Origin of the sequence: Nocardioides sp. P86 (genome assembly GCF_023712465.1) — a bacterium.
In the GTDB taxonomy this organism is placed as follows: domain Bacteria; phylum Actinomycetota; class Actinomycetes; order Propionibacteriales; family Nocardioidaceae; genus Nocardioides; species Nocardioides kribbensis.
The window spans coordinates 169,856-285,198 of record NZ_JAMAYE010000003.1; the positions used below are offsets into that span (position 1 = coordinate 169,856).

The following is a 115,343-nucleotide window of genomic DNA, read 5'->3' on the forward strand; positions in this document are numbered from 1 at the left end:
GCATCTCGCTGCGACAGGCGGCCGGCATCTACCGCCAGACCGACGACGCGCAGTCGGCGCGGATGGACGGGGTCCTCCCCGGCACGGCCGCCCCGCCGATGCCGGAGTCGACGGGCAGGCGGCCCGACGCCGGCGACACCACCTCGGCCTTGTCGGCCACGCCGTCGAAGGACGCGCCCATCCCCGACATGGTGCACTGGATCATGGACAAGGCCGGCTGGTTCTCCATCGCCGGCATGGCCATGAAGATCGCCAGCGTGCTGGGGCTCGACCCCGTCAAGGAGCTCACCCAGTCCGTCCTCGGCGACTACGACGAGCTGGCCCAGGCCGGCCACGCGGCCGAGGCGCTGGCCGACTTCGACCGTGCCCTCGCCGCCGCCCTCGAGCAGGGCCTGGTCACCGTGCGCTCGACCTGGAGCGGTCACGCCGCCGACGCGGCCCAGGCCTACTTCATGGAGCTGTCGGGCGCGATCACCGACCACGCCACCGAGCTCGACGAGCTCGGCGCCAAGTACGCCGAGCTTGTGCAGTGCTGCGCCCAGATCGCCGAGGTCGTCGGCGGGGCGCTGGCCACCGCCATCGACCAGGTCCTCATCTGTGTGGCCGAGCTGGCCGCCGCGGGATGCCTCGCCAGCGTGCCCGGGATCAACGTCATCATCGCCGCGATCGGCGCCTACCAGGTCTTCGTGACCCGCGAGGCCATCGCGCTGTTCCTCAAGTACACCGGCAACATCGCCACGGTGGTGGAGAGCTTCGTGGGGCTGGTGCTCTACGTCGACCAGGCCTTCAAGGACACCGACACCACCGACCGGTTCCCGGCGATCCCCTTCACCAACGGCGTCCCCGGATGAGCGCCACCGGAGGCCCCACGGAGCCCGACTACTCCGGCATCGATGCGATGACCCGCGGCGACCAGCGCCAGGCCCGCCAGCTGCGGGCCACGCTCGCCGTGATCGCGCGACGCACCGAGGACCCCGACCTGCGTCGGCTGTGCGTGAGCGTGCTCGGCGGCGAGCAGAGCGTGCGTCGCGTCTTCGAGCACCCGACCTTCTGGGCCATGGCCAGCCGCAACTACGAGAACCTCGAGGAAGGCATCGCCCGTCTCTCCCCCGAGGAGCGCGAGCAGGTGACCGAGCGCCTGCACGACCCCGGCGGGGAGATCACCGACGACGCGGTGGTCCAGACCCTCCAGGAGGAGGGTCGGATGCCGCCCGAGGACCCGCCGCCCGGCGGCGCTCCCGCTCGCGACGACCGGGGGCCGAGCCGCTGGGGGTGACCCCGGCGGCGACCGGGCCGGTGACCGGGCCGGGCCGCGAGTCGTCGCGGCCCGGCTCGCACCGGGCGCTCAGCCCGCGGGCTCGACCGACGGCACGTGGCTGACCTGGTCCCAGGTGAAGAGGTAGTCACCGCCGCCGTCGGGCACGTCCAGGGCGAGGTTGTCGCCGCCGGCCGCGCCGCCGGCGCCGTAGTTCTCCTCCCAGCCGCCGTCGACCGCGATCTTCCAGCTGTAGGAGCCCGCCGGCAGCGCGAACGTCGCGTGCCAGCGCCCGTCGGTGGGGTCGAAGGCCAGCCGGCTCTGCTCGCAGGCGGGGTCCCAGTCGCCCGGGCACCCGATCTCGCTCTGCAGGTCGCCGGCCACGACCACGCGGTCGCGCTGGGCCACCGGCTCGGCGGTGCGCACCGTGACGACGTCGCTGCGCACGGCGGGGGTCCCGGGCTCGAGCAGCGTGGCGCGGTAGCGGACCCGCGAGCCGACGGGCAGCCCGGTCACGTCGTCGCGCCAGGTGTAGACCGGCGAGGAGGAGTCGACGCCCAGGCGGGTCCAGTCGCCGGCCCCCACGCGTCGCTCGAAGCGCACCCGCTGGTCGGCCCGCTCGGGGTCGACGCCCGCGGTCACCGTCACGGGGTCGATGCTGCTCACCGTGCCGGCCTCGTCGGCCCCGGCGTCGAGGGTCAGCGTCGGAGCGGCGACCCGGGCCGCGCGCACCTGGCTCGACCGGGTGTGTCCGGCGTTGTCGAGGACCACGGCGCGGTAGTCCACGCGCGCCCCGGTGGGCAGCGCGCTGGTGTCGTGGAAGACGCGGTAGGGCGCGGAGTCGTCGGTGCCGATCGAGCGCCACGCCCCGCCGGCCCGCCGGGCCAGGAAGGTGACCTCGGCGAAGGAGGTGGTGTCGACGTCGGCGCGCACCTGCATCCGGCCGCGGGCGGCGGCCGCGGGCGCGGGGCGGTCGAGCTCGATCCGAGGCGCGCGGGCCGAGGCCGGCAGCGCGCGGGTGGCGCGGTAGACCACGGTGGACAGCGGGCCCACCTCGACGGGCAGGCTGCGGTCGCGGCCGGTCACGAGGTCGGCGGGCCCGTCGCCGTGCACCAGCCGGAAGCCGGCGCGGGCGGCGTACGTCGGGACCGCTGCGGTGCGTGCCTCGGTGGAGTTGTTGACGGCCACGACGTACTCGACCTGCTCGCGGGCGTCGGTGCGGGAGAAGGCCACGACGCCCGGCCCGTCGTCGGCGTGGCGCACCTGGAGCGCGCCGTCGCGCAGGGCGGGGTGCTCCTCGGTGAGCGCGTCGAGCCCCGCGATGGCCTGGTAGAGCGGGTGGTCGGTGACGAAGTTGTCGTCGGCGCCGGTGCGGTCGGTGCCGAGCTGGGTGTCGTCGGCGTACTCCGGCACCTGGCTGGCGAACATGGTCTGGCGCGCCAGCTGGTCGCCGCCCTCGCCGGCGAAGCCCTGCTCGTCGCCGTAGTAGACGACCGGGTTGCCGCGGGAGAGGTACATCAGCTCGTGGGCCAGGACGTCGCGGCGCAGCAGCTCCGCGTCGTCGGCGCCCGGGTTGTCGGCGCGCAGGAAGTGCGCGAAGCGGCCCATGTCGTGGTTACCGAGGAAGGTGGGCAGCTGGTAGGCGTTGGAGTCGGCGTCGGTGTACCAGTCGTCCGCGGTGAAGAAGCGGGCCACGGCCGCGGCCGAGCCCCCGCGCGAGGCGAAGCCGCGGGCGGCGTCCTGGAAGGGGAAGTCGAGCACCGACTGCATCCGGTCGGTCGTGGTGTAGCGGGAGGTGAAGGCCTTGGCCGCGGTGCCGCTGCCGTCGAGGGCGACCTCGCCGAACATGAAGAAGTCGTCCTTGCCGTGGGCGCGGGCGTAGTCGACCATCCCGGGGCCGAACTCCTGCCAGAACTCGTCGTTGACGTGCTTCATGGTGTCGATGCGGAAGCCGTCGATGCCGAAGTCGCCGACCCACGTGCGGTAGATGTCGAGCATGCCCTCGACCACCTCGGGCCGCTCGGTGAAGAGGTCGTCGAGGCCGAAGAAGTCGCCGTACTGGCTGTCCTCGCCGGTGAAGGTGGTGTTGCCGCGGTTGTGGTACATCCGCGGGTCGTTGAGCCACGCCGGGACCTTGAGGTCCTCCTCGCCCTCCTCCAGCACCGGGGTGTAGGGGAAGGACGTGGCGGCGTCGAGCTCGGGGAAGGCGCGGCCGGCGACGTCACGGTCGTCGAAGGCCCGGCCGCCGGCGGTGCGGTAGGGCTCGACGTCCTTGGGCACGTAGGCGGTGCGCGCACCCTCCTCGTAGCCGATGACGTCGGCGGTGTGGTTGGTGATGATGTCGAAGAAGACCTTCATGCCCCGCTCGTGCGCCGCGTCGACGAGCGCGGCGAGGTCCTCGTTGGTGCCGAGGTGGGGGTCGACCTGGGTGAAGTCGGTGATCCAGTAGCCGTGGTAGCCGGCCGAGGGGCCGTCCTCCAGCTGCACCGGCTTGTTCTTGAAGACCGGCGTCAGCCAGATCGCGTCGGTGCCGAGGCCCTGCACGTAGTCGAGCCGCTCGCGCAGGCCGACCAGGTCGCCGCCGTTGAAGAAGCCCTTGCCGGTGGGGTCGAAGCCGGTGACCTCGCGCTCGCCCTCGAGGCCGCCGCGGTCGTTGGAGGGATCGCCGTTGGCGAAGCGGTCGCCCATCACGAAGTAGAAGCTCTGGTCGGTCAGGTCGCCGCGCAGCGAGTGGCGCGCCCGCGCCGCCGGCCGCGGGTCGGCGACCGGGGCGCCGGTCGACCCGGTCGTGGTGGTGCCGGTCGCAGTGGCGGCGGACGCCGGGTCGGCGGCGGCCGGCGAGGTCACCAGCGGCGCGGCGGCCAGGGGGGCGAGGACCGCGGCGACGGCGAGGCCGAGGAGGGCGGGACGGGCAGGACGGGCAGGACGGGTGGTGCGTGGCATGGGGGCTCCCGAGATCGATCCGGTGACGTGCGTCACAGCAGGCGACACCGTAGTGGGGACCGCCGACAGCCGTCACCTCCGGGCCCCGCGCGTCCCCCGCCTCGGGGAGACGGGGCCCGGTGACGGGCCGGCAGGACCACCTCGGGTCGGGCGGGGGCCGGGCACGCGCGTAGCGGCGACGGGGTTGGTGGCCGTCACCGGCGTCGCGGTCGCCCGGCTGGTCGGTCGCTCGCCGTACGTCGGCGTGAGGTGGCCGACGGGCCGGTCAGTGGGCCATGTCGACGAAGCGGCTGTAGTGGCCCTGGAAGGCCACGGTGATGTCGCGGGTCGCGCCGTTGCGGTGCTTGGCCACGATGAGGTCGGCCTCACCGGGGCGGGTCGACTCCTTCTCGTAGACGTCGTCGCGGTGGAGCAGGATGACCATGTCGGCGTCCTGCTCGATCGAGCCCGACTCGCGCAGGTCGCTCATCATCGGGCGCTTGTCGCCGCGCTGCTCGGGGCCACGGTTGAGCTGGGAGAGCGCGATGATCGGCAGCTCGAGCTCCTTGGCCAGCAGCTTGATCTGGCGGGAGAACTCCGAGACCTCCAGCTGGCGCGACTCGACCTTCTTGCCCGAGCTCATCAGCTGCAGGTAGTCGATGACGATGAGCTTGAGGTCGTGGCGCTGCTTGAGCCGGCGCGCCTTGGCCCGGATCTCCATCATCGTCATGTTGGGCGAGTCGTCGATGAACATCGGCGCCGAGGAGACCTCGCCCATCTTGCGGGCCAGCTTGGTCCAGTCGTCGTCGTTCATGTTGCCGTTGCGGATGTGGTTGAGCGGCACCTTCGCCTCGGCCGAGAGCAGGCGCATCGTGATCTCCGAGCGCGTCATCTCGAGGCTGAAGAAGACGCTGGAGAGGTTGTTGTGGATCGAGGCGGAGCGGCAGAAGTCGAGGGCGAGGGTCGACTTCCCCATGGCGGGTCGGGCCGCCACGATGATCATCTGGCCCGAGTGGAGACCGTTGGTCAGGTCGTCGAGGTCGGCGAAGCCGGTGGGCACGCCGTAGAGCCCGTTCTCCCGGTTGCCGATGGCCTCGATCTCGTCGAGGACGCCGTCCATGATGTCGGAGAGCGGCGCGTAGTCCTCGGTGCTGCGCTTGTCGGCGATCTTGTAGACCTCGGCCTGGGCCTGGTCGACGATGTCGTCGACGTCGCCCTCGCCGGCGTAGCCGATCTGGACGATCTTGGTGCCCGCGTCGACGAGGCGGCGCAGGACCGCCTTCTCGTGGACGATCTGGGCGTACCACCCCGCGTTGGCCGCGATCGGCACGTTGGCCGAGAGCGTGTGGAGGTAGGGCGCTCCGCCGATCTTCTGCAGCTCGCCGCGGCGCTGGAGCTCGTTGGCCACGGTGATCATGTCGACCGGCTCGGAGCGGCCGTAGAGGTCGATGATCGCGTCGTGGATCGTCTCGTGGCTGGGGCGGTAGTAGTCGACGCCGCGCAGCACCTCGGAGACCTCGGCGATGGCGTCCTTGGAGATCAGCATCGAGCCGAGCACCGATTGCTCGGCGGCCATGTCCTGCGGGGGCGTGCGCGCGCCGGGGGTGGTCGGTCGCTCGCCCGGCGCGTAGGAGACCGGGCCGTCGCCCCAGTCCTCGAAGGGCGGCTCGTCGAGGGGAGCGGAGCCCCCGGAGTGACCGGCCTGCTCGGTGACGCTCATGCTGTGGCTCCTCCTCGTCCCGACCCCGGACCGTGCGTCGGCGACCCCGTCACCGGGTCGCGCCGGGGGTGCCCGGCCGCTGCCGACGGTAGGGACGTCCACCGACAGTCGTCGGACCGTACGTGGTCGGAGGGGGTCGGCGACACCACCTTGTCCACAGGCCCTGGGGATAACTCGGGGTGACCCGTGGACGACACGCGTGGCGTTGTGCACCGCCTGGGGACAACCCTGTGGACAACAAACCGACTTTCCTCGACCGCACCGCGCTGACCTGCGCAAACAGTGCTAAGGCCATGTGGAACCAAAGTATTTTCACGCCGTGGGCGTTCACACCCCGGCTACCGGGCGGATGCCTGGGTGTTTGTCGACAAAGCACCGTGCCCGTGCGATATGCACAGGCAGGCCCGAGTTATCCACTGGTCGCCACGGACTACGACGGTCAGGACCGGAACGGCCAGGAGCCCCTTACGTGACTACACTGCGACCCGTGCGGCGGGCCGAGGACAGGGAGATCCTGCGCCTGGCCGTGCCGGCGTTCCTGGCCCTCGTGGCCGAGCCGCTCTTCCTGCTCACCGACGCCGCCATCGTGGGCCACCTCGGCACCCCGGAGCTGGCCGGTCTCGGCATCGCCGCCGTGGTCCTCCAGACGGCCGTCGGCCTGTGCGTCTTCCTCGCCTACGGCACCACGGCGGCCGTCGCGCGCCACCTCGGCGCCGGCGACACGCGGCGGGCGATGGCGCAGGGCGTCGACGGGGTGTGGCTGGCCGTGGTCATCGGCACCGTGGTGACCGTCGGCGGCGTCCTGGGCACCACGCCGCTGGTGGCCGCCTTCGGCACCGGACCCGAGGTGGCGGCGCAGGCCGAGACCTACCTGCGCCTGGCCTTCCTCGGCACCACTCCCCTGCTGGTCATGCTGGCCACGACCGGCATCCTGCGCGGCCTCCAGGACACCCGCACCCCCCTGGTCGTCGCCGTCGCCGGCAACCTGCTCAACGTCGTGCTCAACGTGCTGCTCGTCTACGGCCTCGACCTCGGCATCGCCGGCTCCGCGATCGGCTCGGTGCTGGCCCAGGTCGCCTCCGCCGCGGCGCTGCTCGCCGTGGTCGTGCGCGCCGCGCGACGCGAGGGCGCCCCCCTGCGGCCCGACCTCCCCGGCATCCGAGCGGCCGGCCGCGCCGGCGTGCCGCTGGTGGTGCGCACCCTCACCCTGCGGGCGGCGCTGCTCGTGACCACCTACGCCGTGACGCTCGGCGTCGTGGGCGGCGCCCAGGACGTCGACCTCGCCACCCATCAGCTGGCCATGACCCTGTGGACCTTCCTGGCCTTCGTGCTCGACGCCATCGCCATCGCCGCCCAGGCCCTCACCGGTCGCGCCCTCGGGGCCGGCGACCTGGCGGGCACCCGCGCGACCACCCGCCGCATGCTGCAGTGGGGCGTGGGCGCCGGGGTCGTGACCGGCCTGGGCCTGGCCGCGGTCAGCCCCGTGCTCGGGCGGCTCTTCACCGACGACCCCGCCGTCGCCGAGCGACTGGTGCCGGTGCTGCTCGTCGCCGCGCTCGGACAACCGGTCGCCGGGGTGGTCTTCGTGCTCGACGGCGTGCTCATCGGTGCCGGCGACGGCGTCTACCTCGCCTGGGGCGGCGTGGCGACGCTGCTGGTCTACGCCCCGGTGGCGCTGCTGGCCGCACCGACGGGCGGGCTCGTGCTGCTCTGGGTGGGGTTCAGCGCGGTGTTCATGGGGGCGCGTCTGGTGGTGCTCGTCGCGCGTGCCCGCGGCGACGCGTGGATGGTCACCGGGCCGGCCCGCGCCTGACCGCCCCTCCGGCGGAGCAGGGGCGCGGCCTACCATCACGGCCATGAAGCCGCTGCAGTCCGTCGCGATGGGGCTGCTGATCATCCTGCTCGTCGCTCCCGTGCGCGGCCACGACCTCCTCGCCGACCCCGTCGGGTGGGTCCTCGTGCTGCTCGGTGTGCGCGACCTGCCGGTCGCGCGTCGCCGCCCGCTGCTGGCGCTGGGGGCCGTGGCGGGCGCGGTGTCGGTGGCGGTGTGGTTCCCCGAGGTCGCGACCCGCCTGGCCGACGGCGACCCGGCACTGCTGTGGAGCGCCAACCTGCCCCAGCTCGCGCTCGTGCTGCTGCTGTGCCACGAGCTGGCCGAGCGGGCGCGCGACGCGGGCGACACCCGCGCGTCGGCCTGGCTGCGCACCCTGCGGCTGCTCGCCGTCGTCGTCGCCGTCCTGCCCCCGCTGGTCTTCGGCGCCGGCGTCGCCGCGCTCGAGGTGCCGGCGTACGTCGCCGCGCAGCTGCTGCTGCTCGTGCTGGTCTGGCTCGGCTTCCGGTACGCCGCGCGCCCCTGGGCCACCCGCGGGCAGTTGTCTGGAGCAGCTGGGATTCCCGGCGCGGCTTCGTAGCCTGGGCGGGCCTCGGGGCGTTGTCCAGCCACCACCGGTCCCGCTGCCCCCAGGAGTCGCCATGCCCACCTCGCCCCGCGCCCGCCGCGTCCGCCGCGTCGGACTCCTGGCCGCCGGCGGTCTCGTCGCCGGGCTGCTCCCCCTGGTCGGCCCCGCCGGGGTCGCACAGGCCGCCGAGGCCTGCACCACCGAGGTGGCACCGCGCAGCGTGCTGGGCCTGCCCACCGGCCCGCCGTGCGACGACATCGCGCCGCCGGAGACCACGATCACCGCGCTCACGCCACCGCCCAACGCGGCCGGCTACCTGCGCGCCGACGACCTGACCTTCACCTTCTCGGGGCGCCACACCGACGGCGACACCGACCCGATCTCCTTCGAGTGCCAGCTCGACGACGACGGCGTGTCGTCCAACGACCGGTGGGAGGCCTGCCAGAGCCCCCGGACCTACCAGGACCTCGAGGACAGCTCCCAGGCCCCCTACACCTTCCGGGTGCGCGCGGTCGACACCGCCGACGACGCCATCGACGCCACCGCCCCACCCGGGCTGCTCGTCGCGGGCGCCGAGACCGACCTGCCCGACCTCGACGAGTCGGCCGCGGTGAGCGTGGTGCGCGTCGACACCGTCGCACCCAACACCTTCGTGCTCAGCTCCCCGCCCCAGCTCGAGGGCTACCGGCTGCCGATCGCCGACTCGCTGAGCCCGCAGGTGCGACTGGCCGCCGACGAGGGCGGCTCGACCTTCGCCTGCGACGTCGACGGCGCCGCCGTGCCGTGCGCGGAGGGCGTCACGACCCTGCGCGGCCTGGGGCCGGGGGACAAGACGCTCACGGTGCGTGCCACCGACAGGGCCGGCAACACCGACCCCACCCTCAAGGACAGCACCGCGGTCTTCGCGGTGCCGGCCGACCTCACCGCGGCCGACGGCGGCCCCTGGCGCTCGCTGCGCTCCGCCGACGCGCTGGGCGGCAGCTTCCTGGAGACCCGGGAGAGGGGCGCGATGTTGCGCTACTACGGGCGCAACGTGCGCGAGCTGCTGCTCATCGGCCCCAGCGGTCCCGGTGCGGGCAGCGTCGAGATCAAGATCGGCCGGGCCCGGACGTGGCAGCCGGTGGACCTCGCCACCCCGACCGTGGACCGCCAGCACCTCTACACGGTGCGCGACCAGAACAGCCCGCTGCGCACCGGCACGATCCGCATCCGCGTCACCAGCGACGGTCGGCCCGTGCGACTCGACGGCATCCTGGCCCACTGACACCGGCCCACCGACACCGAGGGCCCCGGGAACGCCGGACGGGGCCGCCCCTCCTGGAGGAGGGACGGCCCCGTCGGCGTGCGGGCCGCCGAGCGGCCCGGGGTCGTGCTGGGATCAGCCCTTGACGACGTTGAGGGCCACCGTGGCGGACACCTCGTCGTGCAGCTTGACCGACACCTGGTGGGCGCCGAGCGAGCGGATCGGGTTGGTCACCGCGATGGTGCGCTTGTCGACGGCCTCGCCGGTCGCGTCGGTGACCGCCGTGGCGATCTCGCTGACGCTGACCGAGCCGAACATGCGGCCACCCTCGCCGGCGCGCACCTTGACGGTGACGGGCGAGGCCTCGAGCTTGGCCTTGATCTCGGCGGCGTGGTCGTGGTCGCGGACCGCGCGCGAGGCGCGGGCGGCCTTGATCGACTCGACGGTCTTCTCGGCACCACGGGTCCAGCGGATGCCGAGGCCGCGCGGGACGAGGTAGTTGCGGCCGTAGCCGTCCTTCACCTCGACGATGTCGCCGGGGGCACCGAGACCGGTGACTTCCTGGGTCAGGATGAGCTTCATCTTCTCCGCTCCTCTCAGCGACCGGTGGACGTGTAGGGCAGCAGGGCGACCTCGCGGGCGTTCTTGACCGCGGTGGCGACGTCACGCTGGTGCTGGACGCAGTTGCCGGTCACCCGACGCGCGCGGATCTTGCCGCGGTCGGAGATGAACTTGCGGAGCAGCGTGGTGTCCTTGTAGTCGACACCGGTCGCCTTCTCCTTGCAGAACTGGCAAACCTTCTTCTTCGGCTTGCGGATCACTGCCTTGGCCATTGTGGTGCTTCCTTTCTAGAAGCCCGTCCCGGAGTGGCTACCAGGTCGGAATGGTTGAGGTGGACGGACAGGACGCCGGTCGAGCGACCGGCGGTGGAGCGGGTCGTGCAGGTGGTGCTGCGGGTCAGAACGGGGGCTCGTCCTGGACGCCGGGGGCGGCCCAGGGGTCGTTGCCGGCCGCAGGGGCGGGACGGGACTGCCCGCCGCCACCGCCGCCGTAGCCACCGCCGGACCCACCGGCACCGCCCGAGGGAGCGGGGCTGGCCCACGGGTCGTCGCCGCCCTGGGAGGACCCGCCCTGCGAGCCTCCCTGGCCGCCGCCGGAGTAGCCGCCCCCGCCGCCCTGACGGGAGGCGCGGGTGACCTTGGCGGTGGCGAACTTCAGCGACGGACCGACCTCTTCGACCTCGAGCTCGAAGACGGTGCGCTTCTCGCCCTCGCGGGTCTCGTAGGAGCGGGCCTTGAGGCGGCCCTGCACCACGACACGCATGCCGCGCTGCAGGGACTCGGCGACGTTCTCCGCGGCCTGGCGCCAGATCGAGCACCGGAGGAACATGGCTTCGCCGTCCTCCCACTCGTTGGTCTGACGGTTGAAGGTGCGCGGAGTCGAGGCGACCGTGAAGTTGGCGACCGCGGCCCCGGACGGGGTGAAGCGGAGCTCCGGGTCGTCGGTCAGGTTGCCGACCACGGTGATGATGGTCTCGCCGGCCATGGGTTCTCCCTCAGGGTGTCGGGTGGTGCGTGCGCATCAGTCGGGTCCGATGTCGGTGCTGCCATGGTGGCGGCAGCCGCCGACAACGGCCAGAGGTCCTCCACAGGCGGCGGGGACGGGCTCGGGGCCCGACCTGCCGCCACGCCTCACTTGGCGTCGGGGCGGATGACCTTCGTGCGCAGGATGGACTCGTTGAGCGTGAGCTGGCGGTCGAGCTCCTTGACCGTGGCCGGCTCGGCGTTCAGCGAGATCACCGCGTAGATGCCCTCGGCGTTCTTCTTCACCTCGTAGGCGAGGCGACGACGTCCCCAGACGTCGACCGACTCGACGGTGCCACCGTCCTTGGTGACGACGTTGAGGTACTTCTCGAGCGAGGGCGCGATCGTGCGCTCCTCGAGGCTGGGGTCGAGGATGACCATCACTTCATAAGCACGCATAGCGGTCTCCACCTCCTCTGGACTCGGCGGCCACGGTCTCTCCGTGGCAGGAGGGCTGTGCGTCGCCCGAGCCCCGGCGCACCGGGGACATCGAGCGTGTCCCGCGCGAGCCCGATCCCATCGGTGGGGAGCGCGCACGAGGACGTCTGAGATTACCAGCGCCCCGACGCCGCCCGGCAATCCCCGTCCCGGACGCCCCCGGGGTCGCCCCGGGCCGGCCCGCCCCGGTCCGGGGGCCGGTCCGGGGCTGTGGAGAGCCGCTGCGACGCGCCGGCGCCGTGGCTAACGTCGTCCTGGTGAGCCCGGTGCCGCCGATCCCGCCCCTGGCGGGTCGCTACGTGCTCGCCGACCAGGTCGGCGCCGGCGGCATGGGCAGCGTGTGGCGGGCGTGGGACCTGCGTCAGGAGCGCTTCGTCGCCGTGAAGGTGCTGGGTCAGCACGACGCCTCGCTGCTGCTGCGCTTCGTGCGCGAGCAGTCGGTGCGGGTGCGCCACCCCCACGTGATCGCGCCCCACGGCTGGGCCGCCGACGACGACCTGGTCGTCCTGGCCATGGACCTCGTGCGCGGGGGCTCGCTGCAGTCGCTGCTGGAGACCCACGGCCCCCTGCCCGCCGACTTCGTCGCCGTCGTGCTGGACCAGCTGCTGCAGGCGCTCGCCGCCGTGCACGCGGCCGGCGTGGTGCACCGCGACGTCAAGCCGGCCAACCTGCTCCTCGACGCGACCGGCTCGGCGCGGCCGCACGTGCGCCTGGGCGACTTCGGTGTGGCCGCGCTCGCCGAGGACGTGCGCCTGACGCGCACCCCTGGTGCCGTCGGCACCGACGGCTACATGGCCCCCGAGCAGGCGGCGGGCGAGCCCCCCGACCCCGGCCAGGACCTCTACGCCGCCGGCGTCGTCGCCCTCCAGCTGCTCAGCGGGCGTGCCCCGACCCGCTCCGGACCGCCACCCACGCCGCCCCCGGGGCGTCTCGTGCCGCTGCTCGACGCCCTGACCGCGCACGACCCCCGACGACGTCCGGCCTCGGCGGCCGCGGCGCTGGGCCTGCTGCGGCGGGCCGGGGTGCCGTCGGGCGCCCCGTGGAGGGACGGCCCCCGACCCCCGGTGGTCGTGGACCGGATCGGTCCCCCGCCCTGGCCGGCGCCGCCGGGGGCGCGGGCCGTGTCGGCTCCCTCCCGGGACCACCCGCCCGGACGCGCGCACCGCTGGGCCCTCGGGCTGGCCGGCGCGGGCTGCCTCGGTGGCGCCGGCGGCCTCGCCGTCGCGGGCGTCCGGCTGCTGGCCGGCTGAGCGTCCCCGGGCCCCGCTCGCCCACCCCCGCGGGCGGAGGCCGCCCCCGACGCGGGCCCGGGGAAGAGCGCGGGCGTGGGGAGGGCCCGGGCGAGGGAACCTGCGGGACCAGGCCCGAGGAGGACGTGCGGTGCGGCGCGGGCTCGGACGAGAGCGAGGGCGATGGCTCCGCCTCGGGTCAGTGACGCCGGGCCCGGCGCAGCAGGGCCGTCCCCGCGCCGCCGAGCGCCACCGCGCCCAGCAGCAGTGCCACGCCGCCGACGGTGCGACCCGGGACCGCGGGGGTCCGGGCCGCCGACTCCCCGGAGGCGTCCGCTTGCCCGGCAGCACCGACGTCGCCGCGCGCGCCGGGCCACGCCGCGGGTGACGCTCCGGTGGGGAGCGGCAGGGCGCGCGGCGGACCGGCGTACGACGCGCCGGTGCCGGTGCGTGGCGCGCCCGCCACCGCCGCGGTGGTCACCGTGACCTCGGCCGTGCCCGACCCCGCCACCCACAGGGCGACGAGGTGCACCCCGGGCTCCGACGCGGCGCCCGCGCCGGGGTCGCCGCCGGACCGGGAGGCGGGGGTCACCACCGCCCCGTCGGCCCCGAGCACGAGCGGCCCGGGCCCGGCGCGGCCCCGGGAGCCGACGTCGGGCGGGCCGGCCAGCCCTCCGGCGGGGCCGACCAGCGCCAGCTCCGCGGCCGGCCGGCCCGGCAGGGGGTCGACGTCGGCGCGCACCGCCAACTCCTCCCCCACCCCGACCGGTACGCCGAGCCAGCCGACCCGCCCGCGGTCGAGCGCGACGTGGACGCTCGCGCCCGGCTCGAGCACCGGTGCCGTGGCGGGCGACGCGGCCGCAGCGACCGTGGTGGTGGCGACGCCCGCGTCGGGGTGCGCCCCGGCGCCCGGGGCCGGCTCCGGCAGCGACGTCCCACCCGGCGCGGGGACCTCCCACACGTCGAGCTCGTAGGCACTGCCGACCGGCACCCCGGAGGTCCGCACGGCGAAGACCGCGACCCTGAGCTCGGCCCGGGCCGGGCAGCCGCGGGCCTCGACCGACCAGGCGACGTCGGTGGACAGCGGCATCCGCGCCGCGCGGGTCAGCGGCGAGCGGTCAGAGCGCCCGCAGGGCACGAAGCCGCCACCGTCGGCGCGGGGGTAGCCCAGGAGCACGGTCAGCCGCCCGGGCCCCGGGGCGCCCGTGCCTTCGGCGCCCTGGCCGCCCTGGCCACCCGGCCCGCCCGGCCCGCCCGGCCCGCGGGTGACGGTGGCCCCCACCACCACGGTCGAGCCGGGCAGGGCGCGGCGCACGGAGTAGATGTTCTGCGAGGTCGGCTCCACCGTGCGGTCGCGGTAGCGCCCGGTCGTGAGCACCGGTGGCCGCCGGTGACCGGCGGCCCCGTCGACCGGCCGGAGCCCCTCGTCGCCGCCCGACCCTCGCGCGGTGAGCGGTCCGCCCGCCGCGGAGCCGGGCGGCCAGGCGGCGGCCGCGGCGGGGCTCAGGGCCTCGGCCACCGCGGCTGGGAGCACGACGGCGGTGAGCACCGCAGCAGTGAGGACCGCGGCGACGAGCACCGCGGCCACGGGAACCGCGGCGACGACGGCACGGCGGGCCGTGCCGCACCGGGCGGCACCGGCGGCGACGGGAGCACCACGGTCGGCGGGGTCACCGAAGTCACCGGGAAGCCACGGGGTCACGCTCCCCCCTCCCGGTCGACCGGCCTGACCCTCCGAGGCTGTCACCGCACCCGCTGGCGCGCGACCGCTCCTCCACAGGCACCGGGTGGGCGGGCCCGTCAGGCGCGCCCGCGGACGGTTTGCGTGGTTGCGGCGGTCCTCGACGGGCGGCGACGGCGCGAACCACGCAAAGCCACACCCGGCAGCACGTCCGCTCCGCGCAATGGCGCGATCCAGGACCCCGCACCCCCGGGCCACACCGCCGGCCGCACCCCCGGGCCACACCGCCGGGCCTCACCCGACGTCGGCGGGCGCTCGTAGGGTGACGCCATGAGCGAGGCAACCCAGGCAGCGGCGCAGGCAGGGATCAGGATCGGGGCCCACGTCGACCAAGTCGACCCGATCACCGAGGCCCAGGAGCGGGACGCCCCGCTGGTGCAGCTCTTCCTCGGTGACCCGCAGAGCTACAAGGGCCCGGTGGTGGCCTACGCCGGCGGCGCGGCCGGGCTGCGCGCCGACGCCGAGGCCGCGGGGGTGGACCTCTACGTGCACGCGCCCTACGTCATCAACGTGGCCACCACCAACAACCGCATCCGCATCCCGAGCCGCAAGCTGCTCCAGCAGCACGTCGACGCCGCCGCGGAGATCGGCGCCCAGGGGCTCGTCGTGCACGGCGGCCACGTCGGCAAGGCCGACGACCCGGAGAAGGGCTTCGACAACTGGCGCAAGGCCGTCGAGGCCACCGACCTCAAGGTCCCGCTGCTGATCGAGAACACCGCCGGCGGCGACAACGCCATGACCCGCCACCTCGAGCGCATCGGCCGGGTCTGGGACGCGATCTCCGGCGCCGAGCAGGCCGACCGCGTCGGCTTCTGCCTCGACACCTGCCACGCCCACGCCGGCGGCAACGCGTTGGAGAGCGTCGTCACCGACGTCCTCGCGATCACCGGGCGCATCGACCTCGTGCACTGCAACGACAGCCGCGACGACTTCGACTCCGGCGCCGACCGCCACGCCAACTTCGGCGCCGGACGCATCGACCCCGACCTCCTCGCCGCGGTGGTCCGCGACGCCGGCGCCCCGGTCGTCTGCGAGACCCCCGGCCCCGCCGAGGCCCACGTCGCCGACTTCGCCTGGCTCCGCGCGCGTCTCTGACGTACGCCGGCCCCGTCCCGCCCCCGCCGCCCGCACGACCGGGCCCGCACCCGAGCCGCCGCACCCACCGCCCGCACCACGACCCCCCTCCACGACCCGCACCACGACGGGCGCCCCGTGGCCCGCACCACGGCCCACACGGAGCCCGCGGAGGGGTGCCGGGGCCGGCCGGCGAGGACCGGTAGCCTCGCAGCCGTGCCCCGTGACAAGACCGCCAGCGCCCTGAGCGTGCGCCCGATCTCCGACGCGGAGCACCTGGCCTTCCTGGCCACGCAGCGCTCCGCCAGCTTCCTGCAGACCCCCGCGTGGGGCCGGGTGAAGGCGGAGTGGCGCCGCGAGTCGATCGGCTTCTTCGAGCCCGGCGGCGCCGCCCCCGTCGGCGCCGCGCTCGTGCTCTACCGCCAGCTGCCCAAGCTCAGGCGCTACCTCGCCTACCTGCCCGAGGGCCCCGTGATCGACTGGGCCGGCGACGACCTGCGCGCCTGGCTCGACCCGCTCACCGAGCACCTGCGCGGCCAGGGCGCCTTCGGCGTGCGCATGGGCCCGCCCGTGGTCTGCCGCCGGTGGAGCGCCGCCCAGGTCAAGGCCGGCATCGCCGACGACGGCGTCCGCACCCTGGGCCAGGTCGCGCCCTCCGAGCGCGACCACACCGGCGCGCGCGTGGTCTCCCAGCTGCGCGAGCTGGGCTGGGTGCCGCAGCAGGTCGAGGGCGGCTTCGCCGCCGGCCAGCCGCAGTACGTCTTCCAGGTGCCGCTGCGCACGGCCGACGGCAGCCCCCGCAGCGAGGACGACGTGCTCAAGGGCATGAACCAGCTGTGGCGGCGCAACATCAAGAAGGCCGCCAAGGAGGGCGTGGTCGTCACCGCCACCACCGGCGCGGCCGAGGCGCTGGCCGAGCTCGAGGCCTTCCACGCCCTCTACGTCCACACCGCCGAGCGCGACCACTTCACCCCGCGCCCCCTGTCCTACTTCCGCATCATGGTCGAGGCCCTCGCGGCCGAGGACCCCGACCGGATCAAGCTCTTCCTGGCGCGCCACGAGGGCGACCTGGTGGCCGCGACCATCGCGATCCGCGTCGGCGCGCACAGCTGGTACTCCTACGGCGCCTCCTCCACCGAGAAGCGCGAGGTGCGCGGCTCCAACGCCGCCCAGTGGGCCATGGTGCAGGACGCCCTGGCCGCCGGCGCCGACGTCTACGACCTGCGCGGCATCACCGACACCCTCGACAGCGACGACTCCCACGTCGGGCTGATCCAGTTCAAGGTCGGCACCGGCGGCGAGGCCGTCGAGTACGCCGGCGAGTGGGACCTGCCGCTGAGCACGGTCCTCTACAAGGCCTTCGACCTCTACATGAAGCGGCGCTGACGACATGAGCCTCACCCTGACCGTCGACGGCGAGCGCTGGCGCCAGCACCTGCTCGCCACCGCCGAGAAGCACCCCGGCCTGGTGCCGGTCTGCAAGGGCAACGGCTACGGCTTCACGCTGGGCCGCCTGGCGCGCAGGTCCCAGTGGCTCGACGAGCGCGGCCACGGCGTCGACACCATCGCCGTCGGCACCTACGACGAGCTGCCGCACCTGGCCAGCCGCTTCGACGGCGACCTGCTGGTGCTCACCCCGTGGCGGCCCTTCGAGTCGGCGCTGGAGGTCGACCCCGCGCTGTCGGGGCGGCTGGTGCACACCCTGAGCCGCCCCGAGGACGTGCGCGACCTGCTGGCGCGCCAGCCCGACGCCCGCTTCGTGCTGGAGCGCCTCACCAGCATGCAGCGCCACGGCCTGAGCGCACGCGACCTGTGGGCCGTCGCCGCCGAGCTGCGCTCCCACCCCCGGGCCCGGCTCGAGGGCATCGCCTTCCACCTGCCGCTGCAGCAGGGCTCCCACGTCGGCGAGGTGCACCGCCTCATGACCGACGTGGCCGGCGCCGAGCTGCCCGACACCCCCGGCGCGCGCACCATCTGGGTCAGCCACCTGACCGACGCCGAGCTGGCCGAGCTGCGCGCGGCGTACCCCGACTTCCGGCTGCGCCCGCGCATCGGCACGGCGCTGTGGCTGGGCGCGCGCGAGGCGATGCGGGTGACCTCGACCGTGCTGGACGTGCACCCGGTCAGCCGGGGCGACGCCTTCGGCTACCGCTCGCGCACCGTGCCCAAGGACGGCCACCTGCTCATCGTGTCCGGCGGCACCGCCCACGGCATCGGCCTGGAGGCGCCCACGGGCGACTCGAGCATCAAGGCCCGCGCCGGCGCCCTGGCGCGGGGCGGCCTCGACGCCGTCGGCTTCGTGCGCTCGCCCTTCTCCACCGACGGCAAGCAGCGGCTCTTCGCCGAGCCGCCGCACATGCAGGCCTCGATGCTGTTCCTGCCCGGCGGCGCCCGGGTGCCGCAGGTGGGCGAGCTGGTCGACGTGCGGGTGCGCTACACCACCACGTCGTTCGACCGCGTCGTCGTCTCCTGACCCGCCCCGCCGCCCGGCGGCGGGCCCGGCGCGGCTGAGCCCCGACCCAGGTCGGGCGCGGCCCGCACGGGGTCGTGCTCCGGGCGCAGCACGTCGCGCACGACGAGCGCGGTGAGGTAGAGCTCGCCGGCGACACGCACGACGATCGCGACCCAGTAGAAGCCGGCGTCGCCGCCGCCGCCCGGGGCGAGGTAGCCGCCGAGGTACCACCACACCGAGGCGAAGTAGAGGATCTCCGCGCCCTGCCAGACCACCTGGTCGCGCCAGCGCGGGCGGGCCAGCACCGCCAGCGGGAGCAGCCACAGGACGTACTGCGGGGAGTAGACCTTGTTGACCAGCAGGAAGCCGACCACGACGAGGAAGCCGAGCTGGGCCAGCCGCGGGGTCTGCGGGGCGCGCAGCCCGAGCACCAGCACGCCCAGGCACCACGCGCCGAAGAACAGCCACGAGCCGACGTTGACGGTGTGGGCGGTGATCTCGGTGTCGAGGGCGTCGCGCGCCACCAGCCACAGCGAGCCCAGGTCGGGTCCGCGCTCGGAGTTGAAGCTCCAGAAGACCCGCCACTGCTCGGGCCCGGTGAGCAGGGCGGGCAGGTTGGCCACCAGCCACGCCGCCACCGCCACCGCGATGGTGACGGCGAGCTCGCGGTAGCGCCGCTGGCGCAGGCACACGACGAGCACCCCGCCGAGCAGGAAGAGCGGGTAGAGCTTGGCCGCCGTGCCGAGGCCGACCATGACGCCGGTGAGCACGGGCCGGTCGCGCGACCAGGCCCACACCGCGCCGGCGGTCAGGGCCACGGCGAGCAGGTCCCAGTTGATCAGCCCGGTCAGCAGCAGGGTCGGCGAGGCGGCCAGCATCGCGGCGTCCCAGGGGCGGCGCCGGTGGGTGCCGGCCACGAACCACGTCGTGAGCAGGGCCAGCGCGGCGAAGACCAGCGCGCTGACGACCATGAACCACCGGATCTCCTGGCTGACCTCGGGGTCGACGAAGAGCTGGTCGGTCGCGAGCGCCTGACGGGGCGCGAGGTCGGGCCACCCGACCACGGCCTGGGTGAGCAGGCTCGTGCCGTAGGCGAGGTAGGAGATCCCCACGGGGTACTCCATGACCTCGGGGAAGCGCTCGCGCACGGCCGGGTCGTCGGAGTAGGGCCAGGCCCGCTCCACCAGGCCGCGGCCGGTGTAGAGGTAGGGCAGGTCGGAGTAGCACATCTGGGCGTAGCCGGCCTGGTTGTCCTGCCAGGTCCGCTCGAAGCACCCGCTCTTCTGCACCATGCCCAGGGCGAAGCACAGCGCGGTCAGCGCGAGCAGCACCCGCACCGGCGTCCACCACCGGTGGCGCCCGGCGTGCTCGCCCACCGGGCCGCCGAGGCCCTCGCTGAGCGCGCGGGCCACGGCGTCGTCGCGCGTGGGGTGGACGTGGCCGTCGACGGGGCGCGCGCCGGCGGCACCGGCGTCGCCGGCGACCTCACCCACGCGGGGTCACCACGGCCAGAGCCAGCCGGTCGTCCAGGGTGACCGGGCCGCCGTCACGGGAGTCCCCGTCGCCGTCGTACGCCGCTGCGCGGGACCCGTGTCGGCCGCGGGCGAGGGGCTCGCGCCCCGGCTCCCGCCCTGGGAGGGCGTCGGGCTGGGCGTCGGCTCCTCGGGCGGGGGCGGCGGCAGGATCGTCGGGTCGTCGGTCGGCTCGGTGGGCGTCGGCTCCTCGGTGGGCGTCGGCTCCTCGGTCGGGGTCGGCTCCTCGGTGGGCGTCGGCTGGGCCGAGGGGGTCCGGCTCGGCTGCGGCTGGGGCTGCGTGGGCGCCGGCTCGGGGGCCTCGGTGCTCGGCGGCACGTAGTCCTCCTGGCCGTCGGGGGCGTCGCCGTCGACGTAGACGGGGTCGGCCAGCTCCTCGACCTCGCGGCCCTCCATGAGCGGCTGCATCACCGCCAGCCAGGTGTCGGTGGGGTAGTCGGAGCCGAAGTACGACGGCAGCCAGCCGTCGAGCTGGTCGTCGCCGTCGCCGCGGACGTACATCACCGCGGTCGACAGCTGCGGGGTGAAGCCGACGAACCACGCCGAGGAGACCTCGTCGTCGTCGTTGGTCGCCGTGCCGGTCTTGCCCGCGGCCGGTCGGCCCAGGTTGCTCGCGGTGGCGCCCGTGCCCTCGAGCACGGTCTGCTCCATCGTGTAGGACACGTCGGCGGCGATGTCCTCGTCGAGAGCGCGGCGGGTGGGGCCGTCCCACTCGTAGTCGTCGCCGGTGGGGCTGACGACCTTCTCGATCAGGTGCACGTCGGCCCGCTCGCCGCCGTTGGCGATGGTGGCGTAGGAGTTGGCCATGTTGATCGGGCTGATCCGCGCGCGACCGAGGGTGATGAGGGTGTCCTCGGGGCTCAGGTCGACGCTGGTGCGCGGGATGCCGGGGTACTCCTGGTCGGCCTCCGGCGGGGGCACGCCCATCTTCTCGGCCGTCTCGTAGATCTTGGCCGGGCCGTCGTCCATGCTCGCCGACATGTCGACGAACGCGGTGTTGATCGACTGCTCCATGGCGTAGACGCCGTCGACGCTCGAGCCGTAGTCGTTGCCGAGCCCGTCGGGACCCACGCCCTCGTTGCGCACCTGCAGGCCGTCGGGGAACTCGTAGGGGGAGTTGCCCTCGAAGCTGTCACGGATGGAGTAGCCCTGCTGGATCGCCGTGGCCAGGGCGAACGGCTTGAAGGTCGAGCCCACCATGCCGCCCTCGACGGCCCAGTTCAGCTGCGACTGCAGGTAGTCCTGGCCGCCGTAGAAGCCGCGCAGCGCCCCCGTGCCGGGCTCGACGCTGGCCACCGCGATGTGCAGCTGCTTGTCGCCGAAGCCCTCGGGCTTGGCCGCCAGCACGCCGTCCTCGGCGGCCTTCATCGCCTGCGGGGTCAGCGTGGTGGTCACCTCGAGGCCCCCGCCGTCGATCTCCTCGTCGGAGTAGCCCAGCCGGCGCAGCTCGCTGCGCACGAGGGTCAGCACGTGACCCTTCTGCCCGCCGTAGGTGCTCTCGGCGTCGATCTCGGGGAACGTCGGGAGCCGCTTGAGCGCCTTCTCGGCGGCGGCGGGCTCGACCATGTCGAGCTCGGCCATGCTCTCGAGCACGTAGTCGTAGCGGCCCTTGAGCTCCTGCCGGGCGTCGCGGCCGTTGTCGGGGTCGAGGTTGGTCGGGTTGTTGAGCACCGAGGCGAGCACCGCCGACTCGCGCAGGTTCAGGTCGCCGACGTCCTTGGTGAAGTACGCCTGCGCCGCCGCCTGCACGCCGTAGGCGCCGCGACCGAAGTAGATGGTGTTGAGGTAGTTGGTGAGGATCTCGGTCTTGCTCTGCTGGCGCGCGACCTTCAGCGACAGGATCGCCTCCTTCACCTTGCGGGTGTAGGAGCGCTCCTGGGTGAGGTAGAGGACCTTGACGTACTGCTGGGTGATCGTCGAGGCGCCCTGGGTCGACTCGCCGGTGGCGTTGTTGAGGAACGCCCGCGCGATGCCCTTGGGGTCGATGCCGCTGTCGGTCCAGAAGGTGCGGTTCTCGGCGGCGACGACGGCGTCGCGCAGCTCCTGGGGGATCTCCTCGAAGGCGACCGGCACGCGGTTCTGGGTGGCGTAGCTGCCGATCTCCTCGGTGCCGCCGGCGTAGTAGACGAACGACGTCTGCGCCTCGAAGTCCTCGTTGGCGTCAGGGATGTCGGTGACGGTGTAGAGGTAGTAGAAGCCGCCGGCGGCCAGCAGCAGGCCCACGACCCCGAGGATCGAGAGCCACTTCACCGTCTTCAGCACGCGGCGCTTCAGGGCACCCTTCTGCTTCGGGGCCCGTGTCACGGGGGGCCCGTCGGCCCTGCGCTTGCCACTCACGTCGTCTCTCCCGGGGGTGCTCGAGGGTCGTCCCGGCCCGCAGCGCGCCGCGCGGCGCCCCCGGACCGTCCCTCAGGGTACGCACCCGGCCCGCGCCGACACCGGCGTACGACGTGTCACGCGACACGGTGACCTGGATAGGTCCAGCGTTCGCGTTCGACGGATATATCGCTACGATAGGTCGCATGGCACGTCGTGGAGAGACCATCGAGCTGGCAGTCCTCGGGCTGCTGCACGAGGGACCCATGCACGGCTACGAGCTGCGCAAGCGGCTCAACCTCATGCTCGGGTGGGGGCGGGTGCTGTCCTACGGCTCGCTCTACCCCACGCTGAAGAAGATGCTCAAGGGCAGCCTCATCGAGGAGGTCGCGGCCACGCAGGCACCGGGCACCCCGGTCAGCCGCCGGCCGCGCATCGTCTACCAGGTCACCGACGCCGGCCACCGCGAGTTCGAGCGGCTGATGTCGGAGGTCGGTCCCACCGCCTGGGAGGACGACAACTTCGACATCCGGTTCGCCTTCTTCGGACGCACCGACATGGAGATCCGGCTGCGGGTGCTCGAGGGACGGCGCACCCGCCTCCAGGAGCGGCTGGACCGGGTCCAGGGCCAGCTCTCGATGACGCAGAAGGAGGTCGACCGCTACGCGGCCGAGCTCCAGCGACACGGGGTCGAGTCGGTCGAGCGCGAGGTGCGCTGGCTGTCCGACCTCATCGACGCGGAGCGGGTCGCCGACGACCTCGCCCGTCGTCCCGACCGCATGACCAGCACGACCACACCGCCCGCGAGCCCCGCGGCCGACCAGCAGAAGTAAGGAAGGAATCCGATGGGTTCGGTTCGAGTAGCCATCGTGGGAGTCGGCAACTGCGCCACCTCCCTCATCCAGGGTGTCGAGTACTACAAGGACGCCACCCCCGACACCACCGTGCCTGGTCTCATGCACGTGATGTTCGGCGACTACCACGTGCGCGACGTCGAGTTCGTCGCGGCGTTCGACGTCGACGACAAGAAGGTCGGCAAGGACCTCTCCGAGGCCATCAACGCCTCCGAGAACAACACGATCAAGATCGCCGACGTGCCGACCCTCGGTGTCGAGGTCCAGCGCGGCCCGACCCTCGACGGCCTCGGCAAGTACTACCGCCAGACCATCGAGGAGAGCGGCGCCGAGCCGGTCGACGTGGTCCAGGTCCTCAAGGACACCCAGGCCGACGTCATCGTGTCCTACCTCCCGGTGGGCTCGGAGGAGGCCGACAAGTTCTACGCCCAGTGCGCCATCGACGCCGGCGTGGCCTTCGTCAACGCCCTGCCCGTCTTCATCGCCTCCGACCCCGAGTGGGCCAAGAAGTTCGAGGACGCCGGCGTCCCGATCGTCGGCGACGACATCAAGAGCCAGGTCGGCGCCACCATCACCCACCGCGTGATGGCGAAGCTGTTCGAGGACCGCGGCGTCGCGTTGGACCGCACCTACCAGCTCAACGTCGGCGGCAACATGGACTTCAAGAACATGCTCGAGCGCGAGCGCCTGGAGTCCAAGAAGGTCTCCAAGACCCAGGCCGTCACCTCCAACCTGCACGGCGAGCTCGCGGACAAGATCCACGACCGCAACGTGCACATCGGCCCCTCGGACTACGTCCAGTGGCTCGACGACCGCAAGTGGGCCTACGTCCGCCTCGAGGGTCGCGCCTTCGGCGACGTCCCGCTCAACCTCGAGTACAAGCTCGAGGTCTGGGACTCCCCGAACTCGGCCGGCATCATCATCGACGCGCTGCGCGCGGCGAAGATCGCCAAGGACCGCGGCATCGGCGGCCCGATCATCTCGGCCTCGTCCTACCTGATGAAGTCCCCGCCGGTGCAGCTGCCCGACGACGAGGGCCGCCGTCGCGTGGAGGCCTTCATCCGCGGCGAGGAGTGACCTAGCAGCACCGGTCACCCCGCAGCACCCAGCAGCACCCGGCAGCACCCGGCAGCGCCGGTCCCCGCGAGGGGACCGGCGCTGTCGTCGTACGTCGGCCAGGCCGGGCCGGGCCGGGCCGGGCCGGGCCGGATCGGGCCTGGTCGGGTCAGGCCACGTCGACGACGACCACGGCGAGGTTGTCGTCGGCGCCGGCGGCCTCCACCGCCGCGACGACGGCGTCGGCGACCTCCTGCGGGTCCCCGCCACCGGCGAGCAGGTCGGCCAGCACCGCCGGTCCGACGCGTCCGTGGACACCGTCGGTGGTGAGCACCAGCCGGTCGCCGGGCCGCACGGCGTGCACGGCGAGGTCGGGCTCGGCGGGGCGGCCGCCCTCGAGCGCGCGGTTGAGCTGCACCCGCCGCTCGTCGGAGCGGGCCTCCTCGGTGGTGAGGCGGCCCTCGTCGACGAGGGTCTGCACGACCGTGTGGTCGCGGGTCAGCCGGGTGAGGCGGCCCTCGCGCACCAGGTGGGCCCGCGAGTCGCCCACGTGGGCCACGACCAGCTGGCCGGCGTGCAGCGCCAGCGCCGTCAGGGTGGTGGCGTCGCCGGGCGCGAGCGCCGCGGCGGCCCGGGCGAGCACCGCCTCGACGGCGCCCAGCGCCGCTGCGCCGTCGAGCCGATCGTCGAGGAGCCCGTCGCGCTCGGCGGCCGCGAGGGCGGCCACGGCGCGCTCGCCGCTGCCGCCCGCCGAGCCCACGCCGTCGGCGACGGCCACCAGCCGGGTGCCGACCAGGACGGCGTCCTCCTGGGTGGCCCGGCCGCCCTGCTCGAGACGGGCGGCGCAGCGCAGGGTCGGCCCGGGGAGCACGGGGCTGCCGTGGTCCGGGGTGGTGCGGCGGTCGTCGGTGCTCATCGGGGTCTCCTCGTCCGGCGCGTGGCCGAGCTCGTCGACGAGGGACGCCAGGAGGGCGCGGGCGCTGGCCGTGTCGGCGCTCAGCTGGCGCCCGTAGGAGACCAGCTCCGCGACGGCGGCGGCGGGCCCGAGCCCGGCCACGACGCGGATGCGGGCCAGCGGCATGCCGACCAGCCGCAGCCGCGCCACCAGCCGGGCGCGGGCGAGCTGCTGCTCGGCGTACCAGCGGTAGCCGGTGTGCGGGTCGACCTCGGCCGGCTCCAGCAGGCCCGAGTCGTCGTAGAGCCGCAGCGCCTTGGGCGTCAGCCCGCTGGCGCGCGCGAAGTCGCCGATGCTCATCAGCCGCGTGGCGCCGCTCCTGCCGGCCGGTCCGTCCACGCCGCCTCCTGGGTCCTCGTCACCGGTGGGGGATCCACCGGTGAGGAGACCGTGCGGCCTGCCGCAGGGTCAAGGTCAAGGGCCCCACGGCCCGGGCTCAGCGCTCGAGCTCGGCCTTGATCCGCTCCAGCGTCTGGCGCATGCCCTGCCGGAGCTCGCCGACGAAGGTCGGCACCCCGCCCATGGCCACGCCGACCAGCGTGTTGGACAGCGTCGAGATGCCGTCGGGCACCTCGCGGCGCTGCACGATCCGCGTGCCACCGCCGTCGGTGGGCTCGAGGGTGAAGGACCAGATCGTGCGGTTCTCCGCGACCCGGAAGGCCACGCTGGTGTGGGGCTCGAAGCGCACGACCTTGGCGGTCGTCGGCCACACCAGCGCGCCGCGGTGGTTGACGTTGATCATGCGGCTGCCGAGCCTCACCGGCCCGCCGGGGATGAACGTGCGCAGCACCTGGGGGCTCCACTCGCGCATGCGGCGCAGGTCGGAGACCAGGGCCCAGGTCTGGGCGGGGGAGGTGGAGACCTCGATGGAGGCCTCCAGCTCGTCGGGGGCGGCTGTGGTGTCGGTCATGCCCGGACCGTACCGTCAGTACGCCACCCGCGTCAGCGTGTCGCCCACCATGCGAGGAGCTCCTCGCGCGCCACCTCGGGCTCGACCGGTCCGCGGTCCATGCGCCGCTCCAGCAGCCACCGGTAGGCCTCGCCGACCTCGCGGCCCGGCGGGAGGCCCAGCAGCTCCATGATCGCGTTGCCGTCGAGGTCGGGGCGCAGGGCGTCGAGCTCCTCGGCCTCGGCCAGGACGGCGATGCGCTCCTCGAGCTCGTCGTAGGTGCGCCGCAGTCGCTCGGCCTTGCGCCGGTTGCGGGTCGTGCAGTCGGCGCGGGTCAGCACGTGGAGGCGCTCGACCTGGTCGCCGGCGTCGCGCACGTAGCGGCGCACGGCGGAGTCGGTCCACTCCCCCGAGCCGTAGCCGTGGAAGCGCAGGTGCAGCTCGACCAGCCGGCTGACCGCCTCGATCTGGTCGTTGGAGAAGCGCAGCGCCTTCATCCGCTTGCGGGTCATCTTGGCGCCGACCACGTCGTGGTGGTGGAAGGTGACCGTGCCGTCGTCGAGGAACTTGCGGGTGCGGGGCTTGCCCACGTCGTGCATGAGCGCGGCGAAGCGCGACACGAAGTCGGGCCCGCCGCCGAGGCGCTCCTCGAGGTCGATCGACTGCTCGAGCACCGTGAGGGTGTGCTCGTAGACGTCCTTGTGGCGGTGGTGCTCGTCGCGCTCCAGCGCCAGCGCCGGCAGCTCGGGCAGCACCTTCTCGGCCAGGCCGGTCTCGACCAGCAGGGTCAGCCCGAGGCGCGGGTGCGGGGCGCAGATGAGCTTGACCAGCTCGTCGCGCACGCGCTCGGCGGAGATGATCGAGATCCGGTCGGCCATCGCTGTCATCGCCGCGGTGACGCCCGGGTCCACGGTGAAGCCGAGCTGGGCGGCGAAGCGTGCGGCACGCAGCATGCGCAGCGGGTCGTCGGAGAAGGAGTCCTCCGGCGTGCCGGGGGTGCGCAGCACCCGGTGGGCCAGGTCGACGACGCCGCCGAAGGGGTCCTCGACCTCGCGGCCGGGCAGGCGCACGGCCATGGCGTTGACGGTGAAGTCGCGCCGGCCCAGGTCGCCGACCAGCGAGTCGCCGTACTGCACCTCGGGGTTGCGCGAGGACGGGTCGTAGACCTCGGAGCGGTAGGTCGTGATCTCGACCTGCCACTCGCCGCGGCGGCAGCCGATGGTGCCGAAGGCCCGCCCCATGTCCCAGGTCGCGTCGGCCCAGCCCTTGATCAGCCGCTCGGTCTCCTCCGGGCGCGCCGAGGTCGTGAGGTCGAGGTCGTTGTGGGCGCGGCCCAGCATGGCGTCGCGCACCGGCCCGCCGACCAGGGCGATCTCGTGGCCCGCGGCGCTGAAGCGGCGGCCCAGCTCGTCGATGACCTCGGCGATGCGGTCGAGCTCGGTCGTGACGGCCCGTTGCACCTCGACCACGCTGAGGGGGCCGGGGGTGCGCAGCGGTGCGGGATCGTCGGTCGACACGGGCGGGCAGTCTATCCGCGCCCGGGCGGTGCCGCGCTCCCCGGGAGCCACAGCGACACCGTCTAGCATCGGGGGGTGTCCCGCCCGTCCTCGCTGCTGCCTGCCCTCGCGGCGGTGGTCGCGGTCGCCGGTGGCGCCGCGGGACTCGGGCCGGGCGCCGCACCCGCCGTCGCGTCCACCCCGACCAGCCTGTCCGCCGCGCCGCAGCCCGCCACCGTGCAGCCCGGGTCGGTGCTGCGCCCGGCGACCGGTCCCCTGCCGCGCCGCGCCGAGGAGGAGCCGGTCGAGCCGCTGTCGGTGACCATCGAGTCGATGACGCCCTCGGTCGTGCCCGAGTCGGGACCGGTGCGCGTGACCGGCACCGTGACCAACCTCGACGACACCGCGTGGTCGGCCATCAACCTCTACCCCGTGGTGGGCGACGCGCCGCTGACCACCGCCGGCGACCTCCGGGCCGCCGTGGCCTCCGACCCGCTGTCCTACGTCGGGGAGCGGATCACCGACCCCGGGCCCTACGACACGATCGACTCCCTGGCCCCCGGCGAGAGCGCCGACTACCGGATCACCCTGCCCAGCAACCGCATCGAGGTCACCGAGCCGGGCGTCTACTGGTTCGGCGTGCACGCCAACGGCGAGAACGAGGACGGTCGTGAGGACACCGCCGACGGCCGCGCCCGCACCTTCCTGCCCCTCGTGAGGCTGCGGGAGCGCTCGCTGCCGGTCTCCATCGTCGTGCCGCTGCGCCGCCAGCTCGACTACACCCCCGAGGGCGCGCTCGACGACGTCGCGGACTGGGACGAGGACCTCGGCGAGGGCGGCCGGCTGCGGTCGCTGCTCGACTTCGGGGCCGCGGCCGGGTCGCGTCCGGTGAGCTGGCTGGTCGACCCCGCGCTCACCGACGCCGTCACCCGCCTCGCGGCCGGCAACCCCGAGCGCTCGCTGGCCCCCACCATCGACCCGCAGCAGCCCGGCGGCGACGGGGAGGGCTCCGACGGGGACTCCCCGGCCGACGGCGGGTCGGGCGCCGGCGGCGACACGGGCGACGCGTCGGGCTCCCCCTCCGCCTCCCTCGGCACCGCCGGTGCGGAGCCCACGAGCCCCGGCGACCCGACGACCAGCGCGGGTGACGGGAGCAGCGGCGAGGGCGAGGGTGAGGACGTCGACCCGCTCGACCCGGTGACGGCCGCTGCGGCCGAGACCGGCCAGACCTGGCTCGACGACCTCGGCGACGCCCTGGGCGCCAACAGCCAGGTGCTGGCGCTGCCGTACGGCGACGTCGACGTGGCCGGAGCGCAGGCCCACGACCCCGACCTCTACGACCGCGCCCGGCGTCGCGGCGGGTCGACCCTGGCCCCCTTCGGCGTGGAGACCACCCCGGCCATCGGCTCCCCGGTGGGCTTCCTGCCCGGGGCCGCCGTCGCGGGTGCGGTCGACGGCGAGACCGTCCTCCTCACCGATCGCGCCGTGCCCCGCGACCGGGCGGCCGAGCTGCGCGACGACGCCGGCACCCTGCCCGCGGTCGCCTCCGTCGACGGTCGCCGGGTCGTGCTCACCTCCTCCGGCGCGGTGGCGGGCGGACCCGGACCGGGCGAGCAGCGCACCGCGACCGCCATGCGTCAGCGGATCCTGGCCGAGGCCGCCGTGCGCGTGCTGGCCAAGGGACGCCACCACCCGCTGGTCACCGTGCTGCCCTTCGACTGGCTCCCCGAGGACGGTGAGGAGTTCTTCTCCGGCCTCGACCAGGGCTGGGTCGACCTGGCCACCGTCGAGGACGCCACCGCCGACGAGACCGCGCGCGACGCCTCGGTGGCCGGCGACGACCTCACCTACCCCGAGCACCAGCGCGAGATCACGCTCCCCGCCTCGGGCTTCCAGGCCGCCGACGACCTCATCACGGCCGGCGAGTCGCTCCAGGACCTGCTGACGCTCAACGACCAGGTGGGCACCGCCGTGCTCGACCAGGCCCTGGCCTCGGTCTCCTACACCGCGCGCACCGCCCCGCTCGACGCCCTCGCCTCGGCCGGCGCCGCGGAGGCGAGCATCGACGCCCTGCGGGGCCAGGTCGACGTGATGGCGCCCCGCGCGGTGACGCTGTCGAGCGAGAGCGGGCGCTTCGGCGCCACCATCGTCAACGGCCTCGACCAGCCGGTGACGATCCGGCTGCGCTACGAGTCCGACCGGCCGATGACCATCGAGGGACCGCCCGGCAGCATCGAGGTGCCGGCCGACAGCGCCACCACGGTGCTGCTCAACGCCAGCACCTCGGAGCTCGGCGTGCACGACCTGCGTCTGGTGCTCACCGACGAGGAGGGCCGCGTGCTCGGCTCCAGCGACGACCTCGCCGTGCGCTCCGCGCAGGTCAGCCAGGTGATCTGGCTGATCATGGGCACCGGCCTGGTGCTGCTCTTCGGCACCATCGGCCTGCGCCTCGTACGCCGGCTCCGCGACGCGCGGCGCGGCGGGCCGTCCGACCGGCCGTCCGACGCCGGCTCGGCCGACGACCTCCCCGACACCACCCCCGCCACCACCCCCGGCAGCGCCGGCGACCCGGCGCCCGCGCCGAGAGGCACCCCCGCATGAGGCACCGCGCCCCCGGCCCCCCCGTCGTCGGCTACAGCGACGCCGCCGACGCCGTCGACGACCCCACGGGCTCCTTCGAGGCGGTGGGCGCCGCCCGCGAGGAGGCGCGCCCCTCCGACCCCTCAGCCGCCGGGAGCCCCGGCACCCCCGGGAGCCGCGGCACCGCCGAGTCGTCGGCGGCCGAGCAGCGCTCGATCCTCTCCTCCAGCGCGGTCATGGCCGCCGGCACGGTGGTCTCGCGGCTCAGCGGCTTCGTGCGCTCGGCCCTGCTGGCCGCGGCGCTGGGCATCCAGCTGCACGGCGAGATCTTCACCGTCGCCAACACCATCCCCAACATGCTCTACATCCTGCTGGCCGGCGGGGTGTTCAACGCGGTGCTGGTGCCCCAGCTCGTGCGCTCGATGAAGCACGACCCCGACGGCGGAGAGGCCTACGCCAACCGGGTCGTGACCCTTGCGCTGCTGTTCCTCGGGGCGGTGACGCTGCTGCTGGTGGCGGTGGCGCCCTGGGTGATGGCGATCTACCTGCCCGACTCCTGGCCGCCCGAGGCGCGCGACTCGGCGATCGACTTCGCCCGCTACTGCCTGCCGCAGGTCTTCTTCTACGGCATGTTCGTGCTGGTCGGGCAGATCCTCAACGCGCGCGGCCGCTTCGGGCCGATGATGTGGGCCCCGATCGCCAACAACGTCATCGCCGTCGCGGTGCTGGTGGTCTACCTCGTGGTCTTCGGCGCCGCCTCCGGTGCGGAGGTCGTGGGCCCCTTCAGCCCCTCCCAGGAGCTGCTGCTGGGCCTGGGGTCGACGCTCGGCATCGCCGCGCAGCTGCTCATCCTCGTGCCCTACCTGCGCTCGGCCGGCTTCCGCTTCCGTCCGCGCTTCGACTTCCGCGGCACGGGCCTGGGCCACACCCTGCGCCTGGCCCGCTGGACGGTGGCCTTCGTCATCGTCAACCAGGTCGCCTACACCGTGGTGGTGCGCCTGGCCGGCACCGGCGTGGCCGACGGCAGCGCCGACGGCACCGGCAACGCCGTCTACGCCTCGGCCTTCCTCATCGTGATGGTGCCCCACTCGATCATCACGGTCTCGCTGGCCACGGCGATCCTGCCGCGGCTCTCCCAGCGCGCCGCCGACGGCGACCTCGCCGGGCTGGGCCGCTCGCTGGGTGCGACGCTGCGCACCTCGCTGGCCGTGCTGCTGCCCTTCGCCGCGCTGCTGCCGGTGGTCGCGCCCGAGGTCGCCCGGGTGGTGTGGGGCTACGCCGCCGCCTCGCAGTCGTGGCCCAACGCCGTGCCGACGCTGGCCCTGTTCGGTCCCGGGATCGTGCTCTTCACGGTCCACTACCTGATGCTGCGCGGCTTCTACGCCCTCGAGGCCACCCGCACCGTGTTCTGGATCCAGTGCGGCGTCGCGGCCACCAACATCGGCGCGGCCGTCGTCCTGGTGGCGCTCACCGACGCCGCCGCGACCTCGGCCGCCCTGGCCACCGCCTACGCCGCGGCCTACCTCGTCGGCACCGCCCTCTCCTACTCCGTGCTCGAGCGCCGCACCGGCGACCTCGGCGGGCGCACGACCTCGCGCTTCCTGGTGCGCCTGGGCCTGGTGGTCGCGCTGTCGACCGGCCTGGCCTACGCCGTCTCCGCGCTGCTGGGCGACCTGCCGCTCGACGCCGCCGTGCTGCCGACCCTGGCCCGCGGCGTGGGGGTGACCCTGGTCGACGTGGTCGCCTTCCTGGCGCTGGCCCGGGTCTTCCGGCTCACCGAGGTCACCGACGTGCTGGCCACCGTGACCGGGCGCCTCGGGCGCCGCTGACCCGGGGCTCCCCGCACTCCCCCGGTCTCCCCTGCCCCTCTCCCTCCTGGCACTCCCCCGGAGCCGGCACCTCCGGCCCGACGCCCGGGCCAGGGGCGGTCCGGACCCGGCGTACGGCACCCGGCGCGGGCGTCTCGCGGCTGTGCGACGTCGGTCGCCCCGTCCCGACCCGGGCGCCTACCATGGTCCGGGCGCCGCTGGCGCCCGCGCGCCCGGCTGGCCCGGGCCCGACGCCCGCCCCCAGCGCACGAAGGAGCCAGGACCGCGGTGCCCCACTCGATCAGGCACGGAGACCAGCTCGCCGGTCGCTACCGGCTGGTCGACCTGCTCAGCGAGAGCGGCGACGGTCGCTTCTGGCGGGCCCACGACCGCGTGCTGGAGCGGCAGGTGGCGATCCACGTCATCGCCGCCGACGACGACCGGGCCGCCGGCCTGCTCGAGGCCGCGCGACGCTCGGCCACCGTGCACGACCCCCACGTGCTGCGCGTGCTCGACGCCGAGCGCACCGACGCCCTCTGCTACGTCGTCAACGAGTGGGGGTCGGGCACGTCGCTCGACATCATGCTGGCCGCGGGCGGTCCGCTGGCTCCGCGGCGGGCGGCCTGGCTGGTCGCCGAGGTCGCGGCCGCCGCCGCCACCGCCCACCGGGCAGGGGTCTCGCACGGGCGGCTCAACCCGGAGAACGTCCTCGTCGACCGCAACGGCTCGGTGCGGCTGATCGGCCTGTGCGTCGACGCCGCCCTCCACGGGCTGACCCACACCGACCCCGACGACGACCTCACCGACCTCGCCGGCCTGCTGTACGCCGCCCTCACGGGCCGGTGGGCCGGCATCTCCGGGTCGGTCGTCGTGCCGGCCCCGCAGGAGCACGGGCGCCTGCTGCGCCCGCGCCAGGTGCGCGCCGGCATCCCCCGGATGCTCGACCAGCTGTGCGACAACGTCCTCAACCCCGCCACCGCCGCCCAGCGGGGCCACGACCCCCGCTGCCCCGCCACGGCCCAGGCGCTCGCCGACCAGCTGGTGGAGTTCGTCGGCGACCCCGTCGGCATCCCCGAGGAGCTCGCCACCCGCCTGGTCGACCGCGGCGACGAGACCATCAGCCTGCCCGCGGTCCCCGGGCCGACACCGGCCCCGGCCCCCGTGACCACCGCGGTGACGACCGCCGGGCCGGCCGTGGCGGCGACGCCCGCAGCGGCCCCGGTCCGCTCGAGCGACCCGCTGGGTCCCGCGCCCTCCCAGACCTCCCTGGCCTCCCCGGCCTCCCAGACCCCCGGCCCGGAGCCTGCTGACCAGGAGCCCACCACGGTCGTGCCCCTGACCGGAGGGACCCCCGAGACCCCCACCGACACCGCCGGTGAGAGCCCCCAGGCGGCCACCGACGCGCCCACCACCGTCGTGGCGCTCCCCGACACCGGGGCCGACACCGGGGCCGACACCGACACCGACGCAGGCACCGTCACCGCGACGCACCCGGCGGACGACAGCACCCGGGCCGCCCACGCCGAGGAGGCCACCCGCTCCTCGACGCCCGGCGACGGTCTGCTCGCGGGGTCCTCCCCCGCCCCGGTGGCCGCCGAGCAGCCCACCCAGGCCGGGCTGCCGATCTTCGACGACGAGACCGACGACGTGTCCTGGCTGCAGGCGCGCAGCGAGCCGGTGCCCCCGCCCCCGCCCTTCGAGGACCCGCCCGAGCGCCCGCTCTTCGCCCCCGAGCCCGACGACGGCGGCCCCGTGCGTCGCGCCCGCCCCGGCGCCGAGCAGGCGGAGTCGGGGGAGTTCTGGCCGTGGGGGCCCGCGGCGCCGCCGCCCCCGCCGGGCAGCGACGACGCCGAACCCGACGACGGCGCCGCGGGCGAGGTCCCCGGTCGCAACACCTTCCGCCTGGCCGCGGCGCTGCTGCTGGGCCTGGTGCTGCTCGTCGGCGTCGTGGTCGCCGTCAACGTCGGCCGCGGTCGCACCCCCCTGGGCGCCGAGCCGGAGCCCGAGGGGTCGAGCTCCCCGAGCGCGTCGGCGTCGGCCACGCCCACCGCGGCGCCGACCCCGCTCACGGGGCTCAGCGCGAGCGACCTCGACCCCCAGGGCGACCCCCCGCAGGAGGAGTACCCCGAGCTGACCCCGCTCGCCGTCGACGGCGACCCCGCGACGGTCTGGCGCACCGCGACGTACCTCCAGAACTTCGGGCCGGGCGGCCTCAAGACCGGCGTGGGCCTGGTGGTCGACCTCGGCGGCGAGCAGGAGGTCAGCGAGGTCGACCTCACGCTCGTCGGCGAGGGCACCGCCACCGCGCTCTACGTCACCGACACCGCCCCCACCGACGTGGAGGGACTCGACCCCGTGGCCGAGACCTCCGGCGGCACCCAGCAGCGGGCGGTGCTCGACGAGCCCGTCACCGGCTCCTACCTCACGGTCTGGCTCACCTCGCTGCCCGCCGTCGAGGGCGGCTGGCGCGGCGAGGTGGCCGAGGTCGAGGTCCGCGGGTGAGCGAGCCCGGGGCGGCGGGGCCGCGACCCGACGACGCCGAGGACCCCGAGGGCGCCACTGCCGACGAGGCCGGCGCCGGCTCCCGCAGCGACGTCGAGCTCCTCCACGCCCACGTCGCCGGCGACCACGCGGCCTTCGGCGAGCTCTTCGCCCGCCACCGCGACCGGCTGTGGGCGGTGGCCCTGCGCACGACCGGGCACCCCGAGGACGCCGCCGACGGCCTGCAGGACGCCATGATCGCGGCCTACCGGCGCGCGGGGTCCTTCCGCGGCGACGCCGCCGTGACGACCTGGCTGCACCGCATCGTGGTCAATGCCTGCCTCGACCGCCTCCGCGCGGCGCGCGTGCGCCGCACCGACGCCCTGCCCGACGACCTCGAGGAGTACGGCGACCGCGGCTCGCGCCTCTCCGCCGCGCCGGAGGCCGAGGACCCCGCCGACCGGTCGGTGCGCGCCGAGGAGCGGCGACAGGTGCTCGCCGCGCTGGCCTCGCTGCCCCCGGAGCAGCGCGCCGCCCTGGTGCTCGTCGACATGGAGGGCTACTCGGTGGCCGAGGCGGCCGCCGTGCTCGACTGCGCCGTCGGCACCGTGAAGTCGCGGTGCTCGCGCGGCCGGGCCCGGCTGGCGCCGCTGCTCGGGGTGCTGCGCGAGCGGCGTGACGACGACCACCCCGAGCCGCGGAACCCGACCACGCCGGCGGCCGTCCGATCCGAGGCCGACCCGCGAGGCCCACCGGCCTGACCGGGCCCCCGCCACACTGGACCAGCAGCCCCGACCGACGCCGGCACCTGACCCGGCCCCCGACCGGCACGACCAGCACGACCAGCTCCGCGCCCACCACCAGCAGCACCACCACCGCCAGCACCGAGAGGAGGAGCCCGATGGCCCACGACCCCGACCTCACCCCCGAGCAGCAGCGGGAGGTGACCCGGCGGCTGGCCGACGCCCGCCACACCGAGCCCCTCCCGGTCGACGTCGCCGCCCGGCTCGACCAGGTGCTGGCCCGCCTCGACGCCGGCGAGGACGTCGCCACCTCCCCGGCCCCGATCGACCTCGCCGCCCACCAGGCGCGCCGGCGACGCCGCGTCACCCGGCTCCTCGTGGCGGCCGCGGCCGTCGTCGTGGTCGGTGTCGGCGCCGCCCAGGTCGTCCCCGAGCTCACCCCCGCCGGCTCGGGCGACGCCGGCGAGTCCACCTCCGACGCCGGCGCGGAGGCGGCCGGCTCCGCCGGGTCGGGCGCCGACCCGTCCCAGACCGCTCCCGCCACCGAGGACCGGGCCGACACGGAGTCCGACGCCGAGGCCGCCGACGGCCTCCTCGAGTCGGCCCAGCTGGCGGTGCCCGGCGTACGCCGCCTCACCGAGCGGGACTTCACCGGCTCGGTCTCGCGGGTGCGCGACGAGGCCTCCGCCGCCGCCCGCCGCGTCGACGCCTTCGCCGCCGAGGACGACGGCTCCGAGGAGCTGGCCGGTCCGAGCAACGACAGCAGCCTCAACGCCCTCGCCGAGCGCTCGGCGCGGCGGGCCGCCCGCGCCCTCGCGGAGTGGGACGTCTGCGAGAGCGCCGACTGGGGGCCCGGCCTGCTGGTGCGCGTGCGCTACGCCGGCGAGCCCGCGGTGCTGGCCTTCCGCAGCCCGGCCGGCGACACCCAGGTCGTCGACCTGCTCCAGTGCGGCACCGCCGAGGTGCTCCGCTCGGTCACCCTCCCCCGGCGCTGAGCCGCCACCACACACCGCCGCGACCCGGACCCGCGGGCGCGACGGCGCGGGCCCGGGAATGCCGCTCACCTAGGATCGGTTCCACCCGCAGGTGCCGCAGCACCCCTTCCCAGGCACCGCCCCCGTCATCCCGAGGAGACTGGACTCCATGTCCGACACCCGCCCAGACGTCACCCGACAGGTCATCATCATCGGCTCGGGTCCCTCCGGCTACACCGCCGCGGTCTACGCCGCGCGCGCGAGCCTGGAGCCCCTGGTCTTCGAGGGCTCGGTCACCGCCGGTGGTGCGCTCATGAACACCACCGAGGTGGAGAACTTCCCCGGCTTCCGCGACGGCATCATGGGCCCGGCGCTGATGGACGAGATGCGCGCCCAGGCCGAGCGCTTCGGTGCCGAGCTGGTCTCCGACGACATCGTCGAGGTCGACCTCACCGGCGACATCAAGACGGTGCGCACGGCCACCGACACCTACACCGCGCGCTCGGTGATCCTCGCCACCGGCTCGGGCTACCGCAAGCTCGGCATCGCCCGCGAGGACGAGCTGTCGGGCCGCGGCGTCTCGTGGTGCGCGACGTGCGACGGCTTCTTCTTCCGCGACCAGCACATCGCGGTCGTGGGCGGCGGCGACTCCGCGGTCGAGGAGGCCACCTTCCTGACCCGCTTCGCCTCCAAGGTCTCCCTCATCGTGCGTCGCGACGAGCTGCGCGCCTCCAAGATCATGCAGGAGCGCGCCTTCGCCGACCCCAAGCTCGAGATCGTCTGGAACTCCGCGGTCAAGGAGATCCACGGCGCCGACAAGCTGGAGTCGCTCACCCTCGAGGACACCACCACGGGCGAGACCCGCGCGCTGGAGGCCACCGGTCTCTTCATCGCCATCGGCCACGACCCGCGCTCGGAGCTGCTCACCGGCCAGGTCGACCTCGACGACGAGGGCTACGTGCTGGTCGAGCACCCCTCGACGGCCACCAACATCCCCGGCGTCTTCGCCTGCGGTGACCTGGTCGACCACCACTACCGCCAGGCCATCACCGCGGCCGGCACGGGCTGCGCCGCAGCCCTCGACGCCGAGCGCTACGTCGCCGAGCTCGACCACACCGCGGCCACCCGCGCCGAGGCCCAGGACGCCGTGGCCGGCTCCGCCGCCACCGACGCGGTCAAGACCGCCGGGCTCTGAGCCGCCCCACGCGGCCGCCGCGGGGAACAACCACCCCGCGCGCCGCGTTCCACCACCACAGACGTCAGCAGAGAGAGTAGGGATCATCGTGGCCAACATCAGTGCCGTCACCGACGCCGAGTTCGAGGCTCAGGTGCTCAAGTCCGACAAGCCGGTCCTCGTGGACTTCTGGGCCGAGTGGTGCGGCCCGTGCCGCCAGGTCGCCCCGATCCTCGACGAGATCGCCACGGCCCACGGCGACAAGATCACCTTCATGAAGATGAACGTCGACGAGAACCCCGTCACGCCCTCGTCCTACCGCGTGACCGGCATCCCGACGATCAACGTCTACCAGGGCGGCGAGGTCGTCAAGACCATCGTCGGCGCCCGCCCGAAGGCGACGCTGCTCAACGAGCTGTCGGACTTCATCAACGCCTGACGCACCGGAGCACCCGCGGTCTCCGCGGGCTCACTCCTCCGTCCCCGGCACCCCTCGTGGGGTGCCGGGGACGCGTGCGTCCGGGCTCGGCGCGGGCGCGGGGCGCACCACCCCGCGCAGCCGCTCCAGCGCCACCTCGACCTCGTCGCGCCACGTCAGCGCCGAGCGCAGGTCCATCCGCATCCGCGGCACCCCGCCATGGGCGCGGCGTGTGCCGAAGCCCACGCGGCCCAGGAAGTCGGCCGGCAGGAGGCACTGCCGTCCTCGCCGGCCCGCCGCGTCGGGGCCGTCGACCCGGCCGAAGGCCTCGACCGCGCGGTAGCCGCCGCGCTCCACGAGGTCGCGCGCCATCGCCTGCACGAGCAGCCGGCCCAGCCCGGCGCCCGCGTGCGCGGGGTCGACGTACGCCGAGGCGAGCAGGACGGCGTCGGGCGAGACCGGCGAGGTGGGGAAGGCGTCGGCGCTCGGCAGCAGCGCCGGCGGCGCGTAGACCACGTGACCCACGGGCCGTCCCTCGACGAGCACCACCCGCCCGCAGGAGCCCCAGTCGCGCAGCACGGCCGAGAGCCACGCCCGCTTCTCCTCCCCCGCGTCGCCCTCCAGGTCGACGCGGGCGCGCCGCACCGGGTCGAGCTGCCAGAACACGCAGTCGCGGCACGGCGCGTCGAGCGCAGCGAGGTGGTCGAGGGTGAGGTGCACGACCCTGCGCGACATGGGACCTCCCGGACTCCCCCGCACCGGGCGGGGCTCGTGGCCGCTCGACCCTGCCTCCACGCAGGCCCGCGTCACGGGCCAGGGCAAAGGTGGCCGACCGAACAGCGATCCGCGCGTGCGCGAGTCGCCTCCATCGTTCATGCTAGAGGGGTCATGGAATCCACGCCTGCGCGCTCACAGTCCCGTCTCGACTCCTACGTCGACCGATACGCCGCGCGCACGGCCGGCATGACCGCCTCGGAGATCCGAGCCCTCTTCGCCGTCGCGTCGAGGCCCGAGGTGGTCTCCCTCGCCGGCGGCATGCCGAACATCTCCGGGCTCCCCCTCGACGTCGTGAGCAGCGCCATCGGCGACCTCGTGACCCAGCAGGGCCCGGTCGCGATGCAGTACGGCTCGGGCCAGGGCGTGCCGGAGCTGCGCGAGCAGATCACCGACGTCATGCGCCTCGAGGGCATCGAGGCCCACCCCGACGACGTCGTGGTCACCGTGGGCTCCCAGCAGGCCGTCGACCTGGTCACGCGGATCTTCTGCGACCCCGGTGACGTCGTGCTGTGCGAGGCCCCGTCGTACGTCGGTGCGCTCGGCGTCTTCAAGGCCTACCAGGCCGACGTCGTGCACGTGGAGATGGACGCCCACGGGCTCGTGCCCGAGGCCCTCGAGCAGGCCATCGCCTCGGTGCAGGCCTCCGGTCGCCGGATCAAGTTCCTCTACACGATCCCCAACTTCCACAACCCCGCCGGCATCACGCTCTCGGCCGAGCGGCGCCCCCGCATCCTCGACATCTGCCGCCGCGAGGGCGTGCTGGTGCTCGAGGACAACCCCTACGGCCTGCTGGGCTTCGACCAGGAGCCGATGCGCGCGCTGCGCGCCGACGAGGCCGAGGGCGTCATCTACCTCGGGTCGTTCTCCAAGACCTTCGCCCCGGGCTTCCGGGTCGGGTGGGCGCTGGCGCCGCACCCGGTGCGCGAGAAGCTCGTGCTGGCCCAGGAGTCCGCGACGCTGTGCCCGCCGCAGTTCTCGCAGATGGCGGTGTCGGCCTACCTCGCCAACCACGACTGGCAGGGCCAGATCAAGCAGTTCCGGGAGATGTACCGCGAGCGGCGCGACGCCATGGTCTCGGCGCTCGAGGACCTCATGCCGGCGGCCTGCCAGTGGAACGTCCCCGACGGCGGGTTCTACGTCTGGCTCACCCTCCCCCCGGGCATCGACGCGAAGTCGATGCTCCCTCGCGCCGTGACCGCCCGGGTGGCCTACGTGCCCGGCACCGCGTTCTTCGCCGACGGCTACGGCTCGAGCTCGATGCGGCTGTCGTTCTGCTACCCCACGCCCGAGCGGATCCGTGAGGGCGTACGCCGCCTCGCCGGCGTGCTCGAGGCCGAGATGGAGCTGCGGGCCACCTTCGGTGCCGCCGCCCCCGAGCGCGGGATCGGTCCCTACCAGGGCTACGACGCGCCCGGGACGGACCTGTCCTGATGGACCTCACCTACCCGCCGATCATCGTCGCGGCCAAGACCGGCTTCAAGCTGCTCGGGCAGCGCTTCGTCATGACGGGCACCGAGCACGTGCCGCGCAGCGGCGGTGTGCTGCTGGCCTACAACCACATCGGCTACGTCGACTTCGTCTACGGCGGCCTGGCCGCCAACCCGTCGGGTCGCCTGGTGCGCTTCATGGCCAAGCGGGAGATCTTCGACCACCGCCTGGGCGGACCGCTGATGCGCTCGCTGCACCACATCGAGGTCGACCGCGGCGAGGGCGTCGCGTCGTTCCGCACCGCCGTCGACCGGCTGCGCGAGGGCGAGGCCGTCGGGATCTTCCCCGAGGCCACCATCTCCCGCTCCATGGAGCTCAAGGAGTTCAAGTCCGGCGCGGTGCGCATCGCGGCGGAGGCAGGCGTGCCGCTGGTGCCGGTCATCATGTGGGGCACCCAGCGGATGATGACCAAGGACCACGCCCGCGACTTCTCCCGCGGCAAGACCATCGCCCTCACCGTCGGCGCCCCCCTGCACCCGACCGGTGCCGACCCCGTGGGCGAGACCGCCGAGCTGCGCTCGGTGATGTCGCGCATGCTCGACCAGACCATCGCGGCCTACCCCGCCGACGAGCAGCCGCCCGGATCGTGGTGGCTCCCCGCCCGTCACGGCGGTTCGGCGCCCACTCCCGAGCGCGCTGAGGAGCTCGACGCGGCCGAGAAGCGCGATCGCGCGGCGCGGCGCGCGGCGAAGCGCGCTCAGAATCGCTCCTGACGAACTCTGGAGCGCCGATCAGGCAGTTGTCGGCGCTTGTTCAGACTCTCGGCGCGTGCATTGATCAACAGATCGTTTTGTCGACAAAACGATCTATTAATCAGTCGATGGACGCCGCGGTGCTCGCGCTCGGGTCCATCAGGTCGATGATCCGCTGCAGGTCCTCCAGCGTCGCGAACTCCACGGTGATCCGGCCCTTGCTCTTGCCCAGGTCGATCTTCACCCTGGTCTCCAACCGGTCGGCCAGCCGGTCCGACAGGTCGGCCAGACCCGGTGCCGTCGGCTTGCGGCGCCGCACCCGCGGCTCGTCCTCGCCGCCGGTCTCCCCCAGCGCGACGATCTCCTCCAGCGCGCGCACGCTGATGCCCTCGGCCACGACCCGGCTGGCGAGCCGGTCCTGAGCGTCGGCGTCGGCCACGGCGAGCAGCGAGCGGGCGTGGCCCGCGCTCAGCACGCCCGCGGCCACGCGCCGCTGGACCGCCGGGCTCAGCCGCAGCAGCCGCAGCGTGTTGCTGATCTGCGGGCGCGAGCGTCCGATCCGCTGCGCCAGCTCGTCGTGGGTGCAGCCGAAGTCCTCGAGGAGCTGGGCGTAGGCCGAGGCCTCCTCGAGCGGGTTGAGCTGGCTGCGGTGGAGGTTCTCCAGCAGCGCGTCGCGCAGCATGTCGGTGTCGTCGGTGGAGCGCACGATCGCCGGGATGGTGCCCGTGCCGGCCTGCTGGGAGGCGCGCCAGCGCCGCTCCCCCATCACCAGCTCGTAGGTCTCCGACCCCGTGCGCCGCACCACCACGGGCTGTAGCAGCCCGACCTCGGAGATCGAGTGGACCAGCTCGGCCATCGCCTCCTCGTCGAAGACCTGCCGTGGCTGCGCATGGTTGGGGTGCACCTGGTCGAGCGGGATCTCGGCGAAGTAGGCGCCCGCCACCGGGGCCAGCTCCTCACCGGTGCTCCCGGGCGCGGGCCGGCGTACGTCGGCCTGCGCGGGCGCCGCGCCGTCCTCGGCGTGGGTCGGGGCCGAGCCCGCGGCGGCGCGTCCCGGGCTGGCGTCAGGGGATGTCGAGGCGTCGTCGGCCTCCGCCGGCGGGGCCGAGGTCGGGATGAGCGAGCCCAGGCCCCGTCCGAGGCCCCGACGCGCGGGAGGCCGGGAGCCGCTCACACCGCCACCGCCTTCGTCGCGATCTCCCGGGCCGCCTCCAGGTAGCTGAGCGCTCCGGGGGAGCCGGGGTCGTAGGTCATCACGGTCTGGGCGTAGGACGGCGCCTCGGAGACCCGCACCGAGCGGGGGATGTTGGTGCGGAGCACCTGCTCCCCGAAGTGCTCGCGCACCTCGCTGGCCACGCCGGCGGCCAGGCGGGTGCGCGCGTCGTACATGGTGATGAGGATGGTGGAGACCGACAGCTCCGGGTTGAGGTGCTTGCGCACCATGTCGACGGTCTCCAGGAGCTGTCCGAGCCCTTCCAGCGCGTAGTACTCCGCCTGGATCGGGATCATCATCTCGTCCCCGGCGACCAGGGCGTTGAGGGTGAGCAGCCCCAGGGACGGCGGGCAGTCGATGAGCACGTAGTCGATGCGCTCGTCCCCGATCTCCTCGAGGCTGCCGACCAGGGGATGGCCGTGGATGGCCTTGCGCAGCCGGCCCTCGCGCGCCACGACGCTCACGAGCTCGATCTCGGCACCGGCCAGGTCGATGGTCGCCGGCACGACCATGAGGCCCGCCACGTCGGGGCACGCCACGGCGACCTCCTCCAGGGGAGCGCCGTCGACCAGGGCGTCGTAGGTCGACGCGACACCGCGCCGGTGCTCGATGTTCAGCGCGGTCGAGGCGTTGCCCTGCGGGTCGAGGTCGACCACCAGCACCTTCTGGCCCAGCTGGGCCAGGGCGGCGGCGACGTTGACCGTGGAGGTGGTCTTCCCGACCCCGCCCTTCTGGTTGGCCACCACGAAGACGCGGGTCTCACGGGGCCGGGGGAGTGCCGGTCCCGTGCGCCGTCCCTCGCGTGCCAGCACCGTGTGCTCGGCCGCGCGGGCCAGGGGAGTGGCGTCGTCGTGCAGCGAGGGCTCGTACGCCGCCATCTCGCCCGCCGTCCTCACCGTGTAGCCCGACGACCCCGCGGACCCGGGGCCGCTGCTCGCCGCTCCCGTTTCACGTGAAACTGACTGGTCTGACGACGTCGGTACGCCCTGTGGAGAATGGTGTGCCATCTGTGGAGAACTGGCCTCTCTGAGCGTGGAACAGGCGGAATGCAGGGGCGCGTCCCGGTGGATAACTCCGGAGCCCCTCAGCGGGGGCGGCGACCGCCACGACGACGGGCGGACGCCCCGCGGGCGGGTCTGCGGGGCTCGTCGCGCGTCCGCGCCGGAGGCCAACGTACCGTCGCCGGGTCGGACCAGGCCACCCGGAGTGCCGTGGTCGGGGGATCGACGGTGCCTGCTCCCAGCGTGAGCACCTCAGGCTCCGCGCATCCCCAGCGCTGCAGCGCGCCGCGCGCCTCCTCCACCTCGCCGGACACCGAGGATCCCTTCATCGCCACCAGGGCGCCCTCCGGCGCCACCAGGGGCATGGACCATCCCAGAAGCCGCTCCAGCGGCGCCACGGCCCGGGAGGTGACCACGTCGAAGGTCTGCTCGCCGTGGAGGTCGTCGGCGCGTCCACGGCGCACGAGCACGTTGTCGAGGCCGAGCTCCTCCACCGCCTCGTCGAGGAACGTCGTGCGCCGCAGCAACGGCTCGACCAGGGTCAGCCTCAGGTCGGGCCGCCGCACCGCGAGCACGAGCCCGGGCAGGCCGGCCCCGGACCCGATGTCGCACACCGCGGACCCCGCCGGCAGGGCGTCGGCGAGCACCGCACAGTTGAGAAGGTGGCGGTCCCACAGTCGCGGGACCTCGCGCGGGCCGATCAGCCCCCGGACCACGCCGGCGTCGGCCAGCAGCTCCCACAGCCGGACGGCCAGGGGAAGGCGGTCGAGCGAGAACACCCTCCCGGCCGCGTCGGGCGGGGAGGGTGTTTCACGTGGAACGTCAGCCTCGGACACGCCGGTCCACCGAGGCGGCCCGACCGCAGGCGGGGGAGTGGACGATCACTCCGGCAGCACCACCACGTAGCGCCGGGGCTCGACACCCTCGGACTCCGAGGACAGCCCGGCCTCGGCGACGGCGTCGTGGACGACCTTGCGCTCGAAGGGCGACATCGGCTGCAGCGAGAGACGCTCCCCGGACTCGCGCACCTGCGCCACGCTGTCGGCCGCGAGGGCCTCCAGCTCGGTCCGCTTCTGCGCGCGGAAGCCGGAGATGTCCAGCATGAGACGCGAGCGCTCGCCGGTTTCGCGGTAGACCGCGAGACGGGTCAGCTCCTGCAGGGCGTCGAGGACCTCGCCGCGCTGCCCGACGAGCTGGCTGAGGTCGGCACCGACGATGGAGACCGACGCCCGGTCGCCCTCCACGTCCATGTCGAGGTCGCCGTCGAGGTCGGCGATGTCGAGGAGCTCCTCGAGGTAGTCGGCGGCGATGTCGCCCTCGGCCTCGAGCTCGGCCAGGCGACGCTCGGCGGCCGACGACTCGCTGCCGGGCCCCTGGGCCGCCTGGGCGGTGAGGTCGTGGGTGACCTCCTCCACGCCGGCGACGGTCGAGGTCCGGGCGTCGTCGGCCGAGGCGGCCTGCTCCTCGCCCTCGAGGGCCTCCTGCTGGGCGGACTCCTGCGTCACTTCTTGCCTCCCTGGGTGCCGCCGCCGGGCTTGCTGCCGCCCGACTTGCGCTGCTGCTTCGTGGTCTTCTTGGGCTGCTGCCGCACGGCGGGACGGCGGGGCTCCTCGACGGGCGCCTCCACCTCCTCGACGACCGTGCCGTGCTTGGCGGCCTTGGCCTTGTCGCGGTCGGCCTTGGCCGCGAAGGCCGGCGTGCCGGGCGCGGGGTTGTTGCGGATGACGTAGAACTGCTGACCCATGGTCCACAGGTTGGAGGTGGTCCAGTAGAGGAGCACGCCGATCGGGAAGGCCACGCCGCCGAGGCCGAAGGCGACGGGCAGGACGTAGAGCAGCAGCTTCTGCTGCTGGGCGTAGGGCCCCGAGAGGGCGTCGGCAGGCATGTTCTTGCTCATCAGCTGACGCTGGGTGAAGAACGTCGTGGCGGTCATGGCGAGCACCAGGAAGAGCGCCAAGAGCATGACGCTGAGGTCGCCACCCCCCTCGCGCCAGACGCCCGAGCCCCAGAAGCTGTCGGCCAGGGGGATGGACCCGAAGAGTTTCGAGTCACCGAACTGACGAGCCAGCGTGCTGGTCAGGAAGCCGCGGGCCGTGTAGTCCTTCGCGGCCTCGTTGAGCAGGTGGAACAGGGTGAAGAAGATCGGCATCTGCAGCAGGATCGGCAGGCACGAGGCGAACGGGTTGGTGCCCGTGTCCTTGTAGAGCTTCATCGTCTCCTGCGCGAGACGCTCCCGGTCGTGGCCGTACTTCTTCTGCAGCTCCTTGACCTTGGGCTGGATCAGCTGCATGTTGCGGCTGGACTTGATCTGCTTGACGAACAGCGGGATCAGCGCCGCGCGGATCACCAGCGTCAGGCCCACGATCGACAGCGCCCACGAGGCACCACCGGCCGGGTCGAGACCCAGGGCCGTGAACAGCTTGTGCCACAGGATCAGCACGCCCGAGATCGCGTAGTAGAGCGGGGTCGCGATGAAGGTGAAGAAGTCGCCGATTGCGCCCACCGATCAGGCTCCTTGCTGGGATGTCGAGACGGGTCCCGCCGAGCGGCGGGTGGGACGGACAGAGGGTGGCACGGGGTCGTAGCCGCCGGCGGCCCACGGGTGGCACCGTGCCACACGCCGGGCCGCGAGCCAGCTGCCGCGGGCACTGCCGTGCACGGTCACCGCCTCCAGCGCGTAGGCGGAGCACGACGGGTGATAGCGGCAGACCTGACCGTAGAGCGGGCTCACCACCGCGCGGTAGAGCCGGAGGAAGCCGATGAGCAGGTACTTCACGCCATCACCCGCTGGAGGCAACGCTCGAGGTCGGAGCGGAGTTCCGCGCTGGGGGCGCCCGCGGCGGCCGGCAGCGCACGGACCACGAGCACAGCAGCGCCCGGGAGCGTGTCGAGCTGCTCCCGGGCGAGGTGTCGCAGACGCCGCTTGACGCTGTTGCGCGCCACGGCGTTGCCGACGGCCTTGCTGACGACGAAGCCGACCCGTGCCGGACCCGCGGCGTCCGGGGTGCTCAGGTGCACCACGAGCGTGCGGCTCCCCGCGCGCCGACCACGCCCCGCGCGTCGGAACGAGTCCGAGTCGCGGAGCCTGTGGTCGCGGGGGAGCACCGGGTGGCCGAGGCCGTCGTCAGGCTCAGACGGCCAGGCTCTTGCGGCCCTTGCGGCGGCGCGAGGAGAGGATCGACCGGCCGGCGCGGGTGCGCATGCGCAGGCGGAACCCGTGCACCTTGTGGCGACGACGGTTGTTCGGCTGGTACGTACGCTTGCTCACGAGCTTCTCTTTCGGTTCAAGGGACTGGCGGTCAACGGCTCTGCGAGCCCGGACCCCGGGAGCGCCCGGCGGACCGGGGCCCCGACGCACCTGTCGGCTGGCACCGCCCACCCAGGTCCACTGCAGGACCTGGACATGCGGCACCCGTCGACGCCGGATGACCGGCAAACGGTACGCGTTCGAATTCCACAGGGTCAAACCCTCGGGCGCCCTCAGCCTACGGGGTCGCCCCAGCCTGTGGATGACGTCTTGCTCGGGGCTCGCGCACCGCGTTACGTTCTCGGTCTCCGACGACCCGTGCACCCACGGCTCCGACGAGGTGGCCAGCACCGGAGCACCGCGCCGCAGCACCCCCGCATCACCCCTCTGACCTGCGAAGACGTTGCGGAGGGCGGACGCACCCGGCGCCTCGGCACCGCGGCGACGACGAGGTCGCGACGGAGTTTCACAACCTGTGGACAAAGGTGTGGAGAAGCAGAGCACCGTGCGGCCCGCCCGGGCCGAGGTCCCCTTCGGAGGGCCGAACCAGAAGGTCAACCAGAAGGCGGCAAGGACGTGGACCAAGACGTGGACCAGACGCCCCCGGAGCTCGGCCCGGCCTGGCGCTCGGTGGTGGCGGACCTGCAGCCCAACCAGCGCGCCTGGCTCAACGCCAGCGAGCCGGTGACCCTCCACGGCAACACGGCGATCATCGCGGTGCCCAACGACTTCACGCGCGGGCAGCTCGAGGGCCGGCTGCGCGGTCAGCTGGAGGACGCCCTCACGGTCTCCTTCGGCCGGGAGATCCGCATCGCGGTCACGGTCAACCCGCAGCTCGAGGACGAGCCCCGCCCCACCAGTCCCGACCCGACCCCGGTCGAGACCATTGATCGACATGTCGACATAGACACACGGCGCGCCGAGCCCGCCCCCGTCGTGGAGCAGGCGGGCAGCCGCCAGACGAGCGCGCTGGAGACCCGGCTCAACCCCAAGTACACCTTCGAGACGTTCGTCATCGGCTCGTCCAACCGCTTCCCCCACGCGGCGGCCGTCGCTGTCGCCGAGGCTCCCGGCAAGGCCTACAACCCGCTGCTGGTCTACGGCGACTCCGGGCTGGGCAAGACCCACCTGCTCCACGCCATCGGCCACTACGTGCGCTCGCTCTACACCGGCGCCAAGGTGCGCTACGTGTCGAGCGAGGAGTTCACCAACGAGTTCATCAACGCGATCCGCGACGACCGGCAGGACCGCTTCAAGCGGCGCTACCGCGACGTCGACGTGCTGCTGATCGACGACATCCAGTTCCTGGAGGGCAAGACCCAGACCCAGGAGGAGTTCTTCCACACGTTCAACACCCTCCACAACGCCAACAAGCAGATCGTGCTGACCTCCGACCGCGCGCCCAAGCGGCTCGAGGCGCTCGAGGACCGGCTGCGCAACCGCTTCGAGTGGGGGCTGATCACCGACGTCCAGCCCCCCGACCTCGAGACGCGCATCGCGATCCTGCGCAAGAAGGCCGCCATGGACCGCCTGACCGCGCCGCCGGACGTGCTGGAGTTCATCGCCTCGAAGATCCAGACCAACATCCGCGAGCTGGAGGGCGCGCTGATCCGGGTGACGGCCTTCGCCAACCTCAACCGCCAGGAGGTCGACATGACCCTGGCCGAGATCGTGCTGAAGGACCTGATCCCCGAGGGCGGGGAGCCCGAGATCACCGCGGCGCTGATCATCGCCCAGACGGCGGCGTACTTCGGTCTGTCCATCGAGGAGCTCACCGGCCCCTCGCGCGGTCGGCACCTCGTCATGGCCCGCCAGATCGCCATGTACCTGTGCCGCGAGCTCACCGACCTCTCGCTGCCGAAGATCGGCGCGCAGTTCGGCAACCGCGACCACACCACGGTCATGTACGCCGACCGCAAGATCAACCAGCTGCTGGCCGAGCGCCGGGCCGTCTTCAACCAGGTCAGCGAGCTCACCAACCGCGTGAAGATGCAGGCCCGTCAGGTCTGATCCGCCCGTCGCCACCTCGTCGGTGCGCGGGTGAACTACACCGTTGTGTGATGTGGAGCCGCCTGTGCGCCGGCCCCGCATCGCCGGGAGAGGCTGTGGACGAGCGGTGGACGGAACTCACCGGCCGCCCGCGACTGCACACCGGTCCTTGTGGTTCCACGGCGTCGTGCACAGGGCCTGTGAGCGAGCGCCACGCGGCCTGACCTGCACAGACGCTGGCTGTCCACAGATTCCACCGCTGCTATGACTCCTCCGTACCTCCAGACGTCCAGATCCTCCGTGAACATGTTCCGACCCCCCTGCCTGTGCACAACTCCTCCGCCCGGCGCCTGTGACGGACCGATGAGCGCAGGGCGAGCACCCGGTGCACGGAGCACGACAGGACGCACCGGACTCCCAGCGGCCGGGACGACGTGGCAGGATCAGCCCCCCAGAGCCCAGCCGCACCCGAAGGACACACCGTGAAGTTCCGCGTCGAACGCGACGTGCTCGCCGATGCCGTCGCCTGGGCTGCCCGCAGCCTGCCGGTCCGTCCGAGCGTCCCCGTCCTCGCCGGCCTGCTGATCGAGACCGACGACGAGGGCCTGGTGCTCTCGACCTTCGACTACGAGACCTCGGCCCGCGCCACGCTCAAGGCCGACGTGACCACCGAGGGCCGCGCCCTGGTCAGCGGCCGGCTGCTCGCCGACATCTGCCGCAGCCTGCCGGCCAAGCCGGTCGAGATGGTGCTCGACGGCTCACGGGTGTCCCTCACCTGCGGCTCGGCCCGCTTCAGCCTCCAGACCATGCCGGTGGCCGACTACCCGTCGCTGCCCGACATGCCCGCGGCGACCGGCACGGTGCAGAGCGACGTCTTCGCCCACTCGGTGGCCCAGGCCGTCACGGCGGCAGGGCGCGACGACATGCTCCCGGTGCTGACCGGCGTGCGGCTCGAGATCGACGGCTCGAGCATCTCGCTGCTGGCCACCGACCGCTTCCGCCTCTCCCAGCGCGAGCTGGGCTGGGACCCCCGCACCCCCGACGAGACCCTCGCGGCTCTGGTGCCGGCGAAGGTGCTCGGCGACACCGCGAAGTCGCTGACCGCCGGCAGCGAGGTCGTCATCGCGCTGGCCGCCAGCGGCAGCGGCGAGGGCATCATCGGCTTCGAGGGCGCGGCGCCGGGCGGGGTGCGGCGTACGACGACGCGACTGCTCGACGGTGAGTTCCCCAAGGTCCGCAGCCTCTTCCCCAGCGAGCACCTCACCGTGGCCAAGGTCGACAAGGCGGCGCTGATCGAGTCGGTCAAGCGCGTCTCGCTCGTCGCCGAGCGCAACACCGCCGTGCAGCTGGCCTTCAGCGACGGTGTGCTCACCCTCGACGCCGGGTCGGGCGACGAGGCGCAGGCCTCGGAGTCGATCGAGGCCCAGATCGAGGGCGACGACATCACGACCGGCTTCAACCCCCAGTTCCTGCTCGACGGGCTGAGCGCCATCGACGAGCCGATCGTCGAGCTGGCCTTCACCCAGGCCGCCAAGCCGGTCGTCATCAGCGGGTCGCCGGCCGAGGCGGGTACCGACACCGGCTTCCGCTACCTGCTCATGCCGCGCCGCCTGCTCTCCTGACCCACCACCCCTCGGCCCCCGCCGGGGCCCACCCCTGCCCGCGCACCCGGAGGTACTCATGGACATCGGACTCGTCGGACTCGGGAAGATGGGCGGCAACATGCGCTCGCGCCTGCGGGAGGCCGGCCACACCGTCGTCGGCTACGACCGCAACCCCGACCTGGCCGACGCCGACAGCCTGGCCTCGATGGTCGAGCAGCTGCCCTCGCCGAAGGTCGTGTGGGTGATGGTGCCCGCGGGCGACCCCACCCGCGAGACCGTCGCGGCCCTGGGGGAGCTGCTCGGCGAGGGCGACCTGGTCGTCGACGGCGGCAACTCCAAGTGGACCGACGACCAGGCCAACGCCGCGATGCTCGCCGAGAAGGGCGTCGGCTTCGTCGACTGCGGCGTCTCCGGCGGTGTGTGGGGCCTGCAGAACGGCTACGCGCTGATGTGCGGCGGCTCCGACGAGGACGTCGCCAAGGTCCAGCCGGCCCTCGACGCCCTCAAGCCCGCCGAGGGCGGCTTCGTCCACGCCGGCCGCAAGCCCGGCGCGGGCCACTTCGCCAAGATGGTCCACAACGGCATCGAGTACGCCATGATGCAGAGCTACGCCGAGGGCTGGGAGCTGCTGGAGAAGGTCGACCTCGTCGAGGACGTCCCGGCGGTCTTCGACTCCTGGCGCTCCGGCACCGTCATCCGCTCGTGGCTGCTCGACCTGCTCGTCGCCGCCATCGAGGACGACACCCACCTCGACCAGCTGCGCGGCTACGCCGACGACTCCGGCGAGGGCCGGTGGACGGTCGAGGCGGCGATCGACAACGCCGTGCCGATGAACGTCATCGCCGCCTCGCTCTTCGCCCGGTTCACCTCGCGCCAGGACGACAGCCCGGCGATGAAGGCGATCGCGGCGATGCGCAACCAGTTCGGCGGTCACGCCGTGCACACCGAGGCCCCCGTCGGCGGCGACGCCAACCCCGACGTCCGCGGCGGCTAGGCCCGGCCGCCGGGTGTACGTCTCCCACCTCACCCTCCACGACTTCCGCTCCTACCCCGCGGCCGACGTCGCGCTCGAGCCGGGCGTCACGGCCTTCATCGGCCGCAACGGCCAGGGCAAGACCAACCTGGTCGAGGCGATCGACTACCTCTCGCGCCTGGCCTCGCACCGGGTGGCCAGCGACGCCCCGCTGATCCGGGCCGGCGCGGAGCAGGCGATCGTGCGGGCCGCCGTCGTGCGCGACGGGCGCACGGCGGTGCTCGAGGTCGAGCTCAACCCCGGCAGGAGCAACCGCGCCCGCATCAACCGCTCCCCGCTGCCGCGGGCCCGCGACCTGGTCGGCCTGGTGCGCACCGTGGTCTTCTCGCCGGAGGACCTCACGCTGGTCAAGGGCGACCCCTCGGACCGGCGCAAGTTCCTCGACGACCTGCTCGTGCTGCGCACCCCGCGCCTGGCCGGGGTCCGCTCCGACTACGACCGGGTGCTGCGCCAGCGCAACTCGCTGCTCAAGACCGCGGGAGCCGCGCGCCGCGGCAGCTCGGCGCAGGAGGGCGCGCTGTCGACGCTCGGCGTCTGGGACTCCCACATGGCCACGACCGGCGCCGAGCTGCTCGCCGAGCGGCTGGCGCTGGTCGAGCAGCTGCGGCCCTACGTCGGCTCTGCGTACGCGACCGTCGCGCGGGGCGCGCGCCGCGACGACGCCGACATCGAGTACCGCCCCAGCCTCGAGCTCGGCGGTGCCCGCACCCAGCCCGAGCTGGCCGAGGCGCTGCTGGCCGAGGTGGAGCGGCGTCGCAAGGACGAGCTCGACCGCGGCGTCTCGCTGGTGGGACCCCACCGCGACGAGCTGCTGCTCACGATCGGCCACGGCGCCGGTCCCTCGACCGGCGCCTCGACCGACGAGGCGGCCGACGCCGACCCCGGCGCCGGTGAGGAGGCCCCGACCAGCGGCGGGCCGCGGCTGCCGGTGAAGGGCTACGCCTCCCACGGCGAGTCGTGGTCGTTCGCGCTGGCGCTGCGCCTGGCCTCCTACGACCTGTTGCGCTCCGACGGCGACGACCCGATCCTGATCCTGGACGACGTCTTCGCCGAGCTCGACACCGAGCGGCGGGCGCAGCTCGCCGAGCTGGTCGCGGGGGCCGAGCAGGTCCTGGTGACCGCGGCCGTCGCCGCCGACGTGCCGGCCGCGCTGGCCGGGGCGAGGTTCCTGGTGGGGGAGGGGAAGGTACGCCGCGACGATGCCTGACCCCACCGACCCCGCCGACCCCCGCGGACCGGACCGCCCCGAGCGGCCCGCCGGCCCCGCCTCCTCCGACGGCCCGACCGCGGCGGAGCCCGACGAGCAGCCGGAGCACCGCCCCGACGGGCTGGAGCTGGCCCGGGCGATCGCACGGGCCACGGCCGGCACGACGTCGGCGGCGCGCCGGCGCAAGCCGCGCCGCGACCGCGGCAGCGGCGGGCGGGTCAGCGGCTCGCACCCCGACGACCGCGACCCCCAGCTGCTCGACGCCACGCTGGCGCGGCTCGTGGGCGACCACGGCTGGGAGCTCGACCTGCGGGTGCACGGCGTCTTCGGGCGCTGGCCCGAGCTGGTCGGCCAGGAGGTCTCCTCGCACTGCACGCCGGAGTCGTTCGCCGACGGGCGCCTGGTCGTGCGCACCGACTCCACCGCCTGGGCCACCCAGCTCAAGCTGCTGGCGCCGACGCTGGTGCGCCGGCTCAACGAGGAGCTGGGCCACGGCACGGTCGTGGTGATCGAGGTGCTCGGCCCCCACGGGCCGACGTGGAAGAAGGGCCCGCGCTCGGTGCGCGACGGTCGCGGCCCGCGCGACACCTACGGCTGACCCGCGGCCGCGTCGCGCCTGCGTCGCTCGGCGCCGCTCGGCGCCCCACGGAGCGGCTCCGGCGTACCCGTCCCTGTCCGACCCCCTCCCGTGCGCTCCACGAGGCCCTCAGGGAGCGCTCAGGGCGGTTTTTTCCACAGTGAGGACCCCCGGCTGGGGACGCCTGCGTGAGTAGAGGCCCTCAGCGGGCTATCATGGGCCCCTGGGTCGCCTCGCGCGACCCTGCTCATGTCACGCTCCTCGCGGAGCCGGAGTCTGAAGAGGTGGACGTGTCCGAGGACAACCAGGCAGAGATCCCGGAGACGACAGCCCCCCAGCCGCCCAACGGCGTCGAGTACGACGCCTCCGCGATCCAGGTCCTCGAGGGCCTCGAGGCCGTGCGCAAGCGCCCGGGCATGTACATCGGCTCCACGGGCGTGCGCGGCCTGCACCACCTGATCTGGGAGATCGTCGACAACGCGGTCGACGAGTCGCTGGCGGGCTACTGCGACCGCATCGTCGTGACGCTGACCGACGACGGCGCCATCCGGGTCGAGGACAACGGGCGCGGCATCCCCACCGACACCGCCCCGGGCCAGGAGATGCCGGCGGTCACGATGGCGCTGACCATGCTCCACGCCGGCGGCAAGTTCGGCGGGGGCGGCTACAAGGTCTCCGGCGGTCTGCACGGCGTCGGCGTCTCCGTGGTCAACGCCCTGTCGACCCACCTGGTCGTCGAGGTGCGCAACCGCGGCCACCTGTGGCGCCAGTCCTTCACCATCGGGGTGCCCGACGGCCCGCTGGAGCAGGTCCGCGCGATGGAGCCCGGCGAGCGGACCGGCACGACGGTCACCTACTGGGCCTCGCCGGAGATCTTCGAGACCACCGAGTACTCCCTCGAGACCATCGCCGCCCGCTTCCGCGAGATGGCCTTCCTCAACAAGGGCCTCGAGATCGTCCTGCGCGACGAGCGGCCCGCGGCCAGCGACGTCGCCGACGCGGTCGAGGACAACACCGTCGACCCCGACGACGAGGGCGGCATCGACGACGCCGGCCACGACGCGATCAAGCGCGGCGATGCCGGCGGCCTGGAGCAGGTCTTCAAGTACGACCGCGGCCTGGTCGACTACGTCGAGCACCTCAACCGCCGCAAGACCGCCGCCAACCCGACGGTCATCTCCTTCGAGGCCGAGACCCCGGAGTCGGTGGAGAACCACATGTCGCTCGAGGTCGCGATGCAGTGGAACACCAGCTTCACCGAGTCGGTCCACACCTTCGCCAACACCATCAACACCCACGAGGGCGGCACCCACGAGGAGGGCTTCCGCGCGGCGCTGACCGGGCTGGTCAACACGTGGGGCTTCGAGTGGGGCCTGATGAAGAAGCAGGAGGACCGCGTCTCCGGCGACGACATCCGTGAGGGCCTCACCGCCATCATCTCGATCAAGATGGGCGAGCCGCAGTTCGAGGGCCAGACCAAGACCAAGCTCGGCAACACCGAGGCCAAGGGCTTCGTGCAGCGCCTGATGAACGAGCAGCTCGGCGACTGGCTGGAGAAGAACCCCGCCGAGGGCAAGGACATCGTGCGCAAGGCCCAGGCCGCGCAGTCGGCCCGCCTCGCCGCCCGCAAGGCCCGCGACCTGGCCCGCAACCGCAAGGGCCTGCTCGGCGGCGGCGGACTGCCCGGCAAGCTCTCGGACTGCCAGTCGACCAACCCCGCGGAGTGCGAGGTCTTCATCGTCGAGGGCGACTCGGCCGGCGGCTCGGCCCGCCAGGGCCGCGACCCGCGCATCCAGGCGATCCTCCCGATCCGCGGCAAGATCCTCAACGTCGAGAAGGCCCGCATCGACAAGGTGCTGGGCAACACCGAGGTGCAGTCGATCATCTCCGCCCTGGGCACCGGCATCCAGGAGGAGTACGACCCCGCCAAGCTGCGCTACCACAAGGTCGTGCTGATGGCCGACGCCGACGTCGACGGCCACCACATCAACACGCTGCTGCTGACGCTGCTCTTCCGCTTCATGCGCCCCCTCATCGAGGGCGGCTACGTCTACATGGCCCAGCCCCCGCTCTACCGCCTGCGGTGGAACAAGCCGGCCGAGCACGAGTTCGTCTACTCCGACGCCGAGCGCGACGCGCTGCTGCGCGAGGGCCAGGCCGCGGGCAAGAAGCTGCCCAAGGAGAACCCGGTCCAGCGCTACAAGGGCCTCGGCGAGATGAACGCCAAGGAGCTGTGGGAGACGACCATGGATCCCGACCAGCGGCTGATGCTGCAGGTCACCCTCGACGACGCCGCCCACGCCGACGAGATCTTCTCGATCCTCATGGGCGAGGACGTCGAGCAGCGGCGCTCCTTCATCCAGCGCAACGCCAAGGACGTCCGATTCCTGGATATCTAGCTCTCTCGCGAGATCGCTAGATTCCGGTAGAACCGACCAGAGAGACCGAGACACGTGACCCAGACCCCGACCGACGGCACCCCTCCCTCCGACGGAGGACCCGGGGGGCGCATCGAGCCCGTCGAGCTGCAGACCTCGATGCAGCGCGCCTACATCGACTACGCCATGGCCGTCATCGTCGGGCGCGCGCTGCCCGACGTGCGCGACGGCCTCAAGCCGGTGCACCGCCGCGTGCTCTACGCGATGTTCGACGGCGGCTACCGCCCCGACCGCGGCTTCTCGAAGTGCTCGCGCGTGGTCGGCGACGTCATGGGTCAGTACCACCCCCACGGCGACACCGCGATCTACGACACCCTGGTGCGCCTCGCGCAGCCGTGGGTGATGCGCGCCCCGCTCATCAACGGTCAGGGCAACTTCGGCTCGCCGGGCAACGACTCCGCCGCGGCCATGCGGTACACCGAGTGCCGGATGGCGCCGCTGGCCATGGAGATGGTCCGTGACATCGAGAAGGAGACCGTCGACTTCCAGCCCAACTACGACGGTCGCTCGCAGGAGCCCGTCGTCCTGCCCTCGCGCATCCCCAACCTGCTGGTCAACGGCTCGGCCGGCATCGCCGTCGGCATGGCCACCAACATCCCGCCGCACAACCTGCGCGAGGTCGCCGCCGGCGCCCGCTGGGCCCTCGAGCACCCCGACGCCAGCCGCGAGGAGCTCCAGGACGCCCTCATCGAGCGGATCAAGGGCCCCGACTTCCCCAACGGCGCGCTCATCACCGGCCGTCAGGGCATCGAGCAGGCCTACCGCACCGGTCGCGGCTCGATCACCCAGCGCGCGGTGATCGAGGTCGACGAGGACGCCAAGGGCCGCACCTGCCTGGTGGTCACCGAGCTGCCCTACATGGTCAACCCCGACAACCTCGCGCTGAAGATCGCCGAGCTCGCCGACTCCGGCAAGGTCCAGGGCATCTCCGACGTCCGCGACGACACCTCCGACCGCACCGGTCAGCGCCTCGTGGTCGTGCTCAAGCGCGACGCGGTGGCCCGCGTCGTGCTCAACAACCTGCTCAAGCACACCGAGCTGCAGACCAACTTCAGCGCCAACATGCTGGCCCTGGTCGACGGCGTGCCCCGCACCCTGAGCATCGACCAGTTCATCAGCAACTGGGTCGAGCACCAGGTCGAGGTCATCCGCAGGCGCACCGAGTACCTGCTGCGCGAGGCCGAGCGGCGCGCCCACATCCTGCGCGGCCTGGCCAAGGCCCTCGACCAGCTCGACGAGGTCATCGCCCTGATCCGCCGCTCGCCCGAGGTCGCCGACGCGCGCGACGGGCTGATGGAGCTGCTCGAGATCGACGACGTGCAGGCCATGGCGATCCTCGACCTCCAGCTGCGCCGCCTGGCCGCGCTGGAGCGGCAGAAGATCATCGACGAGCTGGCCGAGATCGAGCTGACCATCGCCGACCTCCAGGACATCCTGGCCAACGTCACCCGCCAGCGTCAGATCGTCTCCGACGAGCTGGGCGAGATCGTGGAGAAGTACGGCGACGACCGGCGCACCCAGATCATCGCGGCCGACGGCGACCTGTCGATGGAGGACCTGATCCCCGACGAGGAGCTCGTCGTCTCCATCACCCGCGGCGGCTACGCCAAGCGCACCCAGCGGGCGCAGTACCGCACCCAGAAGCGTGGCGGCAAGGGCGTGCGCGGCGCGACGCTGCGCGGCGACGACGTCGTCGAGCACTTCATCGCCACCTCCAACCACCACTGGCTGCTCTTCTTCACCACCGCCGGCCGGGTCTACCGCACCAAGGCCTACAACCTGCCCGAGGCCTCCCGCGACGCCAAGGGCGGTCACGTGGCCGGCCTGCTGTCGTTCCAGCCCGACGAGTCGATCGCCCAGGTGCTCGCGATCCGCGACTACGACCAGGCCGACTACCTCGTCCTGGCGACCCGCAGCGGGCTGGTCAAGAAGACCCGCCTCGGCGACTACAACAGCCCGCGCCAGGCCGGCGTCATCGCCATCAACTTCCGCGAGGACGACGACGAGCTGATCGGCGCCGAGCTGGTGGGCTCCGAGGACGACATCCTCCTGGTCTCCCGCAAGGGCCAGTCGATCCGCTTCCGCGCCGACGACACCCAGCTGCGACCGATGGGCCGCGCCACCTCGGGCGTCTCGGGCATGAAGTTCCGCGACGGCGACTCGCTGCTGTCGATGTCGGTCATCCGCGCGGCCCAGGTGGCCGCGGAGATGGCCGCCGGCCTCGACACCGAGACCGACCTCGACGCCCCCGACGTCGAGGCCTCCCCGGAGCAGGTGGAGGAGGTCAAGCCGCAGTACGTCTTCACCATCACCGACGGGGGCTTCGCCAAGCGCACCCGGATCTCGGAGTACCGGCTGCAGTCGCGCGGCGGCATCGGCATCAAGGCCATGTCGCTGGCCAACGAGGACCGCGGTGGCCTGGTCGGTGCGTTCATCGTCGAGGACGGTGACGAGATCATGGCCATCACCCAGAGCGGCCAGGTCGTGCGCAGCCCCGTCAACGACGAGTTCCGCCCCACGGGCCGCTCCACGATGGGCGTGAAGTTCGTCGGCCCGAAGGCCGGTGACGCGGTCGCCGTGGTGGCCCGCTCGGTCGAGGCCAAGGTGGAGGAGCAGGTCGAGGAGTCGGCCGATGCAGACGCGGATGCAACAATCGAAGCCGGTGACGCGTCGCAGGACGTGGACGCCACCGCTGATGATGTCGCCGACGCCGCTGTCGACGGCGCCGCCGACGAGACCACCTCCGCGACCGACGACGGAGAGGGCGAGGACTGATGACCGACCGACCCGCCGAGCGGGGCGCCACCCGCACCGATCCCCAGCCCGGGGGCAGCGCCTCCGGCGCGAGGGCCGCCGACGACCCCGACGCCACCGCCACGCGGCCGGCGCTGACCGACCGGGTGCAGTCGGCCTTCTCCTCGATGACGCAGGAGAAGAAGGCCAAGGCGACGGGCACCACCGTCACCCCGGCGGCCGGCGGCGCTCCCTCCCGGGGCCCGCGGCGGGCGCGCTTGCGGCTGACCCGCATCGACCCCTGGTCGGTGATGAAGACGTCGTTCCTGCTGGCCATCGCCTTCGCCGTCGTCACCGTCGTCTCGGTGCTCATGGTCTGGTCGGTGCTCGGCGCCGCCGGCGTGTGGGACTCCATCAACGAGACCGTGCGCAACATGATCGGCGGCCAGGAGGCCGGCGACTTCGACGTCGAGAACTACGTCGGCACCTCCCGCGTCCTGGGCTTCACGATGCTGGTCGCCGCCATCGACGTCGTGCTGATCACCGCCGTCGCCACCCTCGGCGCGTTCCTTTACAACATGGCCGCCGCGCTGCTCGGCGGCATCGAGGTCACCCTCTCCGAGGACAACTGACACCTCGCGGCGCCGCGGCCGGACCACCGGCCGCGGCCCGTTTTGTCCCGGCCCGGCGCGGTGGGGTAACGTCACGCCTCGGTCGCCCGGCGTCCACCCCGATCCAGGTCGGGAAGAGGGCCTATAGCTCAGACGGTTAGAGCGCTTCCCTGATAAGGAAGAGGTCACAGGTTCAAGTCCTGTTAGGCCCACCAGCACGACCACCGCCTCCCGCTCCACGAGGCGCAGCCGGAGTCACCGATCGCCCCACCACTGCGGAGGCACACCGTGAAGAAGATCGTCCTGCTGGCCCTCGCCGCCGCCGGAGCCGTCCTCACCAAGCGCAAGCTCGACGAGAGCCGCTCGGAGCAGGCCCTGTGGGCCGAGGCCACCGACCCGGTCGCCCGCTCCTGAGGCCTCGGCCTCCCACCGACTGATCCACCCGGTGGCCCCCGCGGCCACACCCGCGGCTCACGCCGTACGGGGCCTTGGCGCAATTGGTAGCGCACCTGCTTTGCAAGCAGGGGGTTAGGGGTTCGAGTCCCCTAGGCTCCACCGATCGAGACCGCGTCAGCTGCTGTAGTTCAGCTGGCGTCGAGGAATGCCTGATAGCGAGCCTCGAGCAACTCCGAGTCGGGGTGCTGGCTGCGTCGATCGGGAAGCACCATGAGGCGTTTGCCGTGGAACTCCTGGATCCCATGACGGAGCATCGGCCCGTCCACTTCCTCCAGAACGGCGGCGTTGACCCTGACCTCGTGGCTGGGGGTGATGCCCAAGATCTTTCTGTCGTAGGCCGCGTGGTGCATCTTGCACAGCGTGAGGCCGTTGGTGATCACCGGACGGCCACCGGCACTGTCCTCATGGATGTGCGCTGCGTCGAGCAGGTCACCGTGCCGGAAGGAGCAGATCGCGCAGGACGTGCGATAGGCCCGGAGCACCGCCGCGCGGAACGGGCGTTGATGGAGCCGGATGCGCGTCAGCTGTTGGCGATAGGCCGGGTCGAGCTCGAGGTCGGCGGCGGGCCAGACGATGTCCGTCTGGGGCACGGCATCGATGTCGACCACGAACTGCAGGGCGACGGGTTCCTCGTCGACCAGGTGAACCGGATACAGCGCGCTGTACCCGCCTCCTTGCACGCCGAGCCACCAGATGAGCGGGAGGCGCGCGTTCATCGCCTCGCGTAGCGCCCGGTTCTGGTAGTGACCGGGATCGTCGCCGCGCATCTTGTACCGGTAGAAACCGTCGGCCCCTACGGCGTCGTCGTACGGCCGGTCAGTTCCTTCGGGTCGGTAGACCGTGCGGATGGACAGCGCGGCCGCGAGGTGACCGGGTTTCCAGATCCCCTGCTGAGTCGGCATCAGGCGCACGGTCTCTCCAACCAGGGACAGCTCACTGGTGTCGTTCTGACTGAAGACCTCCTTGCCCGCGGCTCGCTGCCGGTCGAGCCAGGCGAAGGCGGCGTGCCGAACCGCCAGTTCTCGTAGCCGCTGGTCGGGGTCCACCGCTGGATTGTGGCAGCTTCGTCCGCCCCGCGGGGGCGACCGCGACGAGACCCGGCGTGCTTCTACGTCTCGGGAACGGTCGGAGGAGGTGGATCGGAGCGTCGATGTTCCACGGGAAACACCCGGTTGACGCTGCCGTCGGAGGGGTGGCCACGGGCAGCGACGCGCTGGGCGGACTTCGGCGGACTCGGCCCGCCCACGGTGGTCGGGTGGCAGACTGCCGCGCGTGCTTCCCCGCCTGACTCTCGCCGTCTGCGCGGCCACCCTGCTGCTCGGCGGGTGCGCCGAGGAGATCCCGCCGCCCGACGCTGACCAGCCGCCGCCCGCCGCGGTGGAGACGGTGGTCGCCGGCGGCGTGCCGGAGCCCGCGGTGCTGGCGCTGCCCTATGTGCCGGCCGACGCGGCACGCCTCGAGGTCACCGACTTCGCCCGCGTGGCGGTGCAGCTGGGTGTCGAGGACCCGACCTCGCAGGACCCCGCGGCCGACCGGGCGGCCTTCGAGCGGCGTACGACGGCCGAGACCGCGGCGCTCACCGACGGCACCCTGCTGCCGGTGGACGAGCAGCTCGTGCAGCGATTCGGCTTCGGGCAGGCCGACGTCACCTGGGAGGCCCACGTCTTCGCCGAGGACGGCACCGAGACCGGCTTCGTGCTCGGCATCGACCGGGTCGTCGACCCCGAGGCGCTGACCCGCGCGGTGGAGGCGGGCGTGGGCCCGCTGGCCGGGGCGAGCGTGGTGGCCGAGGACAGCGTCATCGTGCAGGGGCTCGACGCCTCCGGCGGCTCGTACGCCGACGACCCGGCGGTCGTCGCGCTGGTCGGGGCGCCGGCGATCTCGACCTACCTCGCCCGGGGCTGCCTCGACCCCGACGGGGCGGACGTGTCGGGGCTGGACGACCTCCAGGTGTGGGCCATGTCCTTCCAGGGCGGGCTGGCTACGGCCACGCTGGGCCCCGACCGGGCCGACCTCTTCGACCGGCTGGAGGTGGCCGAGGCCTCGACGAGCTTCGCGCGCAGCTTCACCGACGGGGTGGCCGACCCCTCGACGGGGCGCATCGGCTTCCGGCTCAGCGACCCGCCCGCGGCGGCGGACCTGGTCGCCTCGGGTGACGTGCCGGTCGCCTCCTGCGACTGAGCGGCCCGGTGGCCGATCGTGCGGTGAGTGGCGGGAGACGACACCTGTGGCGGGCGTCGACCGGTCGTATGCCGCCACTCCTCGCGCGGTCCGGCCGGGGACGCGAGGCAGCCCCGCGTGGCGGGGCCGGTGCTGGCGGCGCTCGTGGTGGCCGAGCGTGCGTAGTGGCGGGAGACGACGCCTGTGGCGGGCGTCGACCGGTCGTATGCCGCCACTTCTCGGACGACCCGGCTGGGGACGCGAGGCAGCCCCGCGTGGCCGGTCGGCGGCGCTCGCGGGGGCCGTTCGTGCGGGAATTGGCGGGAGACGACACCTGCGGCGGCCGTCGACCGGTCGTATGCCGCCACTTCTCGGACGACCCGGCTGGGGACGCGAGGCAGCCCCGCGTGGCCGGTCGGCGGCGCTTGCCGTGACCGGCCGTCCGGGGCCGGGTGCTCGAGACCTCCACCGACTACTCGGGCGCCGACGGGTCACGACGTGACGATCCATGGGAGCGCCGGTGGTTCGCGCTCCATCCCCAACACCGTGCGGGTGGGGTGGTTTCGAGACGGTCGCTGGCGCTCCCTCCTCAACCACCGTGAGGGTGGGGTGGTTTCGAGACGGTCACTGGCGCTCCCTCCTCAACCACCGTGAGGGTGGGGTGGTTTCGAGACGGTCGCTGGCGCTCCCACCTCAACCACCGTGCGGGTGTGGGTTTCCCTCCTCGACCAGCGGGGCTGAGTCGTGGGTCACGGGGGAGCGGGGTGCCCGGCCTCGTCGGGGCGGTGCGGCGTGGGGGGCTTCGTAGACTGGGGGCGTGTCGTCGCCGCTCGCCCCGCGCCTGTGGGGCGTGCACGCCCTGGGGGTCGCCGCGATCGTGGCGGCGTCGGGGCTGGGCATGTGGCAGCTCGACTCCTGGCAGGCCCAGCGGGCGGCCGAGGCCTCCGACCTGACCCGGCTCGACCCCGAGCCGCTGGCCGACGTGATCGGGGCCGACGACCGGTTCCCCGGTGACAAGGTTGGGCAGCCGGTGGTGGTGAGCGGGGTCTGGGTGCCCGACGGCACCGTCTACGTCTCGGGTCGCGAGCTCGACGGGCAGGACGGCTACTGGGTCGTGACGCCGCTGGCGATCGGGCCGGTCGACGCCGCCGACGAGCCGGGCGCGGGCGACGCCCCCGCCCTGCCGATCGTGCGGGGCTGGACCGCCGACCCGGCCGAGGCGCCCGCGCCGCCCGAGGGCGCGGCCGAGATGGTCGCCTGGCTGCAGCCCGCGGAGGGCACCGGCGAGGCCGACACCGACCGCAGCGACGACATCATCCCGCAGGTGCGCACCGCCGACCTGATCCAGCGCGTCGACCAGGACCTCTACGGCGCCTACGGCGTCGTTGCCACCGACGTGGCCCCCGGCGACTGGCCCACCGGCGACACCGCCGTCAACGACGGCACCGAGGGCCTCTCCGCCGCGACCCTGGAGCAGCTGCCGGCCGCCGACCGGTTCACCGGGCTGCGCAACTTCCTCTACGCCCTGGAGTGGTGGATCTTCGCGGCCTTCGCGGCCTTCGTGTGGTGGCGCTACGTGCGCGAGGTGACTGCGGAGCCGGAGGACGAGGCCGAGCTCCTGGACGAGGACGGACACGGCGACGGCTCTGGAGGCGGCCCCGGAGACGAGCCCGGGGACGGACCCGGTGACGAGCCCGGGGGAGACCCCGCCCCGGGCCCCGGCGAGCCCGCCCGCGCCGGGGGTGGTGAGGTGGCCGACACCGACGACGCCTCCGCCCCGGGAGCGGGCACGCGGCCGGTGGCCGACCCGGTACCGTCGAAGCCGTGAGCACCGCATCCGCCTCGTCCCGCCGCACGACCACGCTGACCGAGTCGGAGGTGCGCGGCACACTGCTGCGCTACCGGATCATGGCCAGCGTCGTGGGCGTGCTGCTCGTCGTGCTCATCCTGGTCGGCGTGCCCCTGGCCAACTTCGACGGCAGCTCGATGTGGGGCTTCATCCCCGGCACCCCCGAGCTGGTCACCCCGGGCTCGGGCGTGCAGCAGGTGGGCGAGGACATCACCGAGTACCTCGGCGTCGCCCACGGCTGGCTCTACATGATCTTCCTCGTCACCGCCTTCCTGCTGGCCCGCAAGGCGCGCTGGGAGCCCGGCTTCACCGTCGTCACGCTGCTGTGCGGCACCGTGCCGCTGCTGAGCTTCTGGGCCGAGCGCCGCGCCACCCGCGCGACCCGCGCGCTCACCGTGCCCGACCCGGTGGCCTGAGCATCACCACCGCCTTCGTCCTCGGCGGGGGCGGCGCCCTGGGCGCCGTCGAGGTCGGCATGCTCCGGGCCCTGCTCGAGCACGGTGTGCGCCCCGACCTCGTGCTCGGCACCAGCGTCGGCGCCCTCAACGGCGCCCTGGTGGCCCGCGAGCCCACCCTCGACGTCGTGGAGCACCTCACCGGGCTGTGGCAGGCCGCGGCCGGCGCGACGAGCGGCGTACGGCGTGCCCGCGAGGAGGCGGTGTTCGGCGACCGCCCGCTGCGCAGCGTGCGGCGGGCGGTGGCCAGCGGCACCCACCTGTGGTCGGCCGGTCCGCTGGAGCGTCGGCTGCGCGCGGAGCTGGGCGAGGTCACCTTCGCCGAGCTCGCCGTGCCGCTGCAGGTGTGCGCGGCCAGCATCGAGCGCGCGGCGGAGCACTGGTTCGACTCCGGTCCGGTGGTCGACGCGGTGATGGCCAGCGCCGCGGTGCCGGGCCTGCTCCCGCCTGCGCGCGTGGGCGGGGAGCACTTCCTCGACGGCGGCATCGTCAACTCCGTGCCGCTGGCGCGCGCCCACCAGCTGGGCGCGACGCGGGTCTTCGTGCTGCAGGTCGGTCGCTTCGACCGCCCGCTGCGCCCGCCGCGGCGGCCCTGGGAGGTGGCCCGGGTGTCCTTCGAGGTGGCCCGGCGCCACCGCTTCACCCGCGAGCTCGCCGAGCTGCCCGCCGGGGTGGAGGCCCACGTGCTCCCGGCCCGCGGCACCAGCAGCCGCGACGACGGGCTGCGGGCCGGCAGCGACTTCCGTGACGTGGAGACGCGGGTGCAGCTGACCTACGAGGCCTCCCGCGACTACCTGCGCGAGCACCTGACGTGAGCACGCCCGGTCGCCGGCGCCTGCCCGCCGGGGCGACCCGCCTGCTGCGCCTGGGCCTCGTGGCCCCGCTCGTCGTGGGCCTGACGGCGGTCCTCTGGCTGGCCCTGCCGCTGTGGCTGCTCGGCGCCGCGGCGGTCTCGCCGTGGGTGCCCGGGCGCTGGCGCGCGCTGCGCCTGGCCTGGCTGGCGGTGGTCTACCTGACCATGGAGACGGTGCTGCTCGCGGTGCTGCTGGGGCTGTGGCTTTCGTCGGGCTTCGGGCGGCGCCTGCGCACGCCGTACTTCGAGGGGATCCACTACGACCTCGTGCAGGGCGTGATGTGGGTGCTGTTCTCCGAGGCGCGCCGGGTGCTGCACCTGTCGATCACCACGGTCGGGCCGGCGCCCGACGCCCACCCCGGCCACCCGCTGCTCGTGTGCTGCCGCCACGCCGGGCCGGGTGACTCCTTCACCCTCGTGCACGCCCTCATGGACTGGTACGACAGGGAGCCGCGGGTGGTGCTCAAGGACACCCTCGCGTGGGACCCCGTCATCGGCTGCCTGCTCACCCGGCTGCCGGCGCGCTTCATCTCCCCCAGCCCCGGCGACGGGGAGGACCTGGAGTCGCAGATCGCCTCGCTGGCCACCGGCCTCGACCGCGACGACGCCTTCGTGATCTTCCCCGAGGGCGGCAACTTCTCCCCCGAGCGGCGCGAGCGCGCCATCGCCCGGCTGCACCGCCTCGGCCTGCACGCCATGGCCGGCCGCGCCGAGGCGATGCTCCACGTGCTCGCACCGAAGCCGGGTGGACTGCTGGCCGCCCTCGAGGCCGCGCCCGAGGCCGACGTGGTGATGGTGGCCCACACCGGCCTCGACCACGTGCTCGGCGTGCGCGACCTGTGGCGCGAGCTGCCGATGGACAAGCGGATCACGATGCGGTGGTGGCAGGTGCCGCGCTCCGAGATCCCCACCGACCGCGACGAGCAGATCGCCTGGCTCTACGACTGGTGGGAGCGCATCGACGCCTGGGTCGAGGAGCACCGCCCCGAGGACCTGCCGGCCCGTCGCCGCTGACGCCGGCCGCTGAGGCGGGCCGCTGACCGGGGCCGGGCCCGGACGCGACGAGGGCGCCGGACCGTGGTGGTCCGGCGCCCTCGTGGCGGTGCTGGGTCGTGCGGGCCGCGGTGGGCGGCCCCGGGTGCTACTTCTTGTCGCCGTCGAGGTCGACGACCTCGGCCGGCTCGTCGGGGGTGGTGATGGGGTGGGCGGCCTCGGCGCGGTCGGCGATGGCCTCGTCGGGCGAGGAGCCGGCGGCGTCGTCGGCGTCGTCCTCGCTGACACCGGCCAGCGGCGCGGCGGGGGAGGCCGGGGTCGCCGGGGCCGCGGGAGCGGGGCTCGGCACGTAGGAGGACTGCCAGTTGTCGGCCTGCTTGCCGCCCTGGAGCTTCTTGGCCACGACGCCGCCGACGGCGGCGAGCACGACGACCAGGAGCAGCTTCTTCAGCTTGCTGCCCTTCGAGGGGGCGGGCTCGCCCTTGACCTGGGCGATCTTGGCCTGCGCGAGGTCCTGCAGGTCGGAGGCCTTGCTGCTGGCCAGCGCCGTGCCGGTGGCGCCGAGCGCCGCGGCCTTGGTCTTGGCGTCGCTGGAGACGGAGGAGGCGGTGTCGGCGGCCTTGCTCCGGGCCTCCGCGCCCAGCTCGGCGGCCTTGCTGCGGGCGTCGGCGGCACGCTCGGCGGCCTTGCTGCGGGCCTCCGCGCTCAGGTCGGCGGCCTTGCTGCGGGCGTCGGCGGCGCGCTCGGCGGCCTTGTCGCGGGCGTCGGCGACGTAGGGGGCCGCCTTGTCGCGCGCGTCGGAGACGTAGGGGGCGGCCTTGTCGCGGGCCTCGCCGAGCAGGTGCACGGCCTCGTCGCGGGCGGTGGAGACGGCGGCCTCGATCTGGGGCCGCACGGACTCGACGTAGTCACCCGCCTGCTCGATCAGGGTCTTCTTCTTGCGCAGACGCATCGCGCCACTTCCTCTCGTCGGGTGCTCAGCCATCAGACCACGCCCGCAGCGGCGGTGCGAGCCCGGCCGGCACGGGCCTGCTCTTGCGGCTCGTGCGAGGATCGTCCCGCACGGGTGGGCACGTAGCGCACACCCCGAAGTACCCAATCAGCGCGAAAGGCAGTCATGGCGCAGCCGCAGGCGGTCCTCAAGACCAACCAGGGCGACATCGTCCTCGACCTCTTCCCCGACCACGCCCCGGAGACGGTGGCCAACTTCACCGGTCTCGCGACCGGCGAGAAGAAGTACGACGCCGGCAACGGCAAGACCGGTCCGTTCTACGACGGTCTCGGCTTCCACCGCGTCATCGCCGGCTTCATGATCCAGGGCGGGTGCCCCCTCGGCACCGGCACCGGCGGTCCGGGCTACACGTTCAAGGACGAGCCGCACCCCGAGCTCACCTTCGACAAGCCCTACCTGCTCGCGATGGCCAACGCCGGCCCGGGCACCAACGGCTCGCAGTTCTTCGTCACCGTGGGCGCGACCCCGTGGCTGAACTTCAAGCACACGATCTTCGGCGAGGTGGCCGACCAGGCCTCCCGCGACGTCGTCGACAAGATCGCCGCCACGAAGACCGGCCCGGGCGACCGCCCCGTGGAGCCCGTCGTCTTCGAGTCGGTGGAGATCCGCGAGGGCTGAGCCCTCCCCGACGCCCGCTCCTGACTCCTCGCCCCCGCTCCGACACCACGACCAGGCCGAGCCGTGACCGCTGACCCGACCTCCCAGACCGGGGTGCCCACCTGCTACCGGCACCCCGACCGGGAGACCTACATCCGGTGCCAGCGGTGCGGCCGGCCCATCTGCCCCGACTGCATGCGTGACGCTGCCGTCGGGTTCCAGTGCCCGTCGTGCGTGGCGGAGGGGGCGAAGAGCACCAGGAGCGGGCGCACGGCGTACGGCGGGCTGCGCCCGACCAAGGCGTCGACGACGTCGATGGTGCTCATCGGCGTCAACGTGGTCGTCTTCCTGATGGCCCTGGCCTCGGGCGGCACCGCCGGCAAACTGGTCGCCTACCTCGGCCAGCACACCCTCGGGCGCTGCGAGCTGCCCGACGGCCGCTACTTCCCCGGGGTCACGCAGGCGGTGTGCGAGGGCGCGGGCCCCAGCAGCGCCTACTTCGCCCCCGGCGTGGCCGACGGGGCGCTGTGGCAGCTGCTCAGCAACGGCTTCCTGCACGCCTCGATCCTCCACATCGGGCTCAACATGCTGGCCCTCTACGCCCTTGGCCCGCAGCTCGAGGTGGCGCTGGGCCGCACCCGCTTCCTCGCGCTCTACTTCGTGTCGCTGCTCGCCGGATCCACGCTGGTGCTCTGGGCGGCCGACGAGAACACGCTCACCCTCGGCGCCTCCGGCGCGATCTTCGGGCTGCTCGGCGCCACGCTCGTCATCGCCTACAAGGTCGGCGGCAACGTCCAGCAGATCCTGCTGTGGGTCGGCCTCAACGCGCTGATCACCTTCACGGTGCCCTACATCTCCTGGCAGGGCCACCTCGGCGGCTTCCTCGGCGGCGCCGCCGTCGCCGCCGTGCTCGTCTACTCGCCTCGCGGACCCCGACGCTCCGTCGTCCAGGCCGCCGGGCTCGCCGGCGTCGTCGCCGTGCTCGCCGCCGCCGTGGTGCTGCGGCTGCTCACCGTCTGAGCCGAGCCCGGCCCTCTCCGGCCCCCCGTGGTGCGGGTGGTTTCGAGACGCTCGCTGGCGTGGTTCCTGAGGAGCGAGCGCAGCGAGCGTCTCGAAGGGCTCTCTCCTCAACCACCGGGGTACGGGTGGTTTCGAGACGCTCGCTGGCGCTCGCTCCTCAACCACCGTGGTGGTTGAGGAGCGAGGAGCGCTAGCGACGAGCGTCTCGAAACCACCGGCGCGGGGGCGAGTTGTCCACAGCTGTGGAATCACATGTGGAGAACTACACGCGTGTAGTTCTCCACAGGTTTGTCCCCAGATGTGCAGAACCGCCCGCCGTCCCGGGGGGGGACGACGGGCGGTGCGGGTGCTGCGGCGGGGACGGGTCCGGGGGCCGGCGAAGGCCCCCGGGGGGGACTCACTCCCAGCGGGTGGCGAAGACGAAGCCGACGGCCATGAAGGCGATGCCGACGATGAGGTTGGACTGGTTGAGGTCGTTGAAGACCGGCACGTCGGTGAGGTCGTTGCTGAAGACGTAGAACGTGCAGATCCAGATCAGGCCGACCACGAAGCAGCCCAGCATGCCGACGACGACGCCACGGCCGCGACCGAGCGGGGTCGAGGGGTGGGCCGAGACCACGAGTCCGAGGAGGACCAGGCCGAAGCCGATGACGTAGTTCCACCGCTCGATGTCGCCCATGAAGGCCGGGCCCGAGGCCTCGGCGTCGAGCACGGTCGGGTCGGCGCGGACCCCGAGGTAGTAGTAGGCGATCCAGGCGATGCCGGCCGCGACGAGCAGGAGCGCGACGACGAAGCGGGGGCCGACCGCCGGGCCCTGGCGGGGTTCGGCGAAGGGGTCCTTGTCCTTCAACTTCACGGTGGTGCTCCTCGTCGAGGGCGCGGACGCCTCGGGGTTCGGGGTGGGCGGGGACGGGGTCCCGTCGCTTGTCGCGGGTTACCTTAGTCGGCATGACCCCGACTTCCCACGCCGCGCCGCCGCAGCCGCCGGACCCGTCGGGGCCGTCGGGTCACCGCGGGCCGCAGGACGGCTCGGGGGCCGTGGCCGGGTGGCACCGCGTCGCGGCGTCGCTGCGCGCGCGCCGCCGGCCGGGCGCCGGACGTCCGCTGGCCTGGCGGGTCGGCACCCCCCTGGTGGTGCTGCTCAGCGGGTCGCTCTTCGTCATCAGCGCCCAGTCCAGCGAGGGCACCGACCTGCGACCGGGCCGCTACACCGACCTGTCGTCGCTCGTGGGTGCGGAGGCCGACCGCTACGACGAGCTGCGCCAGCGGGTGCAGGACCTCACCGGCGAGGTCGCCACCCTCGGCGCCCAGGTCGGCGACGCCGACACCCGGCGGGTGCAGGAGCGCATCGAGACGCTGCGCGACCCGGCGGGTCTCGAGCCGCGCGAGGGCGCGGGTGTGTCGGTCACGCTGGCCGACGCCCCCCTCGAGGTCGCCCAGGTCACCGAGCAGCCGCTCGAGCTGCTCGTCGTGCACCAGCAGGACATCCAGGCCGTCGTCAACGCCATGTGGCGCGGTGGGGCGACGGCGGTGACCGTCGCGGGCCAGCGGGTCGTGTCGACCACCGGAATCAAGTGCGAGGGCAACTCCGTGCTGCTGCAGAACGTGCCCTACCCCCAGCCCTACGTCATCGAGGCCGTCGGCGACCCCTCCGCGCTGGCCGCCTCCATCGAGGGCGACGACTACCTCGCGCGCTACCGCGCCCAGAGCGAGCTGCCCGACGTGCAGATCGGCTGGGACTTCGCCGCCGAGTCCGACGTCGTCGCGCCCGCCTTCGACGGCCTGCTCGACCTCAGCTACGCCGAGCCGCTCGAGGGCTGAGCCGGCCCGCGACGCGCGCGCCGTCCCGCCGTACGCCGGGAGGGCGTGGCCGGGAGCAGGGCGCGGCCACCGCCGCGCCCGGGCGAGGTCGTGTCGCCGGGGCTCGGCGACGGCGAGCCCGACGGGTCGTCGCTGGGCGACTCCGACGGCGACTCCGAGGGCTCCTCGGTGGGCTCCTCGAAGGTGGTGACGAAGATGTAGACGTCGTTGCCCTGGGCCAGCTCCTCGCCGGCCTCGGGCACCTGGTCGACCACGGTGCCGGTCTCGGCGTCGGTCTCGCCGTCCTCCTCGCGCACCACGGGGTTGAAGCCGGCCGCGATGATCTGGCGGCGCGCCTCGGCCTCGGTGAGACCCTCGACCGAGGGCACGGTCTCGGGGCCGTCGGAGACGGTGAGGGTCACCGTGGAGCCCGACTCGACCTGCTGGCCCGCCTCGGGAGCGGTGGAGACGACCTGGCCCGCGGGCAGGTCGGACTGGGTCTCGGCGACCCGCGCCACGAGGTCGACGTCCTCCAGCGCCGCGACGGCGGCGCGCTGCTGGAGGCCGACCACGCTCGGCACCGGCACCTCGGGGGTGCCGGTGGAGACGGTGAGGTCGATGGTGCTCCCGGGGTCGACGAAGCTGTCGCCGGAGGGGTCCTGGGAGATGACGCGGTCGGCGGCGACGTTCTCGTTGGCGACGTAGTTGATGTCGCCGAGGGTCAGCCCGGCCTCGCCGATGGCGGCGCGGGCGCGGTCGATGTTGGTGCGCACGACGTCGGGCACCTGGGTCTGCTCGGGCGCGGTGGGGAAGAGTCGCGGCCACAGCAGCACGCCGGCCACGATCAGCCCGATGAGCAGCAGCACGAGGGCCACGACCAGACCGCCGCGCGAGGAGGAGGACTCCTCCGCAGGCGTGGCGTCGGGCGTCGGCGCCGGGGCGGCGACGGGCATCGGGCGCGGCGGCGGGGTCTGCGAGACGGGCACGATCGGCGGCGGGGGCGTGGCCTGCACCGGGCGGCCGGCGAGGTAGCGCTCGATGTCGCTGCGCATCGCGGCCGCGGACTGGTAGCGGTCCTCGACCCGCTTGGCCAGCGCCTTCATCACGATGGCGTCGATCTCCGGCGGCAGCGAGGTGTCGTGGTCCGAGGGCGGCTGGGCCTGCTCGCGCACGTGCTGGTAGGCCACGGCGACCGGGCTGTCGCCGACGAAGGGCGGGCGGCCGGCGAGGAGCTCGTAGAGCAGGCAGCCGGCGGAGTAGACGTCGGAGCGGGAGTCGACGGTCTCGCCGCGGGCCTGCTCGGGGGAGAGGTACTGCGCGGTGCCCACGACGGCGGCGGTCTGGGTCATCGTGGAGGAGGCGTCGCTGATGGCACGGGCGATGCCGAAGTCCATGACCTTGACGTCGCCCGACGGGGTCAGCATGACGTTGCCGGGCTTGATGTCGCGGTGGATGATGCCCGCGCGGTGGCTGTAGTCGAGGGCCGAGAGCACGCCGCTGGTGATCTCCAGGGCCCGCTCGGGCAGGATCTTGCGGCCCTCGCGCAGGATGTCGCGCAGCGTCCGGCCGGCCACGAACTCCATGACGATGTAGGGCTGCTGCACCCCCGAGCCGTCGGCGGCCGGCTCCTCGCCGGTGTCGTAGACGGCCACGATCGAGGGGTGGTTGAGCGAGGCCGACGACTGCGCCTCGCGGCGGAAGCGGGCCTGGAAGGTGGCGTCGCTGGCCAGGTCGGTGCGCAGGCGCTTGACGGCCACCACCCGTCCCAGCCGGGTGTCGGTGCCCTTGCGGACCTCGGCCATGCCGCCGCGACCGAGCAGCTCACCGATCTGGTAGCGCCCGCCGATGAGGATCGGCTGCGAGCCCGTCATGGCGTGGTCCCTTCGGTGCGGGCGGTGTCGGCGGTGTCGGCGGAGCGGCCGGAGGTGGTGGTCCCGCCGGTCCCGGTGGCGGTCGAGGGGCTGGTCGTCGTGGCGGCCGGGTCGGTGGCCCCGGGGGTCGCGTCGGGGGCGGGAGGTGCGGCGGGGTCGGCAGGGGCCCGTCCCTCGGCCGGCGACGCCGCGGTCGGGGTCGGCGTGGGGGTCGGCGTGGGAGTGGGCGTCGGGGTGGGAGTCGGCGTCGGGGTCGGGGTGGGCTGGGGCTCGGGGGCGGCGCCCCAGAAGCTCACCGTGACGGTGTCGCCCTCGGTGAGGGTGCCGGTGGGGTTGACCGAGTCGACGATGCCCTGCTCCTCCTCGCCCGGGTTGTCGACCTCATTGAGGGTGACGTTGAGGCCGAGGGCCTCCAGCGCCTCCTGCACGTCGCGGTAGTCCCGCCCGACGTACTGGTCGGGGTCGACCTCGACGGTGGCCGGGGCCTCCTCGGTCGGGCTGGAGCTCGGCGACTCGCTGGGGCTCTGCTGCGTGCGCGTCGGGCTCGGCCGCTGCTGCGGGGTCTCCTCGGTGTCGTCACCGCCGCCGGAGAGGGCCAGCCACAGCACCAGCGCGCCGACGGCGAGCAGCGCGAGGAGCACCAGGGCCCACACCCAGCCGGCGGTGCCCGTGCGGCGCTCGTCGTCGGCAGGGGTCGGGGTGGACGTGGGCGTCGGGGTGGGGTCGGGCGCCACGGGGGCGCCGACGCCGGTCATCACCTGGGTGCGGTCGGCGGGCACCGCCCCGGGGGCGAGCACCTGGGTCGCGGCGGCCGACGGCGCGTCGGGGCCCAGCGAGGAGGGGTCGCGCAGCGCGGCGGCGAAGGCCGCGGCGTCGGCGTACCGCTCGGCGGGCTCCTTGGCCAGAGCCCGGCGCACGACGCGGGCGAGGTCGGCGGGCACCGCGGCCGGCAGGTCGGGCACGGGCTGGTTGAGGTGGGCCAGGGCGGTGGTGACCGGGGTGTCGCCCTGGAAGGGACGACGCCCGGCCAGGCACTCGAAGGCCACGACGCCGAGGCTGTAGACGTCGGAGACGCCGGTCGCGGTGGTGCCGCGGGCCTGCTCGGGGGAAAGGTACTGCGGCGTGCCCATGACCTGGCCGGTCTGGGTCAGCCCGACCGACTGGGCCGCGCGGGCGATGCCGAAGTCGGTGATCTTGACCTGCCGGTCGGCGGTGACCAGCAGGTTGGCCGGCTTCACGTCGCGGTGCACGATGCCCGCGGCGTGGGCCGCGGCCAGGCCGTCGGCGGCCTGGGCCACCAGGTCGCGGGCGACGTCGGGGTCCATCGGCTGGCCCGGGCGCAGCAGCGCCGAGAGCGGCTGGCCCTCCACGAGCTCCATCACGAGGTAGGGCCGCGGCACGCCGGACCCGTCGGCGCTCTGCGCCTCGCCGAAGTCGTAGACCGCGGCGATGTGGGGGTGGTGCAGCGAGGCCGCGTGGCGGGCCTCGGTCTCGAAGCGCGACCGGAACGACGGGTCGTCGGCGTACTCGCTCTTGAGCAGCTTGACCGCCACCGTGCGACCCAGCGTCGTGTCGGTGGCCCGCCAGACCGCGCCCATGCCGCCCGTGGCGATGCGGGCGTCGAGGCGATAGCGGCCGGCGTCGTCGGCGGAGCCGCCGATCTCGGGCATCGAGGTGGTCATCGGATCACGGCCTCCATGACGGCCTTGGCGATGGGCCCGCCGAGCAGGCCGCCGGCGATCTCGCCGCGGTCGATGCCGGGAGCCTTCTGGATGACGATGGCCACGGCGACCTGCGGGTCGTCGGCCGGGGCGAAGGACGTGAACCAGGCGTAGGGCGGCACGTCGTCGATGCCGCTCTGGGCCGTGCCGGTCTTGCCGGCCACGCTGATGCCGTCGATCGCGGCCGGCGAGGCCGTGCCGTTGTCGACGGTGGAGACCATGAGCTCGGTGACCTGGTTGGCCGTCGACTCGCTGACCGCCTCGGAGAGCAGCTCGGGCTCGGTGGCCTCGATCCGCTCGAACTCCGGCGACTGCACCTCGTCGACGAGGTAGGGCCGCATGACCTTCCCGTCGTTGGCGATGCCGGCCGCGACCATGGCCATCTGCAGCGGCGTGGCCCGCACCTCGAACTGGCCGATGCCGCTCTGGCCGGTCTCCGGCTCGTTCATGTCGCGGGGGAAGACCGACTCGGCCTGCGGCTGCAGGTCGTCGAAGTACTCCTCGTTGAAGCCGAACGCCTCGGCCTGGTCGCGCATCGCGTCGGCGCCGACCTCGACGGCCAGGCGCGCGAAGGTGGTGTTGCACGACTGCTCCATCGCCTGGGCGAAGGGGATGAGGCTCGTGCCGCAGGAGCGGCCCTCGTTGTCGATCAGCCCGGTCTCGCCCGAGGTCAGCGGCAGCTGGTACGTCGCACCGCCGGGCACCTGGTCGGCGGCGGTGTACTCGCCGCTCTCGATCGCCGCGGCGGCCGTGACGATCTTGAAGGTCGACCCCGGCGGGAGCGTGGTCTGGATGGCGCGGTTGTTGAGCGGGTCGTCCTCGTCGGCGTCGAGCTGCTCGTAGGCGGCGTTGACCTCGCTGAGGTCGTGGGAGGCCAGCCGGTTGGGGTCGAAGGACGGCAGCGAGACCATCGCGAGGACCTTGCCGGTGCGCGGGTCGAGCGCGACGACCGAGCCCTGGCCGTCGGGCCCGATGGTCTGGCGCAGGCCGTCGAAGGCGGCCTGCTGCGCCTCGGGGTCGAGGGTGAGCTGGACGTTGCCGCCCTTCTGGCCCTGGTTGCTGAGCAGGTCGACCAGCCGGGTCACGAAGAGCCGGTCGTCGTCGCCGGAGAGGATGTCGTTCTGGGTCTGCTCGATCCACTGCTGGCAGGTCGTGCAGTCGCTGGACTGGGCGTTGTAGTAGTTGAACCAGCCCGTGGCGTGGGCGTAGAGCAGCGGCTTGGCGTAGGTGCGCTGGAACTCGTAGCGGTCGTTGGAGGGCACGCTCTCGGCGACGGCCTGCCGACCCACGAGCACCGCGCCCCGCTCCTGGGAGAAGGTCGCGTCGACCGCGCGGCGGTTCTCGGGGTCGCTGTCGAGGCTGTCGGCGCGCCAGTACTGCAGGTAGGTCACGTTGAGCATCAGGGCGAGGAACAGCAGCATGATGCCGACCGAGACCGTGCGGATGGGCTTGTTCACCGGTGGTGCTCCTCTCCTGGGCGGGTGCTGGCGGGGGCGCTGACGGGGGTGGCGCTCGGTCGGCGGGTCGGGGTGGTCAGAGCTTGATCACCTGGGTCGACTCGTCGGCGTCGTCCTCGGCGTCGGCGGTGAGGTCGGGCACCGGGCTCCGGGCGAGGTCGGAGATGCGCAGCAGCAGGGCGATGACCACCCAGTTGGCGACCAGCGAGGACCCGCCCTGCGACAGGAAGGGCGTGGTGAGACCGGTGAGCGGGATCAGGCCGGTGACGCCGCCGATGACGACGAAGACCTGCAGCGCGAAGACGCTGCCCAGGCCCGTGGCCAGCAGCTTGCCGAAGCCGTCGCGGGAGATGATCGCAGCGCGCAGCGCGCGCTCCACGATGAGGCCGTAGAGCAGCAGGATGGCGATGACCCCGGTCAGGCCGAGCTCCTCGCCGAGGCCGGCGATGATGAAGTCGGACTCCACGATCGGGATGCGGGTCGGGTCGCCGCCGCCGAAGCCGCGGCCCAGCAGGCCGCCCCAGGCCATGCCGAAGAGGCCCTCGACGTTCTGGAAGCCGGTGTCGTTGGTGCCCTCGCCGTAGTAGGCGAAGGGGTCCAGCCACACCGACACGCGGGTCTGCACGTGGCCGAAGAGCCGCCAGGCGGTGAGGGCGCCGCCGAGGAAGAGGGCGCCGCCGACCACGAGCCAGCCGGGCCGCTCGGTGGAGACGTAGAGCATCACCAGGAAGAGGCCGAAGAAGAGCAGGCTCGAGCCCAGGTCCTTCTGGAAGACGAGGATGCCCAGGCTGACCAGCCACATGCCGAGGATCGGGCCCAGGTCGCGCCCGCGGGGCAGGTCGACGAAGAGCACGCGGCGCCCCGCGAGCGCGAGCGCGTCGCGGTGGAGCACGAGGTAGCCCGCGAAGGCGATGACCAGCAGGACCTTGGCCACCTCGCCGGGCTGGAAGCTGAAGGGGCCCAGCGAGATCCAGATCCGCGCGCCGCGGATCTCGGTGCCGAGGACCGGCATCATCGGCAGCAGGAGCAGCACGATCGCGCTGAGCCCGGCGGTGTAGGTGAAGCGGGTCAGCACCCGGTGGTCGCGCAGCACGACGAGGGTGACCATGAAGAGCACCGCGCCGAGGGTCATCCAGATCAGCTGGTTGCGGGCCAGGTCGGTGCCGTCGACCAGGTCGACGCGGTGGATGAAGGCCAGGCCGAGGCCGTTGAGCGCGGCCACGACCGGCAGCAGCACCGGGTCGGCGTACGGCGCGACGATGCGCACGACCACGTGGGCGGCCACGACCAGCGCGGTCAGCCAGCCGCCGTAGCCGACGATGTCGGCCGGCACCCGCCCCTGCACGCCGATGCCGACCGCGGCGTAGGCGCCGATGCCGACCGCGAGGGCGAGCACCAGCAGGAAGAGCTCGGCGCCGCGACGGCGCCGGTGGACGAAGCCGATGATCGGGTTGGCGCCCTGCGCGGGCAGCGCGGTGCGGGCGGCCATCAGCGGGCTCCCGCGGTGGCCGGGCTGGACGAGGCGTCGGCGCCCGGCTCGGTGCCGGCGTCACCGGTGCCCGAGTCGGTGCCCGAGTCGGTGCCCGAGTCGGCGGTCTCGTCCTCCATTGCGGCCACGAGGTTCTCGATGATCTGGCGGGCGCCGTCGAGGCTGCCGGCGCTCATGCCCTGGCGGACGTTGTCGGCCTGCAGCTCGGTGAGCCGGTCGAGGTCGACGTTGGTGCGCTCGTAGGGCTCGTAGAGCGAGGCACCGGGCAGCTCGGTGTTGACGCCGCGGTAGATGTAGACGACACCCTCCTCCTCGCTGACGAAGTACTGCTGCTGGCTCCAGGACCAGGCCGCGGCCGCGGCGATCCACACCAGGCCGCCGACCACGGCGGCCACCATCACCCAGCGCAGCCAGCCGAAGCGTGCCGGCGGGCGCAGGGCGTAGCGGGCGGCCTCGGGGTCGATGGGGTCCGACGGGATCGCGTGGGCGTCGGGCGGCAGACCCTCGGGGATCTCGGCGAGCACGGGCTCGAGCTCGCCGGTGTCGCCGGAGCGGTGGCCGCGGAAGAGGCTGGGGCTGCGGGTGCCGCGCGGCACCCGGCGGCGCAGCTCGGCGGCCGCACCGACCAGCAGCGGCTCGAGGGCGGCGAGCTCGTCGGCGCGCTGGGCCGCGCCGGTCTCGTCGAGCACGTCGGCGACGATGCAGGTGACGTTGTCGGAGCTGCCCGCCTCGAGGCTGGCGCGCACCAGCTCGACGGCGGCGTAGTCGGGGGTGCCGGAGGAGAGGATGTCGGCCAGCCGGGCGTCGTCGAGCACGCCGCAGGCGCCGTCGCTGCACAGGAAGAGCCGGTCGCCGGCCTCGAGCTCGACGAGGAAGAGGTCGGGCTCGGCCTCGTGGATGCCGTCGAGGGCCTTGAGGATGAGGTTGCGGTGGGGGTGGACCCGCGCCTCGGCCTCGGTGATGCGGCCCTCGTCGATGAGGCTCTGCACGAAGGTGTGGTCGCTGGTGAGCTGGCTGATGCGGCCGTCGCGGTAGAGGTAGGCCCGGCTGTCGCCGACGTGGCCGACGGCGACGCGGTGGCCGTCGAAGAGCAGCACGGTGGCGGTGGTGCTGGTGCCGTTGAGGGCGGGGTCCTCGTCGACCAGCTCGCCGATGCGGTCGTGCGCGCGGTGCAGGGCGCCCGCGACCTGGCCGACCAGGTCGTCGGGGGCCAGCTCGCCGGGGGGCTGCTCGTCGAGGCGGCGCAGCTGCTGCACGGCGGTGCCGCTGGCGATGTCGCCGCGCGCCGCGCCGCCGACGCCGTCGCAGACGCTGAGCAGCCAGGGGCCGGCGTACCCGGAGTCCTGGTTGTCCTTGCGCACCCGCCCGACATCGGAGATGGCGGAGTAGTCGAGGACCAGCGTCGGGGAGCTCACTTGCGCAGCTCCAGGATGGTCTTGCCGATCCTCACCTGGGTGCCGAGGGTGATCGTGGTCGGCTGCGTGATGCGGACCGTGCCGATGTAGGTGCCGTTGGTGGAGCCGAGGTCCTCCACGAACCACTGGTCGCCGGCGGCGGCGATCCGGGCGTGGCGGGTGGAGACGTAGTCGTCCTCGAGGCGGATCGCCGCGTCGTTGCCGCGGCCGATGAGGATGGGGGCCTGGTCGAGCTCGGCGCGCTCGCCGGCGCTGGAGCCCTCCACGACCAGCACGTGGGTGGGGGAGCCGCGCCGGGGCTTGGCCGCCTTGGCCTTCTTCTCCTTGGGCGCCTTCTGCCCCCGGCCGCGGGCGGCCTCGGGCACGCGCGCGCCGAACATGTCGGAGCGGATGACCGAGATGGCCGAGAGCACGAAGATCCACAGGATCGCCAGGTAGGCGATGCGGACCAGCAGCAGGGTGAGCTCAGACATCGATGCGCTCCTCGACGATGCGGACCGTCAGCGTGGTGTTGCCGATGCGCACCTCGGTGCCGTCGTCGGCGATCGAGCGGCTCATCTTTTGGCCGTTGACGAGCATGCCGTTGGTCGAGCCCAGGTCGTGGACCTCGATGTGGACGCCCTCGCGGGTGCCGATCGTGCGGGCCGCGACGCGGAACTCGATGTGGCGGCGGCTCACACCGGGGTCGTTGATGCGCAGGTCGGCGTCGTTGCCGCGACCCACGACCACGCCGGGCGGGTGCAGCGGCTGGCGGGTGCCGTTGACCTCGAGGATCGCGCGGGCCCGGCTGACCTGGGTGTGGGTGGCGTTGCCCGTCACGCGCGCCTGCGCGCGGCTGCGGATGCGGAAGCGACCGGTGGTGAGGTCGCCGGACTCCTCGAACTCGATGCTGATCGGGCCGGGGAAGGAGTAGCCCTGCGCGTCGGCGTGCTCCTGGAGCTGGCCGGTGAGGTCGTCGGCCAGCGCGGTGTCGTAGGGCGCGAGGCGGTCGAGGTCGGTGATCGACAGCTCGACGTGGAAGGCGTTGGGCACGAGGCGGCGCTCGCGGGAGAGGATCTGCGCGTTGTTGTCGCACTCGCGCTGCAGGGCGGCCGCGATCTCCACCGGCTGCACCGCGGAGCGGAAGGCGCGGGCGAACGCGCCGGAGATCATGCTCTCGAGCCGCTGCTCGAACTTCTGGATCCCACCCACCGTGTCGCCTCCTTCCCTGGTGTCGGCCCTGGTGCTGGCCATCGTGTCGGCACTGGTCGGTGCGCGGCCCGCGCACGGCAGGCCTAGCGACCCGGTGTGTGCCCGGGTTGCCGACGATCGTAACGGGACGGGGCCGTGCGGCTGGTCACCCCGAGCGGGGGGTCGGCCCGGGTTTGGGGATGGCCTCGCGTCTGGGATACCGTGCAGTCGCTTCACGCGCGAGTGGCGGAATAGGCAGACGCGCACGGTTCAGGTCCGTGTGTCCGAAAGGACGTGGGGGTTCAACTCCCCCCTCGCGCACGTGGACCCGAGGACAGCTCCTCGGGACAGCACGACGACGAAAGGCCGGACCACCCCAGGGTGGTCCGGCCTTCTGCTGTTCCCGGCCCCTCGCCGACGCGGGGGGCAGCGGGCGGCGCGGCGTGCAGTCGCCGGTAAATGCGACCCGCCCCCGAGGGCCGGTGCGTGACCGGGTCGGGGGCGGGGAGCGCTTGTTCTGGGTGCCTGACACCTTCATGCCCGGGCCCGCACTCGTTGAAACTCAAAAGATGCAGATTTTTTTCGAGGTTCTGTTGAGGTCCCGTCCGCGACCTCTCACGCGGGGATGTGCAGCCGTCCGGGGGTGCCCCTCGCCGGGAGGCTCACCCGAAGGGACCGACCCCCGAGCAGGTCCGGTCGGCCGCGGGGGCGACGCCGGAGACCAGGAAGTCCGACACCGCGCGGGTGGCGCAGCGGTTGGTGCCCGTGGCGACGTGGCCGTAGGCCTGGGCGGTGACCAGGCGGGCGCCGGTCTCGCCCTGCAGCGCCAGGGCGCCGGTGAGCGGGGTGGCGGGGTCGTAGCGGTTGTTGACGATGAGCATCCGGTCGGCGGCGTCGGTGGCGAAGGGGCCGCGGTAGGCGTCGTCGCCCGAGCCGGGCCAGCCCACGCACGCCGAGGAGGACCAGGTCCACAGCGGGCCGAAGTCGGGCGCGGCGGTGTCGGCGGTGTCGGCGGCGGTGGGCCAGACGTCGGTGGAGGACGGGTTGACGCTGTCGGAGCAGAGCACGCCGTGGAAGGCGCCGCTGATCGCGATCCGCGCCCGCGCCGAGGTGCCGGGGGCGGAGGGCGTCGAGCCGGTGCGGGCCAGCACGGTCTCGTCGGGGCCGGGGAAGGGCAGGGCGTCGACGGTGCGCGCGGCGGCGCGGCGTACGGCGGCGAGGTCGGCCACGGCCGCGCCGGTCCCGGCGCCGCGACCGCGGGCGTCCTGGGCGCGGATCGCGCGGCGGGCCTGGGCGGTCATCTGCGCGACGGTGGACAGGTCGCCGGCGTAGAGCAGGCCGAGGGTGGTGCCGACGAAGTCGTCGTAGCTCAGCCGGATTGCGCGGCCGAGGGCGCGGTCGTCCTGGAGCCGGTCGGCCACGGTGTCCCAGGCGCCGAGGGCGTCGCCGGCCACGGGGCAGGCGGGGCGCCCGGCCGCGTCGCACGCGGCGAGGCCCGCGACGAGGGCCTCGCGGGAGCCCTCGCCGCTGCCGAGGCGGGTGGTGACGGGCACCGTGGTGCCGGTGCCGTCGCGCCCGCTGGTCCACTCCACGGGGTCGAGCACGCCGTCGACGACGAGCGCGCGCACCGAGGAGGGGAAGAGTGCGGCGTAGGTGGAGCCGAGCATGCTGCCGTAGGAGGCGCCGAAGTAGCTGACGGTGTCCTCGCGCAGGGCCCGGCGCACGTGGTCCATGTCGCGGGCGACGTCGGCGGTGCTCATGTGGTCGAGGATCCGGCGGCCCTCGCACAGCCGCCGCTCCTGGGCGTCGAAGGCCAGCCAGCGGTCGATCTGCGTCGAGGTGCGGGGGTAGGCCTGGCGGGGGTACCCGACCTGGCCCCGTCCCTCGCAGAGCAGGTCGGCCGTGCCGCCCACGCCGCGCGGGTCGATGCCGACGATGTCGAAGCGGTTGCGGACCGTCGAGCCGAGGAACTGCCCGGCGTAGGTGGCGAACTCGGTGGCCGAGCCGCCGGGGCCGCCGGGGTTGACGAAGAGGGTGCCGAGGCGGCGCGAGGGCTTGCGGGCCGGCACCTTGAGCACGGCGAGGCTGACCGTGGCGCCGTCGGGGGCGTCGTAGTCGAGCGGGGCGGGCACGCGGGCGCAGCGGAAGCGGCCGCAGTCGCGGAAGCGCACGCGCGGCACGGCGCGGTCGGTGGCGGGGGTGTCGGCGACGCGCACGGTCGCGGCCGGGGTCGTGGTCGCGGGGTCCGCGCTCGGGGCGGCGGCTGCGCCGCCGGGGGCCGAGGCGAGACCGAGGGCCAGCACGGCGGCGAGGCCGGCGGCGAGCACCGCGGGGAGGGGTCGGGGGCCTGAGAGGTGTCTTGTCCTGCGCACCTCCGCCATCCTGCTGCCCGGCGACCGGCCTGGCAACAGCCGCCCGGGTCGCGGGTGGGGCCGGGGGACGCCCGGCCGCGGGTCAGGCGGTGGTCAGGTGGCGGTCAGGTGGTGGATCGCGGCGCGGGAGGAGGGCCCGTGACGGTCTCGAAGGCCGCGGCGGCGCCGCGCAGGTAGCGGGCGACGACGGCGCGCTCGGTGTCGTCGAGGTCGGCGTCGAGGGCCCGCAGCGCCTCGAACATCGGCATCAGGTGGCCCAGGATCTCGGCGCGCCCGGAGTCGGTGAGGGTGACGACCGTGCGCCGGCGGTCCTCGGCGTGGGGCTCGCGCTGCACGTGTCCCTTGGTCTGGAGCCGGTCGACGACGCCGGTGGACGCCGCGGTGCTGACCTCGAGGAGCCGGGCCAGCTCGGCCGGTCCCATCGGCTCGCGCACGAGGTGCTCGAGGGCCGACAGCTCGGAGTCGCTGACCCGCGAGCGGCGGGCCAGCTCGTGGCGCACCCGCACGGCGCGGTCGACGACGTCGCGCAGCAGCTGGGCCGAGAGGGGACCCTCGGGCGGGGTGGGGGCCTCGGAGATTTTGTTTCACCAACTTAGTGACTAAGGTTCCGAACCAACGCCCGCAAGCCTACGTCGAGCCCCAGGAGCCTGCCATGTCGTCCTCGCTGAGCGACCGCGTGACCGGGGTGGTCACGGGCCGCCGCACCGCCGCCCTGGTCGCCCTCGTGCCCCTCCTGCTCGCCGTGCTCGCGATCCTCTTCGTGGGCGAGGGGGAGCGCGAGGCCCGCAGCACCGACAGCGTGCCGGCCGGTCTCGACAGCACCCAGGGCACCGAGCTGCGCGACGCCCTGCCCGAGGACGACTCCAGCGCGGCCGTGGTCGTGCTGACCGCCGACGAGGGCACCTTCGACGACGCGACCGTGCGCGAGCTCGGCCGGCTGGGCGAGGAGGTCGGCGGCGTGGCCACCGGCCCCGACGGCCCGGTCACCGTGGCCGAGGACGGCACCGCGGCGATCGTGGTGGTGCCGGTGGCGGCGGGCTCGGCCACCGACACCGCCGACGCGGTGACCGAGCTGCGCGAGCGGCTCGACGAGGGCGTGCCCGCCGGGGTGACGGCCCAGGTCACCGGGCCCGCCGCGATCCAGGCCGACCTGGCCGCGGTCTTCGACGGCGCCGACTTCCGCCTGCTCGGCGCCACCGCCGCGGTCGTGGCGATCCTGCTGATCCTCACCTACCGCAGCCCCGTGCTGTGGCTGGTGCCGCTGACCGTCGTCGGCGTCGCCGACCGCCTGGCCGCGGTGGCCTCGACGCAGGCGATGGCCGGGCTGGGCGTGGCCTGGGACGAGTCGACCGTCGGCATCCTCTCGGTGCTGGTCTTCGGCGCCGGCACCGACTACGCACTGCTGCTGATCTCGCGCTACCGCGACGAGCTGCGCCACGAGGAGTCGCGGCACCGGGCGATGGCCACGGCGCTGCGGCGTACGGCGGAGGCGGTGCTGTCGAGCTCGGTGACGGTGGTGCTCGGCCTGCTGACCCTGCTGCTCTCCCTCGTGCCGACCACCCGGGGCCTCGGGCTGGCCTGCGCCATCGGCGTGGTGATCGCCGCGACCTTCGCGCTCGTGGTGCTGCCGGCCGCGCTGGTGTGCTTCGGGCGCTGGGTCTTCTGGCCGCGCGTGCCGCGCGTCGGCGAGGCCCCGCTGGCCGAGAGCGACTCGCTGTGGCACAAGGTCGGGGTGCAGGTGGCCCGCCGCCCCGCCGCCTTCGTGGCCGGGACCCTCGTGCTCCTCGGGGTGCTCGCCGTCGGGCTCTTCCGCATCGACACCGGCCTCGACCAGGCCGAGCAGTTCCTGGAGGAGCCCGAGGCCATCGCGGCCTCGACCCGGCTCGGGGAGTCCTTCCCCGCGGGGGTCTCCGACCCCACCCAGGTGCTGACCCGCGCCGACGGCGAGGAGGTGCTGGCCGCCGTCGAGGGCAGCGCGGGCGTGGCCAGCGCCAGCATCGGTGCCAGCGGCGCCGGCATCACCCAGGTCGACGCCGTGCTCGACGCCGCCCCCGGCAGCACGCAGGCCGCCGACGCGATCGAGACCCTGCGCGAGGACCTCGAGGGCTTCGACGACACCCACGTGACCGGCAGCGAGGCCCAGGCCCTCGACGCCGGGGAGGGCGCCGCCCGCGACCGGCTGCTGATCCTGCCGATCATCCTGCTGCTCGTGCTGGGCGCGCTGCTGCTCCTGCTGCGCTCGGTGGTCGCGCCGCTGCTGCTGGTGGCGACCGTGGTCGCGACCTACGCCGCCAGCCTCGGCGCCTCGTGGTGGCTCTTCACCCAGGTGCTGGGCTTCAGCGCCCTCGACAGCGGGGTGCCGCTGCTGGCCTTCCTCTTCCTCGTGGCGCTGGGCGTGGACTACAACATCTTCCTCGTCACCCGCGCCCGCGAGGAGGCCGCGACCCACGGCTCGCGCGAGGGCATGCTGCGGGCGCTGACCGCCACCGGCGGGGTGATCACCAGCGCGGGCATCCTGCTCGCCGCGGTCTTCGCCGTGCTCGGCGTGCTGCCGCTGGTGGTGCTCGCGCAGCTCGGCACCATCATCTGCGTCGGCGTGCTGCTCGACACCCTCGTGGTGCGCACCGTGCTCGTGCCGGCGCTGGCCGTGCTGCTGGGAGACCGCTTCTGGTGGCCTCGCCGGGTGGGCGCCGGCGCGGGGCCGCAGCACGCGGCACGCCCCGCCCGCACGGTCTAGGCGCTCCCCCCACGCGGTGTAGGCCCGGGGGCCCGCGCGCTGACAGGATGGCCGATCGTGACCTCCTCCGAGCAGACCCCCGCCGCGCGCCACCCGGGCGCGGCCACCCGCGAGCAGGAGATCGGGCGCGGCGTCCACTGGCTCTCGCGCTGGACGCTGCGCTGGCTGGTGATCGTGGTCGGCGCCTACGTGCTGGGCGAGGCCGTGCAGTACCTGTGGAGCATCCTGCTGCCGATCGTCCTCGCGCTGATCGTCACCACCGTGCTCGCCCCGGCGGCGCACTGGCTGCAGCGCCGCACCCCGGTGCCGGGGGGCCTGGCCGCGGGCCTCGTCATCATCGGGGCCCTCGCGGTGGTGGCCGGCGTGGTCACCTTCATCGCCCCCTCGGTGGGCTCGCAGGTCGCCGACATCGCCGACAGCGCCTCGAAGGGCCTGCTCAAGCTGCGCGACCAGCTGCTGAGCAGCAGCCTGCCGGTGACCGAGGGCCAGCTCGACGACGCCGTGGCCGCCGCCCAGTCGCAGCTGCAGTCGAGCGCCAGCTCGATCGCCTCGGGCCTGCTGGTCGGGGTCAGCGCGGTCACCAACGCGCTGGTCAATCTCGTGCTGACCCTCGTGCTCACCTTCTTCTTCATCAAGGACGGCCACCGCTTCCTGCCGTGGCTGACCCACGTCTCCGGCGGCGGCGTCGGCTCCCACCTCTCCGAGGTGCTGCGCCGCGCCTGGTCGACCCTGGGCAGCTTCATCCGCACCCAGGCGCTGGTCGGCCTCATCGACGCCGTGCTCATCGGCCTCGGCCTGGTGATCGTGGGCGTGCCGCTGGCCGGGCCGCTGGCCGTGCTCACCTTCGTGGCCGCCTTCGCCCCCATCGTCGGCGCCATCACCATCGGCGCCGTCGCGGTGCTGGTCGCGCTGGTGGCCAACGGCTGGGTCGCCGCCGTGATCGTGCTGCTCATCGTGCTCGCCGTGCAGCAGCTCGAGGGCAACGTGCTGCTGCCGTGGCTGCAGGGCAAGAGCCTGCGCCTGCACGCCGGCGTCGTGCTGCTCTCCATCGTGCTCGGCTCGACCCTCTTCGGCGTCGCCGGCGCCTTCCTCTCCGTGCCGGTCGTGGCGGTGGTGGCCGTCGTGCTGCGCTACCTCGACGAGCTGCTGCTGGCCCGCACCGGCCAGGGCCCCGCGCCCCACCGCGGCTCCGACACCGAGCTGGCCGAGCAGGGCGACGCCGAGCGGGCCGAGATGGACCGCCACGACGACGCGCTGCGCCGCGGCGACGTCGACCCCGACGAGCTGCGCGCCCGCGCCCACGAGCGCGGCCCCGGCCAGGGCCCCGCCGACAACACCGGCGACGACACGAGCGACGACACCGGCGACGACACCCGGCCGCTGCGCGGCCACTGACCCGCGTGCCCCCCGCCACGACCACGGACGCCGGGCCGCGCAGCTCGCCGGCGTGGGCGCTGACGGTGGTGGCGGCGAGCACGCTGCTGACGATGGGCGTGTGGTTCTCCGCCACCGCCGTCGTGCCGCGCCTCGAGGTCGCCTGGGGCCTGGGCAGCGGGGGCGCCGCGGCGCTGACCATCGCGGTGCAGGTCGGCTTCGTGCTCGGCGCGGTCGGCTCGGCCGTGCTGGGGCTGGCCGACGCGCTGCCGGGCCGGGCCCTCATGGCCGCCGGGGCGCTCGGCGCGGCCGCCTGCACCGCAGGGCTGCTGCTCGCCGACGGCCTCGCGCTCGCCGTGCCGCTGCGGCTGCTCACCGGGGTCTGCCTGGCGCTCTTCTACCCCGTGGCGCTCAAGGAGGTCTCGGCGTGGTTCCTGCGCGGGCGGGGTGTGGCGCTGGGGCTGATGATCGGCGCGCTCACCCTCGGCTCGGCGCTGCCCCACCTGGTGGGCGGCCTCGCCGGTGGCGGCACCGGGGCCGCGGGCCCGGACTGGCAGGTCGTCGTGGCCGTCACCAGCGCGCTGGCGGTGGCGGGCGGCCTGCTGCTCGCCGTGGTGCGGGGGGAGGGACCGCACGCGGTGGCCCGCGGCCCGGTCAGTCTCGGCGCAGGCTTCCGGGCGCTGGCGCGCCGCGACGTGCTGCTGGCCGACCTCGGCTACGTCGGGCACATGTGGGAGCTCTACGCCATGTGGGCCGGCGTCGGCGCCTTCCTGCTGGCGCTGCCGCAGGTCGCCGCCCGCCCCGACGCGGCGGCGTACGCCGGGGTGCTGGCCTCCGCCTGCATCGGGGTCGGCGCGCTGGGCTGCCTGCTCGGCGGCGTGCTCGGCGACCGGTGGGGCCGCCCGCGCGCGGCGCTGCTGAGCCTGGTCTGCTCCGGCGGCGCCGCGCTGGTGCTGGCCGCGAGCTACCCGGTCGCGCCGCTGGGGGTGGTCGTGGGGCTGTGCGCCTTCTGGGGCTTCTGGGTGATCGCCGACTCCGCGCAGTTCTCCGCCATGGTCACCGAGAGCGCCCCGCCCGGCAGCGTGGGCGGCGCGCTCTCGGTGCAGCTCGCGCTGGGCTACGCCACCACCACGCTCACCCTGTGGCTGGTGCCGGCGCTGGTCGACGCGGTGTCGTGGCGCCTGGCGCTCGTGGTGCTGGCGCTGGGACCCGCGGTCGGGGCGGCGGCCATGGTCGCGGCCGAGCGTGGCCGCGGGAGCGCTCAGCCCAGCGCGGCGACCGCGGCGTCGTAGTCGGGCTCCTGGCCGATCTCGGGCACCAGCTGGGAGTGCAGCACCGTGCCGTCGGCGTCGAGCACGACCACCGAGCGCGCCAGCAGGCCGGCGAAGCCGCCGTCGGCCAGGCGCACGCCGTAGTCGTCGCCGAAGGTGGAGCGGAAGCCCGAGGCCACGGTGACGGCCTCGATGCCCTCGGCGCCGCAGAAGCGCCGGAGCGCGAAGGGGAGGTCCTGCGACACGCACACGACCTCGGTGTCGGCCAGCCCGGCGGCCCGGGCGTTGAACTCGCGGACGCTGGCCGCGCACACGCTGGTGTCGACGCTGGGGAAGATGTTGAGCACCGTGCGGCGGCCCGGGGTGCGGGTCACCTCCGACATGTCGGAGCCGACGAGGCGGACCTCGGGCGCGGTGGCGCCGACGGCGGGCAGGTCGCCGACGGTCGTGCAGGGGGTGCCGCCCAGGGCGGTGGTCATGGTCATGGCCAAGGTCTAGCAGGTACGTCGAGCCCGCGGCCCGCGAGGCCGGGTGGTGCCCGCGCCGGCACCGTCCGTGGTGGCGGACGTCACCTGCGTCCGGGCGCGGTGCGCGGTAGCCTCCCGAGCACCGCGCCGCCCGGGGCGGGAGCCGCTGGAGGGCCCACATGTCGCAGACCGACCCGATCCCTGAGGAGGCGCGTCCCGGGGCCGACGACGTGGTGCCGGTCTTCTTCCTCTCCGACTCCACCGGGATCAGCGCGGAGACGATGGGCAACGCGCTGCTGCTGCAGTTCCCCGACCGCACCTTCGACCGCACGGTCATCCCCTTCATCTCCACCGTCGCCGACGCGCAGGAGGTCGTGGCCGCCCTCGACACGCTGCTCGACCACGGCCAGGCCCCGCTGGCCTTCGTCACCGCGGCCAACGACGAGGTGCGCGCCGAGCTGCTGCGCACCCGCGCCCCGGTGATCGACTTCTTCGGCGTCCACATCGAGCAGGTCGAGGGGCTGCTGGGCCAGCGCGGCGTGCGCCAGCCGCTGCGCCTGCACGGCGTGGGCGACGTGCACCGCTACAACGAGCGGATGGCCGCGGTGGAGTTCACCATCGAGCACGACGACGGGCAGAGCCTGCGCGCGCTGGACAAGGCCGACGTGATCCTGCTGGCGCCCTCGCGGTGCGGCAAGACCCCCACGAGCATGTACCTCGCGCTCCAGCACGGGCTCTTCGTGGCCAACTACCCGCTGGTCGACGAGGACCTCGAGCGCAGCCACCTGCCCGAGCCGGTGCAGCAGTACCAGGAGCGGTGCTTCGGGCTCACCACCACCGTCGACCGGCTCAGCCGGGTGCGCAACGAGCGCCGGCCGGGGTCGCGCTACTCCTCGGCCGAGCAGTGCCGCTGGGAGCTGCGCCGCGCCACCGACCTCTTCAACGCCCACCGGGTCCCGACGATCGACTCCTCCGCGAAGTCGGTCGAGGAGATCTCGGCCCTCATCATCCAGTCCCTGCGCCGCGAGCAGTCCCGGCGAGGCGAGCAGACCCGTCGAGAGAGAGGCACCACCCCATGACCGAGACCTCCACCCCGAGCCCCGCCGGCGGGCAGCCCGGGTCCACCGTCAACGTGCGGTGGTTCTCCGACCTCGGCATGGGCGACATCGAGCAGGTCGGCGGCAAGAACGCCTCCCTCGGCGAGATGGTCTCCCACCTCACCGACCTCGGCGTGCGCGTGCCCGACGGCTTCGCCACCACCTCCGAGGCCTTCCACCACTTCATCGGCGACACCGGCCTGAAGGAGCGCATCAGCGGGCTGCTGCGCGACCTCGACACCGACGACGTGCGGCGCCTGGCCGAGGTCGGCCGCACCATCCGCGAGGAGGTCGTGGCTCAGCCCTTCCCGGCCGACCTCGAGGCCGACGTGCGCGCCGCCTACGACCAGCTCGTCGCCGGCGCCGGCGGCTCCGACGCGGGCGACGGGTCGGGGGAGCAGCCGTCGTTCGCCGTACGGTCCTCGGCGACCGCGGAGGACCTGCCCGACGCCTCCTTCGCCGGTCAGCAGGAGACCTTCCTCAACGTGCGCGGCATCGACGCGGTGCTGCTGTCGATCCGCGAGGTCTACGCCTCGCTCTACAACGACCGCGCCATCGCCTACCGCGTGCACCACGGCTTCGAGCACGACGCCGTGGCCCTCTCGGCCGGCGTGCAGCGCATGGTGCGCTCCGACATCGGCTCCTCGGGCGTCATGTTCACCATGGACACCGAGTCGGGCTTCGACGACGCCGTGTTCGTGACCTCGGCCTACGGGCTGGGCGAGGGCGTCGTGCAGGGCGCGGTCAACCCCGACGAGTTCTACGTCTACAAGCCCGCCCTGCGCGCGGGCCGGCCCGCGCTGCTCAAGCGCGGCATCGGCGGCAAGGCCACCAAGATGGTCTACACCGACGACCAGACCGTCGGCCGCACCACGGAGTTCGTCGAGGTCGACCCGGCCGAGAGCCGGCTCTTCAGCCTCACCGACGACGAGGTCGAGGAGCTGGCCCGTCACGCGCTGACCATCGAGGAGCACTACGGGCGCCCGATGGACATCGAGTGGGGCAAGGACGGACTCGACGGGCGGCTCTACGTGCTCCAGGCCCGCCCCGAGACCGTGCAGTCGCGCCGCGGCGGCACGCTCGAGCGCTTCAGGATCGACGCCGGGGCCACCGCGGGCGCCGACGTCGTCGTCGAGGGCCGCGCCATCGGGCAGAAGATCGGCGCCGGCGCGGTGCGCGTGATGCGCTCCATCGACGACATGCACGAGTTCCACGAGGGCGAGGTGCTCGTCGCCGACATGACCGACCCCGACTGGGAGCCGATCATGAAGCGCGCCTCGGCCATCGTCACCGACCGCGGCGGGCGCACCTGCCACGCCGCGATCATCGCCCGGGAGCTCGGCATCCCCGCGGTCGTCGGCACCGGCAGCGGCACCCGTGACCTCTCCGACGGCCGCGAGGTCACCGTGTCGTGCGCCGAGGGCGACACCGGCCTGGTCTACGACGGCGTGCTCGACTTCAGCGTCGAGCGCACCGAGCTCGACTCGATGCCCGACGTGCCGGTGAAGATCATGATGAACGTCGGCACCCCCGAGCAGGCCTTCGCCTTCTCCCGGCTGCCGCACAAGGGCGTGGGACTGGCCCGCCTGGAGTTCGTGATCAACCGCCAGATCGGCATCCACCCCAAGGCGCTGCTCGACCTCGCCGCCGACCCCGACTCGCTGCCGGGCGACCTGCGCGCCGACATCGAGGAGACCATCGCGGCCTACGCCGGGCCGCGCGAGTTCTTCGTCCAGCGCGTCGCCGAGGGCATCGCCATGATCGCGGCGGCCTTCGCGCCCGAGCCGGTCATCGTGCGCATGAGCGACTTCAAGTCCAACGAGTACGCCAACCTCGTCGGCGGCACGCGCTACGAGCCGGAGGAGGAGAACCCGATGATCGGCTACCGCGGCGCGTCGCGGTACCTCTCGGCCGACTTCGCGGAGTGCTTCGCGATGGAGTGCGAGGCGCTGCGCCACGTGCGCGACGAGATGGGGCTGACCAACGTCAGGGTGATGATCCCCTTCGTGCGCACCGTCAAGGAGGCCGAGGGCGTGATCGCGCTGCTGGGCGAGCACGGCCTGCGCCGCGGCGAGAACGACCTGAAGGTCGTCATGATGTGCGAGGTGCCGTCCAACGCCGTGATCCCGGAGGCCTTCCTCGAGCACTTCGACGGCTTCTCGATCGGCTCCAACGACATGACCCAGCTGACCCTGGGCCTGGACCGCGACTCCGCGCTGGTCGCCGACGGCTTCGACGAGCGCGACCCGGCGGTGCTGCACATGCTCTCGTCGGCCATCGAGGCCTGCAAGCGCCAGGGCAAGTACGTCGGCATCTGCGGCCAGGGCCCCTCCGACCACCCTGACCTCGCCGACTGGCTGGTGGAGCAGGGCATCGAGTCGATGTCGCTCAACCCCGACACCGTCGTCGACACCTGGCTGCGGCTGGGGGGCGTGAGCGCCGGCTGAGCGACGGCCCGGCCGGCCTCCGTCGGCCCCCCGCCGTCGGCCCCCGTCGGGTCAGGCGCGCAGGTGCGCGTCGACGGCGGCGGGGGTGAGCGCGGCGTCGATGGCGAGGGCGGCGCAGCCGACCAGCCCGGCCGACTCGCCGTGGGTGGCCGGGGCGAAGCGGAGGTCGCGCACGACCGACGCGGCGGCGCGGGCGTAGACCGTCTCGCGGATGCCCGCGGTGTAGAGGTCGAAGGCCGCGCCCATGTCGCCGCCCACGACGACCAGGCCGGGGTGCAGGAGGTTGACCGCGGTGGCGAGCACCTCGCCGAGGTGGCGCCCGCTCTGGCGCAGCAGCTGCCGGGCGAGGGTGTCGCCGTCGAGGGCGAGCTGCACGAGGTCGCGCACGTGGCGCACGTCGTGGCCCTCGTCGACCATGGTGTTGACCAGGGCCCAGCCGCCGGCCAGCGACTCCAGGCAGCCGGTGGCACCGCAGCGGCACAGCAGCCCGTCGGCGGCGTCGATGCGGGTGTGGCCCAGCTCGCCGGTGATGCCGCGGTGGGCGCCGAGCAGGCGGCCGTCGGCGATGACGCCGAGCCCGAGGCCGGTGGAGGCCTTGACGACCAGCACGTCGGCGGGCGGCACGACGCCGAAGAGCTCGGAGTGGGCCAGGGCGGCGGTGTCGTTGGCCAGGTGGAGCGGCGCGGGGCAGACCTCGGCCAGGTAGGGGCCCAGCGCGACGCCGTCCCAGCCGCCCATGACCGGGGCGTCGAGGCTCATCCGGGTCTCGGGGTCGACCGTGCCGGGCAGGCTCATCCCGATGCCGGCGACCGGCACGGTGGTGCCGGCGAGCAGCGCGGCGAGGCGGGCGGCGACGTCGGGCATGAGCACGCCGGGAGCGGTGCCGACGACGTGGTCGCGGGTGTCGCCGACGATCTCGCGCCCGGCGAGGTCGAAGAGCCCGAGCTGGCTGCGCGAGCGGCCCACGGCGATGCCGACGACCACCGCGGCGTCGACGTCGAGGCCGAGCGTGCCGGGCGGGCGGCCGCCGGTGGAGGTCGACCCGCCGCCCTCGACGAGCAGCCCGGCGTCGAGCAGGGCGTGCACGCGGGAGGTGACCGCGCTGCGCGAGAGCCCGGTGACGCGGGCGAGGTCGGAGCGGGTGGCGGCGCGACCGGTGCGCACGAGGTGGAGGAGCGCGCCCGCCGACGTGCCGGTGCCGCTGGTGCCGCCGGGTCCCGTGTCGGGGAGGGCCGCCGAGCCGGGCAGGGCCGAGGTCGCGGGGGTCGTCGGAGCCAGGACTGTGGCCGGGACCGGGCCGCGCGCGCCGTCGGGCGGGGCGGGCCGGGAGCCCGGGCGCGAGGCGGTGCTGTCGGTCACGACGAGGAGTCAAGCACAGACTTTGTTCACAAAAAAGCGTAAGAGCGCTTGTATCGATCCAAAAGTCCTGCGACCGTAGAGGCATGGACCAGAAGCACCCCCCGCTCGGCGGCCAGCCCAGCAGCCAGCCCGGCACCCCCGCCGGGGCGGCGGCCGCGCTGCCCGAGCACTGCGACTTCACCGTCTTCGGCGGCACGGGCGACCTCGCCTTCCGCAAGCTGCTGCCCGCGCTCTTCCACCGCGACCTCGAGGGCCAGCTGCCCGACGACTTCCGCATCATCGGCGTCTCGCGCAGCGACCTCGACACCGAGGGCTACCAGCAGCTCGTGCGCGAGGCCCTGCCCGGCCACGTCGACCCCGCCGGCCACGACCCGGCCACCTACGACGCCGCCCTCCAGCGCCTGGTCGGGCGCCTGCACCACCTCGTGCTCGACGCCGAGGAGCCCGACGACTGGCACCAGCTGCACGGCCTGCTCAAGGACCGCGGCCGCACCGAGGCCGTCGGCGGCCCCGACGAGGCCGTGCGCGTCTTCTACCTCGCGGTGGCACCGGCCCTCTTCGGTCCGATCTGCGCGCGCCTCGACGAGATCGGCGTGGTCGACCCGACCGCGCGCGTGGTGATGGAGAAGCCGATCGGGCGCGACCTGGCCTCGGCACGCGCGGTCAACGACGCCGTCGGTGCGGTCTTCGAGGAGTCGCAGATCTTCCGCATCGACCACTACCTGGGCAAGGAGAGCGTGCAGAACCTCCTGGTCACGCGCTTCGCCAACACCTTCCTCGAGCCGCTGTGGAACTCCCGGTGGGTCGACCACGTGCAGATCACCGTGGCCGAGTCGCTCGGCGTCGGCGAGCGCGGGGGCTACTACGACGGCTCGGGCGCGCTGCGCGACATGGTGCAGAACCACCTGCTCCAGCTGCTCTGCCTCACCGCGATGGAGCCGCCGACCTACGTCGGGCGCGAGACCGTGCGCGACGAGAAGCTCAAGGTGCTCCAGGCGCTCAAGCCGATGGGCCCCCAGGACGTCGACCGCGACACCGTGCGCGGGCAGTACCGCCAGGGGCTCGTCGACGGCCAGGCGGTCGCGGCGTACTCCGACGACCTGGGGCGCGCCGGCTCCTCGACCGAGACCTTCGTGGCGCTCAAGGCCGAGGTACAGAACTGGCGCTGGGCCGGCGTGCCGTTCTACCTGCGCACCGGCAAGCGGATGGACCGCCGCGTCTCGGAGATCGTCGTGGTCTTCAAGGAGCCGCCGCACGCGATGTTCCCCGGCAGCGAGGGCGCCACCACCGCCAACCGGCTCCACATCCTCGTGCAGCCCGACGAGGGCATGCGCCTGCACCTCACCGCGAAGGAGCCGGGCCCCGGCGGGATCCGGCTGCGGCCGGTGTCGCTGGACCTGTCGTACGCCACGACCTTCACGCAGCGCTCGCCCGACGCCTACGAGCGGCTGCTCATGGACGTCGTGCGCGGCAACCCCACCCACTTCATGCGCCGCGACGAGGTCGAGGCGGCCTGGTCGTGGGTGGAGCCGATCCTCGAGCGCTGGGACGAGCTCGGCGAGCGGCCCCTGCGCTACCCCGCCGGCACGACCGGCCCCACCGCCGCCGCGATGCTCCTCGAGCGCGACGGCCGAGCCTGGCAGGAGACCGACCAGTGAGCACCCCCGAGACCCCCGCCCCCTCCGGGGCGCCCGTGCTGCCCGAGCGGCTGCACCCCGTGCTCGAGGAGGTCACCGCGCGGATCGTCGCGCGCAGCGCCGGCCCCCGCGCGGCCTACCTCGCCCGGATCGCCCGCGCCGCCGAGACCGGCCCCGCGCGGGGCCGGCTGGCCTGCGCCAACCTCGCCCACGGCTTCGCCGCCTCGGATCCGGCGGAGAAGGCCGAGCTGCGCTCGGGGGTCAAGCCCAACCTGGCCGTCGTCACCAGCTACAACGACATGCTCTCGGCCCACCAGCCCTTCGAGACCTACCCGCGGCAGCTGAAGAAGGCCGTCATCGGCGCGGGCGGGCTGGCCCAGGTCGCCGGCGGCGTGCCCGCGATGTGCGACGGCGTGACCCAGGGCCGCGCCGGCATGCAGCTCTCCCTCTACAGCCGCGACGTCATCGCGATGTCGGCGGCGATCGCGCTCTCCCACGACATGTTCGACGGCGCCCTCATGCTCGGCGTCTGCGACAAGATCGTGCCCGGCCTGCTCATCGGCGCGCTGTCCTTCGGCCACCTGCCCACGGTCTTCGTGCCCGCCGGGCCGATGACCTCGGGGCTGCCCAACAAGGAGAAGGCCGCGGTGCGGCAGCGCTACGCCGAGGGGCTGGCCACCCGCGAGGAGCTCCTCGAGGCCGAGTCGGCCTCCTACCACTCCCGCGGCACGTGCACCTTCTACGGCACCGCCAACTCCAACCAGCTGCTCATGGAGGTGCTCGGGCTGCACCTGCCCGGGTCGTCCTTCGTCAACCCGGGCACCGAGCTGCGCGAGGCGCTCACCGACGCCGCGGCCGCCCGCTCGGTGGCCCTGGCCCGCGGCAGCGCCGGGCTGGCCGGCCTGCCGCTGGGCGAGTGGTCGCAGCGCGCCGCCCAGCCCGACCGCGCGCCGGTCGGCGAGGTCGTGGACGAGAAGGCGATCGTCAACGCCTGCGTGGCCCTGCTGGCCAGCGGCGGGTCGACCAACCACACCATGCACCTCGTGGCCATGGCCCGCGCCGCCGGGATCGTGCTCACCTGGGCCGACCTCTCGGACCTCTCCGCGGTCGTGCCGTCGCTGTGCCGCATCTACCCCAACGGCTCCGCCGACGTGAACCACTTCCACGCCGCCGGCGGCATCGGCTTCCTCGTGCGCACGCTGCTCGAGGCCGGCCTGGTCCACGACGACGTGCAGACCGTCGCGGGGCCCGGCCTGTCGCGCTACACCCGCGAGCCGCGCCTGGTCGAGGGCCCCGAGGGCCCCGGGGGCCGCAGCAGCCTGGAGTGGGTGGAGGGCACGCCCGCCAGCCTCGACACCGACGTGCTGCGCCCCGCCAGCGATCCCTTCGCCCCCGACGGCGGGCTGCGGGTGCTCGGCGGGCCCCTGGGCTCCGCGGTCATCAAGACCTCCGCGGTCAAGCCCGAGCACCGCGTGGTCACCGCGCCCGCCGTCGTCTTCGACGACCAGGCCGACTTCCTGACCGCCTTCGCCGCCCACGAGCTCGACGACCGCGACTTCGTGGCCGTCATCCGCTACCAGGGCCCCGCCGCCAACGGCATGCCCGAGCTGCACAAGCTCACCCCGGCCCTCGGGGTGCTCCAGGACCGCGGCCACGCGGTCGCCATCGTCACCGACGGCCGCATGTCGGGCGCCTCGGGCAAGGTGCCCGCCGCGATCCACGTCACCCCCGAGGCCGCCCTCGGCGGTGCGCTCGCGCGGGTGCGCGACGGCGACGTCGTCACCGTCGACGCCGAGCGGGGCCTGCTCGGCCTCGCCGACGCCGAGACGGTCCTGGCCCGCCCCGCCACCGGCTCCGCGCCCCAGGGCGAGGACTGGGCCGGCACCGGCCGCGAGCTCTTCTCCGCCTTCCGCGCCACGGTCGGCCCCGCCGACGCGGGCGCCTCGGTGTTCCCGGCGTACGACGCCCCTCAGCAGGAGGTCCCCCTTGCCCAGCACGTCTGACACCCGCTCCTCGACCGGCTCGCCGCTCGCCGCCCCGGCGCCGCTGGCCTCGCTGCTCGACCTCGTGCCGGTCGTGCCGGTCGTGGTCGTCGACGAGCTCGACACCGCCGTGCCGATCGCCCGGGCGCTGGTCGAGGGCGGCCTGCCCGTCATCGAGCTCACCCTGCGCACCCCGGTGGCGCTCGACGCCATCCGCGCCATCGCCGCCGAGGTGCCCGAGATCGTGCTCGGCGCCGGCACCGTGGTGACCCCGGCCCAGGCCCGTGAGGCGCAGGACGCCGGCGCGCAGTTCCTCGTCTCGCCCGGTGCGACGCCGGCGCTGCTCGAGGCGATGCTCGCCACCGGGCTGCCCTTCCTGCCCGGCACGGCCACGGTCTCGGAGGTGCTGGCCGTGCTCGAGGCGGGGCTGAGCGAGATGAAGTTCTTCCCCGCCGAGGCCTCCGGGGGAGCGCCGTTCCTGAAGGCGATCTCCTCGCCCGTGCCCGCGGCGCGCTTCTGCCCCACGGGCGGCATCACCGCGGCGAGCGCGGCGTCCTACCTCGCCCTGCCCAACGTCGGCTGCGTCGGCGGCTCCTGGCTCACCCCGGCCGACGCCGTGCGGGCCGGCGACTGGGCCCGGGTCACGCAGCTGGCTCGCGCCGCCGCCGACCTCCGAGGCGCCTGAGCAGCAGCAGCACGACCAGCACCGCCGGTCCGGCCACGACGACCAGCAGCGCGAGCCGCTCGAGGTCGGCCACGAGCACGTCGTACATCGCGGCGAGCAGGTTGCGGTCGGCCGTCGGGGCCCGGTCGAGCAGCAGCGTGCGCGCCGCGCCCAGGCCGAGCCACACCACGACCGCCGCGAGGGCCGCGCCGACGAGCAGGATGCCGGCGGTGACCATGCGCCGGGCACTGACCAGCAGGGCCACGGCGGCGAGCAGCGCCACCGCCACCGGCAGACCGAGGCCCGCGGCGTCGACGACCTGGTAGCCCGCGCGGGCCTGGTCGAGCTCGCCGCTCGAGGCCACCGAGAAGGCCGCGTCGAGCCCGGAGGCGTCGACGGTCACCGGCAGGCCCTGCTCGCTCAGCGAGTCGAGCACCGCCTGCAGCAGCGGGCCCAGGTCGACGCTCACCTCGGCGCCGCTGTCGGAGCGCAGCGCGCGCAGCAGCTGGGTGTGCGTGGCCCGCATCGCCTCCTCCCACGCCGGGGGGAAGACGTCGCTGGAGACCACCCGCACCACCACCTGGCGCACCGCCTCGCGCAGCGCCTGCTCGGTGCGCGCGCCCGCGCCGCCCAGGTCGGCTCCGAGGATGTCCTCCAGGGCGCGCTCGGCCCCGCCGACGTCGACCGTGGCGACCGCGAGGTCCTCCAGGCGCACCGCCACCGCGTTGACCACGTCGGGGTCGGTGGCCAGCGGCCCGACCGTCTCGACCCAGCGGTCCTCGTCGTTGACGACCGCGGAGGACCACGCCGAGGTCAGCGCCAGCGGCATGAGGAGCACGGCCACGACGGCGATCAGGTGGGCGAGGGCGGAGCGGACCCGGTTCATGGGCGCGATCGTCCCACGGGCCCGCGTCGGAGCCGGGGTCGGCGACGGGGCGTGGTGGGGTGGGGCGGCGTGGTGGGGTGGCGCGGCGCCGGGTGCGGACGTCATGCGGACGGTGGATGCGCATCCTCGCGACGCATGACGTCCGACGTCGGGCAGTGGGGGCGGTCTGGCTAGGTTGGGGCCATGAGTCTGACCCGGGTCCTCGACGCCGCGCTCGACCGCTCGGTGGTGCTGGGCTACACCAAGGTGGGCTCCTCGCTGCGCCGCCGCTGGTGGCCCGCCGACCCCGAGCCGGGCTCCATGGCGGGGCGCCGCGTGCTGGTCACCGGGGCCACCTCGGGCATCGGCGAGGCGATGGCGGGCTCCTTCGCCGCGCTCGGCGCCACGGTCCACGTGCTCGGCCGCAACCCCGCGAAGACCGCCGACTCCGCGCGGCGCCTGCGCCTGGCCCACCCGACGGCCGAGGTCGTCGAGGAGCTGTGCGACCTCAGCGACCTCGAGGCGGTGCGTGCCTGGGCCGCCGACCTCACCTCCCGCGTGCCCTCCCTCGACGGGCTGGTGCACAACGCCGGCGTCATGACGACCGACCGGGAGGAGAGCGCGCAGGGCCACGAGATGTCGCTGGCCGCGCACGTGCTCGGCCCGCACCTCGCCACCGACCTGCTCGCCCCGCTCCTCGCGGCCGCCGACGGCTCGTCGGTGGTGTGGATGAGCTCGGGCGGCATGTACGGCGCACGCCTGCGCGCCGAGGACGACGACGCCATCGAGTACCGCACCGGCCGCTTCAGCGGCGTCCAGGCCTACGCCCGCACCAAGCGGATGCAGGTCGTGCTGGCCGACGCCTGGGCGCGCCGGCTCAGCGCCGACGACGTGCGGGTGGAGAGCATGCACCCCGGCTGGGTGGAGACGGCCGGCTTCGCCGAGAGCCTGCCGGGCTTCAACCGGCTCACCGGTCCGCTGCTGCGCGACGCCGAGGACGGCGCCGACACCGCGGTCTGGCTGGTCGCGACCCGGCCGGAGTCGCGCCCGGGCCACTTCTGGCACGACCGCGCCCAGCGCCCCACGACCTACGGCTGGCAGCGCTCCGACGACCCCGCGCTGGTGGCGCGGCTGCTGGCCTACGTCGCCTCGGCGACCGGGACCCCGGTGCTCGACTGAGGGGTCCGGACCGCTGCGCGGCTCCCGCCGGGCCGCCACGGCGGCTGGTCCGCGCTGGCAGACTGTCGGTATGACGACCCTCCAGGACTTCTCCGCGCGCAGCATCGACGGCCACGACGTCGACCTCTCGACGTACCAGGGCCAGGTGGTGCTGGTGGTCAACACGGCCTCGCAGTGCGGCTTCACCCCGCAGTACCAGGGCCTGCAGCAGCTCCAGGACAGCTACGCCGGCCAGGGCTTCGCGGTGCTCGGCTTCCCCTGCGACCAGTTCGGCAACCAGGAGCCCGGCGACGACGCGGAGATCGCCGGCTTCTGCGAGCGCAACTTCGGCGTCAGCTTCCCGCTCTTCTCCAAGATCGAGGTCAACGGCGACGGCGCCCACCCGCTCTTCCAGTGGCTCAAGGACGAGAAGTCGGGCCTGCTGGGCGGCAAGATCAAGTGGAACTTCACCAAGTTCCTCATCGGCAAGGACGGCCAGGTGCTCGGTCGCTACTCCCCGACCACCAAGCCGGAGAAGATCTCCAAGGACATCGAGAAGGCCCTCGCCCGGTGACTGTCTTCACCGCGAGGACCTCCGCCGAGGCCGTCGTGGCGGCGCCGCGCCAGGCGATCTGGGACGCGCTGACCGACCCCGACACCCTGGCCTCGCTCACGCCCTTCCTCAAGCGGATCACGCCCGAGGGCGACTCGCACTGGCGCTGGGAGATGACCGGCCTCGACGTGCTGCCGATCGAGGTCGCGCCGGTCTTCACCGAGAAGATGGAGTTCGTCGAGCTCGAGCGCATCGACTTCCACCACGACCCGCCGGCCGGTCGCACCGAGCGCACCGCGGTGACGGGGTGGTACGTCCTGAAGGAGGTCGAGGGGGGCACCCACCTGGCCACCAGCCTCGAGATCGCCCTCGACCTGCCGCTGCCCAAGCTCTCCTCGAAGGTCGTCACCACCGCGATGCGCGGCGTCATCGACCAGATGGGCGACCGCTTCTCCCGCAACCTGCTCGACCACCTCGGGATCGACCCGAAGGCCTGACCCCGGCGCGGACCTGACACGCACACGGGCCCCGGTGACCAGCAGGTCACCGGGGCCCGTCGTACGCCGGGGCGCTGCGGTCAGGAGCGGGTGCGCTCCTCCTCGGAGCGGTCCGCGGCGAGGTGGCCGCGGGCCGCGTGGGCGCCACCGTGGTGGGCGGCGTCCTCGGTGTCGGCGACGGCGCCCGCGTGGGCCCCGCCGGCCGCGACGCCGGCCGGGCGGCCGAGCTTCTCGCCCTCGACGTCGACGTCGGGCAGGATGCGGTCGAGCCAGCGCGGCAGCCACCAGGCCTTCTCGCCGAGCAGGTAGAGCAGCGCGGGCACGAGCACCATGCGCACGACGAAGGCGTCGAAGACGATGGCGATGGCCAGCGCGAAGCCCATGGACTTGATGATCGGGTCGTCCTCGAGCATGAAGCCGGCGAAGACGGCGGTCATGATCGTGGCAGCCGCGGTGACGACGCGGGCGCTGTTGCGGAAGCCGTCGACCACGGCCTCGCGGGTCGTCATGCCGTGCACGTGGGCCTCGCGCATCCGGGTCACCAGGAAGACCTGGTAGTCCATCGCCAGGCCGAAGACCACCCCGATGAGGAAGATCGGGATGAAGCTGACGATCGGCTGGCCCTCGAAGATGCCGAAGGCGCCCTCCTGGAAGATCGCGACGGTGGCGCCCAGGGTGGCCAGCACCGAGAGCAGGAAGCCCAGCGTGGCGGTGAGCGGCACGAGGATCGAGCGGAAGACGATCATCAGCAGGATGAAGGCCAGCCCGATCACGATGACCAGGTAGATCGGCAGGGCGTCGGCCAGTCGGTCGGAGACGTCGGTGGTGATGGCGGTCAGGCCGGTGACGCCGGTGGTGGTGCCGGTGGAGGCCTCGATGTCGGACTGCCCGTCGCGCAGGGCGGTGAGCAGGTCCTGGGTGTCGGGGTCGTCGGGGCCGGAGGCCGGGGTGATCTGCACGAGCGCGCCGGTGGGCGCCGACGCCGGGTCGGCGGGGTCGGCCGTCGGGTCGGCGTTGGTGGCGACGATCTGGGCGTTGACCACGTCGTCCTGGCCCGCGGCCCAGGCCGCGACCTCGCCGAAGGCGGCGTTGCGGTCGGCGGCGGCCACGTCGCGGGCGTCGACCACGACGAGCAGCGGTCCCTCGCGGCCGGCGCCGAAGGCCTCGGCCATCAGGTCGGAGGCCTGGCGCTGGGTGGTGTCGGTGGAGGCCGTGGAGTCGGTGGGGAAGGCCAGGCGCAGGTCCTTGAGCGGGATCGCCAGGGCGCCCAGGGCGACCACGACGAGCAGCACGAAGGCGACGGGTCGCTTGCCGAGCACGCGCGCCCAGCGCACGCCGTTGTTGAGCAGGCGCCCGTCGGCCTCGCGCTTCGGGGCGTAGCGGCGCACGCGGCCGCCGAAGGACTTCGACTTCAGCATGCCGAGCACGGCGGGGAGCAGGGTCAGCGCGATGAGCACGGCGATGAAGACCGTGGCGGCGGCGGCGACGCCCATGGCGGTGAGGAACGGGATCCGCACGACCGAGAGCGCCGAGAGCGCGATGAGCACGGTCAGGCCGGCGAAGACCACCGCGGAGCCCGCGGTGCCGACGGCGCGGCCGGCGGCCTCCTGCCGGTCGTCGGTGTGCTCGAGCTCGGTGCGGTAGCGGGCGAGGATGAAGAGCGTGTAGTCGATGCCGACGGCCAGGCCGATCATCACCGCGAGCACGGGGGTGAAGGAGCTGACGTCGACCAGGGCGGTGGCGGCGGTGATGCCGAGGCTGCCGATGGCCACGCCCACGAGGGCGATGAGGATGGGCAGGCCCGCGGCCACGAGCGAGCCGAAGGTCAGCAGCAGCACGACCAGGGCGATGCCGACGCCGATCAGCTCGGCGGTGCCGCCCGGAGCGGTCTGGGTCTGCGAGCCGGCGCCGTTGGCCTCGACCACCAGGCCGCCGTCACGGGCGTCGTCCATGACCGACGTGAGGTCGTCGATGGTGGTGGGCTCGACGTCGGCGACGGTGTCGACGTCCCAGGCGAAGGTGATGAGTCCGACGCGGCCGTCGGAGGACAGCGGCGAGACGGCGGCGGCGTCGGCGCGCGCGGCGTCGACGTCGCCCCCGGACTGGCGCGCCTGCTGCACCAGCTGCTGCTCCTGGCCGGCGGCCACCTGCACCGGGTTGCCGAGGCCGGGGTTGGTGGCCTGCGGGTCCTCGGGCAGCTGCGGCAGCCCCGACAGCGCGGCGACGAGGTCGTCCACGGCGCCCGACCACTGCGGGTCGCTGAGGCTCTCGCCCTCGGGTGCGGCGACGACCACGGTCACGTTGGCCTGGTCGAAGGCGTCGGTGGCGCCGGGGAAGAGCTCGGCCTGCAGGTCGGCGGCCTGCTCCGAGGGGATCCCGGGGATCGAGAAGGAGTCGGAGGTGGGCTTGGCGAAGCCGGCCGCTAGCGCGCCGATGGCGAGCAGCACGGCGACCCAGCCGGCGATGAAGAGCGGCCAGCGGCGGAAGGCCGTCGTGCCGAGGCGGTGGAGCAGGGTGGCCATCGAGGTCTCCTGGTCGGGGTGGGGAAGGGACGAGCGGGTCAGGGGTACGCCGCAGGGGCGGGGACGCCGGCGGGCCGGCGCCGTGGTCAGGCGAGGAGCGCGCGCGCGGTCGCGAGGTGGTCGCTGAAGACGTCGGCCAGGGGCCGGTCGGGCACGTCGGGCGCGCCGTCCCCGTCGGACCCGTCGGTCCCGCCGGCGCCACGGCCCTCGGCGGAGGGGTCGAGCACGAGGGAGGAGTCGAAGACCGCGACCAGCAGTCGCATCAGCAGCCGGGCCCGCGCCCGGCCGAAGTCGGCGCCCTCGCGGGCCAGGATGTGCTCGACGAGGGCCTCGGAGAAGGCCTCGAAGCGCTCGTGGGCGGTGACGATCAGCCGCGGGTTGGCGAAGAAGACCCGCTGGCTCAGCTCGAGCTGCTCGCGGCTGAGGCCCTCGTCGGTGAAGATCACGCGGGCCAGCTCGCCGAGGTCGTCGACCAGGTCGCCGTGGGGCCCGCCGGCCTCGAAGGTGGCCAGCGCCGAGGCGGAGAGCACCGGCATGTTGCCGAGCACGGCGTCGAGCTTGCTCGGGAAGTAGTTGAAGAGGGTGCGGCGCGAGACCTCGGCGGCCTCGGCGAGGTCGTCCATGGTGAAGCCGTCGAGCCCGTGCGCCTCGGTCAGCTGCTGGGCGCAGTGGTTGATGTGGTGCTCGGTGCGTCGACGCTTCGACGCCCGCAGCGTTGCACTCTCGAACATGGAGTGCATTCTTGCACTATCGTCCAAGAAGTGCAGAAAGGTGACGACGGTCACTTCTGGTCGTTGCGGCCGCAGGTGACTTGCTGGTAACCCCGTGCCGGGTCGACAGTGACCCCGTGACCTCCCGTGCCGCCACCACGTCGTCGTACTCGATCACCATGCGCCTGCACACGGCGCCCGACCACGGGGTGGTCGGAGCGGTCGCCACCGCGATCGCCCAGGCCGGCGGCATCGTCATGGCCGTCGACGTCGCCGAGTCGAGCCACGAGCGCCTGGTCGTCGACGTGACCTGCTCCGCGGGCGACGCCGACCACGCCAAGCTGCTCGAGCAGGCCGTCGACGCCGTCGACGGCGTCACGGTGCACAAGACCAGCGACCGCACCTTCCTGCTGCACATCGGCGGCAAGATCGAGGTCCGCTCGAAGGTCCCGATGCGCAACCGCGACGACCTCTCCATGGCCTACACCCCTGGGGTGGGCCGGGTCAGCATGGCCATCGCCGAGCACCCCGAGGACGTCTGGCGCCTGACCACCAAGGGCAACACCGTCGCCGTGGTCACCGACGGCTCGGCCGTGCTGGGGCTCGGCAACATCGGCCCCGGCGCCGCCATGCCGGTGATGGAGGGCAAGGCGGCGCTCTTCAAGCGCTTCGCCGACATCGACGCCTGGCCCATCTGCCTCGACACCCAGGACACCGACGAGATCGTGCGCGCGGTCGAGATGATCGCCCCCGGCTTCGGTGGCATCAACCTCGAGGACATCGCCGCCCCCCGCTGCTTCGAGATCGAGCGCCGCCTGCGCGCCAGCCTCGACATCCCCGTCTTCCACGACGACCAGCACGGCACCGCCATCGTCGTGCTCGCCGCCCTCACCAACGCGCTGCGCGTGGTGAAGAAGCAGCTCGCCGACGTGCGCGTCGTCGTCTCGGGCGCCGGCGCCGCCGGCACGGCGATCGTCACGCTGCTGCTCGCCGCGGGCGCCGTCGACGTGGTCGTGTGGGACCGCGAGGGCTGCCTGTCGCGCGACGACGAGTCGCTGCCGCCGGCCAAGCACGAGCTGGCCCAGGTCACCAACCCGCGCCTGGTGCGCGGCGACCTGCACGACGGGCTCACCGGCGCCGACGTGTTCATCGGCGTCAGCGGTCCCAACCTGCTCGACCCGCTGTGGATCAAGGACATGGCCGACGACGCCGTCGTCTTCGCCCTGGCCAACCCCGACCCCGAGGTCGACCCCGCCGAGGCGGAGAAGTACGCCGCGGTCGTCGCCTCGGGCCGCTCCGACTACCCCAACCAGATCAACAACGTGCTGGCCTTTCCCGGCGTCTTCCGCGGCCTGCTCGACGCGCGCGCCTCCGACGTCACCCTCGACATGCTGCTGCGCGCCGCCGAGGCGATCGCGCTCGTGGTCAAGGACGAGGAGCTCAACCCCAACTTCATCATCCCCACCGTCTTCCACCCCGACGTGCCCAAGGCCGTCGCCGACGCGATCCGCGGCTGACCCCGCGGCTGCCCCGCGGCCGGGCGCCTCAGTCGGGGCGCACGGCCAGCTCGTCGACGGGGCGGATCTCGACGACCTCCTCGAAGGCGGCCTCCACCGCGGTGGTCGAGCCGCTCTCCACGGTGACGGCGTAGGGGTAGCCCTGCAGCATGAGCGTGCGTGAGCTGCGCCGGTCGCCGGCCTCGTCGAGCCAGACCCAGGCGGCGTCCTGGCCGTCGTAGCCCGGCACCTCGGTGCGGTTCTCCCGGCCGTGGCGCTGGTCGAAGAAGCGCAGGGCGGCGCGCTGGCCGGTCAGCTCGTTGTAGGTGACCACGACCGGGAGGTCGTCGACGACCACGTCGCACTGCCACATGGTGGGGCGGTTGAACTGCGGGTTGCGGAGCAGGAAGTCGCGGCAGGTCTGCTCGTCGGGGCGGAACGACGGGAACACCCACTCCAGGCCCTCGACGCCGGTGGGCAGCTCGCACCCGGCGTCGGTGACCCGGCCGTCCCAGCAGGTCTCGGTGGCGGCGGCGAGGGCCTCGCCGCGCTCGCCGGAGACCGCCCGCTGCACGACCAGTCCGGCGGCGACCAGCAGCACGACGAGCGGCACCACCACCGAGACCACGCCCCAAGCGCCCGTGGGGGAGGCCGCCAGCGGGGGCGGCTCGCCGACGAGCGGGTCCTCGACGTCGGGGGCGGACCCGTCGCCCGTCACGTCGTGCCCGTCGGCCTCCGACCCGCCGGCGGTGCTCGCGGTGCTTGCGGTGCCGGCGAGCGGGCGGACAGCGCCGGGGCGGGGCGTGCCGCAGTTGAGGCAGTACCGCGAGGCGCCGAGCTCCTCGCCGCAGGTGGCGCACTCGGCGCCCGGCTGCGCCTGGGTCTCCGGCATCGGGCCTCCTGTCGTCTGCGCGCCATTGTGACCGACGACCCTGGCGCACGTCCGGAGAAGGTGCAGGTCGACCGGGGCCCGGTGCTCGCGGCGTCTGCTCCGTCCCGGGGACCCGGGCGCCCGAGCGGGCGTAGGGTCGCCGGCATGACGCCCCGGCCCACCGCGCCGTCCCCCTCCGCCGCACCCCCCTCGGGTCGGCGTCGCAGCACGGCCGCGGCGCTCGCGGCGGCTCTCGCGGTCGGGACCCTCGCGTCCTGCGCCACCGGCGGCGCGCCCGACCGCGAGCGCGCCACGGCCCGTGTCGTCGCGGCCGGCACGGCCCCGACCTCCGCCAGCACGGCCCCGGTGGCGGGTGACGGCACCGCCCGGGTGCTCGCGGTCTCCCTCGACGGCTTCAACGTCGCCGCCCTCGACCGGCTCGGTCGCGACCGGACGCCGGTGCTGCACCGGCTGCTGCGCGAGGGCGCGGCCACCACCCACGCCCGCACCGAGCGGGAGCTGACCGACACCCTGCCCAACCACACCGGCATGCTCACTGGGCTGCGGGTCGACGCCGACCGCGGCGGCCACGGCGTGACGTGGAACGTCGAGCGCCCCGGCACGACCGTGCAGGAGGCGGCGGGGCGCCCGGTCGGCTCGGTCCTCAGCGCCGCCCACGACGCGGGCCTCACCACGGCGCTCTTCGCGGGCAAGGCGAAGTTCCGCCTTTTCGACGACTCCTGGCCCGGCGCGGTCGACACCTTCGTGCTCGACGAGCGGCCGCGCTCGCTCGTGGCGCGGGCGGCGGCCGACCTCGCCGAGACCGACCGCGACCTGACCTTCGTCCACGTCGCCCTGCCCGACCTGGTGGGCCACGCGGAGGGCTTCATGGGTCCGGCCTACCTCGACGCGGTGGCGCGCACCGACCGTCTCGTCGGGCGGCTCCTCGCCGCGCTGGCCGCCGATCCCGAGGACGCCGCCGAGGTGAGGGTCGTGCTCACCGCCGACCACGGCGGTCGCGGCCCGGGGCACTCCGACCCCACGAGGTTCGTCGACTACCGGGTGCCGTTCCTGGTGTGGGGCCCCGGCGTCGCCGCGGGCGACCTCTACGCGCTCAACCCCGACTACCGCGACCCCGGCCGCAGCCGTCCGTCGTACGACGGGGCGCAGCCGGTGCGCAACGGCGACCTGGCCAACGTCGCCCTCGACCTGCTGGGTCTGCCGGCGCTGGCCGGCAGCCTCCTCGACGCCGAGCAGGACCTCGACTGGGAGTGACCCCGCACCGCACGCGCGGGTCGCTCAGCGGGGGAGGGAGGCCCACCAGGCCGCGCCGACGACGCCGGCGCGGTTGCGCAGCCGGGCCGGGACGATCTCGGTGTCGAGGTCGAGCAGCGGCAGGAACTCCTCCGAGCGCTTGCTGATGCCGCCGCCGACGACGATGAGCTCGGGGGAGAAGAGCCGCTCCAGCGTGCGGTAGTAGCGGGTCAGGCGCTTCGCCCACTGCTCCATGCTGAGGTCCTCGGCCTCGCGCACGCTGTTGGCCGCGCGCGACTCGGCGTCGTGGCCGTCGACCTCGAGGTGGCCGAGCTCGGCGTTCGGCACGAGCACGCCGTCGTGGACGAGCGCGGAGCCGATGCCGGTGCCGAGGGTGGTCACGATGACCAGGCCGCTGCGGTCGCGGGCGGCGCCGTACCTCACCTCGGCCAGGCCGGCGGCGTCGGCGTCGTTGACCACGTGCACCTCGCGACCGGTGGCCGCGGTGAAGAGGGCGTCGGCGTCGGTGCCGATCCAGGAGTCGTGGATGTTGGCGGCGGAGCCGACCACGCCGCGCCGCACGACCCCGGGCACGGTGACCCCGATGGGTGCGTCGGAGGGCTCGAACTGCGCGAGCAGGTCGACGAAGACGGCGGCGACGGCCTCGGGGGTGGCGGGCCGGGGGGTCTTGATCCGCACGCGCTCGGCGGCGAACTCCCCGCGCGCGGTGTCGACGGGGGCGCCCTTGATGCCCGTGCCGCCGAAATCGATGCCGAAGGGGTGCTGGTCGTGGCTCACCGGGCTCATTGTGCCGGGCGCGGCGTCCCGGGCGCCGACGGACCCCGTTCGCTTTACATCGCAGAGCCTCTTGTCAAGCGGCTTGACAGTCCCTAGGGTTCTGTCAACCCGATGTCGTGATCGGGGTCACCCCCTGGAGGACGCGATGCCCACGAACCCCCGCACGAGCCCGCCCGCACCCGGCACCCCCGAGTCGATCCCGCACAGCACGGTGCCGGCCGCGTCGACCGAGCAGTGGAAGGACGGCAAGCGCTACCTGTGGCTCATCGGCCTCGTCGTGCCGTCGCTGGCCTTCGTCGCGCTCGGAGGATGGGCGGCGACCGGGTGGGGCGTGTGGCTGTGGATCGGCCCGATCATCGTGCTCGGACTCGTGCCGGCGATCGACCTCGTCGCCGGGCTCGACCGCACCAACCCGCCCGACGACGCGATCGAGGCGCTGGAGAAGGACCGCTACTACCGCTGGATCACCTACCTCTTCCTGCCCATCCAGTACCTCGGGTTCGTGGCGGCCTTCTACGTCATCGCCCGCGGCGCCCCCTTCGGCCTCGGCGAGCTCGGCACCGTCGGCGCGGTCGGGCTGGCGATCACCATCGGCACGATCGGCGGCATCGGCATCAACACCGCCCACGAGCTCGGCCACAAGCGCGAGGAGAACGAGCGCTGGCTCTCCAAGGTCGCGCTGGCCCAGAGCTTCTACGGCCACTTCTACATCGAGCACAACCGCGGCCACCACGTGCGCGTCGCGACCCCGGAGGACCCCGCCTCCTCGCGGCTCGGGGAGACCTTCTACGCCTTCTGGCCGCGCACCGTCTCCGGCGGCGTGCGCAGCGCCTGGAGCCTGGAGCGGAAGCGCTACGCCCGCAAGCAGCAGCACCCCTTCCGGCCCGGCAACGACGTGCTCAACGCCTGGGTGATGTCGCTGGCGCTGTGGGGCGCCCTCGTCGCGTGGCTCGGGTGGTCGATCCTGCCCCTGCTCGTGCTCCAGGCCGTCGTCGGCTTCTCGCTGCTCGAGGTCGTCAACTACATGGAGCACTACGGCATGCTGCGCCAGAAGGTCGGCGCCCGGCAGCGCTACGAGCGCGTCGACCCCTCGCACTCGTGGAACTCCAACAACATCGCCACCAACGTGCTGCTCTACCACCTGCAGCGCCACAGCGACCACCACGCCAACCCGACGCGGCGCTACCAGACCCTGCGCGACTTCGAGGAGAGCCCGGTGCTGCCGACGGGCTACGCCGGGATGATCGTCCTCGCCCTCGTGCCGCCGCTCTTCCGCCGGGTCATGGACCCCCGCGTCCTGGCCCACTTCGACGGCGACGTCACCCGCGCCAACGTGCACCCCTCGAAGCGCGAGCACTACCTGGCCCGCTACCCCTCCGCCGCCGCCCGCGCCGAGCAGGCGGCCACCGCGGCGGCGCTCACCGGCGGGGCGGTCGACGCGATGCCCGGCGCGGTCGCCGAGGAGGTGCTCGCCGCCCGCTGCCCCGGCTGCGGCCACACCTACGAGGTCGAGAAGGGCAACGAGCTGGAGGGCTTCGCCGCCGGCACGGCCTGGGCCGACATCCCCGACGACTGGTGCTGCCCCGACTGCGGCGTGCGCGAGAAGGTCGACTTCGTGCCGCTGTCCACCGCCGAGGCGGCCTGAGCCTCCCCGCCGGCGCGCCCGCCTCCGCCGACCCGGTCCCCCCGGTCGGGTCGATCCGGTCGGGCTGGTCGGGTCGGTCGGGCTGGTCGGGTCGGTCCGGGAGCCGCTGGTGGGCCTTCCTAGACTGACCGGCATGGAGTCCTCGGGCGCGCGGGTGGGGTCGGCGGGCGACGCGGGCCCGGTGCGGCGTACGGCGGGCAGCACGCGCGACCGCGTGGTCGAGGCCGCGGTCGAGCTCACTGCGGAGGTGGGCTGGTCGCGGGTCACCATGGCCCGGCTGGCCGACCGGGTGGGTGTGAGCCGGCAGACGGTCTACAACGAGGTCGGCACCAAGCCGGGCCTGGCCGAGGCGATGATCCTGCGCGAGCTCGAGCACTTCCTGGCGCTGGTGTCCTCCGCCTTCGACGACCACCCCGAGGACCTGGTGGCCGCGATCCACGACTCGGCGCTGCTGGTGCTGCGCAACGCCCACGGCAACCCCCTGCTGCACGCGGTCGTCTCGGCCACCCACGGCGCCGACACCGAGCTGCTGCCGCTGCTCACCACCCACGCCGAGTCGCTGCTCGCCGTGGCCAAGACCGTGGTCGGCGAGCGGCTGCCGCCCTACGGTCTCGACCTGCCCGGTGAGCGCCTCGACGCCGCGATCGACATGGTCGTGCGGCTGGTGCTGAGCCACGTCATGCAGCCCACCGCGACCCCCGAGGCCTCCGCCGACGCCATCGCCTGGGTCTCCGCCCGGGTGCTGCGGCCCTAGCCGCACCGGGCGGGCGCGCCGGCCCTTCGCGGGTGCGACGGGCCGGGTGGGATGTCGTGCGAAGGGTGGATGCGCCTCCTCGGTCCGCATGACGTCCGCACGAGGCGGGTCGTGGACGGGTGGGGTCAGGCGGCGCGGTCGCGGGCGAGCTCGACGGCGTCGCGGAAGGCCCGGGCGACGTAGCCCGGCACGGCCAGGCCGTCGCGGTGGGCCCACAGCAGCTCGGTCTCGACGCGGGCCACCCGGGTGGCGAAGTCGTCGGGCGCGTCGGCTACGCCGAGGGAGCCCATGACGGCGCCGAAGTCGCCGCGCTGGGCCGCGTCGTTGGCGCCGACCGGGGCGAAGGAGAGCGTGCGCAGGCGGCGCACCAGCCAGCGCTGCCACGGCGCCAGCGCCGACCACAGGTCGCGTGCGGAGAGCTGGTAGAAGGCGTAGTGGCCAGGCTCCTGTCGCCGGATCGGGGCGATCAGGGTCTCGCTGATCGCGTGCTCGCCCATCTCGGCGACCCCGTCGTGGAGCAGGTTGTAGGCCAGCACGGCGGAGCGCTCGGTGGCCATGCCGGTGAGGTAGTAGAGCATCCGGCAGACGTCCTGGAAGGCCGGCAGGTGGGCCAGCGCGCCCAGCACGCGGAGCTTGGCGCCGACCGAGTCGAGGTCGGGCGTCGCCGGTGCCCGGCCGAGCCTGACCTGCAGCTCGTCGAGGACCGCTCCGTGGCGGGTCTCCTGCGGGTGCCAGACGTCGCGGTAGAACACGACGTCGATCTCGGGCGGGTCGGGCAGCATCGTGGTGATCTCGAGGACGTTGCGGTCGACCTCGAGCTCGACGCGCGCCATGTAGTCGAGCACGTGGCCGAAGCGCCGCTCGAGCTCCGCGGGATGGCGCACCGTGAAGTCGACGGTGGCCGGGTCGATCGGCGGGTGCTCCTCACCGAGACGGGCGACGTGCTCGGCCAGCCGTCGCGGGGTCGAGGTCGTGCGCACGCACCACACCCTAGGACGGGCGCCCCCCGCCCGGGTCGATCCGGGCGGGCGAGCCCGCCCGGCGTGGCGGGTAGGACGTCATGCGCAGGGTGGAGGCGCAGGCACGGTCCGTAGGACGTCCGCGGCGCCGGGGCGGGGGTGGCGCCGGCGGGACGCCCGCGGGGGTGCCCCGGGGGCGCAGCCCCTACGGTGGGCCCATGACCGTCGAGCCCGCCGCGGGAGGCGTCGCGCGCACCAGCCCCGCCGGTCGCCGCGTGGTCGCGGCGGCGGTGCTCGGCTCGGGTCTGACCATGCTCGACGGCACCGTGGTCAACGTGGCGCTGCGCTCGATCGGGGAGGACCTCGACGCCAGCCTGGCCCAGCTGCAGTGGGTCACCAACGGCTACCTCCTCGCCCTGGCCAGCCTGATCCTGCTCGGCGGCTCGCTCGGTGACCGGCTGGGGCGGCGCCGCGTCTTCGTGGCCGGCACGATCGGCTTCGCGCTGGCCAGCCTGCTGTGCGGCCTGGCGCCGACCCCCGAGGTGCTGGTCGCAGCCCGCGTCGCCCAGGGGGTCGCCGCGGCCGCGCTCGCCCCCGGCAGCCTGGCCATGATCCAGGGCGCGGTGCGCCCCGCCGACCGCGCGGCCGCCATCGGCACCTGGACCGGTCTCGGCGCGATCGCCGCCGCGGCCGGGCCCTTCGTCGGCGGTCTGCTGGTCGACCACGCCTCGTGGCGGTGGGTGTTCCTGGTCAACCTCCCGCTCGCCGCGGCCACCATGTGGCTGGCCCGCGGCGTGCCCGAGACCCGCGACCCCCACGCCGCCCCGCGGCTCGACTGGGCCGGGGCGGCCCTGGCCACGCTGGGGCTGGCGGGCGCGACGTACGCGCTGATCGAGTGGGGCCGGCCGCTGGCGCCCGCGGCGGCTGCGGTCGGGGTGGCGGGGCTGGTCGCCTTCGTCGTGGTCGAGCGGCGCGAGCGCTGGCCGATGCTCGAGCCCGGGCTCTTCGCCGACCGCACCTTCGCCGCCGCCAACGCGATGACGCTGCTCGTCTACGGCGCGCTGGGCGCCATGACCTTCTTCCTCACCCTGCAGCTGCAGGTCGTGGGCGGCTACACCGCGCTGCAGGCCGGTCTCGCGAGCCTGCCGCTCACCGTGTGCATGCTGCTGCTGGCCTCCCGCGGCGGGGCCCTCGGCGCCCGCACCGGGCCCCGGCTGCCGCTCAGCCTCGGTCCGCTCGTGATGGCCGCGGGCGTGCTGCTGCTGCTCGGCGCGGGGGAGCGGCCCTACGTCGTCGGCGTGCTGCCCGGCATCACCGTGTTCGGCCTCGGCCTGGCGCTGCTCGTCGCGCCGCTCACCGCCACCGTGCTGGCGGCCGCCCCCGACGAGCACGCGGGCGTCGCCAGCGGCGTCTCCAATGCCGTGGCCCGCGCCGGCACGCTGCTCGCCGTGGCCGCGCTGCCGATGGCGGTGGGCCTCGGCGGGGAGGAGTACGCCGACCCCGCCCTCCTCGACCCCGCCTTCGGCCGGGCCATGCTGGCCTGCGCCGGGCTGCTCGTCGCCGGCGGCGTGCTGTCGTGGCTCACCGTGCGCGCCGACGTGCTCCGCGCCCCGGTGCGCTGACCCGGTGGGCTGACCCGGTGCGCTGGCGGCACTGGACGTGGCGCCGCTGCGTCTTACTGACCGTTGCGACCACTACCTGACCGTCAGGACGCCCGCCCAGAGGGCGCAACGGTCAGTAAGAGCGGCGGGCGGCCCCGTCCGGTCGGCCCGCGGCGACGAACACCCGTCGAGGCGCACGACGTGCGGGGATCGTGCCCGCCGTCACAGCACGCCGCCTACGCTGGGGCAGGGGAGGGATCGACGTGAGGACGCTGCACCTGGGAGCACCGCTGCGCCACCGGCGCACGGCGGCCGGGCCCGCGCGCCGTCGGGCTGCCGCGGCCGCGCTCGTGGCCCTCGGGCTGCTGCTCGCGGCCTGCGGCCAGGACACCGGTGGCGACCCTGCCGCCGACCCGACGCCGGCCGGCGCCTCGACGACCGCCGAGCCCGGCGGGCCGGGCAGCGACGCGCCCGGCGACGACACCGACGACGGTGCGGATGACGGTGCGGGCGAGGGCTCCGGCGCGGCGCCCGCGCTCGACCCGGCCTTCGCGGTGGAGGCGCCGGGCCCCCTGGAGGGCCCGCCGCAGTACGCCGACATCCTCGTCGTCGCCCAGGACACCATCGACCCCGAGACCGTGGCCGCGATCGACGACCTCGACGACGTCTCGGTGGAGTCGATGTCCCTGGCCCAGGCCAGCATCGAGGGCAAGGTGCTCAACGTCGCGGTCGTCGACCCCGCGAGCTACCGCGCCTGGACCACCCAGCCCAGCCCGGAGGCCCAGGAGGTCTGGGACCGCGTCGCCGCCGGCGAGGTGGCCGTGGCCTCCGACCTGGAGAAGAAGCTGCCCACCGACGACGACGGCTTCCTGCGGCTGGGCAGCGCGGAGGACTCCGAGGAGGTCCACGTCGGGGCCTTCGCGCCCCAGATCCCCAACGCCGTCGACGCGGTCGTCAACGAGAAGTGGGGGGCGGCGATCGGCGCCAAGCCGGCCAACGCCCTGCTCGTCTCGACCGGCACCACCGCCCCCGACCGGGTGGTGGGGCCGCTGCAGCGGATGCTCCCGGGGCAGACGTCGATCCAGCGTCTCGACGTCGTGGCCACCCTGGGCCTCGACATCGACGCCGCCCAGACCGCCTTCGTCGTCGGCGCCGTCGCCGACGCGGTCGGCACCTTCAACTACACCGTCATCGGCGGCGGTCGCATCGCCCCCGAGCCGTCGTGGGTCTCCACCCACATCGTCACCGCCGACGTGCCGATCCTCGGCTCGGTGACCTGCAACAAGGCGATCATCCCGCAGCTCACCGCGGCCCTGCGCGAGGTCGTCGAGCGCGGCCTGGGCGACAAGATCATCCCGGGGCAGTACGGCGGCTGCTACTACCCCCGCTTCATCGCCGGGTCGACCGCGCTGTCCAACCACTCCTTCGGCCTGGCCCTCGACTTCAACGTGCCGGGCAACCTGCGCGGCACCGTCGGCGAGATCGACCGCGGGGTCGTCGACATCTTCAAGAAGTGGGGCTTCACCTGGGGCGGCGACTGGAGCTACACCGACCCCATGCACTTCGAGGCCAACCGGATCGTCGACCCGCGCTGAGCCCCGACCGGGCGGTCGCGCCGCGCAGCCCGCTCGGCCTGCTCAGTCCGTTCAGTGGCCGAGCAGCGCCTCGCGCACGGCGGTGGCGGCCATCGCCATGGTGGTGCGGGCACGGGCGGGGTCCTCGGTGAGGAAGTAGTGGTCGACCCCGGGGGTCACGTCGTGCACGACCGGCACCCCGGCCTCGCGCAGCCGCTGGGCGAAGCGGTCGCCGTCGCGGCGCAGCGTGTCGCGCTCGGCGGTCATCACCACCGCCGGGGGCAGCCCGGCCAGGTCGGGGGCCAGCAGGGGCGAGGCGTACGCCGCCGAGCGCGTGGCCGGGTCGGGGAAGTAGACGCGCCGCACCAGCGCGCGCAGCGAGGGCGAGATCATGCCCGCGCCGGTGGGCAGGTCGCTGGCCAGGTCGAGGGCCGGCACGCCGAGCAGCTGCAGGCGCGGGGTGAAGGAGCCGGTGTCGCGGGCCATCAGGCACACCGCCGCGGCCATGCCGCCGCCGGAGGAGAAGCCCCCGACCGACACGGGGTCGCCGCCGTCGGCGACCCACGCGGCCACGTCGTGGCTCTCCTCCTGGGCCACGGGGTAGGTGACGTAGGGGCCGGTGCGGAAGTCGACGTTGAGCACGCGCACGCCGGCGGTGGCGGCGAGGTAGCGGCACCACCAGTCGTCCATCGCGGCGTGGCGCATCAGCCACGCCCCACCGTGGAGGTGCACGTGCGCGGGGCCCGAGCCGTGCGTGGCCGCGGGCGCGACGTACTCCATGACGCGGACGTCGCCGTGACGCGTCGGCACGCGCAGGCGGGTCGGGGCGGGCAGGTCGGAGCCGGCGAAGCGCAGGTCCTCGCCGTAGCGCACCGTCCAGCGGGCCGTCGCGTGCATGAGCGTGGCCTGGACGCGGTCGGCGAGCCTCATGGGGGTGCTTCGACGCCGCGGGCGTGACGGATGGCACGGCGATGGGCGCGGCGAGGGGCGCCGGGGTCGGCGCGGGTGGCTACGGTGCCCCCATGCGCGCAGTCCAGGTCGTCGACACCACCGGTCCCACCCACCTCGAGATCCGCGACGTCGCCGAGCCGACGCCCGGGCCCGACGACGTGCTGGTGGAGGTGCACACGGTCGGCATCTCCTTCCCCGACCTGCTGCTGAGCCGCGGGGAGTACCAGCTCAAGCCCGAGCCGCCCTTCACCCTCGGCGTCGACTTCGCCGGCGTCGTCGTCTCCGGGCCCGAGGGCTACGAGCCCGGCACCCGGGTGGCCGGCGTCGGACCTTACGGCGGCGCCGCCGAGCTGGTCGCCAGCCCCGCGATCTTCACCTTCCCCGTGCCCGACGAGGTCTCCTTCGACGAGGCCGCGGCGCTGCCGATGAACTACCTCACCGCGCAGTTCGCCCTCGACGAGCGCGGCGGCCTCCAGGCCGGGGAGACCGTGCTGGTCCACGGCGCCGCCGGCGGGGTCGGCACCGCGACGATCCAGGTGGCCAAGGGCATGGGCGCCCGCACCATCGCGGTGGTCTCGACCGAGGAGAAGGCCGCCGTCGCCCGCACCGCCGGCGCCGACGAGGTCGTGCTGCTCGACGGGTTCAAGGACGCCGTGCAGGAGCTCACCGGCGGCGCCGGGGTCGACGTGGTGGTGGACGTCGTCGGCGGCGACGTCTTCACCGACTCCCTGCGCCTGCTCGGCGCCCAGGGCCGCCTGCTCGTGGTCGGCTTCGCCGCCGGCCAGGGCATCCCCCAGGTCAAGGTCAACCGGCTGCTGCTCAACAACACCGACGTCCGCGGCGTCGGCTGGGGCGCCTACGCGATGAGCCGACCCGGTTACATGCACCAGCAGTGGGAGAAGCTCGCCCCGATGATGGCCTCGGGCGTGGTGAAGCCTCCCGTGGGCGCGACCTACGCCCTCGAGGACTTCGGCCGGGCGCTCGTCGACATGGACGAGCGGCGCACCCTCGGCAAGTCGGTCGTGCGGATGCGCTGAGGCCCGCCTGTCGGCGGCCGGTGACCGGCCGTCGGCCGCGGGTCAGGCCAACGGGGTCAGCGGGTGGATGGCCACCTCGCCGACGAGCGCCGCGCCGAGCACCTCGAACGCGCGGGCGATGTGGGCGGTCTGCATGTGGGCGTCGAGGTCGGCCTGGCTGCGCCAGGTCTCGACGGTGACGAAGACACCGGGGGCGGTGGCCGACTCGTAGGCGGTGTAGGCCAGGCAGCCGTCCTCGGCGCGCGTGGCGGTGACCAGCTCGGCCAGCCCGGCCTGCACCGCCTCCCGGTGGGCGGGGTCGGTGGGGATGGTGGCGACGACCTGCAGCTCGGAGCTCATGCCCGGACCGTACTCCCGCGCGGCACCGCTCCCGGCGCGTCGCGACCGCGCGTGCCGTCGGGGCGCCCGCGGACGCGGCCCGCGGTCCCGCT

General features: G+C 73.9%; 99 protein-coding genes and 3 tRNA genes (1 of these 102 cut by a window edge). 58 read left to right on the plus strand and 44 right to left on the minus strand.

All coding sequences use genetic code 11. The features are described from left to right. A protein-coding gene (locus M3673_RS14280; RefSeq protein ID WP_056865073.1) for a WXG100 family type VII secretion target crosses the window boundary here: on the plus strand, nt 1–851 show its 3' portion. Its footprint begins 238 nt before the window's first position; 851 of the gene's 1,089 nt are visible here — the last part of the coding sequence; its start codon lies off the left edge, out of view; the stop codon is at nt 849–851. Beyond that, the gene (locus tag M3673_RS14285) at nt 848–1,276 is read left to right on the plus strand and encodes a hypothetical protein (protein ID WP_251534455.1); all 429 of its coding nucleotides are present in this window, start codon (nt 848–850) and stop codon (nt 1,274–1,276) included. The genes M3673_RS14280 and M3673_RS14285 overlap by 4 nt, the downstream gene beginning before the upstream one ends. Before the next feature lie 69 nt (nt 1,277–1,345). Here the strand turns inward: M3673_RS14285 and M3673_RS14290 are convergent, their stop codons facing one another. Together M3673_RS14290 and dnaB are read right to left on the minus strand one after the other, a co-directional pair. Further along, nucleotides 1,346–4,198, minus strand: coding sequence for an alpha-amylase family glycosyl hydrolase (locus M3673_RS14290; protein ID WP_251534456.1), 2,853 nt, complete (start codon nt 4,196–4,198; stop codon nt 1,346–1,348). Nucleotides 4,199–4,463: 265 nt separating this feature from the next. After that, complete coding sequence (dnaB, locus tag M3673_RS14295) at nt 4,464–5,897, minus strand: replicative DNA helicase (protein WP_056865078.1); 1,434 nt, start codon at nt 5,895–5,897, stop codon at nt 4,464–4,466. A 487-nt stretch (nt 5,898–6,384) separates the two neighbouring features. Here dnaB and M3673_RS14300 point away from each other — a divergent pair, with 487 nt between their 5' ends. The 3 genes from M3673_RS14300 to M3673_RS14310 all read left to right on the plus strand — a co-directional run bounded on the left by M3673_RS14300 (nt 6,385) and on the right by M3673_RS14310 (nt 9,560). After that, complete coding sequence (locus tag M3673_RS14300) at nt 6,385–7,710, plus strand: MATE family efflux transporter (RefSeq protein ID WP_251534457.1); 1,326 nt, start codon at nt 6,385–6,387, stop codon at nt 7,708–7,710. Between the two features lie 43 nt (nt 7,711–7,753). After that, entirely contained in the window at nt 7,754–8,308 is a 555-nt protein-coding gene (locus M3673_RS14305) for a hypothetical protein (RefSeq protein WP_251534458.1), read from the plus strand. A gap of 61 nt (nt 8,309–8,369) precedes the next feature. Next, nucleotides 8,370–9,560, plus strand: coding sequence for a hypothetical protein (locus tag M3673_RS14310; protein WP_251534459.1), 1,191 nt, complete (start codon nt 8,370–8,372; stop codon nt 9,558–9,560). A gap of 114 nt (nt 9,561–9,674) precedes the next feature. Here M3673_RS14310 and rplI read toward each other — a convergent pair whose 3' ends face one another. The 4 genes from rplI to rpsF form a co-directional block, all read right to left on the minus strand. Next, on the minus strand, nt 9,675–10,121 hold the full coding sequence (rplI, locus tag M3673_RS14315) for a 50S ribosomal protein L9 (protein WP_193661730.1): 447 nt from the start codon (nt 10,119–10,121) through the stop codon (nt 9,675–9,677). A 14-nt stretch (nt 10,122–10,135) separates the two neighbouring features. Further along, nucleotides 10,136–10,372, minus strand: coding sequence for a 30S ribosomal protein S18 (gene rpsR / locus M3673_RS14320; RefSeq protein WP_056865083.1), 237 nt, complete (start codon nt 10,370–10,372; stop codon nt 10,136–10,138). A 124-nt stretch (nt 10,373–10,496) separates the two neighbouring features. Next, nucleotides 10,497–11,084, minus strand: coding sequence for a single-stranded DNA-binding protein (locus M3673_RS14325; protein ID WP_251534460.1), 588 nt, complete (start codon nt 11,082–11,084; stop codon nt 10,497–10,499). 146 nt (nt 11,085–11,230) lie between these two features. Beyond that, nucleotides 11,231–11,521 carry a 30S ribosomal protein S6 gene (gene rpsF / locus M3673_RS14330; RefSeq protein WP_082500432.1) on the minus strand — a complete coding sequence of 97 codons (291 nt, stop codon included), beginning with the start codon at nt 11,519–11,521 and terminating at the stop codon, nt 11,231–11,233. Between the two features lie 296 nt (nt 11,522–11,817). Between rpsF and M3673_RS14335 the strand changes: the two genes are divergently transcribed. Next, nucleotides 11,818–12,810 (plus strand): serine/threonine-protein kinase, encoded by a 993-nt coding sequence (locus M3673_RS14335; protein WP_251534461.1) that lies wholly within the window; start codon nt 11,818–11,820, stop codon nt 12,808–12,810. A gap of 178 nt (nt 12,811–12,988) precedes the next feature. On the opposite strand, the gene M3673_RS14340 is transcribed toward M3673_RS14335, so the two are convergent. Further along, nucleotides 12,989–14,491 (minus strand): hypothetical protein, encoded by a 1,503-nt coding sequence (locus M3673_RS14340; RefSeq protein ID WP_251534462.1) that lies wholly within the window; start codon nt 14,489–14,491, stop codon nt 12,989–12,991. A gap of 309 nt (nt 14,492–14,800) precedes the next feature. Between M3673_RS14340 and M3673_RS14345 the strand changes: the two genes are divergently transcribed. From M3673_RS14345 to M3673_RS14355, 3 genes are all read left to right on the plus strand, one after another. Beyond that, nucleotides 14,801–15,625 (plus strand): deoxyribonuclease IV, encoded by an 825-nt coding sequence (locus tag M3673_RS14345; protein ID WP_251534463.1) that lies wholly within the window; start codon nt 14,801–14,803, stop codon nt 15,623–15,625. 195 nt (nt 15,626–15,820) lie between these two features. Beyond that, nucleotides 15,821–16,990 carry a peptidoglycan bridge formation glycyltransferase FemA/FemB family protein gene (locus tag M3673_RS14350; RefSeq protein WP_251534464.1) on the plus strand — a complete coding sequence of 390 codons (1,170 nt, stop codon included), beginning with the start codon at nt 15,821–15,823 and terminating at the stop codon, nt 16,988–16,990. Between the two features lie 4 nt (nt 16,991–16,994). Further along, nucleotides 16,995–18,077: an alanine racemase gene (locus M3673_RS14355; RefSeq protein ID WP_193661727.1), complete on the plus strand. Its 1,083-nt coding sequence runs from the start codon at nt 16,995–16,997 to the stop codon at nt 18,075–18,077. Here M3673_RS14355 and M3673_RS14360 read toward each other — a convergent pair. Continuing rightward, the gene (locus M3673_RS14360; protein ID WP_251534465.1) at nt 18,038–19,549 is read right to left on the minus strand and encodes a glycosyltransferase 87 family protein; all 1,512 of its coding nucleotides are present in this window, start codon (nt 19,547–19,549) and stop codon (nt 18,038–18,040) included. The two genes, M3673_RS14355 and M3673_RS14360, sit on opposite strands and share 40 nt — an antisense overlap. A 6-nt stretch (nt 19,550–19,555) precedes the next feature. Continuing rightward, entirely contained in the window at nt 19,556–21,892 is a 2,337-nt protein-coding gene (locus tag M3673_RS14365; protein ID WP_251534466.1) for a transglycosylase domain-containing protein, read from the minus strand. 218 nt (nt 21,893–22,110) lie between these two features. On the opposite strand from M3673_RS14365, the gene M3673_RS14370 reads away from it, so the two are divergent. Together M3673_RS14370 and M3673_RS14375 are read left to right on the plus strand one after the other, a co-directional pair. Then, nucleotides 22,111–22,737, plus strand: coding sequence for a PadR family transcriptional regulator (locus tag M3673_RS14370; protein WP_056865091.1), 627 nt, complete (start codon nt 22,111–22,113; stop codon nt 22,735–22,737). Nucleotides 22,738–22,749: 12 nt separating this feature from the next. Beyond that, nucleotides 22,750–23,835, plus strand: a complete 1,086-nt coding sequence (locus tag M3673_RS14375) for an inositol-3-phosphate synthase (RefSeq protein ID WP_193661724.1) — start codon at nt 22,750–22,752, stop codon at nt 23,833–23,835. A 148-nt stretch (nt 23,836–23,983) separates the two neighbouring features. Here the strand turns inward: M3673_RS14375 and M3673_RS14380 are convergent, their stop codons facing one another. The 3 genes from M3673_RS14380 to M3673_RS14390 form a co-directional block, all read right to left on the minus strand. Beyond that, nucleotides 23,984–25,108, minus strand: coding sequence for a MerR family transcriptional regulator (locus M3673_RS14380; RefSeq protein WP_251534467.1), 1,125 nt, complete (start codon nt 25,106–25,108; stop codon nt 23,984–23,986). A 97-nt stretch (nt 25,109–25,205) separates the two neighbouring features. Then, nucleotides 25,206–25,679, minus strand: coding sequence for an SRPBCC family protein (locus M3673_RS14385; RefSeq protein WP_251534468.1), 474 nt, complete (start codon nt 25,677–25,679; stop codon nt 25,206–25,208). A 32-nt stretch (nt 25,680–25,711) separates the two neighbouring features. Then, entirely contained in the window at nt 25,712–27,175 is a 1,464-nt protein-coding gene (locus M3673_RS14390) for a CCA tRNA nucleotidyltransferase (RefSeq protein ID WP_374108207.1), read from the minus strand. 75 nt (nt 27,176–27,250) lie between these two features. Here M3673_RS14390 and M3673_RS14395 point away from each other — a divergent pair, with 75 nt between their 5' ends. From M3673_RS14395 to trxA, 7 genes are all read left to right on the plus strand, one after another. After that, complete coding sequence (locus M3673_RS14395) at nt 27,251–29,755, plus strand: DUF6049 family protein (protein WP_251534469.1); 2,505 nt, start codon at nt 27,251–27,253, stop codon at nt 29,753–29,755. Then, nucleotides 29,752–31,563 carry a murein biosynthesis integral membrane protein MurJ gene (gene murJ, locus M3673_RS14400; RefSeq protein WP_251534470.1) on the plus strand — a complete coding sequence of 604 codons (1,812 nt, stop codon included), beginning with the start codon at nt 29,752–29,754 and terminating at the stop codon, nt 31,561–31,563. The genes M3673_RS14395 and murJ overlap by 4 nt, the downstream gene beginning before the upstream one ends. A gap of 267 nt (nt 31,564–31,830) precedes the next feature. After that, nucleotides 31,831–34,044 (plus strand): protein kinase family protein, encoded by a 2,214-nt coding sequence (locus M3673_RS14405; protein ID WP_251534471.1) that lies wholly within the window; start codon nt 31,831–31,833, stop codon nt 34,042–34,044. After that, nucleotides 34,041–34,784 carry an RNA polymerase sigma factor SigM gene (gene sigM, locus M3673_RS14410; protein WP_251534472.1) on the plus strand — a complete coding sequence of 248 codons (744 nt, stop codon included), beginning with the start codon at nt 34,041–34,043 and terminating at the stop codon, nt 34,782–34,784. The genes M3673_RS14405 and sigM overlap by 4 nt, the downstream gene beginning before the upstream one ends. A 140-nt stretch (nt 34,785–34,924) precedes the next feature. Next, nucleotides 34,925–35,761, plus strand: a complete 837-nt coding sequence (locus M3673_RS14415; RefSeq protein ID WP_251534473.1) for a hypothetical protein — start codon at nt 34,925–34,927, stop codon at nt 35,759–35,761. A gap of 148 nt (nt 35,762–35,909) precedes the next feature. After that, nucleotides 35,910–36,935 carry a thioredoxin-disulfide reductase gene (trxB, locus tag M3673_RS14420; RefSeq protein ID WP_251534474.1) on the plus strand — a complete coding sequence of 342 codons (1,026 nt, stop codon included), beginning with the start codon at nt 35,910–35,912 and terminating at the stop codon, nt 36,933–36,935. Nucleotides 36,936–37,020: 85 nt separating this feature from the next. Further along, the gene (trxA, locus tag M3673_RS14425) at nt 37,021–37,353 is read left to right on the plus strand and encodes a thioredoxin (RefSeq protein ID WP_156697989.1); all 333 of its coding nucleotides are present in this window, start codon (nt 37,021–37,023) and stop codon (nt 37,351–37,353) included. 30 nt (nt 37,354–37,383) lie between these two features. Here the strand turns inward: trxA and M3673_RS14430 are convergent, their stop codons facing one another. After that, complete coding sequence (locus tag M3673_RS14430; RefSeq protein ID WP_193661716.1) at nt 37,384–38,067, minus strand: GNAT family N-acetyltransferase; 684 nt, start codon at nt 38,065–38,067, stop codon at nt 37,384–37,386. Nucleotides 38,068–38,220: 153 nt separating this feature from the next. Here M3673_RS14430 and M3673_RS14435 point away from each other — a divergent pair, with 153 nt between their 5' ends. Further along, on the plus strand, nt 38,221–39,540 hold the full coding sequence (locus M3673_RS14435; RefSeq protein ID WP_056905117.1) for a PLP-dependent aminotransferase family protein: 1,320 nt from the start codon (nt 38,221–38,223) through the stop codon (nt 39,538–39,540). Next, on the plus strand, nt 39,540–40,310 hold the full coding sequence (locus M3673_RS14440; RefSeq protein ID WP_308196151.1) for a lysophospholipid acyltransferase family protein: 771 nt from the start codon (nt 39,540–39,542) through the stop codon (nt 40,308–40,310). Before M3673_RS14435 ends, M3673_RS14440 begins: the two co-directional genes overlap by 1 nt. 100 nt (nt 40,311–40,410) lie before the next feature. Here the strand turns inward: M3673_RS14440 and M3673_RS14445 are convergent, their stop codons facing one another. The 8 genes from M3673_RS14445 to rpmH form a co-directional block, all read right to left on the minus strand. Further along, a complete protein-coding gene (locus M3673_RS14445) occupies nt 40,411–41,463 on the minus strand; it encodes a ParB/RepB/Spo0J family partition protein (RefSeq protein ID WP_251534475.1) in 1,053 nt (350 codons plus the stop codon). Continuing rightward, nucleotides 41,460–42,380 carry a ParA family protein gene (locus M3673_RS14450; protein ID WP_156697963.1) on the minus strand — a complete coding sequence of 307 codons (921 nt, stop codon included), beginning with the start codon at nt 42,378–42,380 and terminating at the stop codon, nt 41,460–41,462. Before M3673_RS14450 ends, M3673_RS14445 begins: the two co-directional genes overlap by 4 nt. 206 nt (nt 42,381–42,586) lie before the next feature. Further along, on the minus strand, nt 42,587–43,282 hold the full coding sequence (rsmG, locus tag M3673_RS14455; RefSeq protein WP_251534476.1) for a 16S rRNA (guanine(527)-N(7))-methyltransferase RsmG: 696 nt from the start codon (nt 43,280–43,282) through the stop codon (nt 42,587–42,589). Between the two features lie 102 nt (nt 43,283–43,384). Beyond that, nucleotides 43,385–44,008, minus strand: coding sequence for a protein jag (locus tag M3673_RS14460; protein ID WP_374108208.1), 624 nt, complete (start codon nt 44,006–44,008; stop codon nt 43,385–43,387). Beyond that, on the minus strand, nt 44,005–45,006 hold the full coding sequence (gene yidC, locus M3673_RS14465) for a membrane protein insertase YidC (RefSeq protein WP_193661713.1): 1,002 nt from the start codon (nt 45,004–45,006) through the stop codon (nt 44,005–44,007). Before yidC ends, M3673_RS14460 begins: the two co-directional genes overlap by 4 nt. Nucleotides 45,007–45,009: 3 nt before the next feature. Next, nucleotides 45,010–45,279: a membrane protein insertion efficiency factor YidD gene (yidD, locus tag M3673_RS14470; protein ID WP_056865107.1), complete on the minus strand. Its 270-nt coding sequence runs from the start codon at nt 45,277–45,279 to the stop codon at nt 45,010–45,012. Next, nucleotides 45,276–45,608 (minus strand): ribonuclease P protein component, encoded by a 333-nt coding sequence (gene rnpA / locus M3673_RS14475; RefSeq protein ID WP_251534477.1) that lies wholly within the window; start codon nt 45,606–45,608, stop codon nt 45,276–45,278. Before rnpA ends, yidD begins: the two co-directional genes overlap by 4 nt. 25 nt (nt 45,609–45,633) lie before the next feature. Further along, on the minus strand, nt 45,634–45,771 hold the full coding sequence (gene rpmH / locus M3673_RS14480) for a 50S ribosomal protein L34 (protein WP_056156542.1): 138 nt from the start codon (nt 45,769–45,771) through the stop codon (nt 45,634–45,636). Between the two features lie 555 nt (nt 45,772–46,326). Between rpmH and dnaA the strand changes: the two genes are divergently transcribed. From dnaA to M3673_RS14535, 11 genes are all read left to right on the plus strand, one after another. Further along, entirely contained in the window at nt 46,327–47,760 is a 1,434-nt protein-coding gene (gene dnaA, locus M3673_RS14485) for a chromosomal replication initiator protein DnaA (protein WP_374108209.1), read from the plus strand. 461 nt (nt 47,761–48,221) lie between these two features. Further along, the gene (dnaN, locus tag M3673_RS14490; protein ID WP_056865110.1) at nt 48,222–49,361 is read left to right on the plus strand and encodes a DNA polymerase III subunit beta; all 1,140 of its coding nucleotides are present in this window, start codon (nt 48,222–48,224) and stop codon (nt 49,359–49,361) included. Between the two features lie 58 nt (nt 49,362–49,419). Continuing rightward, nucleotides 49,420–50,337 carry a phosphogluconate dehydrogenase (NAD(+)-dependent, decarboxylating) gene (gnd, locus tag M3673_RS14495; protein ID WP_193661711.1) on the plus strand — a complete coding sequence of 306 codons (918 nt, stop codon included), beginning with the start codon at nt 49,420–49,422 and terminating at the stop codon, nt 50,335–50,337. A gap of 13 nt (nt 50,338–50,350) precedes the next feature. Continuing rightward, nucleotides 50,351–51,583, plus strand: a complete 1,233-nt coding sequence (gene recF, locus M3673_RS14500) for a DNA replication/repair protein RecF (RefSeq protein ID WP_251534478.1) — start codon at nt 50,351–50,353, stop codon at nt 51,581–51,583. Continuing rightward, entirely contained in the window at nt 51,576–52,181 is a 606-nt protein-coding gene (locus M3673_RS14505; protein ID WP_251534479.1) for a DUF721 domain-containing protein, read from the plus strand. The genes recF and M3673_RS14505 overlap by 8 nt, the downstream gene beginning before the upstream one ends. A 194-nt stretch (nt 52,182–52,375) precedes the next feature. Next, on the plus strand, nt 52,376–54,559 hold the full coding sequence (gyrB, locus tag M3673_RS14510) for a DNA topoisomerase (ATP-hydrolyzing) subunit B (RefSeq protein ID WP_251534480.1): 2,184 nt from the start codon (nt 52,376–52,378) through the stop codon (nt 54,557–54,559). A gap of 138 nt (nt 54,560–54,697) precedes the next feature. Then, nucleotides 54,698–57,373, plus strand: a complete 2,676-nt coding sequence (gene gyrA, locus M3673_RS14515; protein ID WP_251535274.1) for a DNA gyrase subunit A — start codon at nt 54,698–54,700, stop codon at nt 57,371–57,373. Beyond that, the gene (locus M3673_RS14520; RefSeq protein WP_056865115.1) at nt 57,373–57,963 is read left to right on the plus strand and encodes a DUF3566 domain-containing protein; all 591 of its coding nucleotides are present in this window, start codon (nt 57,373–57,375) and stop codon (nt 57,961–57,963) included. The genes gyrA and M3673_RS14520 overlap by 1 nt, the downstream gene beginning before the upstream one ends. A gap of 117 nt (nt 57,964–58,080) precedes the next feature. Beyond that, a tRNA-Ile gene (locus tag M3673_RS14525) sits at nt 58,081–58,157 on the plus strand. A gap of 73 nt (nt 58,158–58,230) precedes the next feature. Next, the gene (locus M3673_RS14530) at nt 58,231–58,356 is read left to right on the plus strand and encodes a DLW-39 family protein (RefSeq protein ID WP_228941994.1); all 126 of its coding nucleotides are present in this window, start codon (nt 58,231–58,233) and stop codon (nt 58,354–58,356) included. Nucleotides 58,357–58,424: 68 nt separating this feature from the next. Further along, nucleotides 58,425–58,497: transfer RNA gene (locus tag M3673_RS14535), tRNA-Ala, on the plus strand. 29 nt (nt 58,498–58,526) lie between these two features. Here the strand turns inward: M3673_RS14535 and M3673_RS14540 are convergent. Then, a complete protein-coding gene (locus tag M3673_RS14540) occupies nt 58,527–59,444 on the minus strand; it encodes an HNH endonuclease (RefSeq protein WP_251534481.1) in 918 nt (305 codons plus the stop codon). 226 nt (nt 59,445–59,670) lie between these two features. Between M3673_RS14540 and M3673_RS14545 the strand changes: the two genes are divergently transcribed. The 5 genes from M3673_RS14545 to M3673_RS14565 all read left to right on the plus strand — a co-directional run bounded on the left by M3673_RS14545 (nt 59,671) and on the right by M3673_RS14565 (nt 64,729). After that, nucleotides 59,671–60,579, plus strand: a complete 909-nt coding sequence (locus tag M3673_RS14545; RefSeq protein ID WP_056905106.1) for a hypothetical protein — start codon at nt 59,671–59,673, stop codon at nt 60,577–60,579. Between the two features lie 796 nt (nt 60,580–61,375). Next, nucleotides 61,376–62,386, plus strand: a complete 1,011-nt coding sequence (locus M3673_RS14550) for an SURF1 family protein (RefSeq protein ID WP_251534482.1) — start codon at nt 61,376–61,378, stop codon at nt 62,384–62,386. Beyond that, entirely contained in the window at nt 62,383–62,823 is a 441-nt protein-coding gene (locus M3673_RS14555; protein WP_251534483.1) for a DUF3817 domain-containing protein, read from the plus strand. The genes M3673_RS14550 and M3673_RS14555 overlap by 4 nt, the downstream gene beginning before the upstream one ends. A gap of 2 nt (nt 62,824–62,825) precedes the next feature. After that, the gene (locus tag M3673_RS14560; RefSeq protein ID WP_308196176.1) at nt 62,826–63,677 is read left to right on the plus strand and encodes a patatin-like phospholipase family protein; all 852 of its coding nucleotides are present in this window, start codon (nt 62,826–62,828) and stop codon (nt 63,675–63,677) included. Continuing rightward, nucleotides 63,674–64,729, plus strand: coding sequence for a 1-acyl-sn-glycerol-3-phosphate acyltransferase (locus tag M3673_RS14565; protein ID WP_251534485.1), 1,056 nt, complete (start codon nt 63,674–63,676; stop codon nt 64,727–64,729). The genes M3673_RS14560 and M3673_RS14565 overlap by 4 nt, the downstream gene beginning before the upstream one ends. Before the next feature lie 127 nt (nt 64,730–64,856). Here the strand turns inward: M3673_RS14565 and M3673_RS14570 are convergent, their stop codons facing one another. Continuing rightward, a complete protein-coding gene (locus M3673_RS14570) occupies nt 64,857–65,660 on the minus strand; it encodes an apolipoprotein A1/A4/E family protein (RefSeq protein ID WP_251534486.1) in 804 nt (267 codons plus the stop codon). A gap of 165 nt (nt 65,661–65,825) precedes the next feature. Between M3673_RS14570 and M3673_RS14575 the strand changes: the two genes are divergently transcribed. Continuing rightward, nucleotides 65,826–66,338: a peptidylprolyl isomerase gene (locus M3673_RS14575; protein WP_056865121.1), complete on the plus strand. Its 513-nt coding sequence runs from the start codon at nt 65,826–65,828 to the stop codon at nt 66,336–66,338. Nucleotides 66,339–66,466: 128 nt separating this feature from the next. On the opposite strand, the gene M3673_RS14580 is transcribed toward M3673_RS14575, so the two are convergent. Then, nucleotides 66,467–66,643 carry a hypothetical protein gene (locus M3673_RS14580; protein ID WP_227488773.1) on the minus strand — a complete coding sequence of 59 codons (177 nt, stop codon included), beginning with the start codon at nt 66,641–66,643 and terminating at the stop codon, nt 66,467–66,469. Between M3673_RS14580 and M3673_RS14585 the strand changes: the two genes are divergently transcribed. Beyond that, complete coding sequence (locus M3673_RS14585; protein WP_227488772.1) at nt 66,633–67,337, plus strand: rhomboid family intramembrane serine protease; 705 nt, start codon at nt 66,633–66,635, stop codon at nt 67,335–67,337. The two genes, M3673_RS14580 and M3673_RS14585, sit on opposite strands and share 11 nt — an antisense overlap. 397 nt (nt 67,338–67,734) lie before the next feature. Here the strand turns inward: M3673_RS14585 and M3673_RS14590 are convergent, their stop codons facing one another. Further along, nucleotides 67,735–68,193: a cell division protein CrgA gene (locus M3673_RS14590; protein WP_193661701.1), complete on the minus strand. Its 459-nt coding sequence runs from the start codon at nt 68,191–68,193 to the stop codon at nt 67,735–67,737. Between the two features lie 92 nt (nt 68,194–68,285). Between M3673_RS14590 and M3673_RS14595 the strand changes: the two genes are divergently transcribed. Then, nucleotides 68,286–69,158: a DUF881 domain-containing protein gene (locus M3673_RS14595; protein WP_251534487.1), complete on the plus strand. Its 873-nt coding sequence runs from the start codon at nt 68,286–68,288 to the stop codon at nt 69,156–69,158. On the opposite strand, the gene pknB is transcribed toward M3673_RS14595, so the two are convergent. From pknB to M3673_RS14630, 7 genes are all read right to left on the minus strand, one after another. Further along, nucleotides 69,134–71,008: a Stk1 family PASTA domain-containing Ser/Thr kinase gene (pknB, locus tag M3673_RS14600; protein ID WP_251534488.1), complete on the minus strand. Its 1,875-nt coding sequence runs from the start codon at nt 71,006–71,008 to the stop codon at nt 69,134–69,136. The two genes, M3673_RS14595 and pknB, sit on opposite strands and share 25 nt — an antisense overlap. After that, nucleotides 71,005–72,690, minus strand: coding sequence for a serine/threonine protein kinase (locus tag M3673_RS14605; protein ID WP_251534489.1), 1,686 nt, complete (start codon nt 72,688–72,690; stop codon nt 71,005–71,007). Before M3673_RS14605 ends, pknB begins: the two co-directional genes overlap by 4 nt. Next, entirely contained in the window at nt 72,687–74,186 is a 1,500-nt protein-coding gene (locus M3673_RS14610; protein ID WP_251534490.1) for a penicillin-binding protein 2, read from the minus strand. Before M3673_RS14610 ends, M3673_RS14605 begins: the two co-directional genes overlap by 4 nt. Nucleotides 74,187–74,262: 76 nt before the next feature. After that, a complete protein-coding gene (locus M3673_RS14615; protein ID WP_193661698.1) occupies nt 74,263–75,675 on the minus strand; it encodes an FtsW/RodA/SpoVE family cell cycle protein in 1,413 nt (470 codons plus the stop codon). Then, the gene (locus M3673_RS14620; RefSeq protein ID WP_251534491.1) at nt 75,675–77,090 is read right to left on the minus strand and encodes a protein phosphatase 2C domain-containing protein; all 1,416 of its coding nucleotides are present in this window, start codon (nt 77,088–77,090) and stop codon (nt 75,675–75,677) included. The genes M3673_RS14615 and M3673_RS14620 overlap by 1 nt, the downstream gene beginning before the upstream one ends. Beyond that, complete coding sequence (locus M3673_RS14625) at nt 77,087–77,563, minus strand: FHA domain-containing protein (protein WP_056865128.1); 477 nt, start codon at nt 77,561–77,563, stop codon at nt 77,087–77,089. Before M3673_RS14625 ends, M3673_RS14620 begins: the two co-directional genes overlap by 4 nt. Further along, entirely contained in the window at nt 77,556–78,323 is a 768-nt protein-coding gene (locus M3673_RS14630) for a DUF3662 and FHA domain-containing protein (RefSeq protein WP_227488770.1), read from the minus strand. The genes M3673_RS14625 and M3673_RS14630 overlap by 8 nt, the downstream gene beginning before the upstream one ends. Before the next feature lie 174 nt (nt 78,324–78,497). On the opposite strand from M3673_RS14630, the gene M3673_RS14635 reads away from it, so the two are divergent. Further along, nucleotides 78,498–78,581 (plus strand) — tRNA-Leu (locus M3673_RS14635). A gap of 341 nt (nt 78,582–78,922) precedes the next feature. Here M3673_RS14635 and M3673_RS14640 read toward each other — a convergent pair. Beyond that, entirely contained in the window at nt 78,923–80,587 is a 1,665-nt protein-coding gene (locus M3673_RS14640) for an alpha/beta hydrolase (protein ID WP_251534492.1), read from the minus strand. Between the two features lie 149 nt (nt 80,588–80,736). Further along, a complete protein-coding gene (locus M3673_RS14645; RefSeq protein ID WP_251534493.1) occupies nt 80,737–81,138 on the minus strand; it encodes a MarR family winged helix-turn-helix transcriptional regulator in 402 nt (133 codons plus the stop codon). A 146-nt stretch (nt 81,139–81,284) separates the two neighbouring features. On the opposite strand from M3673_RS14645, the gene M3673_RS14650 reads away from it, so the two are divergent. Genes M3673_RS14650 through M3673_RS14660 form a run of 3 tightly spaced genes read left to right on the plus strand, consistent with a single transcriptional unit; the run spans nt 81,285 to nt 86,035 of the window. Beyond that, nucleotides 81,285–83,369 carry an MMPL family transporter gene (locus tag M3673_RS14650; RefSeq protein WP_251534494.1) on the plus strand — a complete coding sequence of 695 codons (2,085 nt, stop codon included), beginning with the start codon at nt 81,285–81,287 and terminating at the stop codon, nt 83,367–83,369. 57 nt (nt 83,370–83,426) lie between these two features. Then, nucleotides 83,427–84,764: an AI-2E family transporter gene (locus tag M3673_RS14655; protein ID WP_251534495.1), complete on the plus strand. Its 1,338-nt coding sequence runs from the start codon at nt 83,427–83,429 to the stop codon at nt 84,762–84,764. A gap of 5 nt (nt 84,765–84,769) precedes the next feature. Then, the gene (locus tag M3673_RS14660) at nt 84,770–86,035 is read left to right on the plus strand and encodes an MFS transporter (protein ID WP_251534496.1); all 1,266 of its coding nucleotides are present in this window, start codon (nt 84,770–84,772) and stop codon (nt 86,033–86,035) included. Here M3673_RS14660 and tpx read toward each other — a convergent pair. Then, complete coding sequence (gene tpx, locus M3673_RS14665; protein WP_193661694.1) at nt 86,005–86,499, minus strand: thiol peroxidase; 495 nt, start codon at nt 86,497–86,499, stop codon at nt 86,005–86,007. The two genes, M3673_RS14660 and tpx, sit on opposite strands and share 31 nt — an antisense overlap. A 161-nt stretch (nt 86,500–86,660) precedes the next feature. Between tpx and M3673_RS14670 the strand changes: the two genes are divergently transcribed. Together M3673_RS14670 and ppsA are read left to right on the plus strand one after the other, a co-directional pair. Continuing rightward, nucleotides 86,661–87,560: a pyruvate, water dikinase regulatory protein gene (locus tag M3673_RS14670; RefSeq protein ID WP_056865134.1), complete on the plus strand. Its 900-nt coding sequence runs from the start codon at nt 86,661–86,663 to the stop codon at nt 87,558–87,560. Further along, nucleotides 87,557–90,025 (plus strand): phosphoenolpyruvate synthase, encoded by a 2,469-nt coding sequence (gene ppsA / locus M3673_RS14675; protein WP_251534497.1) that lies wholly within the window; start codon nt 87,557–87,559, stop codon nt 90,023–90,025. The genes M3673_RS14670 and ppsA overlap by 4 nt, the downstream gene beginning before the upstream one ends. Nucleotides 90,026–90,076: 51 nt before the next feature. On the opposite strand, the gene M3673_RS14680 is transcribed toward ppsA, so the two are convergent. Beyond that, a complete protein-coding gene (locus M3673_RS14680; RefSeq protein ID WP_251534498.1) occupies nt 90,077–91,384 on the minus strand; it encodes an ROK family transcriptional regulator in 1,308 nt (435 codons plus the stop codon). Nucleotides 91,385–91,467: 83 nt separating this feature from the next. Between M3673_RS14680 and zwf the strand changes: the two genes are divergently transcribed. From zwf to eda, 3 genes are read left to right on the plus strand one after another with little or no spacing between them, the layout of a single operon-like run. Beyond that, complete coding sequence (zwf, locus tag M3673_RS14685) at nt 91,468–93,042, plus strand: glucose-6-phosphate dehydrogenase (RefSeq protein WP_251534499.1); 1,575 nt, start codon at nt 91,468–91,470, stop codon at nt 93,040–93,042. Nucleotides 93,043–93,092: 50 nt separating this feature from the next. Further along, nucleotides 93,093–95,024: a phosphogluconate dehydratase gene (gene edd, locus M3673_RS14690; RefSeq protein WP_285839623.1), complete on the plus strand. Its 1,932-nt coding sequence runs from the start codon at nt 93,093–93,095 to the stop codon at nt 95,022–95,024. Continuing rightward, nucleotides 95,008–95,688, plus strand: coding sequence for a bifunctional 4-hydroxy-2-oxoglutarate aldolase/2-dehydro-3-deoxy-phosphogluconate aldolase (gene eda / locus M3673_RS14695; protein WP_082500445.1), 681 nt, complete (start codon nt 95,008–95,010; stop codon nt 95,686–95,688). Before edd ends, eda begins: the two co-directional genes overlap by 17 nt. Here eda and M3673_RS14700 read toward each other — a convergent pair. After that, nucleotides 95,645–96,553 (minus strand): hypothetical protein, encoded by a 909-nt coding sequence (locus M3673_RS14700; protein ID WP_251534501.1) that lies wholly within the window; start codon nt 96,551–96,553, stop codon nt 95,645–95,647. The two genes, eda and M3673_RS14700, sit on opposite strands and share 44 nt — an antisense overlap. A gap of 183 nt (nt 96,554–96,736) precedes the next feature. Here M3673_RS14700 and M3673_RS14705 point away from each other — a divergent pair, with 183 nt between their 5' ends. From M3673_RS14705 to M3673_RS14715, 3 genes are all read left to right on the plus strand, one after another. Continuing rightward, complete coding sequence (locus tag M3673_RS14705; protein WP_251534502.1) at nt 96,737–97,711, plus strand: SDR family NAD(P)-dependent oxidoreductase; 975 nt, start codon at nt 96,737–96,739, stop codon at nt 97,709–97,711. Nucleotides 97,712–97,781: 70 nt separating this feature from the next. Further along, nucleotides 97,782–98,264 carry a glutathione peroxidase gene (locus M3673_RS14710; RefSeq protein ID WP_193661688.1) on the plus strand — a complete coding sequence of 161 codons (483 nt, stop codon included), beginning with the start codon at nt 97,782–97,784 and terminating at the stop codon, nt 98,262–98,264. Next, nucleotides 98,261–98,740 (plus strand): CoxG family protein, encoded by a 480-nt coding sequence (locus M3673_RS14715; RefSeq protein ID WP_056865139.1) that lies wholly within the window; start codon nt 98,261–98,263, stop codon nt 98,738–98,740. The genes M3673_RS14710 and M3673_RS14715 overlap by 4 nt, the downstream gene beginning before the upstream one ends. 80 nt (nt 98,741–98,820) lie before the next feature. On the opposite strand, the gene M3673_RS14720 is transcribed toward M3673_RS14715, so the two are convergent. Beyond that, nucleotides 98,821–101,262: an MMPL family transporter gene (locus M3673_RS14720; protein ID WP_193661686.1), complete on the minus strand. Its 2,442-nt coding sequence runs from the start codon at nt 101,260–101,262 to the stop codon at nt 98,821–98,823. Nucleotides 101,263–101,348: 86 nt separating this feature from the next. Continuing rightward, nucleotides 101,349–101,993 (minus strand): TetR/AcrR family transcriptional regulator, encoded by a 645-nt coding sequence (locus tag M3673_RS14725; RefSeq protein WP_251534503.1) that lies wholly within the window; start codon nt 101,991–101,993, stop codon nt 101,349–101,351. A 158-nt stretch (nt 101,994–102,151) separates the two neighbouring features. Here M3673_RS14725 and M3673_RS14730 point away from each other — a divergent pair, with 158 nt between their 5' ends. Next, nucleotides 102,152–103,489 carry an NAD-dependent malic enzyme gene (locus M3673_RS14730; RefSeq protein ID WP_251535275.1) on the plus strand — a complete coding sequence of 446 codons (1,338 nt, stop codon included), beginning with the start codon at nt 102,152–102,154 and terminating at the stop codon, nt 103,487–103,489. A 28-nt stretch (nt 103,490–103,517) separates the two neighbouring features. Here M3673_RS14730 and M3673_RS14735 read toward each other — a convergent pair whose 3' ends face one another. Further along, nucleotides 103,518–104,360, minus strand: coding sequence for a hypothetical protein (locus tag M3673_RS14735; RefSeq protein WP_251534504.1), 843 nt, complete (start codon nt 104,358–104,360; stop codon nt 103,518–103,520). A gap of 144 nt (nt 104,361–104,504) precedes the next feature. On the opposite strand from M3673_RS14735, the gene M3673_RS14740 reads away from it, so the two are divergent. Then, nucleotides 104,505–105,614, plus strand: coding sequence for an alkaline phosphatase family protein (locus M3673_RS14740; RefSeq protein ID WP_285839563.1), 1,110 nt, complete (start codon nt 104,505–104,507; stop codon nt 105,612–105,614). 24 nt (nt 105,615–105,638) lie between these two features. Here the strand turns inward: M3673_RS14740 and ppgK are convergent, their stop codons facing one another. Beyond that, on the minus strand, nt 105,639–106,391 hold the full coding sequence (ppgK, locus tag M3673_RS14745; protein ID WP_374108210.1) for a polyphosphate--glucose phosphotransferase: 753 nt from the start codon (nt 106,389–106,391) through the stop codon (nt 105,639–105,641). Between the two features lie 145 nt (nt 106,392–106,536). Between ppgK and M3673_RS14750 the strand changes: the two genes are divergently transcribed. Together M3673_RS14750 and M3673_RS14760 are read left to right on the plus strand one after the other, a co-directional pair. Continuing rightward, a complete protein-coding gene (locus M3673_RS14750) occupies nt 106,537–108,036 on the plus strand; it encodes a fatty acid desaturase (protein WP_308196154.1) in 1,500 nt (499 codons plus the stop codon). Nucleotides 108,037–108,169: 133 nt separating this feature from the next. Continuing rightward, the gene (locus M3673_RS14760) at nt 108,170–108,790 is read left to right on the plus strand and encodes a TetR/AcrR family transcriptional regulator (protein ID WP_193661680.1); all 621 of its coding nucleotides are present in this window, start codon (nt 108,170–108,172) and stop codon (nt 108,788–108,790) included. A 125-nt stretch (nt 108,791–108,915) separates the two neighbouring features. Here the strand turns inward: M3673_RS14760 and M3673_RS14765 are convergent, their stop codons facing one another. After that, on the minus strand, nt 108,916–109,770 hold the full coding sequence (locus tag M3673_RS14765) for a GTP-binding protein LepA (protein WP_251534508.1): 855 nt from the start codon (nt 109,768–109,770) through the stop codon (nt 108,916–108,918). Between the two features lie 197 nt (nt 109,771–109,967). Here M3673_RS14765 and M3673_RS14770 point away from each other — a divergent pair, with 197 nt between their 5' ends. Then, on the plus strand, nt 109,968–111,371 hold the full coding sequence (locus M3673_RS14770) for an MFS transporter (RefSeq protein ID WP_251534510.1): 1,404 nt from the start codon (nt 109,968–109,970) through the stop codon (nt 111,369–111,371). 242 nt (nt 111,372–111,613) lie between these two features. Next, nucleotides 111,614–112,945, plus strand: a complete 1,332-nt coding sequence (locus M3673_RS14775; RefSeq protein WP_251534512.1) for a M15 family metallopeptidase — start codon at nt 111,614–111,616, stop codon at nt 112,943–112,945. Between the two features lie 51 nt (nt 112,946–112,996). Here the strand turns inward: M3673_RS14775 and M3673_RS14780 are convergent, their stop codons facing one another. Next, complete coding sequence (locus M3673_RS14780; protein ID WP_251534513.1) at nt 112,997–113,854, minus strand: alpha/beta fold hydrolase; 858 nt, start codon at nt 113,852–113,854, stop codon at nt 112,997–112,999. 92 nt (nt 113,855–113,946) lie between these two features. Between M3673_RS14780 and M3673_RS14785 the strand changes: the two genes are divergently transcribed. Then, nucleotides 113,947–114,912: an NADPH:quinone oxidoreductase family protein gene (locus M3673_RS14785; RefSeq protein WP_251534515.1), complete on the plus strand. Its 966-nt coding sequence runs from the start codon at nt 113,947–113,949 to the stop codon at nt 114,910–114,912. 42 nt (nt 114,913–114,954) lie between these two features. On the opposite strand, the gene M3673_RS14790 is transcribed toward M3673_RS14785, so the two are convergent. After that, nucleotides 114,955–115,251, minus strand: coding sequence for a putative quinol monooxygenase (locus M3673_RS14790; protein WP_056865145.1), 297 nt, complete (start codon nt 115,249–115,251; stop codon nt 114,955–114,957). Nucleotides 115,252–115,343 lie beyond the last annotated feature (92 nt).

Bases quoted from the DNA above. Each gene is read 5' to 3' on its own strand.
- M3673_RS14650 (WP_251534494.1), top strand. From the start codon at position 81,285: ATGTCGTCCTCGCTGAGCGACCGCGTGACCGGGGTGGTCACGGGCCGC.
- M3673_RS14370 (WP_056865091.1), top strand. From the start codon at position 22,111: ATGGCACGTCGTGGAGAGACCATCGAGCTGGCAGTCCTCGGGCTGCTG.
- rplI (WP_193661730.1), bottom strand. From the start codon at position 10,121: ATGAAGCTCATCCTGACCCAGGAAGTCACCGGTCTCGGTGCCCCCGGC.
- gnd (WP_193661711.1), top strand. From the start codon at position 49,420: ATGGACATCGGACTCGTCGGACTCGGGAAGATGGGCGGCAACATGCGC.
- ppsA (WP_251534497.1), top strand. From the start codon at position 87,557: ATGACCGAGACCTCCACCCCGAGCCCCGCCGGCGGGCAGCCCGGGTCC.
- rpsF (WP_082500432.1), bottom strand. From the start codon at position 11,521: ATGCGTGCTTATGAAGTGATGGTCATCCTCGACCCCAGCCTCGAGGAG.
- M3673_RS14580 (WP_227488773.1), bottom strand. From the start codon at position 66,643: ATGAGCACCATCGACGTCGTCGACGCCTTGGTCGGGCGCAGCCCGCCG.
- M3673_RS14730 (WP_251535275.1), top strand. From the start codon at position 102,152: ATGCGCCTGCACACGGCGCCCGACCACGGGGTGGTCGGAGCGGTCGCC.
- M3673_RS14520 (WP_056865115.1), top strand. From the start codon at position 57,373: ATGACCGACCGACCCGCCGAGCGGGGCGCCACCCGCACCGATCCCCAG.
- M3673_RS14290 (WP_251534456.1), bottom strand. From the start codon at position 4,198: ATGCCACGCACCACCCGTCCTGCCCGTCCTGCCCGTCCCGCCCTCCTC.
- M3673_RS14285 (WP_251534455.1), top strand. From the start codon at position 848: ATGAGCGCCACCGGAGGCCCCACGGAGCCCGACTACTCCGGCATCGAT.
- M3673_RS14325 (WP_251534460.1), bottom strand. From the start codon at position 11,084: ATGGCCGGCGAGACCATCATCACCGTGGTCGGCAACCTGACCGACGAC.
- M3673_RS14505 (WP_251534479.1), top strand. From the start codon at position 51,576: ATGCCTGACCCCACCGACCCCGCCGACCCCCGCGGACCGGACCGCCCC.
- M3673_RS14435 (WP_056905117.1), top strand. From the start codon at position 38,221: ATGGAATCCACGCCTGCGCGCTCACAGTCCCGTCTCGACTCCTACGTC.
- tpx (WP_193661694.1), bottom strand. From the start codon at position 86,499: ATGACCATGACCACCGCCCTGGGCGGCACCCCCTGCACGACCGTCGGC.
- M3673_RS14735 (WP_251534504.1), bottom strand. From the start codon at position 104,360: ATGCCGGAGACCCAGGCGCAGCCGGGCGCCGAGTGCGCCACCTGCGGC.
- M3673_RS14305 (WP_251534458.1), top strand. From the start codon at position 7,754: ATGAAGCCGCTGCAGTCCGTCGCGATGGGGCTGCTGATCATCCTGCTC.
- M3673_RS14720 (WP_193661686.1), bottom strand. From the start codon at position 101,262: ATGGCCACCCTGCTCCACCGCCTCGGCACGACGGCCTTCCGCCGCTGG.
- M3673_RS14345 (WP_251534463.1), top strand. From the start codon at position 14,801: ATGAGCGAGGCAACCCAGGCAGCGGCGCAGGCAGGGATCAGGATCGGG.
- M3673_RS14750 (WP_308196154.1), top strand. From the start codon at position 106,537: ATGCCCACGAACCCCCGCACGAGCCCGCCCGCACCCGGCACCCCCGAG.
- M3673_RS14725 (WP_251534503.1), bottom strand. From the start codon at position 101,993: ATGTTCGAGAGTGCAACGCTGCGGGCGTCGAAGCGTCGACGCACCGAG.
- gyrA (WP_251535274.1), top strand. From the start codon at position 54,698: ATGCAGCGCGCCTACATCGACTACGCCATGGCCGTCATCGTCGGGCGC.
- M3673_RS14375 (WP_193661724.1), top strand. From the start codon at position 22,750: ATGGGTTCGGTTCGAGTAGCCATCGTGGGAGTCGGCAACTGCGCCACC.
- murJ (WP_251534470.1), top strand. From the start codon at position 29,752: ATGAGGCACCGCGCCCCCGGCCCCCCCGTCGTCGGCTACAGCGACGCC.
- M3673_RS14385 (WP_251534468.1), bottom strand. From the start codon at position 25,679: ATGACCGACACCACAGCCGCCCCCGACGAGCTGGAGGCCTCCATCGAG.
- M3673_RS14585 (WP_227488772.1), top strand. From the start codon at position 66,633: ATGGTGCTCATCGGCGTCAACGTGGTCGTCTTCCTGATGGCCCTGGCC.
- M3673_RS14310 (WP_251534459.1), top strand. From the start codon at position 8,370: ATGCCCACCTCGCCCCGCGCCCGCCGCGTCCGCCGCGTCGGACTCCTG.
- M3673_RS14440 (WP_308196151.1), top strand. From the start codon at position 39,540: ATGGACCTCACCTACCCGCCGATCATCGTCGCGGCCAAGACCGGCTTC.
- M3673_RS14625 (WP_056865128.1), bottom strand. From the start codon at position 77,563: ATGTCTGAGCTCACCCTGCTGCTGGTCCGCATCGCCTACCTGGCGATC.
- M3673_RS14630 (WP_227488770.1), bottom strand. From the start codon at position 78,323: ATGGCCAGCACCAGGGCCGACACCAGGGAAGGAGGCGACACGGTGGGT.
- M3673_RS14615 (WP_193661698.1), bottom strand. From the start codon at position 75,675: ATGGCCGCCCGCACCGCGCTGCCCGCGCAGGGCGCCAACCCGATCATC.
- M3673_RS14770 (WP_251534510.1), top strand. From the start codon at position 109,968: ATGACCGTCGAGCCCGCCGCGGGAGGCGTCGCGCGCACCAGCCCCGCC.
- M3673_RS14450 (WP_156697963.1), bottom strand. From the start codon at position 42,380: ATGGCGGCGTACGAGCCCTCGCTGCACGACGACGCCACTCCCCTGGCC.
- M3673_RS14430 (WP_193661716.1), bottom strand. From the start codon at position 38,067: ATGTCGCGCAGGGTCGTGCACCTCACCCTCGACCACCTCGCTGCGCTC.
- trxB (WP_251534474.1), top strand. From the start codon at position 35,910: ATGTCCGACACCCGCCCAGACGTCACCCGACAGGTCATCATCATCGGC.
- M3673_RS14355 (WP_193661727.1), top strand. From the start codon at position 16,995: ATGAGCCTCACCCTGACCGTCGACGGCGAGCGCTGGCGCCAGCACCTG.
- M3673_RS14570 (WP_251534486.1), bottom strand. From the start codon at position 65,660: ATGCGTCTGCGCAAGAAGAAGACCCTGATCGAGCAGGCGGGTGACTAC.
- zwf (WP_251534499.1), top strand. From the start codon at position 91,468: ATGGACCAGAAGCACCCCCCGCTCGGCGGCCAGCCCAGCAGCCAGCCC.
- M3673_RS14710 (WP_193661688.1), top strand. From the start codon at position 97,782: ATGACGACCCTCCAGGACTTCTCCGCGCGCAGCATCGACGGCCACGAC.
- rpsR (WP_056865083.1), bottom strand. From the start codon at position 10,372: ATGGCCAAGGCAGTGATCCGCAAGCCGAAGAAGAAGGTTTGCCAGTTC.
- M3673_RS14415 (WP_251534473.1), top strand. From the start codon at position 34,925: ATGGCCCACGACCCCGACCTCACCCCCGAGCAGCAGCGGGAGGTGACC.
- M3673_RS14760 (WP_193661680.1), top strand. From the start codon at position 108,170: ATGGAGTCCTCGGGCGCGCGGGTGGGGTCGGCGGGCGACGCGGGCCCG.
- M3673_RS14670 (WP_056865134.1), top strand. From the start codon at position 86,661: ATGTCGCAGACCGACCCGATCCCTGAGGAGGCGCGTCCCGGGGCCGAC.
- M3673_RS14595 (WP_251534487.1), top strand. From the start codon at position 68,286: ATGACCCCGACTTCCCACGCCGCGCCGCCGCAGCCGCCGGACCCGTCG.
- pknB (WP_251534488.1), bottom strand. From the start codon at position 71,008: ATGACGGGCTCGCAGCCGATCCTCATCGGCGGGCGCTACCAGATCGGT.
- M3673_RS14740 (WP_285839563.1), top strand. From the start codon at position 104,505: ATGACGCCCCGGCCCACCGCGCCGTCCCCCTCCGCCGCACCCCCCTCG.
- M3673_RS14785 (WP_251534515.1), top strand. From the start codon at position 113,947: ATGCGCGCAGTCCAGGTCGTCGACACCACCGGTCCCACCCACCTCGAG.
- gyrB (WP_251534480.1), top strand. From the start codon at position 52,376: ATGGGCCCCTGGGTCGCCTCGCGCGACCCTGCTCATGTCACGCTCCTC.
- M3673_RS14790 (WP_056865145.1), bottom strand. From the start codon at position 115,251: ATGAGCTCCGAGCTGCAGGTCGTCGCCACCATCCCCACCGACCCCGCC.
- M3673_RS14575 (WP_056865121.1), top strand. From the start codon at position 65,826: ATGGCGCAGCCGCAGGCGGTCCTCAAGACCAACCAGGGCGACATCGTC.
- M3673_RS14700 (WP_251534501.1), bottom strand. From the start codon at position 96,553: ATGAACCGGGTCCGCTCCGCCCTCGCCCACCTGATCGCCGTCGTGGCC.
- M3673_RS14605 (WP_251534489.1), bottom strand. From the start codon at position 72,690: ATGACCACCTCGATGCCCGAGATCGGCGGCTCCGCCGACGACGCCGGC.
- M3673_RS14780 (WP_251534513.1), bottom strand. From the start codon at position 113,854: ATGAGGCTCGCCGACCGCGTCCAGGCCACGCTCATGCACGCGACGGCC.
- M3673_RS14705 (WP_251534502.1), top strand. From the start codon at position 96,737: ATGAGTCTGACCCGGGTCCTCGACGCCGCGCTCGACCGCTCGGTGGTG.
- dnaB (WP_056865078.1), bottom strand. From the start codon at position 5,897: ATGAGCGTCACCGAGCAGGCCGGTCACTCCGGGGGCTCCGCTCCCCTC.